Raw genomic sequence first — 115,343 nt, 5'->3', positions numbered from 1 at the left:
AACTGGAAGAGCGTAAGTCTACATTTCCTTCAACAAGTCAGCGGATCGGCAGCTAACAAGAGCCGGACCGAGCCGAGGAGCGCCATTCATACTCTTTAGAGTGTGAATGGCGCTTTTTACTTTAAAATATAGGATTTTATATGCTGTACAAGGACGGAAAAGTCGGTTTTTTTTGTTGCGAATGGAGTCATTTTAGGGATATCCCTTTCTTGTCAAAGAGGATTCCCTATACTATAATGAGCAAAGATCATAAGGATTTTAGCGATTTACAGTTTAAAAGTATAAAAGGGGGAACGCAGCATGAGTTTGCGCTATTTAACAGCGGGGGAAACGCACGGGCCCCAGCTTACGGCCATTATTGAGGGATTGCCAAGTAATTTGACATTGGATTTTGAAGAGCTTAATTTTCAATTGCAGCGCCGTCAAAAAGGGTATGGACGTGGACGCCGCATGCAGATTGAGAAAGATACCGCACAAATTGTAGGCGGAGTACGTCATGGTTATACAACGGGTGCGCCAGTAGCATTGGTAGTAGAGAACAAGGACTGGACCCACTGGAAGAACATTATGAATATTGAGCCTGTTCCAGGTAGCGACGAAGAAAAACGGCGTGTAAATCGGCCGCGTCCTGGTCATGCAGACCTGAATGGCGGATTGAAGTACAATCACACAGATCTTCGTAACGTTCTGGAGCGCTCCAGTGCCCGTGAAACAGCAGCCAGAGTCGCATGTGGTGCTGTAGCGAGACAACTGCTTGCAGCCTTTGGTGTCAAAGTAGCAGGACAGGTTATCCGGATTGGAGAGATCGAAGCTCCAGTAAATAATCTGCCTATAGATGAGTTGATTGAGTTAACTGAAGCATCCTCTGTCAGAGTCGTTGATAAAGAAACAGAACAGAAGATGGAGTCTTACATAGACAAGATCAAGGAAGAGGGCGACTCCATCGGAGGAATCGTTGAATGTATCGTCGAAGGTCTGCCTATTGGTCTTGGTAGCTATGTACAGTCGGATCGGAAGCTGGACGGGGCTATCGCTGGAGCTGTAATGTCGATTAATGCATTCAAGGGCGTTGAAATCGGAATTGGATTTGAAGCTGGTAAGCTTCGTGGATCGCAAGTACATGATGAAATTATGTATGAGGCTTCTCAAGGTTACTACCGTGCAAGTAACCGTTTGGGTGGATTTGAAGGCGGAATGACTAACGGAATGCCTGTAGTAGTTCGCGGTGTCATGAAGCCGATCCCAACCCTGTATAAGCCACTTCAAAGTGTTGATATCGATACGAAAGAACCGTTTTCAGCGCAAGTAGAACGTTCGGACGCTTGTGCGGTCCCAGCGGCATGTGTTGTGCTGGAAAGCGTAGTGGCATGGGAAATCGCTAAAGCTTTTCTTGATAAATTCGGTGGCGATTCACTGGAAGAGATTAAAGCGAATTATGAGAATTACCTATCACAGCTGGAGAGTTACTAATTATGCGTACAATTAACGTAGATTTGGGGGAGCGTTCTTATCCTATCTATATCGGTAGTGGTTTATTAAAGGACATTGCCCATTATTGTGCTGAAGCCGGATTTTCAGCTCGCAGCCCATTGTTGGTTGTAAGTGATAGTGAAGTAGCTCCGCGGTATTTACCAGCTCTTGAAGAGGCTCTGCGTTTGCAAGGTTATACTGTGGTTAGTCACATTATGCCAGCAGGCGAAGCGTCCAAATCACTAACCGTGTATGAAGAGGTAATGACAACCGCGATTCAAGCAGGACTAGACCGCAATTCAGCGGTTTTGGCTTTAGGTGGTGGCGTGGTTGGAGATTTAGCTGGATTTGTAGCGGCAACCTATATGCGTGGGATTGGATTTCTGCAAATTCCGACGACGATTCTAGCCCACGATAGTAGTGTAGGGGGGAAAGTGGCCGTCAATCATCCACTAGCCAAAAATATGATCGGGGCTTTCTATCAACCCTCAATGGTGCTCTACGATTTGGATACACTACGTACTCTTCCGTCACGTCAAGTTTCATCTGGTTTGGCAGAAGTGGTAAAGCACGGTCTCCTCGTAGACAAGGAGTTCGCCTATTGGTGTCGAGATCATGCCGAAGAGCTGTTAGAGCTAAATGTCGAAGCCTTGGGTTATGCACTAGAACGTGGTTGTGCGATCAAGGCAGAGGTAGTGGCGAATGATGAGCGTGAGCACGGACTTCGAGCGATATTGAATCTTGGACATACCATCGGACATGCCATTGAAGCAGTAGGTGGGTACGGTGTGTTTCTGCACGGAGAAGCGATCGCGATCGGAATGGCCGGTTCAGCGCTTTTGGCTGCGAAGCTTGGTCGGGATCAGTCCATTTATGAGGATACGGTATCTATGCTGTCCGCGCTATCACTGCCGGTACGGCTCCCTTCGGAGTATGATGAAGATGAACTGATGGACGCTATGATGCATGATAAGAAATTCAAAGAAGGCAAGATGACCTTTATCGTGCCTGATTCCATAGGCTCTGTAAGCATTGTAAATGATGTGCAGGAGTCGTTAGTACGCGAGGTTCTCGCAGAGCTAAAGAAGGAGGAAAGACCGTGGTAAACCGAGGGATTCGCGGAGCTACAACCGTGACTAAGAACGAAGAGGTAGAGATTTTACGTGAGACCGTTATATTGCTGCGGGAAATCGTAGAACGCAATGATGTTTTAGCTGAGAATATAAGCAATGTATGGATTACGATGACCAATGATCTGGATGCTACTTTTCCAGCAAGAGCCATTCGTGAGATTGATGGCTGGGAAATGGTGCCACTCATGTGTTCAACAGAGATTCCAGTTAAAGGCAGCTTGCCGCAGTGCATCCGCTTGATGGTACAGATTAACACGGATAAATCGCAGCGTGAGATCCGCCACGTTTATCTGAATGAGGCTCAGAAGCTTCGCCCAGATTTATCGGAGAGTAAGTCCTAAATTTAAGTTGTGGGTTGTCAATGACCATCGTCATCATGTATAGTGTAATTAGCCGAGTATAGACGAGTTTAGTTTAGTTGAGATGAGTATAGTTGAGCAGAGTGCAAGAAGTTTTTTAGATTAGCAGGTATATTGTATGCAGATTCTTTATTTTGATATGTACTGAAGTGTTATTTAACATCAGTGATATATCTTATTTGGGGATAAGTCTGTAGACTCTATTTAAATTATGCTGATCAATTGCTCATAAATATATACTTACTTACACAAACCCTCTACTTCGGTAGAGGGTTTTTCTGTGTTTCGGAACCATTCATATATCTAAGGGGGCATCTAAAAATGACGAATCCGAGTGTTCAAGAAGTGGTAAAGCTGTCGCGGGATTATAATCTGATTCCTGTTGTGAAGCGACTGCTCGCGGATATGGAAACACCTATCCGTTTATTCCAACGTTTCGCTGAACGTGACCGTGCGTTCTTACTTGAAAGTGTAGAGGGTGGCAAACAATGGGCCCGGTATTCGTTCATCGGTAGCGATCCCTTTTTGATGATATCCGGTAAAAAGGGTGCAATTAACGTAGAAGTCGGCGGTGAGAAAAAACAACTGCACGGAAAGCCGATTGAAGAGCTTAAGGCGTTATTACGCTCATACCGAAGTCCTAAGCTGGAGGAGATGCCTCCATTTACAGGAGGGGCTATCGGATTTTTTGGATATGATCTGCTGCAATATTATGAGAAGTTACCTCAGCATCCTGTGGATGATCTCAAAATGGATGATATAAGGTTTATGTTTTGTGATCGAATCATTGTTTTTGATCATGTGAAGCAGCAGATTCTTCTTGTTGGCAACCTGCATGTAAAAGATGGAGATACAGATTCAGATATCAGATCCAATTATGAAAGCCTGAGTCGAAAGCTGGAGGACATGGCCGAAGATCTACAAAAAGAAGGCCCTAAGGAAAATGTGAATCGTCGCAGCATTCCTCAGGATATCGAACTTGGTGAGATTCATTCTAATCTAACTAAAGAGCAGTACATCAACAATGTAGAACAGGCGAAGGAATACATTCGCTCCGGTGATATCTTTCAAGTGGTGCTGTCGCAGCGTCTGCATATTGAAACAGAAGTTTCTCCATTGCATGTATACCGGATGCTTAGAACGCTTAACCCTTCACCTTACATGTATTATTTGAAAATGGATGAGGAGATTATTGTTGGTACCTCCCCAGAAGCACTCGTAAAGGTGGATGGAAATCGTGTGGAGACACGGCCGATTGCTGGAACAAGACCAAGAGGTGAAAGTGAAGCTTCGGATCGTGCGTTCGCAGCGGAGCTCTTGGAGGATGAAAAAGAACGTGCGGAGCACCTGATGCTTGTTGATCTAGGTCGTAATGATCTAGGGAGAGTCTCCAAATTTGGTTCTGTGAAATGTGATTCCTTTATGGAGATTGAAAGATATTCGCATGTCATGCACATGGTATCGAATGTGTCAGGCACGCTCAGTGAGGATAAAGATTTCTTTGATGCATTCCTCTCCTGTCTGCCAGCTGGAACTGTTTCTGGGGCACCGAAGCTACGGGCCATGGAGATTATAGCAGAGCTAGAACGTGAAGCTCGAGGAGCTTATGCCGGAGCGATTGGATATCTAGGGTTCTCAGGAAACATGGATTCTTGTATCACCATTCGTACCATCATCTTCCGAAAAGGTCGTGCGTACGTGCAGGCCGGGGCAGGGATCGTTTGGGACTCGGTTCCTGAGAAAGAGTACGAGGAGACCGTGAATAAAGCGAAGGGCATGCTGAAGGCCATTCGTATGGCAGAAGCTATGTTTCCGTCCGAAGTGAAAGAGAAACAAGTCATCAACCAAGATTATATGTACGAATATACCCCTGAACAAGTGGTTTGATTTATATAGTAACTCATTAAGGCTGGGAGGAAGAATATTATGGATGCAACGAAATTGATACAATCAGGAATCGCCGGACTGATCGAAGGCAAGAATCTGACACGTACTGAAGCACGGAATATAATGGGTGCTATAATGCTTGGAGATGCTTCACATGCGCAAATCGGTTCACTGCTGACTGCTTTACGGATTAAGGGAGAGACCGTGGAGGAGATTACGGGTTTTGCGGAAGCCATGAGAGGTTTCGGCACATCCGTACTCACTGACCGCGCACGTTTGTTAGATACCGCTGGTACTGGCGGTTCCGGCATCCATAAATTTAATATTTCAACCGCTTCAGCGATTATTTCCTCAGCGGCTTCTGTAAGAGTTGCAAAGCATGGCAACCGCTCTGCTTCCGGCAGAGCGGGAAGTGCAGATGTACTTGAAGCCCTAGGAGTTAACATCCATCTGAATGCTGAGCAGGCCAGGGAATGTCTGGATCGTATCGGAATTTGTTTTTTATTCGCACAAATTTATCATCCCTCGATGCGGCATGCTGCAGCTCCTCGTAAAGAGCTCGGTGTACGTACAGTTTTCAATATGCTAGGCCCGCTTACGAATCCAGCAGGAGCTGACCGTCAGTTGTTAGGGATTTATGACCGGAATAAGACGGAGACAGTGGCGAATGTACTGAAGGAGCTGGGTTCCAAACGCGCGATGGTTGTAAGCAGTTCGGATGGACTTGACGAAATCAGCATCTCAGCCCCTACATTAGTGTCTGAACTAAAAGAGGGTATAGTGACCACTTATGAAATCACTCCAGAGGGATTAGGTCTTAACAGACATCCGCTTGAAGCCGTACTGGGTGGAGATGCAGTTGAGAATGCAGCAATTATTACTTCCGTGTTCCAAGGTGAGATTAATCCCTATCGCGATATCGTGTTAGCTAATGCAGGAGCGTGTATATATGTGGCAGGTTTGGTAGATACCCTGGCCGAAGGCGTCGAGAAAGCTAAAGAAGTAGTGGATTCGGGTAAGGCATTATCCAAGCTGGAACAGCTTGTTGTGATGACGGAGGAGCTTAATTATGTATCTTGATAAAATTGTTGCTACAAAGATCAAAGAGGTGGAGGCGCTCAGTGATAGCTTTTCTCTAGCTCAAGCCGAACGTGATATAGCAGCATTACCTCAGACTAGAGGCTTTCGTAAGGCTCTGACCCAAGGGAAGAACAGAGATTTGGGTTTGATTGCAGAGGTAAAGAAAGCTTCTCCTTCGAAAGGGTTGATCCGTGAAGATTTCGATCCTGTTTCCATTGCAAAAGGATATGAAGCGGGAGGCGCTGATTGTTTATCTGTTTTGACGGATACGAATTATTTTCAGGGCAGCGCTGCTTACCTGCAGCAAGTGAAGGAAGCCGTAAATCTGCCACTGCTTCGCAAAGATTTTATTATCGATGAGAAACAGATTTATGAAGCGCGTATTCTTGGAGCAGATGCGGTGTTGTTGATCGTCGCTATTTTAACACCGGATAAACTGTCTCATTTTATAGAAATAGCTACAGGTCTTGGAATGGATATATTGATCGAAGTTCATGACCGAAATGAGCTAGCGGTTGTATTAAGTACAGACAAAATAACTCATCCTAATGTACTGTTGGGCATTAATAATCGTAATCTGCGTACATTTGAGACATCCTTAGAGACAACGGCAGAGCTGGCAGCACTAGTACCTCAAGGGGTTCCTGTGATCAGTGAAAGCGGAATTGCAGGGCCAAGTGATATTGACTACCTAAGAACGACTGGCGCTCACGGGGTACTCGTAGGGGAATATCTAATGCGTCAAGCTATTGTAGAAGATGCGGTAAATGGATTGCTAGGAATGCTTCCAAATGGAAAGGACCGTGTCCGGCATGGCTGAGACATTGGTAAAAATCTGTGGACTTCAGGACGTTGAAGTGCTAAAATCTATGGTACACTTACCACTAGATTATATCGGATTTGTATTCGCACCTAGTCGTCGCAGGGTCACTCTGGAGCGTGCTGCCGAACTGTTTGCGGAGCTTCCACAATGGAAGACTAGTAAAAAGCCTAAAGCTGCCGGGGTTTTTGTTAATCCAGAGCTGGATGAGCTGAGAGAACTGCTCTCCGTAGTGTCACTAGATGTCATTCAGCTACATGGGCAGGAAAGTTCAGCCTTTTGTCAAAAGGTTCGGCAAGAATTCCCACAAGTTCAGGTATGGAAGGCATTGTCTGTTGCTGATAAAGAGTGTGCTGACGCTGATAACAAATATACATTGGAACAATACGCAGGCTCCGTTGATGCGGTTTTGTTAGATACTTATGATCCTCAGCAGAGCGGCGGATCTGGGCGTACATTCGCTTGGGAGAGGTTGCCTGATTATCAGGAAATGGCGGTAAGAAATGGTTTGCCGTTGTTTGTGGCTGGAGGACTTCATCCTAATAATGTAGGAGAATTGATAGGTACCTATGCTCCGTATGGAGTAGATGTATCTAGTGGAGTAGAGAGTGAAGGCATTAAAAATATTATTAAAATGACAGCTTTTGTGGAAAGGGTGAAGCAATCATGACACAAGTACCGGACCAACATGGACGTTTCGGTTCATTCGGAGGCCGCTTCGTGCCCGAAACTTTGATGACTGCATTGATTGAGCTGGAGGATGCCTACCGGAAGTATTCGGCGGACCCGGCTTTTCAAGAAGAAATAGATTATCTATTAAAGCAGTATTCCGGACGGGAGACCCCGCTGTACTATGCAGAACGTCTCAGCAAGCATCTGGGAGAAGCTAAAATATATTTGAAACGTGAAGATTTGAATCATACGGGAGCACATAAGATTAACAATGCGATTGGTCAGGGGATTCTGGCCAAAATGATGGGTAAAACCAAGGTGATCGCTGAGACCGGAGCTGGACAGCATGGTGTAGCTACTGCTACAGTTGCAGCTCTACTAGGTATGGAATGCAAGGTGTTTATGGGGGAAGAGGATACTCGTCGCCAGGCACTCAATGTATTCCGTATGAAGTTGCTTGGCGCTGAGGTGATTCCCGTTACTTCCGGATCGCGCACATTAAAAGATGCTGGTAACGAAGCGCTTCGTTACTGGGTTAGCAACGTAGATGATACCTTTTATGTACTCGGTTCAGCCGTAGGACCGCATCCTTATCCGATGATGGTTCGTAACTTTCAACGGATTATTGGTGATGAAACGCGACGCCAGATTTTGGAGGCCGAAGGAAGGTTGCCGGATCTGCTCGTAGCTGCTGTAGGTGGTGGTAGTAATGCTATCGGCATGTTCTACCCATTCGTTGAGGATGAGAATGTCGGTATGATTGGTGTTGAGGCAGCAGGCAAAGGAATTGACACACCATTTCATGCGGCGACGATGAGTAAAGGAACGCAAGGCGTATTCCAAGGCTCGATGAGCTATCTACTGCAGGATGAGCATGGTCAAGTAACAGAGGCACACTCCATCTCCGCAGGTCTGGATTATCCTGGTGTTGGTCCTGAACACTCCTATCTAAAAGATATCGAACGCGCTGAGTATGTTCCGATTACAGATGCAGAGGCGCTTGATGCACTAAAGCTGCTATGTGTAACGGAAGGCATTATTCCAGCTCTTGAGTCAGCACATGCGATAGCGCATGTAGTGAAGATGGGTCCTACTCTTACCAAGGATGATATTGTTGTCATCTGTCTTTCAGGTCGGGGAGACAAAGATGTAGAATCCATTATGGCGTACACAGAAGGGAAGGGAAACGAATGACAACCGAAACTACAAACCGAATGGATTTGGTATTCCGGAAGCTTAAAGCTGAAGAGCGGACGGCATTAATTCCTTTTCTGACTGTTGGAGATCCTGATCTGGAGACTACTCTTGCCATCATCGCCGAACTGGAAATAGCAGGTGCAGATATTCTCGAGTTAGGGGTTCCTTACTCCGATCCACTTGCAGATGGCCCTGTAATTCAGAGAGCGTCTGCACGGGCACTGCGGGGTGAAGTTCACCTGCGTACCTGCATGGAGACAGCGTTAAAAGCTCGTCAAGCCGGAAGCAGTTTGCCATTTATTTTGTTTTCCTATTATAATCCTATTCTGCAAATGGGACTTGATACATTCTTCGCTGAACTGAACGCTCATGAGATTAGTGGACTTATTATCCCGGATCTTCCTATCGAGGAATCAGAGGAGATGCGTCACCGCAGTGGTGAAGTTGGAGTTAATCTCATTCCATTAGTTGCACCGACCTCAAGCGAACGTATTGCGAAGATTGTCTCAGGTGCGAGTGGGTTTATCTATTGCGTATCCTCGTTAGGTGTGACAGGAGAAAGATCCACTTTTCATGCTGATGTAGAAGCGTTTATTGATTCTGTACGTCAAGCAACAGATTTACCAGTAGCTGTTGGATTTGGTATTTCAACTGGCGAACAGGTTGCCCGCTTTGCTCAGATTTGCGATGGTGTTGTAGTAGGAAGTGCCATTGTTCGCAAAATAGAAGAGGTCATTCCGCTGCTCGATAATCCTGCCACGCGGAATGAGGGATTGTTGCAAATTCGAGAATTTGTGGCACAATTAAAAAGACCATAACAGTGTCAATCTGACCTGTGTATAGTGGAGTAATCAACTATGGAGAGCGAGGACTATTCATGAATCCAAAACCGAATATAGTTAATCTCCCTGTCTACAAACCAGGGAAACCTATAGACGAAGTCAAGAAGGAGCTTGGCTTAAGTGAGGTTATTAAGCTTGCATCTAATGAGAACCCGTATGGAGCTTCACCGAGCGCTAAAGAAGCTATTCTAGCAGAACTTGAGAATCTTTATCTTTATCCTGACGGCTCGGCTGTTGAGTTGACGGCAGCACTTGCCAGTCGTCTTGGTGTGAATAGCGGCAATATTATTTTTGGCTGTGGCTCTGATGAGATTATTGCACTTATTGCTCGTGCCTTCTTCTTGCCAGGTGATGAGACAATCATGGCTGACCAGACCTTCTCTGTGTATAAGAGTAACGCAGATATCGAAGGCGCTGTATCGATTGAGGTGCCGCTTGTAAATGGTACACATGATTTGGATGGGATGCTAGCACGTATAACGGACCGCACTAAGGTGATCTGGATCTGTAATCCGAATAACCCAACAGGTACGATTGTATCGGAGGAAGCTTTGATTTCTTTCCTGGACGCTGTACCTTCAAATGTAATGGTTGTACTTGATGAAGCATACTGTGAGTACGTAACAGATCTTTCTTACTCAAATGGCATCCAGTTATTAAATCGTTATACGAATCTGGTTGTGCTTCGCACATTCTCCAAAATTTATGGTTTGGCTGCACTGCGTATCGGCTACGGTGTTGCTAGTCCTGAGATCATTTCGTTGATCAATAAGGTACGTGAGCCTTTCAATACCTCTCGTCTCGCTCAAGCCGCGGCTCTTGCTGCCTTGAATGATCAAGAATTTGTGCAGGAATGCCGTCGTCTTAACAGCGCGGGTATTGTCCAATTGCAAGGTGAATTCAAACGTCTGGGCCTAGAATCCTTCCCTGCACACGGGAACTTCATTATGGTAGATGTTCGTAAGCCTGCTACAGAGGTCTTCGATGCTTTGATGCGCAAAGGAATCATTGTAAGAGCGGGGCATCAGGTTTACCCGACTTATATTCGGGTTACTGTGGGCTCAGCAGAGCAGAATACTGCTTTTATAACTGCGTTGGAACAAACTCTTATAGAGTATGGTGTGCACGCTTAGTAATAAACAGCAAGTCTAGACTAAAAAAGGCAGGTAGTTCAAAGAACATGACGACAAAAATAGCTATATTCGGTGTCGGTCTGATCGGAGGCTCACTGGCCCTTTGCTTTAAAGGCAAGGAGGGTCTGACCGTCGTAGGACATGCCCACCGTCCTGAATTCGCGAGTAAATATATAAGCAGAGGTGTCGTAGATCATGCCACGCTTTCTGTTGAAGAAGCCGCACTTGATGCTGATTTCATCTTTTTGTGTGTACCGGTAGGGATATTAGAGGATTATCTGCAGCAGTTAAGCAAATTGCCCCTAAAACCTGGCTGTATTATTACTGATGTTGGAAGTACGAAAGCTAGTATTGCCGAATGTGCGATCTCTTTAGATATTCCTGGAGTGCATTTTATCGGCGGACACCCAATGGCAGGATCAGAGCGTTCAGGTGTTGAGGCAGCCACATCACTGCTATTTGAAAATGCCTATTACGTGTTAACGCCTCCTTCTGGAGTGCCAGACGAGGCTTATCATGCGTTGGAGTCTTTACTACACCTTACAAGAGCGCAGATTGTACGCCTTAATCCAGAGAGACATGATGAGATTGTAGGTGCCATCAGTCATTTACCACATATTATTGCTGTTGCTCTGGTGAATCAGATTCGTGCCTATGATGACACCGATTCCTTGTACAGTACGCTGGCTGCAGGAGGCTTTCGGGATATCACTCGGATTGCGTCCAGCGATCCCATTATTTGGCGTGACATCTTGCTGAACAATCGTTCAGTGATGCTTCGTTTATTGAAGGATTGGAATGAGGAAGTTTCTTCTTTTGTTCACTTATTGGAAAATGAAGATGGTGTAGGAATTGAAGAGGCCTTCCAAGAAGCGAATGGCTTCCGCAGTCAGTTACCTGAACGGCGTAAAGGTATGATAGCACCTTTGTTTGATCTACATATTGATGTACCGGATCATCCGGGTATTATCGGTCGTATTGCTACAAAGCTGGGGGATCAAGGAATTAACCTCAGCAACGTGCATATTATCGAGAGCCGTGAAGATGTGCCGGGTATTATGCGCCTCTCTTTCCGGCAGGAAAATGATATGGAGCGAGCAAAAGTTCTGCTGCAGGAGAATGATTATACGGTATATGTGTAGTAAGTAGCCCTTCCAATACGGAGGGGCTTTTTTCATTATGGCATCCGAAAAAGCATAGCGCTGCGAAAAGATGGATTACCTCGGAGGGGATGTTTCCACATCATGATAATTTCGTTCAAGCAATCAGACTGGAATATCCTCATTAGAATAGGGAGGATCGAATTAGAACAAAAAAAGACCGCTTACAAAGTAAGCGGCTACAGTTCACAATAAATTGGAACCGTGTAGTATTTGGATAGGAGTGGAGAGAAACCATACTGTACTTTTATTATATGTATACGTTTACATTTTGTCAATACATTATTAAAAAGAGATTAAAGTCATATTAAAGTGATTAAAGTCTTATTATTGAAGCTGATATTCGTATATAATTTAATGTCATGTCTTGCTGACGAGATTACTGCTCTGAAGTCTATTAATGTCATCCTATGAGAATCTATGATACAATAGAGTAGGTATGTTTCTAGATTCGTTTCTATATTTATCTATATGTAGAAGTATGCCTTTTTTGTTTTTATATTCATCACATACGTCATGCCTTAATTACAAGGTGTTTGAATATACATAGGTGTATTTCATAAAAAACTAAAAATTTGCAGTAAACACCGCAACTTTTTAAGCCCAAACCGGTATAACAAGTACGGACCGGACGGGAAAAGACGTGCAAGGGCGAGGAGGGCCAATCTCACCATGACGGATTCCCAGTTGATCCAGCAAATCAAACAAGGAAACACAGAATTATATTCAGAATTAATGCGTCGTTATCAGCGGAAAATATTGGCATTTGTATACCATATGCTTAGAAACTCACAAATGGAGCTAATTGCAGAGGACCTTTGTTCGGAGACTTTCTACAAGGCATTCCGTAGCTTGCATTCCTTTCGAGAGGTAGATGCTTCCTTTTCGACTTGGTTGTACACTATTGCTCGTAATACTGTGCTAAGTGAGCTTCGTAAGAATCGTGCTGGAAATGTATCCCTAGAAGAGAGTGGATATACTCCTGTTGCACCGTTAGAAGTAGCACCTGAGCAGGCTGCATTGCGTAAAGAACGGATGAACCTAGTCCGTGAGGCAATTAATAATCTTCCGGAGAAACAACGCTCTGCTCTAATCCTGCGTGAATACGATCAAATGGACTATCAAGAAATTGCAGAAATTTTGGATCAGAGTGTAAGCTCCGTGAAATCATTGTTGTTTCGTGCCAGGAGTAGTGTGAAGCTTCAACTCGAATCCTATTTCAATGAGCCTGAAGTTGAAGAGCAGGTTGAGAGGGTGTAAGGCGAATGAATTGCAGGGAAGCGCAAGAATGTATTCCGCTCTTGTGGGACGCTCCCCCCACACATCCTAGGCGGATTTTACTTGAAAGACATATTGTAACTTGTCCTTACTGCGCTGCTGAATGGTCTTTGTGGCAAGAGAGTAGTCAGCTTATGCAAGATTTGAAGGAAGAGATTAGTGAAGATCGTGCAGAGGTCATAAATGTTAAAGTTATGGAGCGGATTTATCTAGAGAGTCCTTGGTTGATGCCAGGGGATGGGAAATCCGCAGGAACATCTGCCATTGTTCGCCATCGGCTTAGCCTCTGGATCGCTTGCTTCCTGGCGGTATTTCTGTCCAGTGTTCTTTACTTCACTATGTTTAGAACACCTGCAAATATCACAGTGGCTCAAAGTGGAATTGTAGAGACTGGTGTTGCTGGTTCTATGGAATGGACATCCACTTACCCCATTTTAGGCTCTGAAGGCGGGATTATTGAACCACTTGTAGTGAATATGGGACCTACTCATCCTCAATATTGGATGATGTTATCCATGCTTGGCGTGGGTTTTGCAGTATTTTCGCTAACCCGGCTGAATCGCTATCGCAGATCATAAAGGGTTATGGACGTATGACTTAGCTGTTTCAAGTATATAATAGTGTTCAGAACGTTGTAGGAGTCCCTTTACGTAAGTTTATGAGGGGCTTTTTTTGTATTCTGATACTTATAAAAAGAAGACTTTTTATTTCATCCATGTTACATTAAGAGACAAATACTTGGGTGAAAAGGGGAGGCAATATGCTAATCGGCTTGATACGTCATGGATTGACGGACTGGAACGCAATTGGGAAGATACAAGGACAAAGTGATATTCCGCTAAATGATGAAGGACGGATGCAGGCTGCGATGCTTGCTGACCGCTTACTACAAGAACCGTACCGCTGGGATTACTGTATTACAAGTAACCTTTCCCGCGCCGCAGAGACAGGCAAGATTATCGCTGATAAGTTAAGTATACCGCTGCTAGATCCTGATCATCGTATCCGGGAACGTGCCTACGGGCAGGTAGAAGGAATTACTGCCGCTGAGCGTGAAGAGAAGTGGGGTAAGGAATGGAGTCAGCTCTCACTGGGTCAAGAAACCGACGAACAGCTTCAGGCTCGTGCACTTGCTTTTATGGAGGATATTTCTGCGCAGCATCCCAATCGGAACATACTAGTGATATCTCATGGGGGGTTCCTCGCTCAACTGTATACTGCACTTTATAAGGGTAAGTATTCTGAGCGAATTGGCAATCTATCCCTAACGATTTTGGAGAAGAAAGAGCGGGAATGGAACCCTATTTTATATAATTGTACTCGCCACATCCTGCAAAATCAGCGTTAACCCGTGCATCGGGTTATTTTTTTTGCGTTAAGGGGAATAAAATGGACTGTATTTCCCATAATGGTAGTAAAACGGTGAGGCGATAAAACATGAATCTGGCGGATATGCTCATTTATGCAGATATTGGACAGCTGACCGCCATAGCGGGACGCTACCGGTGTGAATGCAAGCAGAATTCCAAACATGACTTGATCCAGAGTATTTTGATTATGCTTGGAAGCAGAAGTTTTATGGAGTCTCATATCCGGGAGTGTGCTCCGGAGGATCTACGGTTTCTGAATACATTACTTTTTGATGAACGTAGCTACTTTAGTCTAGAAGATTTGTTAGCTGTAGCTAGGCAGGCTTCTTTTGATGCTCCTGAAGGAAAGACCGGAGGCTTCCGGGAGATGGTTTCTCGTTTCAAAAGCGGAGGCTGGCTCTTTAGTGGTTCCTCCCAGCAAACCAGATACTTATTCCAAGTGCCCAAAGATTTGAAAGAGCGCTTTCGTGAGACGATGAGCGCACATATCAAGGATAAGGTTTCGGTTAGCTCTGAACCAGCTATGTATCGAAGTGAAGGAGAATTGTTGAGAAGCGATCTGGTTATGCTCCTGAGATATATTAAGGAAAATGAGCCAGAGCTGAATCAGGAAGGGGCAATGTATAAGCGGTATCAGCAAGGCGTGATGAATGCACTTCATATTCCTGAGGATCTTCTTAGCAAGGGTGGATGGAGGTTTGGTTATGGTAGGGCATGCGAGCATTATCCACCAAGATTTGCGCTCCTGTATGATTATGTACGCCACCGCCGCTGGATCACTGAAGAAGGCTTCCGACTAAGGCTTACAGCAACAGGAGAAGCTGTGTTGATCGATGGGAAATGTGACTCGTTGATGCAGATATTCTCTTTTTGGTTAAGACTATATAAAGGGGCTGTACCAAACCTACCTTCACTTGTGTATTGGGTAAGCATTAGTGCTTGTAATTGGGTGACAGTACCTTCATTAGTGGATGGTGTGGGGTGGCTAATTAAACCGTTTTATTATGACAATGCTGCCTCTATTCTGGAGCAACGTGTTATTCGGATGATGGTGCACCTTGGGATGCTTAGATTGGGCGAGACTTCAGCTGGACTCGCTGTGATGATGACACCGTGGGGGATTGAGACAGCCGTGCCTAAGCATCTTTAGTAGTATGGAGGTGCACAAGCAAATGCTTATGGGGATTACATACGCAGATGAAGGAATTCGTTTGGGTTGCTGATGGGAACAATAGAGGAAGTATTGATCAGAATGGGTAAATATGTAGAACGTAGACAGGAATGTTGAATATGATTTAGTAGGTGACGTCTCTTTTGAAACCGAAAACATAATCATCTTGATGGATATCAAAATATCGAAGCAATAAGGATCTCTTAAATAGCGGAGGTGTATCGAATGGACAAAATGAAGGCTACGTATGAAGTGATGCTAGGACTTGCGGCAGAAATGGTGTGGGATGAAGCGCTGCGAAAGCGTCGCTCCGACATCTTGCACCGTGAGATTGACACGGCTCTGGCTACAGGAGATAAGTTGGCTTTTCGAAATCTTACAGAGGAACTTAAAAGTTTGGCATAAAGAAATGCGCTTAGCGCATTTCTTTTTTTTGGTACGCCCAGCATGGGCGTCATCTTTAGGGTGAAAGTCCCGAACGGGGGCTGGCGAGCGCCTACCGTTAGCCAAGGGCAAGGGTGTCCACCGTGAGGTGGAATCTGAAGGAAGCCGGAGGCAAATCTCCGGTCTGAGGAACACGAACTTCATACAAGGCTAACGTAGGCTGGATGAGGTTGCATAACAAACCAAAGTCCATACTGTCAAAGGCATACGAGAGTAAATGAAGCAGATAGATGGAGAGGAAGATAGCGTTCTTACCTGGGGAGATCTGTGAGGTAGGCGAAGTCAATTCGTAACCCTGTTTGTGAAAGTAGGCTGAACGCACAGAAGTCAGCAGACGCCATAGTACGCAAGCTGTTGCAACAGCTGCGGAAGGGCTGAACATGAAATAGGTATTTGTACATCCAGGCGTTCAGATGGGTAATGAAAGCAGAAAAAAATCGAAAGGACCTGACTGAAGAAGGAGACGGTGAGTCCCCTGGGGGACTTCGGCAGGGCAGAATTCATCTCTGGCACAAGAGGAAGGTATAAATCACGTAAAGAGAGGTGAAAAAAATGTTGGAGCAACTGTTGTCACGGGAAAATCTTCTGCAAGCCTTAAAGCGTGTTGAAGCGAATAAAGGAAGTCATGGCGTAGATGGGATGTCCGTAAAATCCTTACGAGAACACATCGTACAAAACTGGCAGACCTTGCGGCAAGCGATAGAAGAAGGAATCTATGAACCGAGCCCCGTGCGCCGAGTCGAAATCCCGAAACCCGGTGGCGGAGGTGTTAGGCGATTAGGAATACCAACCGTGACAGATCGAATGATTCAACAAGCAATCGTTCAGGTACTAACCCCATTATTCGACCCAGAGTTTTTCTGACCACAGTTATGGATTTCGTCTGAGAAGGCGAGGACATGATGCGGTAAGGAAAGCTAGAGCATTCATGAAAGAAGGATATCGATTCGTAGTCGACCATTTGGAGAAATTTTTTGATCGCGTCAATCATGACCGACTGATGATGAAGATTTCGGCTAAAGTGAAGGACAAGAAAGTTCTCCTGCTGATTCGTAAATATCTTCAGTCAGGTGTGATGGAGAACGGTTTAGTAAATCCGACAACAGAAGGGACACCGCAAGGTGGTCCACTCAGTCCGTTGTTATCTAACATCGTTTTGGACGAGCTCGACAAGGAACTCGAGAAACGCGGACACCGCTTCGTCCGTTATGCGGACGACTGTAACATCTATGTGAAAACACCAAGAGCAGGAGAGCGAGTGAAGGCATCCGTCACCAGATTCATTGAGACAAGACTAAAACTAAAGGTGAACCAAGCGAAGAGTGCGGTGGACCGCCCATGGAGACGGAAATTTCTTGGGTTTAGTTTTAGAGTGATAAAGAGCCCAAGGTGAGGATAGCAAAACAGTCCTTGCAGAAAGCGAAGGCTCGAATTCGGGAGATAACGTCCCGGAAGAAAGCGATGCGAATGGAAGAACGAATCCAGGAGCTCAATCGATACTTGATGGGATGGCACGGATATTTCTCGCTGGCGGATACGCCAAGTGCCTTTAAAGCGATGGATATGTGGATTCGAAGGAGATTGCGAATGTGTCTCTGGAAGCAATGGAAGAACCCGAGAACCAAAGTCAAAAGGCTTATATCCTTAGGCGTGCCTAAGGATATAGCTTATGAGTGGGGAAATACTCGGAAAGGATATTGGCGAATTGCAGGGAGTCCAATACTGCAACGTGCATTGAATAACCAATATTGGGAATCCAATGGATTAAAGAGTGTATTGGACAGATACAACTCCTTACGGAATATTTCATGAACCGCCGTATACCGAACGGTACGTACGGTGGTGTGAGAGGTCGGGGGCTAGCCGCCTCCTCCTACTCGATTTGATATGTTTTCTAATGGAGTAATGAAGCTCTCAAAGTATGAACCCCATTTTCTAAATATGCTTTTAGACAGGTGAGTACATATACCCAGCCTTCTTTTTGATCGATCATTTTATTTACGATCTCGGGGTCGTTTTCTCTCAAACCAGATTCATTTACTTCAATGACTGTACTCGCAGGCTCCAGCTCCGTTAGGGTAATCGTAACCACCGTTTCTTGATCAGATCCGCCCCATGAGAACCAATAGTTAGACATTTTCTCAGGGTCAATTATAGCTTCAAATACCTCATTAACTGTCTTGAAAATTTTAAATTTCGTAGTTACTTGAGTATCCAACCTTAATCAACTCACTTTCTGTAACATTTGAGAGTGAAGGAGACAAGTGAAAATCTAAATCTAGACGTTCGTCCCCCTCTTTCAATATAATGGGATTTATAACTTCGGGCAAATTTGTGAAAAGTCGAAAAACTAAGGGTTGTACAGAAGGAGATGGACGTTAAATGAAATTCAGTGATTTCGAAGTGGAGCATTGGGAAGAAAATCGAAAATTCTATGATACATGTCTCATACCATTTACAGGATTAAGTGGGTTCGAGAGTCCACCTGAGGCGGTTCAAGCATTGGAAAGATTACGTGATTTCATGGATTTGGTGGAAAAACCATTTAAGGGACGTATTGTAACTTATCCAGCCATTCAGTATGGAGGGGGAGGATATGTCGATCTTATCAATGAGGTTTGCCGAAAAGTCAAATCCAGTGGTTTCCAGTACGCTGTAGTGTTAACAGCGGATATAGCACTTCAGCAGAGAGAAATCGTTGAAAGCGATTTAGTGCTCTCTCTGCCTATCATTGAAGCCTCTCAGGAAAGTAAGAATAACATTGATATTGGTATGAAAATTCAAGAGATGTGGCAACGATGAACCTCGTTTAAATGTGACAGAAAATCAACAATTAAAGGTAAAAATCACTTTTTGGCCTGTCACAAATTAGACAATATTCTTGACGGGTTTTGGAGCCTAAGCTATTATTAGGTTGAATCGAATTGGTATGTGATGTATTTCATTGAAAAGATTTGAAAACGGATTATTTATAGTAAGGCATCTCTGATCGGACACCACTAGATACTTTCTTATATCTTGAGAAGGGGGTTATATAACAGTATGAGCAGCCATAATGAACAACAGGATATTTGGCCTGAACAACCACCCAGCCGTAAAGAGATGTCGCGCAGGCAATTTTTGACCTACACACTAGGTGGCGCTACTGCTTTTATGGGGGCAGGTACAATTCTCCCAATGGTCCGTTTTGTCGTGGACCCAATATTACATAAGAAGGGCGCAGGAGATTTCATCAAGGTTGCTGAAATAAGCAAAATCACCGAAGAGCCCCAAGAGTTTACTTTTGAATTGAAACAGAAGGATGGATGGTACGACAGCACAGCAACACTGACTGCGTGGATCCGTAAAGACGCAAAGGGTGATATTTATGCGCTTTCACCCATTTGTAAACATTTGGGATGTACGGTCGGATGGAACAATGATAAGGCTTATCCGGACGAATATCATTGCCCTTGCCACGGTGCGCGTTACACGAAGCTCGGCAAGAATCTCGAAGTTGCTCCAAAACCGCTTGACCAGTATAAAACGAAATTTGATAACGGGTGGGTTCTTTTAGGAGATATTGTGCCTAATACAGTAGCTAGTGAGGAGGCGTAGATTCTGATGTTTAAAAATGTCTATAACTGGATTGACGAACGTTTGGATGTTACGCCAATTTGGAGGGACGTGGCCGATCACGAGGTTCCTGAGCATGTTAACCCGGCCCATCACTTCTCTGCGTTTGTGTATTGCTTTGGCGGACTGACCTTTTTTATTACAGTGATTCAGATTTTATCGGGTATGTTCTTAACAATGTATTATGTACCAGACATTATAAATGCTTATGCTAGTGTTGAATATTTACAATCTAGTGTTGCTTTTGGACAAATTGTCCGCGGAATGCATCACTGGGGCGCCAGTCTAGTTATTGTTATGATGTTCCTTCATACGATGCGCGTTTTCTTTACAGGCTCTTACAAAGCTCCACGTGAGATGAACTGGGTGGTTGGAATGCTCATCTTCTTCGTAATGTTGGGGCTCGGCTTGACGGGTTACTTATTGCCTTGGGACAATAAAGCTTACTTTGCGACAAAGGTTACACTTGAAATTGCCAACTCTGTTCCAGTGATGGGACCCGTTCTGAAAGAACTTATGCAAGGCGGTACGATTGTTGGTGCAGAAACGTTAACTCGGTTTTTTGCACTACATGTATTCTTCCTCCCAGCGGTGCTTCTTAGTCTGCTCGTAGGACACTTTATTATGATCCGCAGACAAGGGATTTCTGGACCGTTGTAAGTTAAACTGAGAGAGGAGGAATACGGATGGCACATGGAAACAATTCTAAGGAAAAGGTTGTATACGTCGGTGATTCCAGGGTTCGCAGAGGGAACGGATTTATTACACCTCCGGATTATTCAGCCTATCCTGGTAAATCGGAAGCCTTTATCCCTAACTTTCTACTGAAAGAATGGATGGTTGGCGTCGTTGTACTTGTAGGAATATTAGTGCTTACTATTTCAGAGCCAGCGCCACTAGGGTTTCCTGCGAATGCGAGTGCTACGGTTATCCCAATTCCTGACTGGTATTTCTTGTTTCTTTATCAGTATTTGAAGCTTCCTTATGCTTCTGGTGATTATATCGTTCTGGGTACATTAGGAGTAACTGGTGTAGCTTTTGGTTCGCTTTTGTTGGCTCCTTTTCTCGATACGGGTAAAGAACGTCGCTTCTATCGTAGACCTATTGCTTCATCTTTAATGTTCTTGTCACTTGCGGCGATTGTGTACTTAACGAATACGGCTTGGACTGAATACAAACATGAAATGGCTGAAACCGGCCAAATTCCTGAAGATGTTCAGCGGGAAGAGAAGGCGGCGGAGAATAAGGCGAAGGGCCTTCCAACCTCCAGTGCAGTTAAAGCTAAGGAAGTAGCGATTGTGGACAAAGATGATCCTGCCATGGGGCTCTTTAAGCAAGCTACTTGTATCTCTTGTCATGCGGCGGATTTGAAAGGGGCAGGTGGACCTTCACTTCGCGGCGTTGGGGACACCCTTGATAAAGAAGCAATCCTTACTATTATAAAAGAGGGTCAAGGGCAGATGCCGAAAATGTATGATACCGCTCTGGGGGCTGGTCTTTCGGAACAGGATATCGATACCTTGGCAGGCTGGCTTGCCAAACAAAAAAGCGAACAGTAAAATAATAATAACGCAAAACCTGATCGAGCATGCGGTCAGGTTTTTGTATGTCTAAATGTAAAGTTGCCACTACCTGGGAGGTTAATAATCTGTATGTCAGTTCATAGGTTTGATAAACTGTTTAAGCACCGAGGAATCATTGGGTTGTTATTTATCGTAAATCTTCTCGGTACAATTTATGGCTACATATGGTATGGAGATCAACTGGAATTTACAGCGGCCAATTATCCACTGTGGCTACTTCCGTTTGTTCCGGATAGCCCAACTGCAAGCTTGTTCTTTACCTTGGCTCTGTTGCTGATGCTCTTTCCTCCAAAAAGCTATACTGGAAACAACGTAAGGGAACTTATTGAAGCGTTAGCGGTAGTGACGTCTGTGAAGTATGGGATTTGGGCGGTAAGTATTATTTTTGCAGGAAGTTATCAAGGAGATCTTATAGTCTGGAAAGATTGGATGCTGGTTATCTCCCATTTGGGGATGGCAGTAGAAGCCTTGATTTATGCACGATTCTTTTCTTTCCGTAAAATGATTCCGCTAGCACTGTTCTGGACCCTTGCTAACGATATGCTGGACTATTCCTACGGCATATACCCATGGTTACCTTCTGTACTGAATGATGATGTTACCCAGGTGCAATACTTCACAATGGCACTTACGGTGTTTAGTGTTGTTGCTGCTTGGTTATTTAGTAGAAGACAAAGACCAGAAGAGTCAATCTATCAGTTTAAGAATAGACGATAGTAAGCAGTTCTAACCCTTGTCCTCCTGCCATACATTTAGAATTATAAGAAGTATAAGTTTTATACTATACTTTATCCTTATAATTTTACGAGAAACGAATATCGTCTTTAAAAACGACAACGTCGTTTCTTCTTAGGTAGGAGGGGGATGTCTCATGCTCCGCGGGAGATATTATGTGTTGGTTGTTCTAGTATTCTGCTGGCTAATGACCAGCATGGGTGTTGTAAAAGCTTCAGCAGCGCAAGGGGATGCTGGTGAAGGTTCTGGTAATGTTTCAAAGCAAAGTGCCGACGTTAGTTCGGGCAACGGTTTGGCAGTGATGAGTGGAAAGACTGGAGCACAGCAGCTAGAACAAGCCGCTGAGGCATTGTATGGGTATGTTTTGGAAGGGGATGTGATGAAGGTCCGTCAAGAGACTGAAGAGATCTCCAGGATCTTTGTGTCCTCTTCCTTTGAAGGAATGACCTCTGTGGAGGGTATTAATGCGTTGTCAGGGGTTGTTCTGGACCTGAAGGCTGCTGTGGCAAGCGCAAAAGTATCTCAGCAGCAATTGGAGGCTACAGCCACCAAGTTACGACTAGCCGCCAACAGTCTGAATCAACCCGGGCAGCCTATTTGGCTTCAGTATTATAAGCTAATCCGTGAGGACCTAAATGCGATGGAGCAAAGTGGTGCTGCAAATGATCTAGTAGGATGGAAAGCGTCTGTAGAGAGGCTGCAGAGCAGGTACGAAAATATCCGGCCAGCGGTGATAGTCTCCCGGCAACCTGAAGTTGTAAATGCTTTTGATTCTTGGCTCTCTTATGCAGCAGGCATTTCTTCTTCCTCACAAAAAATTGAACGGACCCGGTTACTTGAAATTGTATCTTACGGTCAGGATGCGGTACGGGTGATGTTCGGAAAAGAGAAGGATGAACCGGCTTTATCATTACCGTTGGCATCGCAAGAATTCGGGATTTGGGGAGGGCTAGCCGCAAGCTTTATTATCGCTGTATTAGCTTATGCGGGCTACCGTAAGTACCGTGGAGAAGATCAGAACATCAAGCCAATTTAGCGAAATGGTTGGATAAATAACAAAAAGGAGCGGGGAAGAGTCCTCGCTCCTTTTTATTTACGTTTCTCTAAATCCTTCGCCTTGTACATCGTGTACATCGCTGATAATTACGAATGCGTGCGGATCAATCGATTTGACCAGTAGACTAAGACGGCGAATTTCCTGTCTAGAAACCACGCAGTATACCATATGCTTGGCTTGCTTGGAATACGCACCGATTGCGGGGATGAGCGTTACTCCTCGTTCTAATTCTGCTGTAATTAGATCAGCGATTTGGGGTGCCTCATCACTGATGATTGTAAAAGCTTTTGCGGCATAGGCGCCTTCCTGGATAAAATCGATGACACGCGAGGCGATGAACACTGCAACGAGTGTGTATAGTATTTTTTCTTTGGGAATATAGAAGATAGAAGAGCCGATAATGAAAATGTCGATAGCCAGGATAATCTGCCCCATGCTCCAGCCGAAATTCCGTCCTAGAATTCTTGCGACAATATCTACGCCACCTGTAGTGCCACCAAAACGGAATACAATTCCAAGCCCTGTTCCAAGCGTTACCCCTGCGTAAAGCGCAGCAAGAATAAAGTCATGTTCGGTACTGAACGGCACAATCCATCCAGCAGAGATCAATCTTTCGAAGATCCACAAGAAAAAGGATAAAAACCCGATCCCTACACCTGTGTACACAATTTGACGGCCGCCTAGGACTTTCCAACCCAGCAGAAACAATGGGAGATTGATCAGCAGAGTTGTTAAAAAGATCGGAATGTTAAAGGCATAATTAAGGAGTAGTGTGATTCCCGTTACGCCGCCTTCCATTAGTTGACTGGGAATGATGAAATACAGTAGTCCAAATGCATATACTGCGGTTCCGAGCATGATGGGAGCAACTGTTTTGCTAATTTTGATTACCTTGTCTGAATTCATAGAATCCCTCGTTACGCCCTGTTAAGGCAGTTTTTCTTTTCCTATAATAAGTATACCTTTTCTTGCAGGTGTTAAAATATTCAAAAAAGATTTGTCTTCAAAACGTCTTTACGATAACATAGGGGCAAACAGAAGGCAAGATAAATAGAGGGGGCGAAGATACATTTTATGGACAGAAGTCTTGGTGACATTCAGCGTGAAGTAGACGCTTATATATCGCAGTTTAAAGAAGGATACTTCAGTCCGCTGTCTATGTTGGCCCGAATGTCCGAGGAAGTCGGAGAGTTGGCCCGGGAAGTCAATCATGAATTCGGTGAGAAGCCGAAGAAGTCTGATGAGGCCGAGAATTCTATTGAGCTTGAACTGGGAGATATTTTGTTTATTACCGTTTGTTTTGCAAATTCTCTTGGGATAGATCTGACAGAAGCGCATAATAAGGTCATGCATAAGTTCAATACCCGAGACGCGGGGCGTTGGACGCCAAAAGACACCGATTAGGCCTCTAAAACATATGCTGTACCAAACGAACGGGATTTAGCTGTGAGGATGGTGTGTATATGGATCAAAGAGATTATGTAAGAGAAGCTTACCGCTCTATATTGCGTAGTGACTTTGCAGAAGCTATTGTTTGCTTTGAGGCCGCGATTGCAGCAAGTCCGGCTGATGCTGAAGTCAGATATCGTTGTTCCATTACGTATGCCCGCAGTGGTATGCTAGATAAAGCTTTAGTTCATGCTCAGGCCGCTATGAAGTTAGATGGCAGCAAACCTGAGTATAGTCTCCATCTACAGCATCTGCAAGCTATGATGCATGTTCAAGAAGCTAAGCGGTTGATAGAAGATGAAGATAACAAAACTCGCAACCCATATCATCCGATTACGCTGCTTAAAGAGGCCATCACCCTTGATCCATTATATGGGGATGCTTATGTATGGCTTGCCATCGCTCATAGTCGGGTGAATGAACATATGCAGGCTATGGCTGCCTTGAAAGAAGTGATATCTTTACATCCGGATGATTCTGGTTTGCGAGAATTGATGGTAGACCTTCAGAAATCCATACAATCGTATATGCAATAACTATATAACCAGTGAAAGCGAGGATGAAAAGATATGAGCAACAAGATCAGAGTTATCGTATCCGGCGCAGGCGGGAGAATGGGTAAAGAGGTTGTTAAACTTGTGCTGCAGGACGAAGAGTTGGAGCTAGCAGCTGCGGTAGATCGTTCAACGATGGATATTGACGCAGGTCGTCTAGTAGGTCTGGAAGACTCAGGAGTCATTGTAACTTCAGATCTTGAGGCTGCCCTCGCGGGAAGCAACGGAGATGTTGTGGTTGATTTCACTACACCGCAATCAGCTTATACGAATACAGCGCTAGCTATTAAATATGGAGTGCGTCCGGTTATCGGTACAACCGGATTCACACCGGAGCAAATTGTGGAACTGGACAAGCAGTGTCAAGACCAGGGGATAGGCGGACTCATTGCTCCGAATTTCTCCATAGGGGCTATTCTTTTGATGAAATTTGCGGCCCAAGCTTCAAAGTACTTCCCACATCTGGAGATTATCGAGTATCATGGTGACCAGAAGCTGGATGCTCCATCCGGAACTGCAATCAAAACGGCAGAGATGATTTCAGAAGTACGGGAAGAACTTCGACAAGGCAACCCTAATGAAGAAGAAACCATTGAAGGTGCCCGTGGAGGTTATTATAATGGATTCCGGATACATAGTGTCCGTCTTCCTGGCGTGTTTGCTCAAGAAGAAGTGATTTTTGGCGGGTTCGGACAATCATTAAAAATCCGGCATGATTCTTATGAGCGAGCAGGATATATGCCAGGTGTTAAGATGGGGATTCAAAAGGTAATGGGATATACCGGCTTGATCTATGGATTTGAGCACTTTATAGAATAGACAGGAGAGAACACCATGTTAAAGATCGCATTTATTGCACATGATCGTAAAAAAGATGAAATTGTAAATTTTGTATTAGCCTATGAGCATGTATTTGTAGGTCATGAACTATTTTCTACGGGGACTACTGGCCAACGGATCATGGATGTGACTAACTTAAAAATTCATCGCTATATGTCAGGACCCTTAGGTGGAGATCAGCAAATAGGCGCAATGGTAGCACAGGATGAATTGGATCTTATTATTTTCTTGCGCGACCCATTAATGGCACAGCCGCATGAGCCGGATATTACGGCTTTACTTCGTCTATGTGACGTATACGGTATACCTGTAGCTACGAATATCGCAACTGCTGAGGTGCTGGTGAAGGCGATTGACCGTGGTGATTTTGCCTGGCGTGAACTAGTACATAAATACAAACCAGGTGTTGATGAATGAAGCTGGACATTCTTGTATTTGGAGCTCATGCGGACGATGCTGAGATCGGTATGGCAGGAACGATTGCGAAACATACCGCTGCAGGACTTCAAGTGGGTCTGTGCGATTTAACGGCTGCGGAAATGTCCTCGAACGGTACTGTAGAGCTACGCAAGGAAGAGGCGCAGCAAGCTGCTGATCTGCTTGGCGTATCGGTGCGGACAAATTTAGGTCTATCTGACAGAGGGCTTTTTATTACGGAAGAGCATGTGGCAGCTGTGACAGCAGAAATTCGACGGTTTGCTCCTGCGATTGTTTTTGCTCCTTATTGGGAAGATCGTCATCCTGATCATATTGCATGCAGTAAGCTGGTAGAAGAAGCTGTCTTTAATGCCAAACTACGTAAATTTATGCCGGACAAGCCAGCAGTTCCGGCTCCACAGTTGTTTTTTTATTTTATAAATGATTTAGGACGTACGGATCTTATTGTAGATGTTACTAAACAATATGGGGTGAAGGAACAGGCGTTGTCCTGCTATCGCTCCCAGTTCACAAAGCCGCCAGGTGCCGATGCTGTATCTACACCACTAACGGAAGGTTACATTGAACGTGTTCGTTCCAGAGACATGTTGCTTGGACAGCGGAGACTCATTTCCTATGCAGAAGGGTTTGCAACAAAAGTTCCTTATGTAGTAGATCTGTTTGCTGCGGGGGATCATACTTCATAAAGTGAAGAAGGGGACGGAATATGGATCGTTTGAAAATAGGCATTACCTGTTATCCGTCTCTTGGCGGCTCAGGCGTAGTAGCGACTGAATTAGGAAAACTCTTGGCCGAGAAGGGACATGAAGTTCATTTTATTACACATAGTATTCCGTTCCGGTTAGGGAAGTTTCAAAAAAATATATTTTACCATGAGGTAGAGGTTAACGATTATTATGTATTCAAATATCCTCCTTATGATTTAGCACTTGCTACTAAGATGGCTCAGGTTGCCAAAATGCAGAATCTGGATCTGTTCCATGTTCATTATGCTGTTCCGCACGCTGTTTGTGCTTTCCTTGCCAAGCAGATGCTTGGTAATGATATAAAGGTTGTAACTACCTTACATGGAACTGATATTACGGTACTAGGACAGGACGAATCTCTAAAAGACCTAATCCGTCTTGGAATTAATGAAAGTGACGCGGTTACAGCTGTATCGAAGGATCTCATTAGAGAAACACGAGAAGTGCTGGATATCACACGCGAGATCGATCTCACTTATAACTTTGTGGATCATCGTGTCTATTACCCACGGGATGTATCCAATCTGCGGGAAGATTTTGCTTCTCCTGAGGAGAAGATCCTAATGCACATCAGTAACTTCCGCCCGGTTAAACGGGTAAGCGATGTGGTGGATATATTTGCTAAAGTGAATCGTGAAATACCTTCACGTCTGCTGCTTGTTGGCGAAGGGCCAGATCTTCCTAAGATTCAAGCTAAGATTAGCGAAATGGGTCTGGAAGATAAAGTGCGCTTTTTAGGAAGACAGGATGAGATCGCTCAGGTTATTTCGTTGGCTGATCTGTTACTGTTGCCTTCAGAGAAGGAAAGCTTTGGTCTGGTTGCACTGGAAGCGATGGCGTGTGGCGTACCGACTATAGGATCTCAAACCGGAGGGATCCCAGAGCTTATAGAGCATGGCAAGACAGGATTCATTTCCCCGATTGGTGATACAACGACTATGGCGGAATATGCCATTAAACTCCTATCGGATGATCGCATGGTGCAGCAGTTCAGACAAGCTTGTCTGGAAACGGCTTGCAAAGATTTCTGTAAGGATTCGATTACAAGTCAGTATGAGGATATTTATTACCGTGTGCTGGGGCGCAAGGTACCTAGACTGGATACAGTCAGGGGGTAAGGAGTTCGTAATGGAATGGAAAATGGCGCCTTCCGCTATGGCTATTGCGGCGAAAAATGTGATTTTCGAGTTAACTCAAAACGGCCATGAGGCTTTTTGGGTCGGAGGATGCATTCGCGATGAGCTATTAGGTAGGCCAGTGCATGATATGGATATTACTACTTCAGCAGTGCCGGAGGAAGTGATAGCCATCTTCGCACGCAGTGTTCCGACAGGACTAGCACATGGGACGGTCACCGTGCTTCAAGATGGGCACGGGTTTGAAGTGACGACATACCGAACAGAAAGTGGTTATGTCGATCATCGTCGTCCGGATCATGTTGTATTCGTAAGCGATGTGAAGGAAGATCTTCGTCGTCGTGATTTTACGATCAATGCTATATGCTGCGGGCGGGGTGGAGACCTAATTGATCCTTTCGGAGGCGAGAAGGATCTAGCTCTCCGTGTGATCCGCTGTGTGGGTGATGCAGAGGAACGGTTCGATGAGGATGCGCTTCGCATGCTTCGCTGCGTTCGTTTCGCATCGGTGTTAGATTTCTCCATCGCCAAGAATACGTGGAGGGGGCTACTGCGTAAGCGGGATAAGCTGGCGCATATTGCTGTGGAGCGTGTCCGCGCGGAGCTGGAACGCATTGTTGAAGGACCGCATCCTCGGCGCGGCCTTGCTATGCTTGCGCGCTGCGATCTACTTGCGCGCGGCAAAGCCCCGTTCCCCTGGACCGGAACCGATATGGCGGCTGCTGCCGCCTTTACGGCCGCGATCGGGGAACTGGAGAGCGCCCGCCTACGGTGGGCGCTTCTCCTCCATGCCCTGAAGCAGTCGGCCCAAGAGGCCGATGAGTTGCTGCGGGCATGGACGTTCTCTGGGACGACGCGGACCGGCGTCGTCCAGGTGCTGCGGGTCCGCGAAGCTTGGACCGCTGCCCTTGAAGCAGTGCCGCCGGGGGAACCGGGTGGCACGGATCTACTACGGCGGCGCTGGATCGCCGCCGTGCTGTCCTTCGGCGTGGAAGCCGCCGAAGGGTGGCTCTCGCTGCTGGCCATCTTGCCAGCAGCTGCCCTTCCCGCTGCGACCTCGCCAGCGGACTCGAAAGACTCACCCGCTGTCAGTATCCCAGCGTTCTCAAAGATCTCGCCCGCTGTCAACACCCCAGCGGCGCCAGAGCTTGTAAATGGCCTGATCCATTTACAAGCGGCAAGAGAGTGGATCACGCAAATGCCGCTGACTAGCCTTTCGGAGCTTGCAGTTACAGGCAATGAGCTGGCGGAGGCATTGGACAAACGTCCGGGCCCATGGGTTGGCAAAATGCTAAATGCACTCCTGCAAGCTGCTGCTTCAGGTGATCTATTGAACGATAAACAATTATTGCTGCTTGAAGCAAAAAGGATGGATGGACATGAGCTATGATGAGGCGCTGTCGCTGACCGAATTGAAGCAAGAAGCTTCCAATTCGAATTGGATAGACAGAGTTCAGCTCCTGGATACTGTCGTGTCCACTCAGGAAGAAGCCAAAGGATTGGCAGAAAGCGGTGCACCGGAGGGTACAACCGTGATCGCCGAAGAACAAACCGGTGCTAGGGGGCGAATGGGTAGGAAATGGTTCTCTCCTCGTGGCAAAGGGATTTGGATGAGTATAGTGTTGCGGCCGAAGTTACCTCTGTTACAAACCCCTCAGTTAACACTGTTGGCTGGGGTTGCCGTCTGTAAGGCGATTCGCCAAGTAACCGGAGTAAATGCCGGCATTAAATGGCCGAATGATTTACTTGCGGGCGGTCGTAAGATATGTGGAATTTTGCTCGAATCTTCGCTAAGAGAAGGGGAGCTTCATTATTGCATCGCTGGGATTGGAATTTCTGCGAACATGACAGAAGAAGATTATCCTGAACATCTGAAGGAATTAGCCACTTCACTTCGGATTCAGCGGGGCGGTGTTCCTGTTGACCGTTCGGAGCTGGTAAGAGCGGTATTGGATGAGCTGGAGATGCATTACAATCTGTACATGAAGCAAGGTTTTAAGCCTATCAAAGAGCTGTGGGAGTCGATGTCGGTTACCTTGGGTCGTCAGATCGCGCTGAATAGCCCTCAGGGACGCTCTGAAGGTGTGGCGGTAGGTCTGGATAACTTAGGCGGACTACTCCTTAAAGACAGCTCAGGGGAGATTTCTAGCGTGTGTTCAGGTGAAATTGAGCTTTTATAAATCTTTTTTATATGACAAGGGTGTCATCCCCTGTCATATTTTTTTCGTGTAATTCCGAGTCCTTTTTGATATACTATGGGTCGGAGGCGGTATCGTTTAGCGAACTGTACTCTTGATCTGTTGAACTTATTATATTTTTGTTATTGGAATTACCTTCATAACTGCGTTGACGGTTACGTTGGATTCTGCTCTGAGCCGTAAGGACCGAGACAGAAGGGACGATCGCGAGTGACTCTTTTTTGCCCTTCGGACCTTTTTAGCAAATATTTGCTAAAAGGTTTTTTTGTTGCGATTTTTACGGGGATGTAATTTCAAAAAGGAGGATGAAGAGAGAAATGGCGAACAAACAGGCGCTAAATATTGTAAAAATGAAAAAAATGAAAGCAGATGGTGCGCGATTAAGCATGTTGACCGCTTATGATTACCCATCAGCTCAACTTGCTGAAGAAGCCGGTATCGACCTTATTCTGGTGGGTGACTCCCTGGGAAACGTGGTACTTGGATATGATACAACTTTACCCGTTACGATTGACGATATGGTCTACCACACTCGTTCAGTAACCCGGGGAGCTCAGAATACTTTTATCGTGGCAGATATGCCATTTATGACCTATCACGGAAGTATAGATGAGACCCTGCGGGGTGTGCGCAGACTGATGCAGGAAGGCCGGGCTCATGCCGTCAAAATGGAAGGCGGTCTCGAGATTTGTGAGACTGTAGCTGCTGTTGTAGCTGCGGGAGTTCCTGTGCTTGGTCATATTGGACTTACTCCCCAATCGGTGAATATGATTGGTGGTTACCGTATTCAAGGCAAGGATGCCAAGGATGCTCAGCGTCTGATGAATGAAGCTAAGGCTCTTGAAGCAGCGGGTGCTTTTGCAGTGGTACTGGAGCTGGTAACAGAAGAAGTAGCACAAGCGATTTCTGAGGCGCTTAGCATCCCAACGATTGGGATCGGTGCAGGCCGTTACTGTGACGGACAGGTATTGGTGTTCCATGATTTACTTCGTTATGCATCACCTTACCGTGAGAAACGTTTTGTCAAAACATATGCGGATGTGGGGAACCTAATCCGTGAGGGTATCAGCCAATATGTGAAAGAAGTGAAAGATCGTTCCTTCCCAGATGAAGGCCATGTGTTTAATGCAGATGAAACAGTTCTGGAATCTTTATACGGTGGTGCCGGAAAGGAAGGGGAATAAGATGAGAGTCGTTAGAAGCATTGAGCAGCTACGCGAAGCTTTGGAGTATATGAGACAAGGTGGGCATACCCCGATTGGGTTTGTTCCAACGATGGGATATTTACATGAGGGACATGCCAGTCTTCTTCGCCGGGCAGGAGAAATGAGCAACACGGTGGTTATGAGCATATTTGTGAACCCACTTCAGTTCGGACCGAATGAGGATTATGATTCCTATCCGCGCGATGAGCACCGTGACTTGGAGCTGGCGGAACGCGAAGGTGTCGATATTGTATTTATCCCCAGCGTGGAAGAAATGTATCCGCAGCCGACTCGGACTTCTGTCTCGGTATCAGAGCTTACCACTAGGCTCTGTGGGGCTTCTCGCCCTGGGCATTTTAACGGTGTAACAACAGTCGTTAATAAACTCTTCAATATCGTACAGCCGGATTATGCCTTCTTTGGGCTGAAGGATGCTCAGCAGGTCGCTGTGCTCCGCCGAATGGTGTCCGATCTGAATATGAATGTTGAAATTGTTCCTTGCCCTATCGTTCGTGAAGCGGATGGACTTGCACTTAGCTCACGTAATGTATTCTTGTCTCCAGAGGAACGTAGTCAGGCGCTGGTTTTATCCTGTTCTCTGCGTGAGGCACGTCAGTGCATCGAAGAGGGAAAAGTAAGAACAGTTGCTGAAGTACGGGTATTGTTGACATCGGTAATTTCCAGCTCGCCTTTAGCGGTAATTGATTATGCGGAAATACTGACATTCCCTGATCTGGAAGGCGTGGAGGACGAAGTTCTATTAACGGATGTAGATGGGGAAATTATTATAGCGCTTGCTGTGAAGTTTGGCAGAACACGCTTGATTGACAATAATGTATTTATTCCAAAGGAGGTTGCCGCTCTTGTTTAGACATATGATGAAATCCAAAATTCACCGCGCGACAGTGACGGAAGCTAATTTGAATTATGTGGGCAGTATTACCATTGATGAGAATCTAATGGAATCGGCAGATATTCTTGAGAATGAAAAAGTGCAGATCGTGGATAACAATAATGGTTCACGTTTAGAAACATACGTCATTCCTGGGCCTCGCGGAAGCGGAGTGATCTGTCTGAATGGTGCGGCCGCTCGTCTCGTTCATCCGGGAGATACAGTAATTATCATTTCGTATGCGATGTTGTCTTCGGAAGAGCTGGCGTCGCATAAGCCAACGGTGGTATTCGTGGATGAGAATAACAGACCCGTGAAACTGGCTGACCATGAATTGCATGCTACAATCGCTTAATTAATGGACTTACGCCATGTAATGAATGGCAGGGATGAAAGACCCCGATCTCGCAGAAAATGAAGTCAGGCAAGCTGAACTGATTTCATCTTCAGTAAGGGGGGATAGCCCATGTTTCAACATTTGTTTGCTGAAATGAACAAGGTGCTTCAGGAGATCGTAACAGATTACCCTACAGCGGAGGGTGTCCGCCGGAATGAGCTTTTATGCAATTATAATATGCTGCATAGACTAAGCGATAAAGTGATGGATGAATGGCTGGCTTTTGCTGAAAAGCTTAGTCACTTTCGCGAAAGTGTGGATATTACATCAGTGGTCGAAGAGGAAGTGCCAGAGCAGGAAGCGCCCGAGCTGTGCATGGATACTTTTGTAAGAGGTCAGGGGTATTATAAGCTCTTGATGTATGGAAAATGTATTGAACAGTTTAAAGAAGTTATTGTGCAATATCCGGATAGTTTGGCTGCTCGATTGTATTTAGCCATCTCTTACCTACAGGAAGGGGATGGGGAAACTGCTTGGAGTCATCTGAACCATATGCTCAGTTTGATACGGGAAACCAAGCTGAAAGCAATGGTTTACAATGCTTTAGGCTGCATACGAGCATCTCAGGAACGTTTCAATGAAGCGCAGGAGCTGTTTGGCCTTTCTTTGCAACTTGACCCGGCACTTCCTGAACCAACCGTTAATTTGGAAGTTTGCCGCCGCCGAGGAGGAAAGCTTCATTTCGGAAATCAGCTTGTTTCATTGTTGTAAAATATTTCGTTTACGGTTTATTATTCCGCATTTTCATTCAAGCGATGCATCCCCTGAACCAGTGGTGTGCATCGCCTTTTTTCGCAACTTCTGTTATGCTGATTAAGAGTCTCAATTGAAAGGGAATAGAATTATAATGAAATTTGCCGTGCTTGATTTTGAAACAACGGGAACCCAATCCGTGGGTGAAATTATCCAGGTTGGCCTTGCAATTATAGAAGAAGACCGGTCCATCTCCCGGGTATATGGTTCCTACGTCAAGCCCGGAACGCCGATACCTCCTTTTATAACTGGTCTGACGGGGATTACCGACGATGATGTAAAGGATGCACCTGAGCTGGATGAGATGATGATGGAGCTTGTTCCGCTGCTGGATGATGTAGTGCTTGTAGGGCATAATGTCGCATTCGATTTCCATTTTTTACAAAACGCTTTAGATCGATGTGGGTATTTACCATTTCAAGGGCGGATTTTGGATACGATTGATTTTCTGAAAATTTGCTTTCCTTCTCTCACATCCTATCAACTAGGATCGGTCAGTGCACATTTTGGAGTGACACACGATCGCCCGCATCAGGCAGATAGTGATGCACTGGCGACTGCTCTTGTGCTGTTAAAGTGTCTGGAGGAGCTTTACAGTCTGCCACTGCTTACGATCCAAAGACTCTGTGAGCTGTTTACCGAAGAGGACAGTGATCTGGGCTGGTATTTTGATGGTCTGCTGCGAGAACGGGAAGCGGAGACGCTTCAACCTGAAGGTGATTTGACATTTTATCGTCAATTAGCGCTTGCTGTGGGAGACTGGAATGAGTTAGCCCCTCCTAGAGATGAGCATGCTGCGAATCCGTTAGAGAATTTATCTTTTACAGATTATATGGATGAAGTAACCAAACGGCTTAAAGACACTTTACTACAGTATGAAAGCAGAGAAGCTCAGGATATTATGATCAATGAGGTGATTACGGCACTCGCCGAAGACAAACATCTACTGATCGAAGCGGGAACAGGAACCGGTAAATCACTCGGTTATTTGTTGCCGGCTATTTATCAGAGCGTTCGCACCGATCAAAAGGTCATGGTCAGCACTCATACCATTAATCTGCAGGACCAATTGCGGGAGCGAGATATTCCTTTGTTAACGCAGGTAGTTCCTTTTCCATTTAAAGCTGCAATTTTTAAGGGCAGAGGGCATTATTTGTGTCTACGTAAGTTTGAACATAAAATTAACAAAAAAGACTTTATTAGCCCAAGGGAAGATGCACTTACTGCGGCTCAGATGATCGTATGGCTGACCCAAAGTGAATCTGGAGATGATGAAGAGCTCAATTTAAGCGGTCGTGGCGGTGATTTCTGGGAGACGGTCGCAAGCGATACCGATTCCTGTCTGGGTCGTTCGTGTCCATGGTTCCGCAAGTGTTATTATCACCGGGCTAAGCATGAAGCTGGTATTGCAGACGTGGTCATTACGAACCATTCCAAGCTCTTCGCAGATGTTAAGGCTGGTCACCAGCTACTTCCGGCTTATGAACATCTTGTTATTGATGAGGCCCACCATCTGGAGGATGTAGCTGGCAAGCATTTAGGCATGCATATGAAGCATTTCACAGTGGCGCATACACTATCGCGTCTATACAAGGATAGTAGAAATGGCCAACTCCCTACTCTTCGCCAAATGCTTCAGTCATCAGGCAGTGAGGAAGCTTCTGAATGGAGCGGAGTCATCGATAGAATCTATCCAGATCTGCTTACTGTAAAAGAAACCTGGGATCTACTTAGTGACAAACTGTTCAGTCTCTTGCCGGAACGCAGTGATGCAGCAGCGGGGGAAGCTGGACAATTAGTCATGCGTTTACTTCCTGCCCGTAAACCGAAAGATTGGGATGAATTGGTTGCTTTAGAGAATACTATGAATCTGACATTAAGCGAAATTATCCGTAAAGGTGATAAAATGCTTAATGAGATGCGCGATCAAGAAGGTCAATCTTCTTCAGATAGTCTAGTTACCGATATTAGCGGCTTATTTAAGGATTTAGCTTCTATTCGTGAGCAAGTGCGGTTTTTTATGGGATTAAACGATGAGAATGTAGTATATTGGCTGGAGGCGAATGGAAATTACCGCAGCAAATCGCTACAGCTGTATGCCGTCCCTGTTGATGTTAGTACCCAGCTTAAGGAGCTGTTCTTCGACAAGAAGAAGAGTATCGTGTTAACCTCAGCGACGCTCTCTGTCGATAAGTCTTTTCAGTTTATGATTGATAATCTTGGATTAAATGAGGCTGCGGAAGAAGGGCGATTGATGACATCGCTACTACCTTCTCCATTTAAGTATCGGGAACAGGCGCTGCTGGTTATTCCGCGTGATTTTCCTAGTGTGAAGGGCAGTGTGGGAGATGCACGTTTTGTAGATACACTTGTTCAGTCGCTAGCGGAAGCGGCAGTAACAACTCGCGGGCGGATGCTTGTCCTGTTTACCTCTTATAAGATGCTGCGCCAGGTTTATGATCCTCTGAAAGAGGCTCTAGCCTCACAAGAGATCACGGTGCTAGGTCAAGGCGTGGAAGGTGGCAGCCGTAGCAAGCTGATCCGCCGTTTTCAAGACAGTGCAGCCTCTGTTCTGCTTGGTACAAGCAGCTTCTGGGAGGGTGTGGATATTCCGGGTGAAGCGCTGACCTGCCTGGCCATCGTGAGGCTCCCGTTCCAACCGCCGAATCACCCACTAGCGGAGGCGAAGTCTGAGTTATTACAAGCCCAGAAGAAGAATCCGTTTATGAAGTTGTCTGTTCCTCAGGCGGTTATTCGCTTCAAGCAAGGATTTGGAAGACTGGTACGGACGGCGCAGGATCGGGGTATTGTTATTGTTTATGATACTAGGGTTATCGAATCTCACTATGGGAAGTATTTCCTTTATTCGTTGCCTGGCCCGAAAATGGAGCATATGCTTACGGATCAAATGGTTCCTCGTATAGCAGAGTGGTTGGAGGACGGAGGCGTTTCCTGAAACGTTCGTCTTCAGTTTAAGTACTCACTCTACAATGAAGGGCGGTATTCAGAATACCGCTCTTCATTGAGACGAGGTGAAGTGATTTTAGATAGGGTTTGAAAAGAGTAATACTTATTTTAGGAGGTATATTATGAAATCGGATAAAATATCAGAAGCCGTCGTTCGCAGATTACCTGTGTACTTGCGTTTTTTGAATGATCTTCAGAATCGTGAAATATTAACCGTTTCCTCTCAGGAACTTGGACAAAAACTTGATCTGAATCCCGCTCAAATTCGTAAAGATTTAGCTTATTTTGGCGACTTCGGTAGAAAAGGTATTGGTTATGATGTATCTTATCTTATCGAGAAAATCCGTCATATCTTGAAGCTTGATCAGCAACTGAACGTGGCTTTGGTAGGAGCAGGTAATCTTGGTCATGCCTTGTCCAATTACAATACTTATTTGAAGGATACCATGAAGATCACCGCTGTATTTGATTCATATGCACCTAAGGTTGGGCGGAAAATCAACTCTCTTACAGTTCAACCGATGGAGGAGCTAGGCAAGACGATTCGTGAGCAAGGCATTCGAATTGGGATTATTACAGTGCCTGATTCAGAAGCCCAGAATGTAGCGGATATCCTCATTGAATCAGGGATTGAGGCGATTTTGAATTTTGCGCCAGTGATTCTAAAAACACCACCTAATATCAGGGTTCATGCGGCCGATTTTACAACGGATTTGCAAAGCCTTGCTTATTATTTGAAAGACGGAAAGGAAGAAAGTGGACATGAAGAGCAATAAAACTATTATCAAGGGCGGACGTTTTCTTACTCCGGGAACGGAAGAGCCGGTTCTGAGTGGATATATGACTATTGAAGATGATTTGATCACTTACATAGGAAAAGAAGAGCCTTTGATGGAAGATGGTGTGCAAGTTGTTGATGGCAGTCGTTTGCTGTTCATGCCTGGTCTAGTAAACACGCATGGTCATGCCGCTATGTCGTTACTACGTGGTTATGGAGATGATTTAGCACTTCAGGTGTGGCTTCAGGAGAAGATGTGGCCGATGGAGGAAAAGTTCACCGGAGAAGATGTGTACTGGGGAACCTCCTTGTCTGTACTGGAAATGCTAAAGGGTGGCACTACTACCTTCCTGGATATGTACGATCATATGGATAGAGTGGCTGAGGTTGTTGAACTGTCAGGTATTCGTTCCGTATTGATGAGAGGCGTAATAGGCCTATGTCCAGTGGAAGTTCAGAATCACAAGCTTGCGGAAGCGATATCTTTTGCACGCAATTGGCATGGCAAGGCTGACGGCAGAATTACGACGATGATCTCGCCACACGCCCCTTATACCTGCCCACCGGACTTCTTTGTTAAGTTTGTACAGGCGGCACATGATTTGGATTTACCGATGCATACCCATATGTCCGAAACGAAGCGCGAAGTGGAGCAAAATGTGGTGGATTACGGACTACGTCCAGTAGCGCATCTGGAGAAGCTTGGAATGTTCACACGTCCGTCTATTGTTGCTCATGGCGTTCATTTGAATGATGAAGAGATCGAGATTCTGGCTCGTCATAATGTAGGTGTGTCTCATAACCCAGGGAGTAATCTGAAACTGGCTAGTGGAGTAGCTCGAGTTACGGATCTTCTAAAAGCTGGTGTGAAGGTGTCTCTGGGTACGGATGGCGCGGCAAGTAATAATAACTTGGATATGTTTGAAGAAATGCGTCTTGCAGCGCTCATCCATAAAGGTGTAAGTGGTGACCCTACGGCTGTTCCAGCTCCGGAAGCTCTGCGTATGGCTACGGAGTATGGCGCAAAGTCTATCTTTTTAAATGATGTGGGTAGACTCGTTGTAGGCATGAAAGCTGACTTTATCGCCATTGATATAGATCAGCCGCATTTGCTGCCACACACAGATCTATTGTCGCATGCCGTTTATTCTGCCAGTGCCAAAGATGTTGAGCATGTATGGGTGAATGGTAAACAGGTTGTGAAACATGGACAATGTGTAACGCTAGATGAGGAAGCTATCCGCCGTAAGGCGCAAGAATCCTTTGAGGGGCTGCTCAAGCGCTAGTCTAAGATAATAAGGAATAACTATAAGGCTGTAACTTTCTGCGTTTGCAAAAGTTACGGCCTTTTGTGTAAATATAAGTATTTATATGCTGCACAATTATAAAATCTTTATATTTCTCACATAAACGCTTACCGTCCTTATAAGGACGCCGAAGGCGTTTATGCTTGCTTTGATGATTAGATAATGTTGGATGGACATGAAACTTTGGATAAACACACGGGTGTGTTATATAATCAAAAAAGATATATTACTAGAAAGGGAGCTGCACCTTGAAGAAAAGGAAAAAATGGATCCTCCTGGGGTCAGTTCTGATTCTGCTCCTTCTGTTTGGACTTATCCAGTTCTATGCCTATATTATGAAAGATCAATGGAACGAGCGAGATATCGCAAAGGATGTCGCCAAAACCAGCGCTGGTCTGACAGAGGTAACCAAAGCACAGAAATCCGTGTGGGATGAGAATGCGGTGTACTGGGTCTTAACAGGGAAGAATGAAGCTGGGACCGAGTTGATGGTATGGGTTCGCTTTACTTTAGACGGGAAGTTGGCTGAAGGCGCCGACGCTGTGTATGCTGAGGAACTAAGTAAAGGGACCTCTGAAGCAAAAATACGTAGCATTATAAAAGCCGATCTTCCGGACATCAGCATTGAGCGGTTGTTACCGGGAGTATATAACGGAGAGTATGCATGGCAGCTTTTTTATAAACAAAGCGGTCGGTATTATTATCAATTTTATCGGTTTTCAGATGGGGCTCGAATGGGTGAAGGATTCAGTTTACCCAGCCATTAAGTTTAACAAATGTACTTTAGGAGAAACAAGCGGACTATTTATGGTTCGCTTGTTTTGTTTGGAAGCACTCAAATGATATACTATTAGTATATAAAATGCGATATACTATAAGAGTGATTTTAATATATTCTTAACAAGAAATACATGAAAAATTAGGCCTGATTTATTATGAATATCGGCCCTTTTTTGTCGAAATAAATCAATATATTTAATGAAATGGAAGGAATTAAAAAATAAAATTTTAAATATCTTCACACTTTATTTCAATTTCGTATATACACCTGTGATATACTACTGTTTGTAATTAGAACGGTGTTATGAGAAAGTTAAGCTCTGATGAGTTCTCAACTAGCTATGATTTATGATCATTCTGTTTACATTTTGTCATTTTTGAGAGGAGGACGTTTCTTGAAACTACGTCTTGTACCTGTACTGATAACGTCTCTACTGTCGGCTACTCTATTGTTCGGAGGATTCTTTTTATATCGTCAGTTTGCTTTACAGGAACCACTTCAAAAGATTGTATCCGGATATGAAGGAGTAAATGATTCACATATTAGTATTAACCGCGATGAGGTCACATTGAAACTTGATCTGCAGCCGGGAACGAATTTACGTGATCTAGTTTCATACGTATCCAAAGAAGGAAAATCAGTGATTGATGGACGTAAACTTAAACTGGATTTGGAGCAAAACTCCAGTGAACTTTTGGATGAATACTGGGATAAAGCGATGTTCTCTGTAGCTGAAGCCATGGAGAGCCGTAAATATACAATAATACCTACTGAACTTGATGGATTGAAAAAGAAATATTCGCAATATAAAGATGTGATAGCATCTACTGAAATCGACGACAACAATGTGTACGTCAGCTTGAGTAATGGGAAAGAAAGTAAATTTATTATTTTGCCGCGAAAACCTGCGACCTTGGGGGTATGGAATAATGCCTAAGTACCTTAAAGAAATTTTACTCGGATTTATTCCTGTACTGTTTATTTTCATGGCTTTTCTAGGGATTAATATATTCCCAATTGTTATAGCAGCTGGAATGCTTACTGCTCTACTTATTATTGCTCATTTACGAGGCGGACTTACGGTAAACGCTGGTGCTGGGAAGAAACGCAAGAAGGAAGGACCTTCTAAGCTCACTTTTGAAGAAATTGGTGGACAAGACAATGCGAAGCAAGAGCTTCGTGAAGCACTCGACTTTTTGATCCGGCATGAGGAGATTAGTAAGTTTGGGATTCGGCCTTTGAAGGGGATTCTGCTTACGGGTCCTCCAGGAACAGGTAAGACACTTATGGCACGGGCTGCAGCTCATTACACAAACTCCGTATTCGTGGCTGCATCAGGTAGTGAATTTGTAGAAATGTATGTAGGTGTCGGGGCCGGCCGAATTCGCGATTTGTTCAAGGATGCTCGTAACCGTGCGGTTAAGGAGAACAAGCAAAGCGCTATTATTTTTATAGATGAAATTGACGTAATTGGCGGTAAGCGTGAAGGTGGGCAGCAGCGTGAATATGATCAGACCTTGAATCAGCTGTTGACCGAGATGGACGGCATTTATAATAACGAAACACCACGTATTCTGCTAGTAGCTGCAACAAACCGGAAAGAGATGCTCGATTCGGCGCTGCTACGTCCTGGACGGTTCGATCGTCATATTCAAGTGGACATGCCTGATAAAAAAGGCCGTAAATCGATTCTCGAATTGCATGCTAAGAATAAACCTCTTCATGCAGACGTAAGCCTCGACAAAATCGCTGAAGAAGCCTATGGCTTTTCCGGCGCTCAGCTTGAAAGTGTCATGAATGAGGCTGCGATTTATATGATGCGTGAGGACTTGACGGAAGTTGAGCAACGGCATCTATCGATGGCGATTGACAAGGTAATGATGGGTGAAAAAACGGATAGAGAAACAAATCATGAAGAGAAAAAGAGGGTCGCAATTCACGAATTAGGACACGCCATTATGGCAGAGCTCCTTCGTCCCGGAAGCGTCAGTCAGGTTACGCTGACCCCGCGTGGGCAAGCACTTGGATATGTGCGACATAATCCTCAGCAAGAGCAGTATTTGTACACCAAAGATTATTTGGAAGATCAGATTATGATCGCACTCGGTGGAGCGGCGGCTGAAGAAATGTATTATGGTGGACGAAGCACAGGTTCGCGAGGTGACTTCGATCAGGCACTGAATATTGTGGAAACGATGATGAAGTCGGGTCTAACTTCACTTGGTATAGCCAAACTGGAAATGGTTACCACTGAAGAGCTTATGAAGGAAAATAGTAAGATATTGGATGAGTTGATGACTCGCACACATGAGCACCTTGAAAAGCAACGAAATGTATTTGATTACTCTCTTGACATTTTAATGAAGGAAGAAGTACTCTCTGGAGAGCAATTTCGATGTCAATTTCGTGACAGCGTCCTTTTACCAGCATAAATATTTATGCTGGTTATTTTTTTTTACTTTTCAGGCATGCTAAGATATCATTATATGTCGGGCTTTATAAATATTTGCGACAGACAAGGTACAATACAAAAGTATAGATACCTGAAAGGATGGAGACTTTTTTATGAATTTCAAAAAAATAGGTGTCATCGGCGGTGGCACAATGGGACAAGGTATTGCTGAAATGTTAGCAGCCAAAGGCCTGGATGTATTACTGGTGGAGAAAACCGCAGAGAAACTGGACTACTCTTACGAAATGATCGAGACAAGTCTAGATAAGCAGCTGGAGAAATGGGCGATCACTCAAGCAGAGAAGAAGCTGATTCTTAGCCGCATTCAAAAAGTGACACATTTCGCGGAGCTCAGCTCTTGTGACATGGTCATCGAAACCATTGTTGAGGATTTGGAAGAAAAGAAAAAGATTTTAAATCAGCTGGATCAAGTATGTCCAAATCACATTATTCTTGCTAGCAACACGTCAACACTCAGCTTGACTGAGCTTGCAAGTTCTACAATGTATCCGGAACGCGTTATCGGCATGCATTTCATATATCCTGTAGCTAAAGTAGATCTTGTTGAAATTGTACGTGGTCTGAAAACTTCAGATGCTACTTTTGAAGACACAAAATCCTTTGTTGATGAGATTGTTGAGAAAAAAGGTGTAATGATTTATGAATCCCCAGGATTTGTAACATCACGCCTCATTTGCTTGTTTATCAATGAAGCTATGCATCTGCTGCAAGAGGGCGTTGCCTCCGCACAGGATATTGACGATGCTATGCGTATTGGTTATCAATTCCAATATGGACCGCTTGAAATGGCTGATAGATTTGGCCTGGATTCGGTACTTGCTGCACTCGAAAATATGTTCCGTGAATACGGAGAACTGAAATACCGTCCTTCCACAATCCTTAAGAAGATGGTACGTGCAGGACAACTGGGTATGAAATCAGGAGAAGGCTTCTTCAAGTACGACAAGGATGGTGACCGTGTATGAATATTCTAGTTATTAACTCAGGTAGTTCTTCTTTGAAATATCAGCTGTATAACATGACCGATGAGTCGGTTTTGGCTAAAGGTTTGGTTGAACGTATTGGAATGGATTCCTCCATTCTGAATCATAAACCGACTGGCAAAGCGGAAGTGACAGAAGTAAGCGAAATTCTGGAACATAATACAGCGATTCGTAAAGTCCTTGCTTGTCTTACAGACAAAGAGCATGGCGTTATTGAATCCATTAAGGAAATCAATGCTGTCGGTCACCGCGTAGTGCATGGTGGTGAGTTCTTTAAAACCTCCGCACTTGTGGATGCTGACGCAAAAACGAAAATTCGTCAATTGTTTGACCTTGCACCACTGCATAACCCAGCAGCAATGATGGGGATTACGGCTTCTGAAGTAAATATGCCGGGTGTACCGCAGGTTGTTGTATTCGATACTGCATTCCACCAAACAATGCCTGAAAAAGCTTATATGTACGCTATTCCTAGAGTGCTGTACAATAAATATAAAGTTCGTCGTTATGGCGCACACGGTACCTCACATGACTTCGTAAGCAAGGCTGCTGCGGAATACTTGGAACGTCCGCTGGAAGATCTGAAGATCATTACTTGTCATATCGGTAACGGCGGTAGTGTAACTGCAGTTCAAGGTGGAGTGTCCGTGGATACTTCCATGGGTATGACACCTCTGGAAGGTTTGATGATGGGTACTCGTAGTGGTGATCTTGACCCAGCAATTGTCCCTTACGTGATGAACAAGGAAGAATTGTCCGTAGGCGAAGTTAACTCCATGTTGAATAAACATAGTGGTCTCTTAGCAATTTCGGGCGTAAGCAGTGACATGCGTGATATTATTGATGGTATGGAAAAAGGTGAGCCTAATTCCACGTTAGCTTTTGAAATGTATGAGTACCGCTTGCGCAAGTATATCGGTTCATATGTGGCTGCCATGAACGGTGTAGATGCGATCGTATTTACTGCCGGTGTTGGTGAAAATGCTTCATTGCTTCGTGAGAAACTGCTAAATAACCTTACTTTCCTGGGTATTGAGTTGGATGCTGAAGCTAACAAAGTTCGTTCCGGCGATCCACGTCGTATCTCTACGGTAGATTCCAAGATACAAGTGCTAGTAGTTCCGACAAACGAAGAACTTGTCATTGCACGTGATACACACCGTATTGTGCAAGGAATTAACGGCTAAATTAGAGGAGAGATTGAAGGCATGGCTAACAAGAGTGTAATTAAGAACGTGAATGAACATGTTGGAGAGAGTGTTGTTATCGGTTGTTGGGTAAACAACAAGCGCTCCAGTGGTAAAATTCAGTTCCTGCAGCTTCGCGATGGTACAGGTTATATTCAGGGAGTTGTAGTGAAATCAGAAGTGCCTGAAGAGGTATGGGATGCAGCTAAGAGCCTCACACAGGAGAGTTCTTTGTATGTGACCGGAATTATTCGCGAGGAACCTCGCAGTCAATCTGGTTTTGAAATGACTGTAACTGGAATTGAAGTCCTGCATCTTACAGAGAATTATCCAATTACTCCGAAAGAGCATGGCGTCGATTTCTTGATGGATCACCGTCACCTCTGGCTGCGTGCGTCGAAGCAACGGGCTGTTCTGGTAATTCGTGCAGAGATTATTCGTGCAATCCAACAGTTCTTCAACGAGAGTGGATTTACAAAGGTGGATCCTCCGATTCTGACGCCAACGTCAGCAGAGGGAACTACTAACTTGTTCCACACGAAGTACTTCGATGAGGATGCCTATCTGACACAAAGCGGACAGTTATATATGGAAGCTGCGGCAATGGCACTAGGCCGTGTATATTCCTTTGGACCAACCTTCCGTGCGGAGAAATCTAAGACTCGTCGCCACTTAATCGAGTTCTGGATGATCGAGCCGGAAATGGCCTTTACAGATCACGAAGAAAGCTTGAAAGTTCAGGAAGAGTTTATTAGCTTCGTAGTGCAATCCGTATTGAAGAATTGCCGTGCTGAGTTGGAAGCGGTAGGTCGCGATATTTCCAAACTGGAGAATATCAAAGCACCATTCCCACGTATTTCTTATGACGATGCGATCAAGTTCTTGAACGATAAAGGTTTTGAAGATATTGCTTGGGGTGATGATTTCGGTGCACCTCATGAAACAGCAATCGCTGAAGCATACGACAAACCAGTATTTATTACTCATTACCCAGCTTCATTTAAGGCGTTCTACATGAAGCCACACCCAGATCGTCCGGAAGTCGTGCTGTGTGCGGATATGATCGCTCCAGAAGGATACGGAGAGATTATTGGTGGTTCACAGCGGATCGACGATCCTGCGCTGCTTGAAGAGCGTTTCAAAGAGCACAACCTTTCGATGGACGCTTACAAATGGTACATGGATCTGCGTACTTACGGATCTGTGCCTCACTCTGGTTTTGGACTTGGGCTTGAGCGTACTGTAGCTTGGATCTGTGGTCTTGACCATGTACGTGAGACCATTGCGTTCCCACGTACACTGTACCGTCTTTACCCATAAGTTCTTATATTTGAACAAAGGGGGGCGTTCATGGACGGCAAAGGATGGAGTACCTGGGGCGAAGGCGTCTCCTTCGGTCTGGAGAACGGAATGGCCGTCATACCTTACGCATTACTGAAGTATTACCGGAAGCTGAATTTAAGCGGAAGTGAAGCTATGCTGCTGATACATCTGCTTTCTTTCAGGCAGGTGGAAGGGATTGACTTCCCTTCTCTTGAGGAGCTTCAGGTCGTAACAGGCCGTAGCATATCTGTTCTAGCAGGAGAATTGCAGAAGCTCATGAAGGAAGGTTTTATTAGCATCGATGGAGACAACGATGAACTAAGAGATATTCATTATGAACGCTACAACTTCTCAGGGTTATACGGAAAGCTAGGTGCTTATCTAGCGACAGTTGTGCAAGAACATGAGCAAGATAAGCACCTGAGGGGCTATGCAACGTCGGCTCCCCGGGCTGCATCAGGGGGGGGATTCGGAACTCCCACCTCATCTCCTTCTCAACTTGGAGTTGAAGAGGAAAGCCGAAATCTGTTCAGTATTTTCGAAAAGGAATTCGGGCGTCCGCTATCTCCAATGGAGTGTGAGACGATATCCAGTTGGGTGGATCAAGATCGGTACCCTGAAGAGCTGATTCTGTTAGCACTGAAGGAATCTGTATTTGCAGGAAAGGTTCATTTCCGTTATATTGATCGAATATTGCTGGAATGGGCCCGCAACCGGGTCAAGAACGCTCAGGATGTTAAGAACTATACACAAAAATTCCGCAATGGCGGAAGATAGATCGTTCAGGAGAGAACCGCATTGCTTTAGCCCATCGCTAAAGTCAGTGCGGTTCTTTTTAATATTTTTATAAAAAAATGCAGGGGTAGTTGTTATCGGGCACGTCTATTGCTGTGGGAAGGAGGGGAGAGTCATTGAAGAAGAGGTATTAATCCAGCGGATTTGCCAAGGTAACGAAGATGCGTTCCGTCAATTTGTAAATACATACAGTCAGCAAATTTACAAAATTACTTATTCTGTATTACGCGATGTCAAAATGGCTGAAGATGCTGCTCAGGAAGCTTTTTTACAAATGTACAAATCTCTCCCTGACTACCGTTATCAAGGCTTAAAGTCATGGATTACACGGATTGCCTTAAATAAGGCAATTGATGCTAAACGTAAACGTGATCGACTTAGGGAACTACCTGTTGACTATGAGCTTGTACTGAGCCAGACCGCTTCCAACGAGGAGGATGTGTTGTCAGGTGTTGTACGCCGTGATCGGATGGATCGGCTGCTCGGTGAAATCAATAGCCTGCCTGAAACACATCGTGAAATTATGGTGGCTTATTATCTGGAACATAAAAAATATAATCAGATTGCTGCAGAGCAGGGGATTTCCCTGAAGACGGTAGAGTCCAGATTATATAGGGCGAGACAATGGATTCGAAATCATTGGAAGGAGGACGAATGGCTATGATGAAGAGTGGAGACGATCCAATCCACCGTGAACAAGCAAAAGCTTATCTTGAAGGTCACGGGGACGAGGCGAATAGAAAAGATTGGGAACAGTTGCTGCTGGAAGATGAAGAAACGTTTGCTTCTTACATGGAAATGCTGGATGAGCTACAAGAGGATCTGCCTTCATTGGAGAATTCGTCTGCTTTTACAGAGAGAGTTATGGGAGATTGGTCTAAAATGGCGGAATCTTCAGCAGTAATGGAACAAGTGACAGTTGAAGAAGGGGTACGGCGATATCGATGGTATGAAAAGACAATCTTTCATTATGCCGTTGCCGCTTCACTTACGCTGTTGATTATGTCTTCCGGTATGTTTGATAAGCTACTCACTGGACAAATGGAGCTTATTGTCCCTAAAAAAGATAATTCCCCATCATTTAGCGAGCAAATCATACAGGCTACCAGCGGATGGTTGGATCAGATAATGGACGGCAGACAGAAATGAGAGGAGAAATGAAACATGCAACAGCAGCGTAGTAAATTAAAGGCTTTTTTTATTAATTTAATTCCTGGAGCAGGTCATTATTATATGGGAAGACGTCCACAAGGAATTATTTATCTTCTGTTAAGTTTTGGCATCTTATTTATGTCGTTCTTAATAGCTGTGGCTGAAGGAGTTGAGGATATTCTAATAGCGGGTTTTACCGGGTTTTTACTCATAGGGATTATTTCGATGGTGCATCTGGTGGTTAAAATGCTGCAGATGCTCGCTCCAGCAATTGCCCCGGATGGATCGAAGTTTGATTTTTCTTCTATGCCCGTTAAAACGGAGGATAATGAGCGTGTACATGTAATCTTATTATCGTTCATTCCTGGATTGGGCCATTTTCATATGGGGCTGATGCAGCGTGGTTTGTCCTTCCTAATTTCATTTTTCGGTTTCATGACCGTTATGTTATTCCTGACAGGGATCACGTCGAGTGACGCTTTCCTCCTCCTGTTTGGCGTATTACCAGTAATCTGGTTATATTGTATGTTTGATGCGGTTCAATTAATCCATCGCAAGCAAGCTGGAGAAGAGCTAGTAGACCGAACATTATTCGAAGAGATGGAGGCTGGTCGTGAGGAGGGGCGCCGTAGCAAAGTATTGGCAACACTGCTTTCTGCTTTTCCAGGTGCTGGACAAATGTATCTGGGGCTGCAAAAAAGAGGATTACAGCTCATGCTATTATTCCTGGGGAGTATTTATGTCATGGACTTGTTGCGATTAACATTGCTTTTCTTCCTAATCCCGGTCATTTGGTTTTACAGTTTATTCGATGGCTTACAGCTTGTCAGCCGATATGGACGTGAACCCTTGCAGGATAAGCCTGTCATCGAAGGATTCTTAAATCATCAGGGATGGCTCGGAGCTGCACTGATGTGTCTAGGATTGTACTACATTGTAGTTAATGTCGCAGTTCCCGCACTGGATATCAGATTTCCTGAATTGCGTTTGGAGTATCGGGTAAATGAATATTTCAAGACCATTATCGTATCAGTGCTATTGATTGGCGGTGGAGTGAAGTTGATGGCGGGAAATAAGAATAATAAAGGCAGAAAAGGGACAGGTGGTCACTCTTGAATAATCCGACAGAAATACAGCAGGGAGTCATTGTTCCAAGTGAGCACCCAGTAACTGAAGATAAGTCAAGACGCTGGCGTGTAGGAACGTTGTCGATGGGTCTAAGTCTTTTATTTCTGGGAGCACTAATTATGGTCTCGCAGTGGAGGGGCGCGGAAGTGTTTGAGACGACGCTTGCTTGGTGGCCGATCATTTTTATATTATTAGGTTTAGAAATTGTGATATACACTTTATGGTTTCGTGGAAAAGGAAAAATGTATTATGACGTGCTAAGCGTTCTGTTCGTAGGATTTATAGCTGTGTGCTGTCTGGTTTTCGCGGGATTTAGCTCTTTAGGATTTACACAAGAACTCCGCCGCACCGTCTCAGCTGTGGAAGAAAATTACGCATTGCCAGATTGGAAGGGGGCCGTTCCAGAAGGTGTTAGTACCATTATTATCCAAGCTGCCGAGCCTTATGGGATTAAAGTAGATCAAACGGGTGGAAACGAGCTGAATGTATTTGGAAGTTATTCTTCAAGTAAAGGAAAGCTGCAGGAAGAACAAGAGCAACAGCTGCTTCAAACTAAGCATGTTGGGAACAAGTTATACATCATCTTAGGGGAAACTCCTAGAGATCTACTATTCGATAACTCGAGGAACACGCTGGACGTGACTGTTGGGGCTCCGGCTAATGTTAAAGTGATCGTTCGAGATACGTATGGGAATGTTGTGAAGAGCTAATCTCTGTCTTACCATTTAAAATATGAAAAAGATCGCTTCCTAACCGATGAGGGTATGGGAAGCGATCTTTTTTGGTTATGAATTCAACTCTTTCTCAAGAGCAGAACCCATTTCACGGGAACGCTCGGCACATCGATTGACTGCCGCAATCACAGTTTCAAAGAATTCTCCTTGCTCAAGGACTTCTATAGCAGCTTGTGTAGAGCCATTTGGGGAAGTGACCTTCTTGCGAAGTGCAGCTGGATCCTCACCCGTCTGTTGTACCATTCGGGCCGCGCCTAGAACCGTTTGAACGGTAAGCTGTGTGCTTTGATCAAGCGGAAGTCCACCCCGGATACCTGCGGCGATCATCGCTTCCATCATGTAATAAATGTAGGCAGGCCCACTGCCGGAAATACCCGTCAAGGTTTCCATTCGTTCTTCATTAATGACTGTTGTAAGTCCGACAGCTTCAAAGATGTTAAGTGTAAGGCGTCGGCCTTTCTCATCGACTTCTTTGGAGAAGGCTATGCCGGTGGCACCAAGACCAATGGAACTAGAAGTATTCGGCATTGTACGTACGATGGGTTGCTCTTTGCCAAGCAGACCTTGCATCGTTCGAATAGACAGCCCAGCGATTACAGAAACTATGATCTGATCTGGAGAAAGAAGTGGGCCAAGTCCTCGTAACGCTTCTGCAGCGTCTTTTGGTTTCATAGCTAACACGATTACTGGTGAGGTACGTAGGTAATCTGTTTTTTGCTCAGGATCATTTGTGCCAATTACGCCGTATCGACTTCTTAGTTCTGCCAGACGTTCATTACTGCTACGATTAAGCATAATAACATTATCCGATTTCACGATACTGCGGCTAATCATCCCGCGAACGATGGCTTCTGCCATGGAGCCTGCGCCATAAAAAACAATATTATGATTCATAAGTGGAATGGAAGGTTGCTGACACATGGCTAAAATCCTCCTAAAAAGTTGTGTAATTGAAAACAGATGCGTGGACACTAACCCCGAATTTGACCCGTTCCGTAAATCTTATACTTGGTTGAAGTAAGAGCAGGCAGACCCATCGGTCCACGAGCATGGAGTTTCTGTGTACTAATGCCGATCTCTGCACCGAATCCAAATTCAAAGCCATCTGTGAAGCGGGTTGAGGCATTGTGGTAAACAGCTGCAGCATCAACTTCCTGTAAAAAGCGTGTGGCGTTATCCAGATTTTCTGTTACGATACATTCCGAATGCTTCGTACTATACTGGGCGATATGCTGCATAGCTTCTTCTAAATCGCTGACGATTTTGATATTCAAGATATAATCGTTATATTCTGTAGCATAGTCCTCCAAGGTTGCTGGCAATGCCCATGGGACAAGAGATTTTGTTTCTTGGCAGCCACGTAATTCTACATGAACATCACGGAAAGCTTCGGCTAAAGATAGCAGATACTCGTTTGCGTAATCCCGATGAACGAGTAGCGTCTCCATGGCATTGCAGACCGAAGGTCGCTGTGCTTTGGCATTCAAGCTAATGTTCAGAGCCATTTCTGGCAAGGCGCTTGCGTCGAGATAAGTATGGCAGATGCCTGCACCCGTTTCAATTACGGGCACGGTTGCGTTAAGCACAACATTTTGAATAAGAGAACTACCTCCGCGAGGGATAATTACATCAAGTAGTCCGTTGAGCTTAAGCATTTCATCAACAGATGAACGATTGGGATCTTCGATCAGCTGTAGCGCATTTTTCGGCATTGAAGTCTCTGCTAGAGCCTTGTGCAGAACTTCGACAATTTTACGGTTGGAGGACAGAGCGGAGGAGCCACCGCGCAGTACAACAGCGTTGCCAGTTTTAAGACACAGGCCAGCGGCATCTACAGTTACGTTTGGACGTGCTTCGTAGATGATACCGATGACCCCGAGTGGAACACGGAGTTTCTGGATGTTGAGACCATTTGGACGTTCAATGGTTTCTAGCGTGTCACCAATCGGATCAGGTAATACAGCAATTTGTTGAAGCCCTTCAGCGATACTGTTGATTCGGTTTACATCTAACGCTAGTCGATCGAGCATGGACTCAGGAGTGCCACTTAGGCGTCCGCGTTCCAGATCTTCCCCGTTGGCAGCGATAATCGCTGGGGCTTCGCGACGAAGCGCATCGGCCATAACTAGGAGTGCTTCATTTTTTTGGCCAGTTGTTAGACTAGCTAATACTCCTGTGGTCTCCTTGGCTAATTTTGCTTTATTGACAACTTCACTCATGACGATTCCTCCCTAAATTTGTATGGAAAAGATCTCTTACCTTAGTGTAATCCATTCGTCACGGTGAATGACCTCCAGCCGGTGTACTTCTCCCAGCTTCGGTACAATCTGACGGCTTGGTAGGCCTTGAATGCTGCGCAGCTGGGTGTCATCGTAATTCACAATCCCACGTCCCAGCAATTTGGAGTCGGGGCCAAGGACCTCTACAACATCACCTGCGTGAAAGTTGCCTTCTATCTGTTTGACCCCGACAGGTAACAGACTGTGACCGCCATGGAGCAGAGCTTCTACAGCCCCTTCGTCTACGTATAGGGAGCCAAGTGGGGTAGACATAAAGCCTAGCCATTGCTTTTTGACTGGGAGAGACGATAACTTGGTTGCGAAATAGGTACCTCTACCAGTCCCTGCGGCCGCGAGCTGTAAATCTCCCGGTTCGGTAGCTCTACCAACAAAGACAGGCACACCACCACGCGTAGCGATCTTGGCAGCATCGATTTTTGAACGCATACCGCCCGTTCCCACACCAGAGCCAGCCCCTCCGGCAATGGCATAAATCTCCGGCGTAATATTATCAACGAACTGATAGCGAACAGCATCCGGTTGTTTCCGAGGATCTCCACTGTATAAGCCATCCATGTCGGTTAAGACCAGTAGTCTAGAAGCTTTCAGCAGGTTGGCTACGAGCGCGGATAGAGTATCATTATCGCCGAATTTTAACTCATCTACGGAGACGGTGTCATTCTCGTTAAATACTGGCACGGCTCCTTGGCGAAGCAGCTCTTCTACAGTCATCATCGCGTTATTCATTGCTCTTCGACTGCAGAAATCCGTACGGGTCAGTAATATTTGGGCAGTTGTAATTCCATGCAAGGCAAAAGCTTCCTGATAGGCCTGCATGAGGAGTACCTGACCAACAGCTGCGGCGGCCTGCTTCTCATGCAGCAGCTTCGGACGCGCTGGATAACCGATACTGCGAAAGCCTGCGGCTACAGCACCGGAGGTTACCAATAACACCTCGCAGCCGTTTTTCTTCAATTCGGCGATCTCTGAAGCAAAGAAGGAGACGGCTTCGCGATTCAATCCGCCCTCAGGTCCGGTCAGCGAGCTGCTGCCTATTTTGACTACGATTCGAGTCGTCATTTCTGTTCACTTCCTCTTTATTTAATAGATCCTGAAAACGACAAAAAGCCCCCATCCTTAGACTTAGCAAAGGACGAAAGCTTGTAAACTTCCGCGGTACCACCTTCATTGATGAGGGATCATCCGACTTCATTCTCATAACGGGAGGATCCGTCCTGTTTATCACAGGCCGCTCGGGGGTAGGATTCGGAACGAAAACCGCGGTAAATTCTTTCAGCCTGTCGGAATTTACTCTCTAGGCGCGGTTAGACTCATTCTTACTGGTCCCGTCTGCACGTTTCACTTATTTTCAATAGGATACCATGGAGCTGGTTGCATTGCAAAGGGAAAACGAAGGATAAATTTTTCGAATCAGAAAGCTTTGATTATTATGTTTAACCTCTAAGCGAAGGGGCTAAATACTTATAATCTGTTACCAGGAGGTGGATTAAATTGACTAAAGACAACAATGTCGAGCAGGTACAGAACCCAGATCCGAACGAAATGGCAGAGTTTCAGAATAGTGTGACTCGTGAATTTGTGGAAGATCACACTGGGACACCCATCGATAATGGGCCGGTTAATGAAAGTACAGCTCGAGTGTCAGATGATCAGAACCGCCTGATTACAAAGCGTAATATGCGTAAATAAGTTAGGGATGTTAAAAGGCATTTTTGCAAAAAAAAGTGCCCCGATAGCCATGAGGATGGTTACTGGGGCGCTTTATTTGTTGTGGGTCAAGGTTAGGAGAATCTAAGTGTCTATTCTTCGGTTAATTCAGCTACCGTTGATTTGAATGTTTCTACAAAAGCCTTTGCGGCCTTGGATAAATAACGTCCACGTCGATAAGCTACGACTAGTGTTCGGCTAGGAGCAGGGTCAGCGAGCGGTAAGTAGACTGGGACGAATTCACTCCGCGGTGCCCGAGCAATGAAATGAGGCACAAGAGTTACCCCCATGCCAGTGGCCACCAGTGACTGGACCGTCTCCATGTTATTGCTCTCAAAGACGATTTGTGGCTCAAATCCAGCTTCCCTGCACAATTCAACAGTCATTTTACGGAAGCCTTGACCTTCCTTAAGTACGATAAATGGCTCGTTCTTTAGTTCTTCCAAAGAGGTTCTTGTTCCATCTAAGCTTCGTTTAGCGAGCGGATGTTCAGGAGGGACTGCAAGATCAATCCTTTCCTCGCCAAGCTCTTCATAAGCTAGAGCCGGAATCTCGAGTGGTAATGAGAGTAGGCTTAAATCGGTCTGTCCGCTCGCAGTGAGCTTCTCCAGGTTCATGGAGGAATCTTCGAGCAGTGTGATTTCTACTTCAGGATAGTTCTGTTTAAAAACCGGAAGCACATGCGGTAGTAGATGTGCACCTGTGATCGGCATACTGCCTACAACGACACGCCCGGTACGCAGTTCAGAAATGTCAGACATTTCTTGCCGCAATAGTTCTACGCCATCAATAATGATTTGGGCTTGCTCCACGAATTTTGATCCGGCATAAGTCAGCTCAACGGAGCTGGTATTACGCTGAAACAGCATTACACCGAGCTCTTTTTCCAGTTTGGAAAGCTGCTGGCTGAGTGATGGCTGGGCAATGTGCAGCTTGTCCGCTGCACGAGAGAAGTTTTTTTCAGCCGCGATTTGCAGCACATATTGCAGTTGTCTCAGTTCCATGTATGAACTCCTTAGGAGATTGATTTACTTATAAGTATAACCTATAAGATTGTAGTTTTGTATAGGTACAATTGTTATAAGTGGCTATTTATGCTTCAATTCGTAAGATTGTCAAAGCTGATAAGGAGATGGCATCTCTCACAAAAATGACCCTAGCTTCTGGAACCGGAATCAATCATCGAGATAAATGCATTCTATACATCTATTTCGTATGCAAAAGGGTTCTGTCTGGTTTTAAATGTATTCTATACAACTAAAAACTAGGGAAATCACCTCAACGGGAATAAATCAAGAAAATAGGTGTACGAAATACACTTATATCCATTGTTGAGCTACTTGAAGGATTATAGCTGTACAAAGTGCAATTAAATGCTCCTACACATCGCTTCCGTCGGCGCTCTTAATTATAGTGTTACTTGCGAAGAACCTTTAACGAAAGTGCTATGATTCTGACTGTGTGTCCCCCGGGCCACAGAGAGGTCATCTTTGATATAGTTGAACATATCTTATTCTCACTTATAGGATCAACCTATCACTTCTATAGATATCATATCTTGGAATTATAAAGACGGTGATGTTATATTTAGATCATTCAAGAGAGACTCCACGCTCTCTTCCAATGAACGATTCTATTAATGAGGTGAAATTATGAGCAACAAGACAATGTTTGAGAAGATTTGGGATAATCATGTTATTCATCAAGAGGAAGGTAAGCCTAGCATTATTTATATCGATCTGCATTTGGTTCATGAAGTAACTTCTCCACAAGCTTTCGAAGGACTTCGCCTTAGTAACCGCAAAGTTCGCCGTCCTGAACTAACGTTCGCTACGATGGACCACAACGTTCCTACTAAGGATCGGTTTAATATTAAGGATCCAATTTCCAAGCAACAAATTGATACACTTTCTAAGAACTGTGCTGATTTTGGTGTGAGATTGTTCGACTTGAATGATATTGATCAAGGCGTTGTACACGTAATGGGACCTGAAATCGGCTTGACGCACCCTGGCAAAACTATTGTTTGCGGAGACAGCCATACCTCCACACATGGAGCATTCGGCGCCCTGGCCTTTGGTATCGGAACTAGCGAAGTTGAACATGTAATGGCTACCCAATGTTTGCAGCAATCCAAAGCTAAGACTATGGAAGTTCGTTTCACAGGTAAACGCAATCCTGGTGTAACAGCAAAGGATATGATCCTTGGTGTTATTGCTAAGTACGGTACTGATTTTGCAACAGGTTATGTTATTGAGTATACAGGCGAGGCCATTCGTGAGCTGTCGATGGAAGAACGCATGACGGTCTGCAACATGTCGATCGAAGGCGGAGCGAGAGCTGGCTTGATTGCTCCTGATGAAACTACTTTTAACTATCTGCGTGAACGTCAGTACGTACCGCAAGGCGAAGCTTATGACGCTGCTGTTGAAACATGGAAGGGTCTTGTAAGCGACGAGGGAGCTCAGTATGATACGGTTGTTGACTTCGATGTGGAAACTTTGATTCCTCAAGTAACCTGGGGAACTAGCCCCGGTATGGGAACTGACATCAACTCTAGTGTACCGAACCCGGCTGATTTTACCACAGAAAATGAACGTAAAGCTGCTGAAAAAGCGCTTGAATATATGGATTTGATTCCTGGTACGCCAATTTCTGAAATTCCAATTGACTATGTATTTATCGGTTCTTGCACGAACGGACGGATCGAAGATCTGAGAGCGGCAGCAGTGGTAGCAAAAGGCCATAAGGTCTCTGATAAGGTTACCGCAATTGTTGTTCCTGGCTCTGGTCGTGTCAAAATGCAAGCTGAGAAGGAAGGACTTGATAAAGTCTTCACTGACGCGGGTTTTGAATGGCGTGAAGCGGGATGCAGCATGTGCCTTGCGATGAACCCGGATGTTCTGCAACCTGGACAACGCTGCGCATCTACCTCGAACCGTAACTTTGAAGGACGTCAAGGTCGCGGTGGACGCACGCATCTGGTATCCCCAGCTATGGCTGCTGCAGCTGCGATAAAGGGTCGTTTCACTGATGTACGTGATTGGAACTATAAGACGGAAGCCGTCAGCTCATAGAACTAGAGAGAACACGGGAGGATAAAACTATGGATGCTTTTAAAAAATTTACAGGAATTGTTGCACCAGTAGACCGGGTGAATGTAGATACGGATGCGATTATCCCAAAGCAGTTTTTGAAACGGATTGAACGGACAGGGTTTGGACAATTTTTGTTCTACGAATGGCGTTTTGATGAAGCTGGTAACGATAACGCTGCCTTTGAAATGAATAAACCACGCTATAAAGGTGCTTCTGTCTTGATCTCACGTGCTAACTTTGGCTGTGGTTCCTCACGGGAGCATGCACCTTGGGCGATTATGGATTATGGGTTCAGAGTTGTCATTGCACCTTCTTATGCGGATATCTTCTACAACAACTGCTTTAAGAACGGCATTCTGCCGATCAAGCTTTCGGAAGAACAAGTGGATGAGCTGTTTAATCGGACAGCCGAGCATGATGGTTACCAGTTGACAGTGGATCTTGAGAGCAATACACTCCATGATGAATTTGGACTGAGCATCAGCTTTGATTTAGATGAGCACCGCCGTCAGTTTTTGCTGCAAGGTCTGGATGATATCGGATTAACCCTTCAGCATGCGGATGAAATTGCTGCTTATGAAGAGCGTCATGCGGCCAAGTTATTCTCTTAATAATAGGATATAACTGGTCTCATTCTTAAACTTTACAAAAATTACGCAAAACTTCTATTTCCGAGTGTCGGAAATAGAAGTTTTTTTGCTATAATCGAAATATTCATTGGTGATAAAGGAAACATTTGGTGATTTCTGTCGTCTAAGTACTTATCTAGAATCTATTACTTGCAGAAGGAGCGGAAAAATGAGAAGAGCTGGGTATCGGACGTTGCTGCTATTATTAATGCCATTATTATTACTATCATTCACTGGACGTGAAGCTGCCGCAGCTGGTAGTAGCTCAGGCAGAATTATTATGGACAATCAAGAGCTTGCTTTACCAAAAGGAATTAAACTTGAGAACGTCAATGGTAGCGTTATGATTCCCGTCAGAGTAGTAGTGGAGAATCTTGGATTTGAGGTGTTATGGGAGCAGCAGGCCCGAAAAGTAACTGTTCACCAAGATGGTAAAAGCATTGAGCTGGCTGTAGGACGGAAAACGGCTGATGCTGATGGGGTAACGTTTGATTTAAATGCAGCACCCAAGCAAAGTGGTGGTACAGTTCTCGTTCCGATTCGCTTCGTAAGTGAGCAGTTCGGTCTAAAGGTTGGCTGGGATAATAGCGATAAAACGGTCTATTTGACGGGTGGACAAGCTTCGGTGGCTACACCTGAGGGAAGCGCTACTGGTTCAACAGTAACGAATACACCTTCTCCAACTCAGATTAGTACACCCGGAATGGATAACGGCACAACCGCTGGAAGTGTTATACCTTCACCTAATCCAACACCTACACCACAAACATCCGCAGTACCAGGAGGTTCAGGCGTGAATGCAGCAGGACCTCTAATAAACGGGGCAGCCTTCACCGAGAATCGATTAATCATCGCTGTTTCTGGGGCTACTAAACCAAGCATCACAAAAATGAGCAATCCGGATCGAATCGTCGTAGATTTTCCCGGTACAGCGTTTGCTCCTAATTTCGTTGGAGGCCTATCTAGTATTACTACAAACGGCAGTCCGCAAGGCAAGTTGGATGTTACTGGTTACCCTCTAGTTTCTGAGATCCGCTATGCATTGTTCAGTGTAAGCCCTTCCACCGTTAGGTTCGTGATTCAAACGGTCGGAAGCCAGCCGTATCAACTAAATACTGATGAAAGCACCGGACTGGTCACGCTTGATTTGAATGTTACAAGTAGTGAAGGGAACACCACAGGTGGTAGTGGAATAACTGGTAAGCCAATTGTGGTTCTGGACGCGGGTCATGGAGGGACACAATCAGGAGCAGTCAGCCTAACGGGCAAGCTGGAAAAGGACTTCAATCTGGCTGTTATCCGCAAAGTACAAACGCTGCTTATGCAGGAGGCATTGGTTGACGTTGTATTTACTAGAACTGAAGATATAACTCTGGGCCTTCAGGATCGAGTGAATATCGCAGAAGTGGCAAAGGCTAATCTATTTATTTCAGTACATGGGAATTCGCTGGAGCTGGGTTATCCTAATAGAGAGAAAATAAATGGCAGTGAAACCTACTATTCGCGGAGCGATAGTCTGCCACTTGCTCAGATTATGCACAAACATCTGGTAGCAGGGACTGGATTCAAAGACAACGGAATAAGAACGAAAAGTCTGCATGTTACACGAGAGACCAGTATGCCGGCAGTACTTCTGGAAGTGGGGTATCTTACAAATACAGGAAATGAATCGGGTATGTATAGTGAGCAGCTTCAAGACAAATTAGCGAGGGAAATTGTAGCTGGTATTAAGGAATACCTAGGACTTTAATGTTTGATGTTGGTGAGATTTCTCAATTTTTATGGAATATATTCGCAACCTTTATAGATTAATAGCGTCTAATAGAGGTCTAAGGTTGACGTAGACAGGCCATCACGATCGCCATTCACAGGCGAATACTAGATTTAGAGGTGAAGAATGAAGAAATTCAGTTTGATGTTGTTTTTGTTGCTCTTAGTATTGGTTTTTCCTGAGAACGGACATGCTGCTGCCGGGAATAGCAAGATTTATCTGGACGGCAAAGAGCTGACCGCAGGGCAAAATGTCCCGGTTGAGAATGTGAATGACACAATCATGGTGCCGTTAAGATTGATCTCCGAAAGCCTTGGATATAATGTGGGTTGGGATCAGATGAGCAAGACGGTAACGATTGAACAGGAAGGAAAGGTCATCAAACTGGTTGTAAATCAAAAGACAGCCTCAGTTGATGACAAGACAGTAACGCTTACCACGGCTCCAATCCTTCGTAGTAATACGACACTTGTCCCGATCCGGTTCATAAGTGAACAGTTTGGTCTAAATGTCTCGTGGGACAACGTGAAAAAGAGTGTATATCTTATTACCCCAGGATCCTCAAATGATAACGGTAGTTCTGGTGGAGATACTGAAAATGGTGGATCTGAAGTTGTTGTCCCGCCAGTAGATCCTTCTAAGAATTTAACGATGGTAAATGGTGTGAGCTTCAGTGAAAATCGTTTGATCATTGCAATGGAGGGTAATTCTGAACCGAAAGTGACGGCGATGACTGGGCCGGATCGGTTAGTTGTTGATTTACCTAATGCCACCTTCTCAGACCTGTTTGGCACAGGACAAATCCTTGATCCTGACCTTAACGGTAGCCTGGAAGTGAAAGATTATCCGGATGTATCAGGAGTACGATACTCCCTTTATAGCACAAACCCTTATACAGTACGATTTGTAATCGATTTGAATCATGCTAAGAATTATAACGTTAGCGTAACAGGAGACGAATCTAAGCTAGTTGTTATCGATCTAAATGCGGAAAGTACTGAAGATACTACAACACAACCAGGTAACAATGGTAGAAAGCTTGTAGTATTAGATGCAGGGCATGGAGCTAAGGATTCCGGTGCAGTGGGTGTTACTGGTAAATACGAGAAGAATTTTAATTTAGCTATCGTACTTAAGACAGCAGAATTGCTGAAACAAGAAAGTAATATTGACGTTGTGCTGACACGCAGTAATGATACTTTCTTAGAGCTTAAGGAAAGAGCGGCTATGGCTAATAATTTAAAAGCGGATATATTCATATCTGTACACGCCAATAGCTCATCATCCTCTGCTTCTAGTGGAACAGAAACGTATTATCAGCGGGAAGCCAGTAAGGCATTGGCGAATGTGATGCATAAATATCTTGTTAAGGCTACAGGACTTAGCGATCGCGGTGTACGATACGGGAATTTCCATGTTATCCGTGAAACGAAAATGCCTGCAGTATTACTTGAAGTAGGGTACCTTAGCAACAAAAAAGATGAGGCATTGCTCTTTACAGATGCGTTGCAAAATAAAGTTGCTACTTCAATAGTGAGTGGGATTAAGGAATACTTGAGTATAAAATAACAGACCAGTGGCAGACGAGCGCCGCAAAGTCAGCTTTCTGCTTTTATTTAAATATAAGAAAGTATAAGTATTGTACTTATACTTTATGTCTTATATTTCTCGCTTAAACGCTTGCCGCCCTTATAAGGACGACGAAGGCATTTATGCTTGTAAAAGCAAGAAGTGGTTTTGCGGTACCTGTCTGCCCGTATTCATCTAGAGGAGGCGTTTATTAATGATGAAACAAAAATGGGGAACTATTGGGATCGCTACACTGCTTCTGCTAGTGATTGCTGGCTGTGGAGATAAGCCTACTGCGGCTCCAGCTAATGGAGTGGAGCAAGATACTTCAAATGTTGTAAGTGGTGCGGGAGAAAGTACATCTGCTCCAACCGATGATCCAGGGAAAGAAGTGGTTAGCACTCCGCAACCGTCAGCGGATAATAACAACACAGAAGCTCAGGCATCTGCGAAGCCAGCAGTAGATGAGAAGCAAAAACAGAGCCAGAGCATAGAAGCTTATTATACGAATTCACAAGTTATGGATTTGGTTCCTGCTAAGACTAATATTAGCTTCTCTGACGATGTGGAGAAATATACAGAGACGTTCAAAGCATTGCAAACTAACGAGAATACAGAGCTTGTACCATTATGGGACAAGATTGAACTGAAATCGTTAAAGTTTGTAGATGGTCAAATCGTGATGGATATTCATAAACCAGATGAAGCGCAGCTGGGTGCTGGTGGGGAGTCCTTAGCGATTTCTTCACTTGCCAAAACCTATTTTCAATTTGAAGAAGTGAAGAGTATCGAAGTTTTGGTAGATGGTGAGAAGGTAGAAAGTCTGATGGGTCATGTGGATTTACTGCACCCTATGACTAGAGATAATAGCTAATTAATATTACAACAAAGGAATAAAGCGTCTAACTGACGAATTTTTAATTATACTATTTATTTGAGTCATAGAGAGGGGAATAATCTATTGTCCGCGCAAAAAAGGTCAAAACGTCCATTGAAGGCTTATTCTACTAAAGCAGTATCGGCTGTTATGGCTGGAGCGATGATTTTTGGTGGTGCAAGCGCAGTATTTGCAGATACCGCTGCTACGACAGGAGCAACAACCACTACACAATCTGTGGGGATTTTTAGTGATGTGAAGACAGGCTTCTGGGCTGAAAAGCATATTTATAAACTAGCATCACAAGGAATTGTGGTTGGAAATAATGGGTTGTTCCGTCCGGGAGATTCTGTAACTCAGCAGGAAGCCGTGCTTATGGCATTACGGTTTATGAAGCTGCAGGATAAAGTGGATAATTCTTCTGCTGTAGCTTTACCTACTGATTTTAAGGTTTCAAATTATTACAAGAACTATGTTGTTCTAGCGTTCCAACAAGGTCTTTTGGATAAAACTACGGAAATGTCTCCTGATAATCTGAAGACTTCTTGGGGAGAACGTAAAGCATCCCGCGAATGGATTGCTGAACTGTTAATTCGTGCACTAGGAAAAAGTGAAGATGCAACTGTAGCAGCTAGTAAGCCGACAGGCTTTGCTGACGATGCTAAAGTGTCTGCAAACAAGAGAGGGTACATCAACGTTGCTGTTAATCTAAAATTAGCCAATGGTCTTGACGGTAATCGCTTTGATCCACAAGGGGCTGTGACCCGTGCTCAGTTAGCTACCTTTTTCAGTCGGGCGGAAGCCCATAATACCCTTGAATATGATAACACTTACACAGGAACGATTAGTCAATTGAAAGATGGAAAACTGACTGTGTTTAATAACGGTAAGTCTTCTACATATAATTTAGGCGCTAACACCGCTTACTATACAAGCACTTCTGAAAGCAGAATCAATTTAAGTGAGATACAGCCCTTCACAAAGGTTACCGTAATTGGAGCAGCAGATAATGCAGCCTATGTTGAAGTGCTTGATCCTACACAACAAATTGAGAACCTATCCGGAAACTTTGCAATGGTAGCTCCTGGTAATAAGCTATGGCTAAAATCAGCTACTGGCTTTACTGAATATTACTATGATGAAACGACTACCTTTGTAGATGCGAATGGGACTCCAATTGAACCTGCTTTGCTGGTAGCAGACAGTGTAGTTACGTTGCAGCGCGAGACGTATAGTGGATCACATAAAGTAGTCAAGGTTCAAGTAACTTCAGGGGTGGTTAACAAAACAACAACAGGCACCATTCAAAGTGTAGATCTTACTGGTAAAAGCATTACTTTTAAGAATGCTGCTGGTACGGTGGAAACCTTTAAATGGGAGGATGGAACTTCATTATTTACTTACCAAGCATCCGTGTTGCAGCCTGCAGAATTGAAGACAGGTTCTGCTGTCAAATATACGGTTAAAGAAAATGTGATACGTTCTGTAGAAGTGACAGAGGGTATTGAACGGACCGTTCAGGGTGTACTTACAGAACTGACCAGTTCAACAGTTGTTTATAAAAAAGCGGACGGAACTCGTGAAGTTAAGCTGCTAGGTACTAAGCCAGCTATTGTCATTCCGAACATGAGCGGCGCTGTGGCGGATGATCTTATAGCTGATGCAGTAGGTGGGGACAAAATTCAGCTTACGCTGAACAGCAGTGATCAAGTCACAAAAATTGAAGTGTTAAGCCGTCAAATTGATCAGTTTAGTGGAGCGACGGTTATTGATTATAATACTAAAACGCAGCTGTTGACAGTTATGGATACTGATAAAAAGGCTCATGTCGTTCAGTTGGATGAGAAAACAAAGTTGTTGATTGAAGGTGCACTTCCTAACTTAACTAATATCGGTACGAAACTTATTGAGAACCGTAAAGTAAATGTAAAAGCTATAGGACAACGGGCTTTATCGTTGGAAATTGTCACAAAGTATGAAGGAACCTTGACTGCTGTTAATTCTTCCTCGAGAACTATTGTATTGAAGCTTAATGATGGGCAAACTTTAACGATGCCTTATCCACAATTAATTGATCTCTTTGGTAAGACTAGTCCAACTTTAAGTGATGTTCCTGTTGGTAGTAATGTGACAGCCTCACTGACAACTGGCCAGGATATCATTGCAGTACTGAAAGTGAAGACAGCTTTACAAGTTGAAGCAGCAACTGTTAATGCCGGAACCAACCGTTTGAGTGTTAAATGGAACGGTGGAACAAGTGAGATCAATACTGCTGTACTTCCAATAACAAATGAAGCTGGCGAGAGCATTAAGCTAACAGCTGTGAAATCGGGAGATTTTCTTAATGTGACCTTTGATGGAAGCACTCCACTCGCTATTCAGACAGTTAAGCTTACAACGGGCCAGATTAGTTCAGTCGATGCTGCAGCGAATAGTTTGGTTGTAAAAGAGTATGCTGGTGCAGCACAAAACTTTGCTGTAAGCGGTGGAATTAGAATCATTCGTGATGGCGCGACAACAACTGCTCTTAGTAACTTAACAACAGCGGACAGAGTGGAGATTCGGAAAGATACGGATGGAGCCACAGTCATTCGTGTGTTACCTCAGCTAACTCGTTCATTCTCTCGCTATGACAGTACGACGAACTCATTGGTGACTAAAAGAGCTAATCTGAGCGATAAGTATCAGTTCACACTTGCTTCAAATGTATATATTCATCAAGGGGATACGACATTATCCGTGCAATCTCTGAAAGAAAATGATAATATTATAATGTATTTCAATAATGATATCGTGGTTGAAATTGTGAAACAATAGTAGCAATGGTGGATTTCCGAGTGAATCACCGTCTTGACACAGGGGCTTTGCCTGCGTCAAGACGTTTTTTTTGAAATATAAGAGCGTATTAGTATTGTATTTTCTTGAAATGTATGAAACCATACGTTATAATACAGACTTTGCTTATATTTCTTTACATTTGAGAGGACACGCTCGTGTAGGTTTTACTGAGCGTAATCGCTCCGTGGAGGGGACACTATGAAAGTTGCAGAGGTCCGCCACATTTTGGATACGATTGGAGACTTGTTCCCTGATGCACATTGCGAGCTCAATCACAGTAACGCTTTTGAATTAACGATAGCGGTGCTGTTATCAGCCCAATGTACGGATGCAACGGTGAACAAAGTGACCGAGGACCTGTTCCAAAAGTACAAAGCCCCCATCGATTATATTTCTGTACCGCTGGAGGAATTGGAGGGGGATATCCGGCGCATCGGCTTATATCGTAACAAAGCTAAGCATATCCAAAGCCTATGCTCTATACTCATAGAACAGTATGGTGGCGAGGTGCCTGAGGCTCATGACTTGCTTGTAACTTTACCCGGTGTAGGTCGTAAAACTGCAAACGTAGTAGTATCCAACGCTTTTGGAGTTCCTGCCATTGCAGTGGACACGCATGTGGAGAGGGTTGCTAAACGACTTGCATTAGCAGGCTGGAAAGATTCTGTGCTGGAAGTGGAAAAGAAGCTGATGAAGGCTGTGCCACGTGACGAATGGACGATCACGCATCACCGGCTTATCTTTTTCGGACGATATCACTGCAAGGCACAGAACCCAAAATGTCAAGTTTGTCCGCTCCTTGATGTATGTCGAGAGGGCAAAAAACGTATGAAAACAGCTGTTGTCAGGAAAGCTAAAGAGCATACGTCAAAAAGTTAGAGTTGAAGAAGAGGATGGGATAGAGATGAAATGCATTTCTGTATACACAGATAATTTTGAAGTGTTCTCGGATATTTTTGACCGCGTAGTGGAAAGCCCGCTAGAAGAGAACGAAGAGCAAGAAGTAGAGGGTATCACGATCAGTCATTCCGGTGAAGTTCCTGAACATTATTTTGAGCGTATGTCAGTGAAACCAGAGGTTGTCGTAATGAGAGATAAAGCTCGTGGTTTGACTATTCTGCAACACGGAAAAGTATTCGAAATTCTGTTGCCTGTTTCGGAAACTGCATAAATTAGAAGTGATCTGAAAAGGAGTCGGCCCTAGGGGCTGTCTCCTTTTTTTTGTAATTCCTTTCTTTAGCGAGAATAGCAGAAAGATGTTTGATTAACCTCATTTCGTAGGAGATGATAGGTTATTTTGTAAGTAGTGTGTATTTAATTTGTGTCAAAGTGGTGATAAACTGTAATTATTATTTATAAAAAGGGTTCCGCGCTACATCTCAGAAATTGCATCTTTATAAACATTGCACAAGCATAAACGCCTTCGGTGTCCTTATAAGGGCGGTAAGCGTTTAAGCGAGAAATATAAGGATAAAGTATAATGTGAAACTTATACTTTCTTATATTTAAAAAAGAGTCTGAATTAGTATTCATGAATGGGTTAAGTTCAGAGCATGATTAGATGGTAACAGTGGAGGTGGAGAGTCAGTGAGAGCGGAACAGATTAGAATCCAGAAAGAGACATTAAATGAAACAGCATCGCTGCTTTTCCAGTTGCGAGGATTAATGCACCGCTGGGGTGATGAGGGATCTGAACGTATATATGAAGATTTACAAAATAAAGAGGGTGGGAATGAACTAACCCTTGCTTTTTGTGGACATTTTTCGGCAGGTAAATCTAGTATGATCAACCTTCTATGCGGCAGCTCAGTACTGCCATCCGGACCTGTGCCGACTAGTGCCAATATAGTTTCTATTCGCAGCGGGGCTCCACGAGTACTTATCTATCCTAGGGTTGAGGGAAGTGAAAATGAACCTGCTCCTATAGAGACAACACCAGAAAGATTACAGGAATACTGTCGAAATGGCGGAGATTATTCCGCCATTGAAGTATGGAATGAGATTCCACTGCTAGGCAAGCATGGTGTTCTATTGGATACGCCTGGGGTGGATTCTACGGATGATGGCCATCAGGCGGCGACTCGCTCAGCGCTGCATTTGGCTGATGTCGTATTCTATGTAATGGACTATAACCATGTACAGTCAGAGAATAATTTGGCTTTTGCCAAAAATCTTAGTGACTGGGGTAAACCGTTGTATCTCATTGTTAATCAGATCGACAAGCACCGGGAACAAGAAATTTCTATTGAGGAATATAAACGTCAACTTGAAAATGCTTTTGAACAATGGGGGATTCATTGTGCAGGAATTTTGTTCACCTCTCTCAAAAAGAAAGAGCATTCACTTAATCATTGGGATAATCTGCTCAGCGTTATAACCGAACTGTTGGAACATAGGGAACAACTTCTTCAATATAGCCTGTCTCGTTCCATCCACCATACAGCAGATTCTTCTTTAACTGCATTCCGTGAAGATCAGCAGGAGGAAAGAGGCACTCTCCTTGAAGAACTAGATGGTACAGATGCAGAGACTGTGACGTTTGAACTGAAATCACTGGAAGAAGAGCAGGCACGACTTGAGGAGTTGCCTCAGCTGTCGCGAGCGAGCTTGCGAAGTGGTCTCGACACCTTACTTAACAATGCTAATCTAATGCCTGCGGATGTACGAGAGGCATCGGGAAGCTATATGGAGAGTGTCAGCCCAACGTTTCGGTTAGGGTTTTTCTCTACGGCTGCTCGGCGGGAGAAGGAACAAAGTAAACGACTGGCAGTCTGGCAAGGACTGTTGACCCGAGAGGTTTCCGCCCAGCTGGAATGGCATTTGATTCAGCTGGTACGTGATTGGGCGGAGAGTCTCGGGGTGTGGGCAGAGGAGGCAGAGACGACTCTGAAGCAAGGCTTCCCGGCGATGAGCCAGGAGTGGCTGGCGGCTGCAGTTAAGCCGGGAATGGGCTATAGTGGCGAGGCGCTGCTCAATTTCTGCCGCACACTTGCGGCAGATTTGAAGAGCCAGTTCCGCCGCGCCGCGTTATTGGTGAGCGATGAGCTGTTAGCGAAGCTGCCACCGCTCATGGAGGAGCGGCGCGCGGAACTCCAGCGCCGCGAACAGGCCCTTACGCGGCAGGCGCGCGCCGTAGCCGCGCTAGCCGCCCTTGACCGCGCGGCGGACGCCCGCGCGCACGAGCTCGCGGCGCTGCTGCCGCCGCGCCGACCCCTCACCCCCGGCATCCTGCCGGAGGTGAGGGTAACCCCGCTTGCGGCTGCGCAGAGCGCCGCCACGCGGGAGACCCCGCCGCCGCAGCGCGCCGCGGCTGGAAGTGCCGCCGCCGTAAGCTGGGCGGCGGGCACGGCTTCGCCGGCGGGCGGACGCCGCCGGCTATCCGCAGCCGCTGACGCGCTGGCGGCTGCGGCAGAGCTGCTGCGCCGCGAGCCAGCGATGGCATCGGCGGCGCGGAGTCTGGCCGCACGGGCGGAGGATCTCGCCGGCGGCCGCTTTACCCTAGCGCTGTTCGGTGCGTTCAGCGCGGGTAAGTCCTCCTTCGCCAACGCTTTGCTCGGCGAAGAAGTGCTGCCCGTGTCTCCACATCCCGCCACGGCTGCGGTCAACCGCATATTGGCGCCGGAAGGAGACTTCCGCCATGCCAGCGCGGTTGTAACGATGAAGACTATGGCAGATTTCTGGGATGACATCTGCCATTCCTTCAGTGTGCTGCAGATTGGCGAACCTCAGCGGGATACGTGGACAACAGTACTTGCAAGCTTGCCTGCCCGGGGAATTCATCCGTCTGCGCTGCCGCATGCTGGATTTTTACGGGCAGCAGCGGCTGGTTGGGCTGAAGCCGAGCCCCTTTTAGGAAAGGTGCGAACCGTTGATTTAGAAGAATACCGAAGCCTTGTTGCGGAAGAGACCCGGGCCTGTTTCGTGCAGGGGATTGATTTGTACTATGCCTGTCCCTTGACTGAGAGCGGGATTGTACTTGTGGATACACCAGGAGCCGATTCACTGCATGCTCGTCATACCGGCGTAACCTTTAATTACATGAAAAATGCGGACGCGATATGCTTTGTTACCTATTACAACCACGCCTTTTCGAAAGCAGATAGAGGACTGCTTGCACAACTGGGCCGAATTAAAGATAGCTTTGCACTTGATAAAATGTTCTTTATTATCAATGCTTCCGATCTTGCTTCAGGAGAAGATGAACTGGAAGAAGTAAGAGAACATGTCGCTCAAAATTTACGTGCGGGTGGTTTACGCTCTCCGAGAATCTATGCGCTGTCCAGCTTGCTTGCTCTGGAAGGTAAAACTCAGCGTAATTATGATCTCTATGAGGCTTCCCGTTTCAATCATTTTGAGCAAGCCTTGTCCAGCTTCGCGGGAGATGAACTTCCTAAGCTTTCACTTAACGCAGCTGCAGAGAGTATCGCATCTGTTCGCCGCCGGGCGGAAGAGTGGCAGAATCTCGCTTCCATGGCGGCAAACGAGCGTGAAGCTGGATTAAAAGAACTGCAAGAACGTCGTCAGTTAGCCATGAAGCGGCTATCCCTTTTGGAGATAGAGGAACGTCCTAACAGGGATCTTGTTCATGAAGGTGAGGAGCTGATTTATCACGTCTGTCAGCGGATTAGCTTCTCTTTCACCAGGAATTTTCAAGAATCCTTCCACCCCTCATTACTGCGTGAGGATGCAGGGAATTTAAAAGCTATCTTCTCTGCCTGTGGTGCGGAGCTGATGCGTACCACTCAGCGTGAATTGGAGCAAGAGCTATGGGCGACAACACTGCGACTGGAGAGTACTGGGCGCAGACTTGTTCATGAAGTTGCTGAAACGGCTGCTTCTGAGCTGCTTTTCTCTACTCAGGAGTTCCATCTGATGGAGTATGAAGAGGAAGCTTGGCCTTCTCCTAATGATCTGGAATGCCAGCTTCACTCCGTGGAATGGTCAACCTTATGGGGACATTTCAAATCCCCTCGGTATTTCTTTGAAGGAGCTGGCCGGGAACAAGTCAAAGGTGTGGCGGAGCCTCTTGTGAAAGAAGCTGTTAATCTTGCGGCAGCAGTGCAGAAGAAAAAGTTGCTTGCACATTATGTCGAATGCGTCGTCAGAGAGCTGAAGTCTGCTGCAGAGCATTTGCAAGAGGGGTTAGCGGAGCAAGAGAAAGCGATGCTGGATCTCCTTAAAGGGGGTGAATCCGCAGATCATTGGGGTCAGTTAGGCCACCAATTATCCCTCTTGGAACAATCTTTCGTTGATATATTGGACAAAGATCTTTGAAATTTGTAGGAAATTGTCGAAGAACGCTTGCAATCTGGCTTATGATGGATGAAAATAAAGAAGCCTGAAAATATACAATGAAACTGTTCCGTTTTCAGAAATTTATGGAAACGAGATAGTCAATTTGCCGAAAGAGGTTGAAATCGACAATGTGGGGAGCTCCTTTTTCAGCTCAAAGCCGCAAGCTGCTGCTGCTGGGCAGCGGGGAACTGGGTAAGGAAGTCATAATCGAAGCTCAACGTCTTGGCGTAGAGACTGTAGCTGTAGACCGTTATAGCGATGCACCAGCGATGGGTGTAGCTCATCGTTCACATGTTATTGATATGCTGGACGCAGAGGCGCTTAAAACGCTTATTCGCTCAGAGAAACCGGATGTTATTGTTCCGGAGATTGAAGCAATCGCCACTCATGCTCTTCAAGAGCTTGAAGAGGAAGGTTTCTTCGTTGTTCCGACCGCACGAGCGGCTCGTCTGACCATGGACAGAGAAGGCATTCGCCGACTTGCTGCTGAAGAACTTGGATTGCCAACAGCGGATTATCGTTTTGCAGATAGTCTGGAAGAACTGCATCAAGCCGTTGCAGAACTAGGCACTCCTTGTGTCATCAAGCCGATTATGAGTTCTTCCGGTAAAGGTCAAAGTGTTTGCAAAAGACCTGAGGATGCGGAAGAATGCTGGAACACTGCTTTGGATGGAGCGAGAGCCAAAGGAACTCGAGTTATCGTGGAGGCTTTCGTTACCTTTGAGAGCGAGATTACACTCTTGACGGTAAGGTCCGTGTCTGGCACGATATTTTGTCCACCTATTGGGCATATTCAGAAAGATGGGGATTATGTCGAATCATGGCAGCCTCACTTTATGAAGCCGGAACTTCTGGATGAAGCTCAGTCTATTGCTAAAGCAGTTACCGATCAGCTCGGAGGTTTCGGTATTTTTGGAGTGGAACTTTTCTTGACGGATCGAGGCGTATTGTTTAGTGAAGTGTCACCTAGACCTCATGATACGGGGATGGTGACGATGGCGACGCAGGATTTATCTCAATTTGCAGTGCATGTCAGAGCTATTCTTGGTTTTCCAGTCCAGTCAGTACAATTATTGACACCAGGTGCCTCAGCTACGTTGAAGGCTGATGGAGAAGGACGAGCTTTTGTTGTGACCGGAATTGGTGAAGCTTTGGAGTTACCTAGGACTCAGGTTCGGGTATTTGGTAAACCAGAAGTCCGTCCTGGGCGGCGGATGGCAGTGGCGTTAAGTGCGGCGGAAGATGTGGAAATCGCGCGGACGGTAGCCAAGCAGGCAGCGTCTATGCTAAAAGTGGAGGTATATGAGGATGAACAGTAGTACCATGGCACCTGTACTGGAAATTCGCAAATGCGGCTTGAATGATCTGGAGAGAGTTACAGCGCTTCTGCGGGAATTCGGCTATCCAACAACGCTTAGCGTGATGAAAGAGAGACTCGAAAGCATGGAGAATAACCATCTCCAATGCACGCTTGTTGCAGAACTAAACAATGAAGTTGTGGGAATGGTCGGTCTTAGACAGGTAATCTCGTATTACAAACAGACAGATTGTATCACTGAGATTACTGCACTTATCGTATCAGAAGAACTCAGAGGAAACGGACTCGGTAAAAGACTTGTGGCCGCAGCAGAAGAATGGGCACGTGAGCAAGGTTGCTGTCAGCTCTTCTTGAGAAGTGGTAACCGCGTAGAGCGCGCACCGGCACGTGCTTTTTATCGTCATCTAGGTTTCGAAAAAACAGCAGGTTATCGCTTTAACAAAGCGTTGCTATAATACTTATAGGTTCCGATCATCCCCATCCCAGCTACGGCGGGATGGTTTTTTTTGTAGAATAATGCTTTGAAGTGGATCGTTTTATGATATGTCCGCTTGTGATGAGATTAATTTCGCAGTGTTATTGTTAAAGATGGACAGATGTTATAGGGAAATTCTCCTTATAAATTTGTCTTTTTGGTCTCCAGCACATGAATAATGGGAAAACCTCCCTATAAAAGGAACCAATTTCATCATAAGGACTGTTTTCATCTTAATTTGCGAATGCTGGAAGCATTTTTACTTTTGAAAGAATCCGCGATCAATTGCAATTTGCCTCACTTTTTCGAATCCCCAATCAAGTCACGCGCCAGCATTTCACTACATTACCCCGATTAGTTCCATCCACTGTACTAGCTAAAGAGGCAACATCACCTATTTTCATATATTTCATATCCTACTGACTCCGTATTTCATATCCCTCTGAATCGCGCTATGCAGTCACTAGACTAACTCTTTTAGTTTTTAGTAAATCGATTTAAATAACTAACCATAGATGGAATAGTTTGAATCATATAGAATGAATTTTATGACAGCTCAATAAATCGTTTCCAAAGAGGGATGAGAAATGTATAAGTTAATTCTTGCAGAAGATGAAGAAGACGTTAGAGAAGGGGTCATCGGGCAGATAGATTGGGAACACTACGGCTTCGAGATTGTAGAACAGGCGGAGAATGGACGGGAGGCAGCGGATGCGATTGATCGTTTGCTCCCGGATGTGGTTGTGACCGATATTCAAATGCCTTTTATGAATGGACTGCAGCTGGCTGAATGGATTCGCGATCGGCATCCCAATACCAAGATCATCATACTGACTGGGTATGATGAGTTTGAATATGCACAGAAGGCGATTAAACTACAAATTGATGAGTATATTTTGAAACCGTTCTCATCACAAGAATTGATTGATGTTCTTCTTAAGGTCAGAGCCACCATAGAAGCTGAAATCGCAGAGAAAGAAAATGTTTTTGTACTCAGCGAGCATTATCGAAAAAGTCTGCCTGTGTTGCGTGAACAGTTCCTATCTTCACTAGTATCACGTAGATTACGAATGAATGAAATCAATGAGAAAAGTTCGGAATACGGAATAGATCTAGATGGGCGTTGGTTTCAAGCCTCGGTAATTAGTGTGGATTATATTCGTCCAGAGCGAGAAGCGGTTGGTATTTCCGCTAGTAAGCAAATTTCTTTACGAGATACGGGAGAGAAAAATTTACAGCTATTCGCTGTGTTGAATATTGCAGAAGAATTATGTACTAAGCATAATTTTGGCAGGGTGTTTATCCATCGTGATGAGGTAGTGCTCTTTTCAATTTGTGATGCAGGTGAAGAAACTGAAATTACGGGGAAGACCTTTGAGATTCTAGAAGAAATCCGCCACAATGTGCAGCGGTTTCTGAAGCTAACGGTAACCGCTGGTTCTGGAACGGTGTGTCACTCGCCTGCTATGCTATTTAACTCCTTCGGAGATGCCATGCAAGCGTTAGATTATCGTCTCATTCTAGGTAATAACAGAGTCATTTGGATCGAGGATGTGGAGTCACGTTCTAATGCACTCTTGGCCTATGATGAACTGACCCAGCAGTCCTTAATCCGAACAATTAAGATGGGAACCGTACAGGAGCTTAAGGAGGTGGTTGAGGAGTTATTTGGCGGATTGGATGCCGAGCAGGTATCTACTCAGGATTATCAGATTTTTTTGCTGGAGATTATTACATCCATCCTCCGTGTAGCCAAAGAATCCGGTAGTGATGCTGCCAAATTCGTAGGATCTGGTATTTCCTCATTAACTGAGATGAATAAATTCAATAGTATGAGTGAAGCTAAGCAATGGATTATTACGATCTGCAGCCGACTAATGGACTCCATTGCTTTAGAACGTCAATCCAGTTATAAACTGCTCATTGATGAAGCCAAAGAATATATCCGTAGCCACTATGAGGAATCGGACATTTCTATCGGAAAGGTCTGTCAACATTTGCATATCAGTACGGGGTATTTTAGCAGTATTTTTAAGAAGGAAATGAAGATGACATTTGTTAGTTATCTCTTGCAAATCCGATTAGAAGCAGCAAAAGAACTATTGCGCTCTACGGAACTGAAGGCTTTTGAGATCGCTGAGAAAATTGGCTTTGCTGATCCTAACTATTTCAGCTTTTGCTTCCGCAAAAAATATGGTCAGTCTCCTAAAGAGTATAAAAATAGCTCCAGAGGAGGGTAGCCATGCGGCAGGAAAAGCCTTATTCCTTTCTACTGCGGCCGCAGCATCCAAAAGGGGGGAACCGTCGGTTGTCCTCCAAGCTGCGAAGCATTCAAGTGACGATTACGCTCACTTTTACATCCGTTGCAGTTCTTGTAGCTGTCGTTGTCAGCCTTATGCTGTATAACAAGTTTGCGAAGACAGCAGAAGAGAATGCGAATATGAATATGCAGCAGATTATTGAACAAGTGAACTACAATCTGGAGCTTTATGTTAAAGGAATGCGAAATATTTTTGAAACAGCAGAAGATCAAATTACGAATAGTCCCTCTGTGGACTCCGCTTTACTGATGGAAAGAATGGCTATGTTAATGGGCAGTAGAGAGGATCTGGTTTCTGCAGCGGTTTTTACACCACAGGGAAAATACGTAGTGGGTACAGCCGGACAGAAGCTGCGCAGCAACACACAGCTAGAAACTCAGAGTTGGTTTACTACAGCCAAAAGAACATCTGAGATCTCCTATTCAGCGCCCCATATTCAGAACTTGTTTAAAGGTCAATACATATGGGTCGTGTCTATCAGTAAACTAATTCAATATCAGGAAAAAGGAGAATTGAAAACGGGTATCCTGCTGATGGATTTTAACTTTCGTACTATAGATGAGTTGAGTAAGCAGGTTAAGCTTGGTAAAAGGGGATACGCTTACATCCTCGATCAATTAGGCAATATTGTGTATCATCCGCAGCAGCAACTTATTTATGCTGGCTTAAAGTATGAGAATGTGGAGCCGGTACTGGAATATGCTTATCGAAGCTATTTGGATGAGTCTACAGGTGAAAAACGTTTTATCACAGTGCGTACGCTAGAACAGACCGGATGGAAGATAGTAGGTGTTGCTTATTATGATGAGATCGTGACCACCAAACGCGATCTTAACACCTTTTTATCCTGGTTCTTAGCGGTAGTTATTTTATGTGTAATTATTGTATCTGTCTTCTTGTCCGCGCGAATTGCCCGCCCTATTCGAAAGCTGGAAAGGACACTTCAGCAGGTAGGAGAAGGAGATCTCAATACCCGAATTGATGTGAGTGGCGCGTATGAGGTAGAGCAGTTGTCCAAGCGGTTTAATCTCATGCTGCAACGTATCCGTCAATTGATGGATCAAATTATTTATGAACAAGAGACCAAACGTAAGGGTGAGCTTGAAGTGCTGCAATCCCAGATTAATCCACACTTCTTGTACAATACCTTGAACTCTGTGATCCGGCTCGCTGAACGTGGTAAGACTGAGGAGGTAGTCACAATGATTCAGTCCTTATCGAAGTTTTTCCGAATTAGTCTAAGCAAAGGGAATAATATGATTACCGTACAGGAAGAGCTAGATCATATTCGTCATTATCTCGTTATTCAGAGCTTCCGTTTCAAAAATAAGTTCCGCTATGAGATCGTTGCACAGGATGAAGTGCTGCAGTGTCAGACAATCAAGCTGATTTTGCAGCCGATTGTAGAGAATGCCTTGTATCACGGGATAGAAATGATGCCTGATGAAGGTTTTATCTCTATACATGCGGAACTGAAGGACGATCTTGTCATCATACGGATTAGTGATAATGGACTAGGTATGTCTAAGGAGACTATGAAGGTTATTTTAACAGGTGGCAGTAAGAGTATGAATGGTTCCGGGGTAGGCGTAAGAAATGTGAACGAGCGTATAGAGTTGTACTATGGCCGTGAGTATGGTCTTTCTTTTGAAAGTGAAATTGAAGAAGGCACTACGGTTACCCTTATCTTCCCGGCACTTGCAAAAGGCGAAGGCAATGAAGGGCTTAAGGAGGATGAGACATCGGCATGAGAAACGTTCGATTTTGGCTAACCTTGTTAATGTGTGCGGTGTTATGGACCACGGTTACCTCTTGTTTTAATTCAGCGCCCAATTACATCAATACAAATAAGACCCGTAATATTCATCTCATTGTGAAAATGAACAAGGGTGATTATTGGAATACGGTTAAATTGGGAGCTGAGGCTGCAGCGCAGGAATTCAACGTGAAATTAACCTTTAAAGCTCCGGACTCTGAGAGTGACATCACAGAACAAGTAAGAATGGTGCAGGACTCCATTAAAGAAAAAGCGGACGTGATTATTTTAGCTGCAAGTAGTTATATGGGGCTTGCACAGGTGGTAGATCAGGCGGCGTATTCCAAAATTCCTGTGATATCCGTAGATGCGGAAGTGGGTTCAGCAAGAGTAAGGACATATATTGGCTCGAACGGCTATGAGGCGGGTCAAAAATCTGCAGAAAGGCTTATCAAGCTGTTGAAAGGATACGGCGAGGTGGGCATTATTAACTTCACTAACTCAACTCAGAGTGAGAAACAGGAGTCTTCCAACGGAATTGAGTATGGTGCAAGAGATGCAGAGGAGCGGGAAAAGGGATTTTTAAATTACTCTGCCCGTTATCCAAATATACAGGTGGTTGAGATTTCATACACGACGTCCAGTATTAAGGATGCAGAAGATCTTACGCAACTGATGCTGCTGAAGCATCCGAATCTTCGAGGAATCGCGAGCTTGAATGAGACTGCTTCACAGGGGGCGGCAATGGCTATCCAAAGTCGGGGGCTGCAAAATATAAAAATGGTAGCCTTTGATAGCTCACCCTCCATGATGGAATTGCTGCAGGATGGAACTGTTCAAGCAACAGTCATCCAAAATCCTTTTAGCAACGGGTATTTGGCTGTAAAACATGCTGTTGAAGTGATCGAAGGAATCGATGTTCCAGAACGCGTCGATACAGGAACAAAACTAATTGATTTGGACAATATGTTATGGCCTGAGAATCAAAAGCTGTTATTTCCGTTTGTTAGATAGGAGCTGATTTGAAATATTAGTAAGTATAATTTTTTCACCTATACTTTATGTCTAATATTTCTCGCATAAACGCTTACCGTCCTTATAAGGACGCCGAAGGCGTTTATGCTTAAGCTTATAAATTTCGTGAAACGGATACCATCCTTGAAATGGGGCGGTATTCGTTTTTTTAGAATATAAGAAATTATAAATTTTAAATGAAAATCATCCTTATATTTCTTCTTGGGTTCATTAGAATTTTTATAAGAATGAGTAGGATTTTATATTCGCAACCGTTTTCAGGTGAGGCATAATATAGATGTACCCGAAACGATCAGGGGCAAACAAAAAAAGAAGTATAAACAGGAGGTCAATGAATAATGAAAAAAATCACTTCCGTTCTATTAGCTAGTGCTTTGCTGGGTGCTGCTCTGACAGGCTGTGGTGGCAACAACAATACTACAAATAGTGCTGCAGACAACGGTAAAGCAACTAACGCTCCAAAGACTGAGAACTCGGGCACTACAACCGAAACACCTAAAGTTGGGGTCGCTATTTACAAATTTGACGATACTTTTATGACAGGTGTTCGTAACGCTATCGATAGTGCCGCTAAAGGCATCGCTACAGTAGATATCGTAGATAGCCAAAATTCACAACCCACACAAAATGACAAGGTTGACTTATTCATCACTAAAAAATATAACGGGATGCTGATTAACCCAGTTGACCGTACAGCTGCTGGCGTCATTATCGAAAAAGCAAAAACAGCAAACATTCCAGTGGTATTCCTTAACCGCGAACCGCTTCCTGAAGATATGAAGAAATGGGATAAAGTTTATTATGTAGGTGCTAAAGCAGAAGAATCCGGTACAATGTCCGGTCAACTGATTGTTGACTACTGGAAAGCACATCCTGAAGCGGATAAGAACGGCGACGGTGTTCTCCAATATGTAATGCTGAAAGGTGAACCAGGTCACCAAGATGCTGAGCTTCGTACTACTTACTCTATCCAAGCTATCGAAGATGCAGGAATCAAGGTAGAGAAACTGGCTGAAGATACAGCAATGTGGGATCGCGTAAAAGGACAAGAAAAAATGGCTGCATTCCTTGGCTCCCACGGCGACAAAATTGAAGCTGTTCTTGCTAACAACGATGATATGGCCCTCGGTGCAATTGAAGCTCTGAAAGCTTCAGGCTACTTCACAGGTGACAAATTCATGCCTGTAGTAGGTGTGGATGCAACTGCCCCTGCGATTCAAGCGCTGGAAGATGGAACGATGCTCGGTACGGTGCTGAATGATGCGAATAACCAAGGTAAAGCTGCTATCACAGTTGCTGCTCTGCTTGCTAAAGGCGAAACGCCTACGAAAGACAATGTAGGTTTTGATATCACTGACAATCAATACGTATGGATTTCCTACAAAAAGATTACGAAAGACAACATAGCTGACGCTAAGTAATTACCCTCGGCTACAGAGTTATTCAGATCATATGACAGTACGGGGAGCGGATAACCGCTCCTCGGTATTTCTTTTAGGCAGGGAACAGGATGGAACCGCTGTGCCTCTCATAAAAAAGAAAAAAAGCGTAGGGGGCGTAACACCATGGAAAAAGCTGAGTTTTTGCTGGAAATGAACAACATTACTAAAGAATTCCCCGGCGTCAAAGCGCTGGATGATGTTAGTTTAAAGGTCAGACCAGGTTCGGTTCATGCACTTATGGGCGAGAATGGTGCAGGTAAGTCCACACTCATGAAATGTCTTTTTGGTATTTATTCACCGGATGCCGGTGAGATCTTTTTGGATGGTGAGAAAGCTTCTATCAGCAGTTCAAATGATGCGTTAAAAAGCGGTATCTCTATGATTCACCAGGAGCTGCATCCCGTGCCGTTCCGAAGTGTGATGGAGAATATCTGGCTAGGTCGTTTTCCAACCAAGGGAATCGGACCGATTCAGTTTATCGATCATAAGAAGATGTATACTGACACGGAAAATTTGTTTAAAGATCTGGATATCGATCTGAATCCCGAAACTTTAGTAGGTAAGCTGTCCGTATCCAAAATCCAATCCATTGAAATTGCGAAGGCTGTCTCTTTTCACTCCCGAGTTATTGTAATGGATGAACCCACTTCTTCTCTAACCAGTGTGGAAGTGGAACATTTATTCCGGATCATACGGGATCTTAGAAGTAGAGGCGTAGCTATTATCTATATATCTCACAAAATGGAAGAGATTCTTGAAATCTCTGACGAAGTTACCATTATGCGTGATGGTAAAAAAATAGGCACCTGGCCAGCAGCGGAATTAACTACAGATCTTATCATTTCCAAAATGGTGGGTCGCGATTTAACCAACCGATTCCCAGAACGCTTTAACGTACCCGGCGAAGTATACATGAAGGTGGAAGGGTTAACTTCCCCGGAGGAAAGATCTTTTAAAGATGTTTCTTTTGAATTAAGACGAGGTGAGGTCCTGGGTATTGGTGGTCTGGTAGGTGCCCAGAGAACTGAGGTTATTGAGGCGTTGTTCGGTCTGCGAGCTTTGAAATCCGGGACGATTTCTATTAAAGGCAAGAAGGTTAATATTAATTCTCCGAAGGATGCTAAGAAACACGGAATGGCTCTGCTTACCGAAGAGCGTCGTGTAACAGGCATATTTCCAGTCTTGTCTGTTCATGAGAATGGTGCAATCGCTAATCTACATCGTTACCAGAAACTTCTCCTTTTACTAGATGGAAAAAAGAAAAAAGTAGAAGTCGATAAAATGATTGAAAAATTACGTACAAAAACACCTACAACGAAAACGTTAATCATGAATCTTTCTGGTGGTAATCAGCAAAAGGTACTACTTGCCAGATGGCTGCTTACTGAGCCCGAAATCCTGCTTCTGGACGAGCCGACTCGCGGGATCGATGTAGGAGCTAAATTCGAGATTTACTCCATTATTGCCGACTTGGCCCAGCAAGGAAAGAGCATCATTATGATCTCCTCTGAAATGCCGGAGCTGCTCGGAATGTCAGACCGCGTAATGGTCATGTCGGAAGGTAGACTTACCGGTATATTAGAAGGCGAGCAAGCTACGGAAACCGAAGTTATGCGTCTCGCTGCACAGCATTAGGATAGGATTACAATGATAGTTTTGCTAGGCGAAACTAGATTTGGTTTACGAAGAGAGTTACTCTTCGCGTAACTTTAAGGAGGAACACTACTAATGAACGCTAAAAGAACTCAAACTTTTATTACTCAAAATGCTATTTATATTGTATTGGTACTTCTGATTATGGGTATCGCCTTATACGAACCAGCTTTTATCTCTGTAAATACTTTAAGAGACATTATGATCCAATCATCCACACGGATTATTATCGCGCTTGGCGTTGCCTTTATTCTTATTACGGCAGGTACTGACTTGTCCGCTGGACGGGTGGTGGGTTTTACAGCAGTTATTTCCGCTTCCATGCTGCAAATCCCGGACTATTCCCGTCGCTTTTTTCCAGATCTGCCGCAAGTGGAAGTATGGCTTCCGATTCTTATTGCTATCATTGCGGGTCTCCTCTGTGGACTCGTAAACGGTATTATTGTTTCCAAACTTAACGTTCCGCCGTTTATCGCCACACTGGGCACGATGGTTATCGTTTACGGCTTAAACTCCTTGTACTTCGATATGGACCCTAACCAATCCCAGCCGATTGGCGGTCTTCGTAAGGATTTCACCAATATTGGTTCTGGATTTATCGGCAGTGGCCAATATTCAATCCCGTATATAGTTCTGATAGCCTTGGGCGTCGCCGCCATTGTGTGGGTGATATTCAATAAAACCAAGCTAGGTAAGAACATGTACGCTATTGGCGGAAATATGCAGGCAGCTAAAGTTTCCGGTATCGATGTTTCCAAGAACTTGATTTATATCTATGCCATTGCTGGAGCTCTTTATGGTCTGGCAGGCGTTCTGGAAGCTGCTAGAACAGGTGGAGCAACAAATAACTACGGTAACATGTATGAGCTTGATGCCATTGCAGCTTGTGTAGTAGGCGGTGTATCCACAACGGGTGGTATCGGTACTGTGCCGGGCGTTCTTGTGGGGGTTATCATCTTTACCCTTATTAACTACGGTCTGACCTTTATCGGCATCAGCCCGTACTATCAATTGATTATCAAAGGTTTGATTATTATAGCCGCAGTCGCATTTGATATGCGGAAGTACTCTTCGAAGAAGTAGCAGCGTGGTGATTAGGGAGTAACGTTATAGAGACGTAGTGATTAAAGCGTGGTGATTAGGGCCTAACTGCGGGGGAATATTGGGCTTACGATCGCTGTTGTTCTCAGATTCCTGAATGATACCGCGTTTGCGGCTTTACATCTGAGAACAAAGAAGACCACTTCGTTTCTACAGCTCCAAATTTCCCTCCATTACCCATATCACCTCGCTGGGGTAGGGCAGAAAAAGCGTTTGCTATTATCGCAAACGCTTTTTGGCATGTCTGTTTCGATTGCTTGGCTCCGAAATGGGAATAGTAAATAACCAAATTAGTAAGTGCTCCTTCTGACCCTAAAGAACTTATGAAGAAAATCGACTTTGTAATAATAGACTAAACACCAACCAACACCTGGCACAACTAACACCGTCACAACTAACACCGCTACAACCAACACTGCTACAAGGAACACCGCGCGAACACCATCGACTACTGCCACTGGCACCCCCAATCCGACTTAGCACGGCTAAGACCAAGCTATAATACATGCCAACATTTCCACTCGTTACTGTTTGAAGTATGTGGTAAATCAACGGTATAAATCCCGCAGAAATGGCTGAAATGAGTTTCAAATGGTAAATGAACGGTATAAATCCCGCAGAAATGACTGAAATGAGTTACAAATGGTAAATGAACGGTATAAATCCCGTAGAAATGACTGAAATGAGTTACAAATGGTAAATGAACGGTATAAATCCCGTAGAATTAGCTGAAATGAGCTACAAATGGTAAAAGTACGGTATAATTGTGACGAAAGAATAAAGAAAGAAGGGCAAAGATGCCCCAGATTTAGCCGAAACGAGCCATAGTGGAAGGATAAGAGGCATAAATGCCACTAGCCTTGCAAAAAAGCTGACATCAGCGCGTCAAAATAAATAAGGGATATTTTTACAGTTATCTTTTATCGAAGAAGAGAAAAAACAGTAACGGTCAAATACACATAGACAAATCACCATTTTTTTCAAATATATACTTCAATTGTATTTAGATCTGTTCAAGTATCTTTTTCAGCGCTTTTTTCTTGATGGGATGAATACGAGGCCGCCCACTCTTTTTCTTCTTTTGACGTCCTTTCGAACTTCGGGTGGGTTGCCTGCTTAAAGCCACAAGAAATTTTTCCCAGCTCTCCATCACGTAAATGCGAACTAACTTTAGCACTTCCCATGTACTTTTTGTTGTTTTCGTTTGCAACTTTACTAGGATGCATAGGCCGTAGGCCAAAAGTGTCATGTAGATTTGGTTCCATACAGCATCGGGTTTGTAACTGTATAACTTAGCTAGATGAAGGTGCTGCTTCATCCATTTGAAGAAAAGCTCGATCATCCAGCGATCTCGGTACAAGTTTGCGATTTCTCGTGCCGAGATCTCCCACCTTGTTGTAACCACGCGATAGAGTCGGCCTTTATCATCTTTGAATTCAACCAATCGCAGTGTTACTTTTTGATCAGGCTCCTTAGGAACCACCATTTCGACATCGGCGTCTCGTAAAAGACCGTAGTCTTCTTCTAGAATAGGCCGTTCATGGATAACTTTCGTCTTGCTATTTGTCTGTATTCGCGCAACAAAACGAATTTCTGCTTCTGCCCATTTCTTGAAAAAAGCATAGTTAATGTATCCACGATCCATCACATAGGTTGTGTTTTTATCTGTGAGAAGTTCGATCGTCACTTCCGAGTCAGCTACAGCTCCCGTCGATAAAATAACTTTGCTTGGATAAGCCATATCCGGAAAATCTGCGCAGAGGTAGGTATGCATTTTTACGCTATTTTGCTTTTTACTGCAGTAGGCCCACTGACCGTGAAAGTTAGGTAAAGAGATGGTGGTGGAGTCGATGATCGTTAGCTTTTTTAAATCTCGCACTTGTACATGGGATGATTCTCGCAAAGTCTGTGCAATACGTCGATTGATTTCTTGAAAAGCGTACTGAAGCAGAAACGTAGGTAATTCGTTCAATTTACGTGAGAAACGGGAGGCGCTAATTGATGTTGTTCCTACTAGAGCCTGCAAATTTTCATTAGAACGTAAATGCTCTTCTATGGCAATAGGCTCTTCACGCCGAGCTAATTGAGCTTCGATGAAAAGAAAAATTGCGCCGCGAACGGTAAGCTTTTGAGCCCGATAATCTAAGATGTCACAGAGTGTTTCTGGTAAATCTAACAATTGAAGACATTGACTAATAACGGTTTGGTCTGGTACGATACCCATGCGAATTCTCCTTTTGATGAGGAAATGGGTAACCTGCCTATTCCTTAACATTAGGGGATTTTTTTATGGACTACCAGAGAAAAGAGACCATTATATTCATAATATGGTAATTATTTTATCCATTTTTCTCATGTCAGGTTTGATGCAAGGCTAGTGCAAAAATGCCTCAGAATTGGCCAGAACGAGCTTCAAATGGAGAAAGAAGGGCATTTATGCCTTAGAATCCGCCGAAATGAGCTACAAAGTGAGCTTGTGAAGATGGATCACGCTGATAGCGGCGGAGAGAATGGAATGATTGCGTACAAGCGGTAGCGTTCGCCTTTGTCTCCGTATTTAAACCGCGCCTGCGGTACAAATCAAGAAATTTAGAGACAACAGTGATGGGATCAACGTCACGTTCGCGGAGCGACCACCCAGCACAACCCACTATCATCTATCGTACTCCCATGCTCACTCAGCACCTCCCATCATACCTAATCGCGCCCGATCCGCCTCGACGCCTGATCGCCTCGACGCCTGATCGCCTCGACGCCTGATCGCCTCGACGCCTGATCGCCTCGACGCCTGATCGCCTCGACGCCTGATCGCCTCGACGCCTGATCGCCTCGACGCCTGATCGCCTCGACGCCTGATCGCCTCGACGCCTGATCGCCTCGACGCCTGATCGCCTCGACGCCTGATCGCCTCGACGCCTGATCGCCTCGACGCCTGATCGCCTCGACGCCTGATCGCCTCGACGCCTGATCGCCTCGACGCCTGATCGCCTCGACGCCTGATCGCCTCGACGCCTGATCGCCTCGACGCCTGATCGCCTCGACGCCTGATCGCCTCGACGCCTGATCGCCTCGACGCCTGATCGCCTCGACGCCTGATCGCCTCGACGCCTGATCGCCTCGACGCCTGATCGCCTCGACGCCTGATCGCCTCGACGCCTGATCGCCTCGACGCCTGATCGCCTCGACGCCTGATCGCCTCGACGCCTGATCGCCTCGACGCCTGATCGCCTCGACGCCTGATCGCCTCGACGCCTGATCGCCTCGACGCCTGATCGCCTCGACGCCTGATCGCCTCGACGCCTGATCGCCTCGACGCCTGATCGCCTCGACGCCTGATCGCCTCGACGCCTGATCGCCTCGACGCCTGATCGCCTCGACGCCTGATCGCCTCGACGCCTGATCGCCTCGACGCCTGATCGCCTCGACGCCTGATCGCCTCGACGCCTAATTCGCCCCTCCGCCCTCACCGCCTTGCCGCTAGCTTGCCCCGTCACCAGCCCCACCACCCTCTCATCACATCCTCAAAGATCAAAAAGCACATAAACCAACGTTCTCCCATATTCTATAGGCAAATGCCTTTGTTAAAGGGGAGCGACTGGATGTTAAGGATTAGGTTGAATGAGCTGGGGAAAGGGAATGACAATGGCTTGATACAAGCGGATGTATGGAGATGGGACGGCATTGGCTGGAACGAATATATTACTCAGCAAGATGAAGATTTCATACGCACAGAAGAGGAACTATTCGTTACTATCCCAGCAGAGGCGGGATTATATCGTGTAGACTACTCCAATAAACCTTATGAAACGCCGTATGTATTGCCGAAGTGGGTTGAGGATGAACTAAGGACTACTGGGCTACATCCGGCGCCTTTTAATCTTAGAGAGGGCACACTTTGGGGATATATTAATGACGAAGGCCGTGCTCAGATTGAACCTAGATACGAATATGCAGAGAATTTTCAGAAGAATGGGTTAGCAATTGTACAGCGAAAAAACAGTAGCGGACTGATTGACAGCTCTGGACGGGAACGGGTGAAGCCAATTTACTCGTTTATTGCCCCTTTTTCGGAAGGACGCGCAGTAGTATCTGATGCGAAGGGGTACACATTTATCGATGAAAAAGGTAAAGAAGTGACTCCAGCCCGTTATGATTATCTGAACTCATTGCATGAGGGACGCGCATTATTTTCGAAACAAAATACGACCGGCGGCGTGTCACTTTACGGATATGTAGATGCGCAAGGCAAAGAGGTACTGCCTGCAATTTATGAGGACGCCAATGATTTCATGAACGGTGTAGCTTTGGTCAAGATAAAGGAAGGAGAGTATGCGCTCATTGACCCTGAAGGGAACATTCTGCATACGTACAATCATCCATTCGTAGGAAATCCGGGTGATGGGCTGCTCTCCTATCAAGAGACTGCAAACGGTAAGTACGGCTATTTAAACACGGATGGGACGGTAGCTATCCAGCCGCAATTCACTTCTGCTTTACCTTTTTCGGAGGGGCGTGCGGTGGTGAATACTGCTGAGAATTATGGTAACGCTTATGGGCTGATTGATAAAAAAGGAAGAATGATCATTCCCGCAAAATATTATGAAGTACTTCAGCTTGGTGAAGGCAGAGTAGCCATAGGAACACCAGTGTACCCTAATCAGCCTTATCGTGGCTCACGCTACATTATCGCTGATGCAGAGACAGGAGCAATTCTGAGCAACCATACCCTGCTTGGTGTGAATAATTATCAGGACGGACTGGCGTCTGTGTATGATGCTAAGGAGACCTATTTTATAGATCGTACTGGAAAAAGAGCCGCTCAGCCTCCAGTCATTCAAGGGACTGGAACACTTACCCTTAGCGGCCGCCTAATTAGAGCAGATATAGATCAACGTACAGCTTATTATGATCGTCAAGGGAAGCAAATTTGGAGACAAAATGGAGTCATCCCATTGAGACCTCCGTATTCTGTAGTGGAGAAGAAATATAAACCTAACAGGGATTACCTGGTCTACTACCCGGTTGTTGAGGGGATTGCCAGTGCTGAGGTTTCGAGAGAGGTAAATGATAAACTTCGCAAGCTGTCACTCGCTGAAGATGCAGGTAGTGGCGGACCTTCGCAGGATTTCAGCTATAATGGTGATTTTTCAGTGTCCTTCTTCCGTAAAAATCTTTTAGTACTGGAGTTAACGGGTTACCGTTATCCTTTTGGAGCAGCCCACGGCATGCCTACCAAAATCTATACACATACTAATTTACGTAATGGAAGGTTTTATAACCTGGGTGATTTGTTCAAGCCAGGCAGTAGATATGTGGAGAAGCTAAGTAAAATCGTGGGTAAGCAGATTGAGAACGACCCCCAATATTCATATGTATTTCCAGATTCGTATAAAGGAATTACCTCGGATCAGCCTTTCTTTGTTGATAATGAAGCGTTATATCTTTATTTTGCACCTTATGAGATTGCTCCTTATTCTGCGGGTTTTCCTACTTTCCGTATTCCTTACGCAGAAATTATGGGGCTTATCTCTACTGAGGGAGAATTTTGGCAGTCGTTTCACTAGTTACCTGATATCCATAAGCATACAGAAGTTGCTGTTCTCTCGAGAATGGCGACTTTTTTTGTGCTTTTTTCATGATTTTTATCGAAAATATCGAATGCATTAAAGATTAGAGAACTTACAATCAAGACTATTAAATGTTAAAAATTAGAAGAGCACAGCTGATAGATTTATGCTACAATGACTGAGGAACAAATTACAACTTTGTAACATTTGTAGCTAGTCACTCTAAGCAGAAACGTATATTACACACAAGAAAGAGGAGATGGCAGAATGAAGAACAAGAGATTAAGAGCAATTATGGGTGGTAGTGTAGCGGCTGTTATGGCACTTAGTATTTCTCTTCCACTCGAAGCGAATGCAGCCTCAACAGAAGTAACAGTAGTTAAATCAGGTACTAGCTATGAGCAAGTTTTACAATATTTAAAACAAGCTAACCTACAGGGATTCCCTTGTTCGAATAGCACTATCGTGGTATCAAAGCCTCAAACAGGAACGGTTCCCAATAAAGATACTTCCACCGGAACTCCGGTAAAAAAGCCTGTAACAAAGCCTGTAACAAAGCCTGTAACAAAACCAGTAACTAAGCCTACTGATACTACAACAAATACAGGTGCTGTGACCAATAAAGGAACTTATGTTCAACAGATCGTAACGCTGGTAAATAAAGAACGTGCAGCAGCTGGTCTGAAGCCCGTTTCTGGATTGGACAGCCTTCATAAAGTAGCTGCTACAAAAGCTACAGATATGCGTTCTAATAACTATTTTTCACACACTTCACCTACGTATGGTTCACCATTTGATATGATGAAATCCTTTGGTATCACCTATAAAGCTGCAGGCGAGAACATCGCTATGGGTCAAAAAACGCCAGAGGAAGTAATGAAAGCATGGATGAATAGTCCTGGTCACCGCGCTAATATTTTGAATGCTAACTTCAATTATATCGGTGTAGGTTATGACAATAACTACTGGGTTCAGGAATTTATTGGTAAATAAGAAAAGTAACTGTTACTGAAATCAAACGTTCTCCGATGAAAATCGGGGAACGTTTTTTTGTGACGGAACATTAATCGCTAAATTTTTTCAGGAATTTTTGTATCCGAATCTGGGTCAAAAAAGCGGAGCAGCTGGATTAATTTCTATTTTAGACATTTGCAAAACCGGTATGGAAGATTTATGTTTATGTACATAGTTAAGATCTTTGTAAAATGTGGAACAATACATAATAGAACGGCACACGGAGGGATGGCTTTGAATGATTCGAAGTGGACATGGCGCACTGTCAGCCTGATTTCCATAGTAACAACAGTAATACTAATTGTAGGTTTAGTTTATGCGGTCAGTGACATCATCTATCCTGTTGGAGAAGCGTCAGTGAGTAACTTACCTCAGCAAACAGCCGCTCCAGTGACGGAGACTGCTAAAGTGCTCAAAGTAGTTGCTCTCGGAGATTCGCTCGCCAAGGGGACTGGAGATAACACAGGAGAAGGATTTGTTAAGCGTACGGTTAGTGGTTTATCCGCTAAAGGTGTCGAAGTTGATCTATTAGGTAATATGGGGATCAATGGTTTAACTACTGCAGGACTGCAAAGTAAGCTAGATGAAGATGGTGTGGATTACGCACTGCACTTGGCGAATGTCATTCTACTCTCGATCGGAGGGAATGATTTATTCAAGGACTCGAATATTTTGCAGAATAGCGGTGCGCTTCAGAGTGAATCAACAACCGATCAAGAGCTGACTCCGGAGTCTTTGCTAGCAGCACTTCCAGAAGCAGCAGGCAGATTGGGCAATATTCTGGAAAAGATCACGGAGATCAATCCGAACGCTCAAATTTATTATATGGGGCTATATAACCCTTTTGGAGATATTCCAGATCTACTCGTACCAGGTAATCAGGCGGTTGCGAAGTGGAATAATGCGGCAATGGATATTATTAACAAGCACAGCAATATGACTTTGGTTCCTACCTTTGACTTGTTTAACAGGCATTTGGACGAATACCTATCTACTGATCATTTTCATCCGAATGGCGATGGATATCAGCGAATCGGAGAACGATTCATTCAGGCTATACACTAGAATACAGGAGAGAACCAGTTTTCAAGCAAGATGATTCGTATTAAATGAAATATCCTTTGAGCAAGTACTAGCCGAGGAAATGACAGTAACAAGGAGCTAAGCAGAATATGACAAAAGCGAACAGTGGAGAATCCAGCCCGGTCGTCTTGTCTGTGGACGGGGTACGGAAAAAAATAGGACGAAAGTGGATTATTGATGATGTTACGTTTGAGGTGAGAGAAGGAGAAATCTTCGGCTTCCTCGGTCCAAATGGTGCTGGGAAGACAACTACGATCCGAATGCTCGTCGATTTGATTCGTCCCAGCGAGGGCAAGATTACCGTATGTGGTTACAATGTGAACCGAAATCCGGAAAAAGCATTGCAATTTGTTGGCTCTATCGTTGAGAACCCTGAGGTATACACCTATTTGACGGGATGGGAGAATTTGCAGCATTTTGCCCGAATGCAGCCTGGTATAGATAATGCACGGATTAGCGAAGTGGTAGATATTGTTCGGTTAGATCAGCGAATACATGATAAGGTAAGTACATATTCACTTGGAATGAGACAGCGTTTAGGCATAGCGCAGGCGCTGCTGGGACGTCCGCGTCTGCTTATTCTGGACGAGCCTACAAATGGCCTTGACCCCAAAGGCATTAAGGAGTTGCGAGAATTTATACGCAAGCTGGCAGATGAGGGACTAGCAGTGTTCGTGTCGAGTCATCTTCTTAGCGAAATCCAGCTCCTCTGCGACCGTGTAGCAATTATAAGTAAAGGGCGGGTACTAGCAGTAGGTGCGGTAGATGAACTGATCGCTCGTAATTCACCGTATGTTCTTTGGGAGCTTGAGCCTTTTGCTGAAGCCCGAGAATTACTGGCTAATCGCCCAGATATACAAATTCAGAATCTGGAAGACGTTACCTTGGATGACTCTATTATTGCAGGTATGGGTCCGAATTCTTTAATCACAATCATGGATCAGGATTTGATCCCTGAGATTGTGGCTGTAATGGTAACTGCTGAAATCGAAGTTAGGGCTGTGCATAAAATTAATCCGACACTGGAACAGCTATTCTTGAAACTAACGGAGGGTGAGAACGTTGAATAACATGCTTCCGCTAATCCGTAATGAATGTTTAAAAATCATAAAAAAGAAACGGTTTTATGTTATACTGCTGATTCTGATTGTACTGGTGCCTATGTTCACCTATGCCCAAATGCGCTCAGCCGAGCGTAGCAGAGATAAATTCAACTCCGATTGGCGCCTGGAGATCCAGCAGCAGATCATTGATAATCAAAATTCACTGGGAAGTGACCGAATTCCAGAGGAATGGAAGACTTATCGGCGAATATTTGTACAACAGCTTCAGTATTACCTCCATCATGATGTGAATCCGAACGAGCCAAGTGGCGTTACCTTTACCCGTGAGTTTATGGATAATTCGGTTACTTTATTTATTCCGCTACTCATAATGGCGGTAGCCTCGGATTTAGTCTCTGCGGAGCGAACTACAGGGACTATCAAAATGCTGCTGACAAGGCCAGTCAAACGCTGGAAAGTATTGTTTAGCAAAATGGCGGCACTGCTTATGTTTGTTTCACTTATCGTGCTTTCCACCTTTGTGATCAGCTACCTAATCTCTGGTCTGGCTTTTGGATATAAGGGCTTTAATATCCCTGTATTTACAGGCTTTAAGATTAGTGGGGACTCGGTGGATATGTCTACTGTACATGCAGTACCACAGTGGAAATATATGCTTATGCAAGGTGGATTGGTCTGGTTCGTAAGCGTCGTTGTTGCTTTGCTTGCTTTTATGATCTCGGTACTTGTAAGAAGCACTGCTGCTAGTATAGTGGTCATGATGGCAGCGCTGATTGCTGGAAATATTTTGACCAATATGGCTTCTGCCTGGACAACAGCGAAATATTTATTTATGGTAAATCTTGGGCTGACCGGTTATTTGTCAGGAACTCCCGCACCAATTGAGGGGATGTCTTTGTCATTTTCTATGGCTGTGCTGGCTGTATGGGGGGCCGCTTCGGTGATCATTTCATTCGCCGTCTTTACGAAAAGGGATATTTTGAATTAGAATGTACAAAGTGACGAAAACGTTTGTTTGCATTTCTAGAAATATAAGAAAGTATAATCTACACTTTATACTTCATCCTTATATTTTTGGCAGTAACGGATACCGTTCTTAACACAAAGGACGGCAAAGCCGTTTCTTCTTAAATATAAGAAAGTATAAGTTTTGCACCAATACTTAATGTCTTATATTTCTCGCTTAAACGCTTACCGTCCTTATAGGGACGCCGAAGGCGCTAATGCTTGAGTATAGAGAAAAGAAGGAGGAGCATGAATGCTCGAACAGATCGATATGTTTGCTGAAGTTTCTAATAACGGCGAGAATGGCCGTACTGGATACGATGCTGACGACATTCAAGTGCTCGAAGGTCTAGTTGCAGTACGCAAACGACCTGGCATGTATATCGGCAGTACAAGTTCTTCGGGATTACATCATCTAGTATGGGAAATTGTAGATAATGCCGTGGATGAGCATTTAGCCAAGTATTGTACGAAGATTGACTTACTACTTCGCAAAGATGGCTCGGTAACGGTGACTGACAACGGTCGGGGGATCCCAACTGGAATGCATAAGACAGGAGTACCAACGCCGCAAGTCGTATTTACAATTCTGCATGCGGGCGGTAAATTCGGTGGATCTGGTTACAAGAAATCAGGCGGTTTGCATGGCGTAGGGGCTTCAGTGACGAATGCTTTGTCTGAATGGCTCGAAGTAGAGATTTATCGTGAAGGCAAAATCCATCGTCAACGTTTTGAATATTGGGTGGACAAGAAGGGGAAAGAGCATGTTGGCGAACCTGTAACGGGCCTTGAAATTCTGGGGAACACCAACAAAACCGGTTCGAAAATTACTTTTAAACCGGACATTCGTGTCTTTCCAAATGGAATTGCCCTGAATTATGACACGCTGGCTGAACGGGTTCAGGAGATCGCTTTTTTGAACTCAGGTCTGCGTATTACGCTGCATGATGAGCGGAGCAACCGTCAGGACGAGTTCTTTTACGAGGGTGGAGCTAGTCAATTTGTACAATTCCTAAATGAGGGCAAGGATGTTCTGCATGATGTCATTCACTTCAGCGCAGAAAAAGACGATATCGAGGTGGAAGTGGCTCTTCAGTACAATGGAGGCTATACGGAAACCTTGGCTTCCTTCGTTAACTCCATTCCTACTCGTAGTGGTGGTACTCATGAGACGGGCTTTAAGACTGCGTATACTCGTGTATTAAATGACTATGCCCGCCGTACACAGTTGCTTAAAGAAAAGGATAAGAATTTAGAAGGAAATGATTTGCGCGAAGGTATGATGGCTGTCATTAGTGTCAAAATGTCCGAGGTTGAATTTGTTGGACAGACTAAGGATCAGCTCGGTAGTGCTTCTGCTCGTAGTGCAGTAGACTATATCGTATCTGAGAATATGGCTCGTTTCTTGGAAGAGAACCCACAGGTTGCACAGAGTCTTCTGAAAAAGTCGATTCAGGCTTCGAAGGCCCGTGAAGCGGCTCGCAAAGCCCGTGATGAGATCCGTACAGGTAAGAAACGTAGCGAGAGCTCGAATCTTGGCGGCAAGTTGTCACCTGCGCAGTCCAAGGACGTTACACGTACCGAATTGTTTATCGTAGAAGGTGATTCAGCTGGTGGATCGGCGAAGCAAGGCCGTGATTCTAAGATTCAGGCTATCTTGCCGTTAAAAGGAAAACCGATGAATCCAGAAAAAGCCAAGCTACTGGACATCCTGAAGAACGATGAATATAAAGCGATCATTTCCACGATTGGTGCAGGAATTGGTCCAGACTTTACCGTCGAAGACAGCAATTATTCCAAAATTATCATTATGACCGATGCGGATACAGATGGAGCGCATATTCAGGTGCTGCTGCTGACATTTTTCTATCGTTATATGAAGCCGTTAATAGATGCTGGAAAGGTCTTTATCGCTCAGCCTCCGCTTTATAAGCTGACCCGTAAGACGGGCAAGCTGGAGACCGTACGTTATGCATGGAGTGATGAAGAACTGCAAAATTACTTAAAGGAATTCGGCAAAAACTTCGAGCTTCAGCGTTATAAAGGATTGGGTGAGATGAACCCCGATCAGCTGTGGGAGACGACGATGAATCCAGAGTCGCGTACGCTGCTTCAGGTGCAGATTGAGGATGCTGCTAAGGCTGAGCGTCGTGTTTCTACACTGATGGGTGATAAAGTCGATCCACGTAAACGCTGGATTGTTGAGAATGTCGATTTCACTGAAATTGTAGAGTAGTTGCAGTGAGTAGTGCTGCTAGTGACGATAATCCCGATTTTCAAAAAGCTTGGTGATTCTTGGAACGTTGGGGAATTTTGGAACTGTAGGAGCGATAGCGTTCGCCTTTGTTTCCGGATTTTATCCGCAATCAGCGGTTATAATCAAAAAAATCTGGAAACAACAGCGACCGGAAGTCCAAAACTCCCCGAAGTTTTACCTTAGAATCACCACACTATTTTAAAACGGGCAGTTTGAGGAACAGAAGGTGAGCAAAGTGAGTAGTTTATCAGAACAATTTTTGCCGGCTTTTCTGGAAGAGGTCGTCGGTGACCGCTTTGGTCGGTATTCCAAATATATTATTCAGGACCGGGCAATCCCCGACGTCCGCGATGGACTTAAGCCTGTACAGCGTCGGATTCTTTATGCGATGTACGACTCTGGCAATACGCCTGACAAGCCGTACCGCAAGTCAGCCAAAACCGTCGGGGATGTAATGGGTAATTACCATCCACACGGTGACTCCTCGATTTACGATGGTATGGTTCGTATGGCGCAACCATGGAAATTGGGGCATGTACTTGTTGACGGTCACGGCAACTGGGGCTCGATGGACGATGACCCAGCTGCGGCGATGCGTTATACGGAAGCACGGTTATCTCCGATTGCAATGGAGATGATGCGTGATATCGAGAAGCGGACAGTACTGTTTAAGGATAACTTTGACAATACAGCCAAGGAACCTGTTGTTGTGCCCTCTCGTTATCCGAACTTACTCGTGAATGGCACGAGTGGGATTTCCGCAGGTTTTGCCACTGAGATCCCGCCGCATAACCTTCGTGAGGTTATTGATGCTTGTATCGCAGTCATGCAGAAACCAGATATTGAACTTGAAGATATCATGACCTTTATGAAAGGTCCGGATTTTCCTACAGGCGGCACTATTATGGGTGGAGACGGCATCATGGATGCTTACCGCACAGGTAAAGGCCGTATTTACTTACGCTCCAAGACTGAGATTGAGAATATGCGAGGCGGCAAGCAACAAATCGTGATTACTGAAGTTCCATTCCAGATTGTAAAATCACGACTAGTTACCTCCATGGAGAACATTCGGTTAGAGAAGAAGATCGATGGCATTGCTGAAGTTCGTGATGAGAGTGGACGAGAAGGACTTCGGATTGTAGTTGAACTCAAGAAAGAAGCTGATGCCCAAGGCGTCTTGGCGTATCTGCTCAAAAAAACCGATCTTCAAATCACCTATAACTTCAATATGGTGGCTATCGTCAACAAAGCGCCGCAACAGCTTGGTCTTAAAGCCATCCTGGAGGCCTATATCGCGCATCAGCGTGAAGTAGTGACTCATCGCACCCAGTTTGATCTGGAACGTGCAGAAGACCGCGCTCATGTCTTAGAGGGCTTGGTTAAAGCGCTGAATATTCTAGATGAGGTTATCGCTGCTATCAAAGCATCGAAGAACCGGCAGGATGCTCAGAACAATCTCGTGTGGATGTTCGGCTTCAGTGAACGTCAAGCGGATTCTATCCTTACCTTGCAATTGTATCGTCTGACCAATTTGGAGATTACTTCACTCCAAAAAGAATTGGATGAAATGATGACAAAGATTACACATCTGCGCGGTATATTGAAAAGTGACAAGAAGCTCGTAGCTGTAATCCGTAAGGAATTGCTGGAGATTCGCGATAAATATGGGATTGATCGTCGCTCCCTTATCCAAGGCGAAGTAGAGGAACTTAAGGTTAGCCTTGAAGCGCTAGTCAACGCAGAAGATGTGCTAGTAGCACTTTCAGCAGACGGTTATATTAAGCGAACAAGTATGCTTTCCTTTACCCGTTCTGGTGGGGAACGTCACACATCAGGTGTTAAAGAAGGCGACCATATCGTCAAGCTGCTCGATGTGAATACCCGTGACAGTCTGCTGGTATTTACGCGCAAGGGGCAATACTTTTTGCTTCCTGTTCACCAGATTCCGGAGTTTAAATGGAAAGAACCTGGTACAGCGATTGTTAACGTTATCGGATTGTCTAAAGGGGATGGAATCATTAGTGTGATTCCGGTCAATAATCTTGACGATCCTCAGCAAAGTCTCGTGTTTATCACCCGCAGAGGTCAGGTTAAGCGTACAGAGCTCAAGGAATACTCTACAAGCCGTTCTGGAGCGGTAGCAGCCTGTAAGGTAGCAGACGGTGATGAGATCATTACAGTGACTACTAGTACGAATGACAAGGACATTGTACTCGTGACTCGTGAAGGAATGAGCATTAGATTCCATGAGAATGAGGTTAATCCTATGGGTCGTGTTGCATCTGGTGTAAGAGGAATTCAATTGCGTGAGGGCGATGAGGTAATTTCTTGCTTCTGGGTCAGCGAGGACGAAGGAGAAATCCTCTCCATCTCCGATATCGGATATGCGAAACGTTCACTACTAGTGGATTATCCATCCCAAAGCCGTGGTGGCAAAGGAATGCCAACCTTTGAATTTAAGGAAGGCAAGCGAGTACGACCAAATGGCAGCAGGTTGGCAGGGGCTTTCTATTGCAGAGAACCGCTGGAATTAAACGCAATTACACGGGAGAATGCACATCACACATTTTCTTCTGAATCTGCACCACTTGGAGAGCGTCGCTCTACGGGCAAACAGATTGTTCCTGTGGAGAAAAAAGATGAGATCGTTAATCTTTTCCCAGCAGTTAAGTAAAACAAGCTAGTAACAACAGAATTATTATAACGATGCTTAGTCAACTCTTCATGAGAACTGACTAAGCATCGTTTTTTATTTTCATGCTTAACAGTGCAGAAGATTTATTTTTCTTCTTTTGCAGGAAATGGAATTTGTTTCGCGAAAATGTAGGTATACCGGATAGAACCGCAAGGAAAGGAAGGAATAAGTGTGCACGCATCTGAATTCAGTAAAATTTGGCATAAGATTTTGAAAGATTATAAACTACATATGGACAGTAATCTTGCCCCAACGCTAACGGATGCCCAACTCACTGTACTTGAACTGCTCCAGGAACGTGATGCCATGAAGCCTTCTGATCTGGCTCCACATCTGGCGACCAGTCCTGCAGCGGTTACTATGTTACTTGATCGGATGGAGAAGCATGGGCTTATTGTTCGGGAGAGAGATGCTGCGGACCGACGTATTGTATGGGTGAGTATAACGGAAACTGGAATGCAGGAGACTGCACGTGGTTTAAAGATCCGCAGCGATTTTTTTGCAGAAGCGCTTGATCCGATCTCCTCTCATAACCAACAGTTACTACTATACTTAATGGGCAAAATGGTTGTTACAACTACACCGGAGAGTTCTACACCGTGAATAAGGGAATAGATTTGTTGTATCACTACTACAATGAATCTACAGGTCCATTTCATAATCTGTCTGATCTACCGCCACAAGTAGCGGAACAGATTCTTAATGATCTACGTCACCAGAATAAAGGCTATGCAAGTCAGTGATCGGAAGATTATCTCGATATTCGGCAGGAATTTCAATTGATCAATTTGACCCTGATACTATCAGTTTCACCTACGGAGATTTGTTTCCTATTATGAGATATCAAGATGGTAAACCTTATCGCAATGAAGTTTATACCAGGGATGAGATTGTCCATGTAATAGATGAATTCGGGATGACAAGCCGTTAAGGAAGTACAACAACACTTTATTTCAAAAAAAGAAGGCCATCCGTTAGCGGACGGCCTTCTTTTGTAATTCCTTAGACCACAAATCCCAAGGATGAGTTTGTGGGGGCAGGGAAGTAAGTTCTACCTCTTCTTTGGTAACAGGGTGAGGAAAGCCTACGAGTGCAGACCACAGAGCAATTTGCTGTCCAGGTTTGTTCACTGAAGCCCCATACTTCTGATCACCGTATAATGGGCAGCCGATGGAGCTGAGCTGCACTCGAATTTGGTGTGAACGACCGGTAAGTAAATCGATCTTGAGCAGGCTGAAGCCCTCTGCACTGCCAAGTACCGTGTAATCCAGAATGGCCTCCTTACCACCGGGGGTTCCTTTCCGGACTACGGTCACGGTGTTACTCTTTGCGTCTTTAAGCAGCGTATCGGTAAGACGGTCGCGAGATGCTGGCGGTTTTCCGTGCACGACAGTTAAGTACACCTTATGAAAGCTGTGAGTGCGGACACTCTCGGACAGTCTTGATGCAGCTTTAGATGTCTTGGCAAAGATCATTGCACCTCCAACCGGACGATCCAGGCGGTGGACTAGGCCCATATAGACGTTTCCAGGCTTGTTAAAACGTTCCTTCACATCATCTTTGAGCAGGTTCAGCAGATCAGGATCTCCAGTGGCATCCTCCTGAACAGGAATATTCACAGGCTTCACTATTCCGAGAAGATGGTTATCTTCGTACAACACTTCAAAGCGCTGCGATGCTCCGCCCATAGCTTCGTTGTTGCCAGATATATGCTGTGACATGGCTTACGCCTCCCAGCGTCCCAGAATACCACATGGTAGGTTCATGCCGGAGGAAGTGATCGGAAGACCGATTTCGCCGGAGGTGAGTTTCCCACCATAACGTTTGCCCATTGTCATCGACAACATATTACGTAGTACTGTTGGAGAGATTCCGGTGGTGTAAGAATTTATAAGCATAAACAAAGGTTTATCGCTCATAATTTGCAAACAGCTCTCAAGGAATGGATATAAGCTTGATTCCAGCTTCCACATTTCTCCGCCAGGTCCTCTTCCGTAGGAAGGTGGGTCCATAATAATCGCATCATATTTACTTCCGCGGCGTTGTTCGCGTTGTACAAATTTGAATACGTCATCCGTGATGTAGCGAACTGGACGTTCTCCCAGGCCAGACAGCTGTACATTTTCCTTCGCCCATTGCACCATACCTTTGGCTGCATCCACGTGAACTACAGAAGCGCCGGCACTTGCTGCGGCTACAGTAGCTCCACCAGTGTAAGCAAATAGGTTTAGCACTGAGATCGGACGGTTAGCAGCCGCAATCTTGTCCATCATCCAGCTCCAATTAGCCGCTTGTTCAGGGAATAACCCGGTATGCTTGAAATTCGTAGGACGCAGGTGGAATTTTAATTTTCCGTAACTAATCTTCCAATCATCCGGAATTTTTTTTTTCATTTCCCATTGTCCACCGCCAGCCGAGGAACGGTGATAATGACCGTGCACATCACGCCATTTCGCTGTCTCATTGGGTAGCGGCCAAATAATCTGCGGATCAGGACGGCGCAGGATAATGTCGCCCCAACGTTCAAGCTTCTCTCCACCGCCAGTGTCAATTACTTCATAGTCTTTCCAGTCGCTCGCTATATACATGATTTAATCCATCCTTCAAAAATTCATTTAGCCTTTATTGTACATCATTTCACCTTATAGCTACAAACAAATTACGCGAAGGCTTATCACTTTACTTATTTTATCCAATGAAGATTATGTGTATAATATTTCCATACTTGTAGCTATTATTTTGGCGCTACAAGTAAGGATTGTGTATGATCAGATACTAGAGCTCTTACAATATTTACGATCGGAGAATAGCAGCGTATGTTCAATCTCTCACCTCTATATTTCCCGATAACTGCGAATCCAGACCATACAAGTGAGTTTCTGCCTTGCCAAGCGCTACAGCCGTATATTCGCTGCTTCTGGGGCTCTGTTGAGCCTTGTCTCCATTCAGAGGCATTAGTTCCCGTTGTGGACAAGACAGTTTGTTACGAACCTGGGATGGAAACGATTATTCCGGATACATGCATGGACATTATATGGAATTTGGATGTATCAACAGGCAGTACACGAACTGTTTTTTCCGGCATAAATGATGCTCCTTTTGAAGTCCCTTCAGACAGGGGAGAAGGTATGATCTCACGCTTCGGTATCCGATTTCATTTCTGGGCCGTTCATTATTTTGCGGATGACCATCTCCGGGATGTCTTGAATGCATTTGTGGATGTAGACCAATACTTTGGTTCTTTTAAGAGAGAGCTGGGGCTTCTACTGGAACAAGCAAATTCTATGAATGAAAGGATTGCAGCTGCTGAGGCTTATCTGTTTCGGCGTCTTGAGCGTGAAGGGCGGACAAACGATCGGGTAATGAACGCAGTTTATACCATAATTAAACAAAAAGGTGTGGTAACAGCTGAGGATTTGGAAGCCAGCTCTAATCTAAGCAGACGGCAATTAGAAAGACTATTTCAAGAATATATAGGTGTAGCTCCCAAAAAAACAGCTGATCTTGTGCGATTTCAGAATGTTTGGCGGGAAATGTATCATCTGTCTGCGCAGACGAAGAACATGCAGGATCTTATTTTTGCGTATGGATTCAGCCATCAGTCTCATTTTATAAACAATTTCAAGAAATATGCAGGACGAACACCACTTGACGCTTTGGTCTATGCTGGTAGATAAATGTCGCGATTTTGCAATACAAAGGGTTCTAGTCTTGTTAAACTCAAGTAAGAAATGGGCACTAAGATGATGAGAATGAAAGGGGACAAGTTATGATTTCGTCTTTTGAAGGTACTAACATTTACACTAAGGATACTGCAGCGTTGGCTGCATTTTATTCGGAGGTGCTCGGTATTCCTATCCCGTTCGAAGGTTATGGCAACTATGATGGCGCAAAGATTGGGTTTGACCAGAAACAGCCTGGATTCATTATTTGGGATGCGACGAAATGGGAAAAGCTAACGACAGGCTTTGTTAATTTAGTATTCGGCTGCGATAACCTTGATGCTACGTACGAACAGTTAAAGGCTAAAGGACTGGATTGTCAGCCACCGGTTACGATGGAATATGGCGGGAAAGAAATGAACTTCCGTGATCCAGATGGTAATCACATTACCTTGCTCGAAGGAGCATACTAATTCAGTTTTGAGCAAAAATAGGGATCGAACGCAAACGCAACCGTGTGAATAACCGGGAGTTTGCGTTTTTTTATTTTATTTATTTGACAATGATAATCATTATCAAATAGAATGAGGGTGAAAGTATATATGTTTTAAATTTTAGGTTTAGTTGGGGAGGAACAGAAAGATGGCTAAAGTGCTAGTGGCATATGCCAGTTTAACTGGCAACACTGAGGAAATGGCTGAATTGATTGTAGAAGGAATACGCCAAGCAGGCGGTGAAGCCGTTTTGAAATCGGTCACTGAATGTAATGCGGTTGAGATAAATACATATGAAGGCGTGCTACTAGGGGCATACACTTGGGGAGATGGAGAGCTACCGGATGAAGCTCTTGATTTCTATGAGGAGATGGATGAGCTTGATTTGACCGCTGTGAAGTCAGCAGTTTTTGGCAGTGGAGATACAGGATACGCCATTTATTGTGGAGCAGTGGATTTATTCGTGGAGAAGTTAAAGGAACGTGGAGCTGTGATATTACAGGATAGTCTAAAGATTGAATATGGACCGAGCGCTGCTGAAAAAGAAGCCTGCCGTCAATTCGGTCGTCAATTTATCGAAGCCTGTTTGGCGGTATCATAGGATGGGCGTGCCAGCAGGAAGTTGGATAAATAAACCCCAACATGTACATACACCTCAGTATAAACGACTCCATGATTATCGGATGGAGCACATTATGCTTGGAGGGGCAGAGAATTTATCAAGTGGAACTCCAGCAACGGGGCTTCCACGCTGGCGCCAGCAGGTCCAGTATGCGGTAGGGCATACACTTAACGACTTTTACAGTCTGCTGCCTGAAGTGCGAAGAGAGACACCTATACAATTTCTGTTAGAGCGTCGGTGGCCTCCTAAAGGGGATGCTTTTCCTTCATTGCTACAATATTGGGATATCAAAACGAGTATAGCGGATGAACTTATGCGTATTGTCTCAAGCAATCATCTACAGGAGATCCCGGTTATGTTATATGAGCAGTGGTATGTTCCCGTCCCGGAGCTGAAACTGGAGCTTTCGATGATTACTCAACTGGCTTGGAATTCTTTACAAAATAGTAGAAGTCTGAACATTCAGAAGTTTATGGTGAATGGCAATGAGGATACCATTGCGGGCTTTTTGCATATGACTAACGTCTTCTGTTATGCAGCTTACGGTGAACCTGCGGAGACCGTGGAAATTTATTCGCTATTAGAGGGTAGTAAATATTCTTACCATGGACATACATTCTCTCAAAAAGAGTCATTGGATTACGTACGTTTGTTAGCTGTATTTCTTGAGAAGGAAGTGTTGGCTGATGGCTCATTAAACTGCAGTGACCGTAGAAATGATAGAAGTGAAGCCAATGTTGGAGGGTTTGGACTGATGTGATCGCTCTAAAAATAAAATAAAGCCTCCTGTCCTACAGGCGAGAACGCCCGATAGACAGGAGGCTTTATTTCTATGGATTAGCCGATAAATCGGTAATAATCCTGTTTATTCTGAATGACAAAGCCACAGCTTTCATATAGCTTAAGCGCATTGGGATTATCTAGAGCGACCTCGAGATTAATTCCATTATAGTTTTTACGTTCTCGTTCGATCGTTTGAAGAAGTGCACTTCGACCAATGCCTAGCCCTCGTAGCTTCTTGCTGACAGTAAATCCATAAATCCAGGTTTCATTATCTTCGGTCCACAGCCGCATTTTACCAACAGGTTGTCCGTCCATTTCGATCATAATATGCTCTTGCAGGCCTTCCTGTTTCTGCAGGTCATAGAGTTCGGCGGCATCTTCTGTCTTCATGTCAAAACCTCCACAGTCCAGCTCGACGAGAATATGCGCCTCGTCTTCACGCGCAGGTCGCAAAATCACTGTCCCTGTGGCTGAGCTTGCTTCAGAAGAAGTAACCGAATTTCCGTCCCATTTCATCTGATATTCAGCGTGATTGAACTGTAAAGGCAGTGTTTGCAGAAAAGCAGCTCCAGAAGTAGAGGCGGCGGGAGCATTCAGAAGAAGGGTAGTGACATTGCCCCGTTTAATAATAGTCTGTGCTCGGTTCCACAGAGAGGTGAAGATACCCCGTCGACGATATCCTGGTCGAACCATACCGCAGACTTCCATATCGCTTCCGAATCCATATAGTCCTAAGAATCCGACCAGTAACTCGTCATCATAGGTCACGAGCCATTCTGTATCCCCTACACTTGATGGTCCGCGAAGCATATCCCAATTCAATTTCAGTGAAATTCCCTCATATTGCTCACAACGTTCTTGTAATTCTTCTATATTTTCCAAAGTATTAGCAGTAGTCAAACCCGTTTCCTCCTAAATTGTATTTGAACTAAGAAAATAAGTTCGAATAGGTTAATAAATCTTTACGGAAACGGGAACGGAGATCAGTCTCGCCCGCCTATGTTCCCGCTCAGCACGTCCTTATACTCCGGATGCTTCTCGAATTGATGAGCTGCATAGGAGCACACAGGAACAATTTTCAAATGTTCATTTCGAGCCTTATCTACAACAGCCCGTACAAGTTCTTCACCGGTACCCTGACCGCGCAGTTCTTCAGAAACACGAGTGTGGTCAATGACCAATTCCCCAGTTTCTTTATCTAAACTGTATGTGATCTCGGCAAGGTCCTTACCGTCATTCGCAACAAAAAAACGTCCTGTTCCATTTTGAATTTGCATCTTATGGCTTCACTCCTAAATGGTTATTGCCTATATTTTACTACCACGATTTGCAAAAAGCGAGAAGTCAGCCGGATACGTTAAGCTTATTAGTGAACAGCTCATTCACTCCTAAGTAATGAATAATTAATATTGAATTGTATGATAATACAATTTAACCCTGTTATAACCTGTGTTAAGTAAGGTCCTTAACGGATTCAAAGGCAGGACAATGGGGTAATAAGAGAGTGGTTAGGTTAGACATACATATCTAATCGGTCTTACTTAAAATCCCTACTTAGGAGGAATCATCATGAATACAACAGTACGTTTGACAGAAAGATCCGGCTCGACTTCTTCACAGCGCAGAAAAGGCTTTGTACCGGTCGTCGTGTACGGTGCAGGTTCAGATAGCCAATCCTTTACAGCGGATGCTAAGACAATTATCGGGATTTTGGCTAATAACCCTCGGGCAGTTCTAACGTTGGAATTGCCAGACTCGGGTAAAAAGAACGCTGTCATCCAAGAAATTCAGCGCCAGCCAGTATCCAAACAACTGCTGCACATTGATTTTCAGCAGATAGACATGAAAGCCAAATTGGATACGAAAGTAGCATTCCACTTTACTGGCGAGCCCGTTGGTGTGAAGAGTGGCGGCGTACAACAAATTGAATTGCATGAACTGGATATTCGCACACTTCCGGATAAATTAACTGCATCTTTTGAAGTGGATATCAGTGGACTGGATATTGGTGACCAATTGCTGGTATCCGATTTGCCGAAGCATGAAGGCTGGGAAGTATTGACGCCTGAGGATACTTTGATTGTCCGGGTTGCACCACCGGTAGCACAGGAACCATCTGATGAGGATGTTGCTGCTGAACCAGCTGCAGCCGAAGCTTCTGGAGAAGACAAAGCGGAATAGATTAGTGAAATAGATAGTAAAGAGTAGATAGAATCCTTATTAAAGGAGCTGTCTGCTCTTTTTGTTTTGTCTTACGTGAACACGAATTAATAAAGTAATTATGGTCTTTCGTATAGTTTCTTAAATGGAATTTTTAGGCGTTTCGCCTTATTTAGTTAAAATTTTACAGATAATCGTTGACGAATCGGTTACAAAGGCTGAGAATGAGGACAATTACCATGGTAAAGATTTCAAAAGTTTCCGCCGTTGCTTGATGAAAACGCTTTAGTTATTTAGCTTCAAAGAACTCTCATTGCCCAGATCATCATGATTATGAGGAGGAAAGTTATGAAGATGAGGAAGCTGTTTTCGATTTTAATGTCAATTCTGTTGGTTCTTGGTGTGGCTCTACCTTTTGGTGGGAAAGCAAGTGCAGATGCTGCTGCTGATGCTTCAAACCGTGCGTTAATTTGGCTCAAAGCCCAACAGGATGCAACAGCGGGGTATGCTTTTGATGGATTGGTGGATAGCTTTGAGGATTTCTGGGGACCCAACAACCCTAAACAGATTGTATACACGTATGATCAGGCCGTAGCAGCCATCGCTTTTATTGTAAAAGGTGAGCGGACACGTGCGGAGAAAGTCTTGAACAAGATGCGGGACATTCAGGACCCCTCAGGGTTCTGGTTGAATTCTTATTGGTATAACAATGGCTTCGGTGAGGAAATCCGTAAACATGTGGGGCCAGTAGTATGGATGGCAATGGCTGCTATGGCCTATGAGAAGCAATATAATGATTCAAGGTATCGTCCGATGGCGCTCAAAGCACTCGATTGGAGCTTGTCGTATAAAAAAGCCAATGGCAGTATTGCTGGAGGTTGGAGCGGTTGGAGCAATTCAGACGAACCTTGGAGCTCAACCGAGCACAATATCGATATTTATCGGGTATTGCAGTATTATGCATCGGTAGATTCTTCAAAAGCAGCAGCTTACAATAGTGCAGCTTCAGGAGTCAAAACCTTTTTTGATAATTATGTGTGGGATGACAGTGCTAAACGATTCAAGGGGGGCTGGAAAAACGATACGAATCTAATCGACCCTAAAATTCCTTTAGATGTGAATCCTTGGGGAGTATTGGCCTTAGGAGTATCCGGAACGCATAATTATGGAGCAAGCTTAGCCTATGTTGAAAATGCATCCGGCACTCCAGGTACACTCGCGAATCCGCGTTACAAACAGACACTTACTTATAATGATGCAGGAAATACACTTACGGGATATGACTTTGATTGGACAGATGAAGTGTTGCCGGCATTCGACGATAACGGAAATCAAATTGGAAATACGGGTGCAGATGTATGGTTTGAGGGTAGCGCATTTATGTCACTTGCCTACTATATGCAAGGCAATACATCCAAAGCAGATGCGATCAATACAGAGATTATAAAAAAACAAGGCACAAGCGGTGCTTCTCTTGGGGGTATTCCTTACTCACTGAAAGGGACCAGCAACAGCTATTGGGTGATGGCGCAACAAAACTGCGTATCAAGCACAGGTTGGTTAATTATGTCGCTTCACCGATTTAATCCATTCACCGGGCAATATTTAACGGATGGTGGTAATACTGGAGATACTACAGCACCAACCGTTCCAGCGAATCTGACGGTAACCAGCAAGACGGATACAGCAGTTAACTTAAGCTGGTCCGCCTCTACCGATAATGTTGGTGTTACAGGGTATCTCGTTTATCGCGGAACACAGCAGGTAGCCTCTGTCGCGGGAACTATAGCTACTGTTAACGGACTAAATCCGAGCACAGCATATACGTTTACAGTGAAAGCTACTGACGCAGCAGGCAATCTATCAACTGCTAGTAATGCCGCAACAGTTACGACTGATCCCTCTGGAGGTAATGGAGGCGGAGACCATGTGACCGCAGACTACACCGCAGGGGTAACGAAGCTCTCTTCAACAGAAGCAAGCATTTATATTACTCCAACAACTGCTGCACTTTATGTAGATGTGCATTACAAGATTAACGGAGGTGCTCAGCTTAATTATCGGATGACGAACAGTTCAGGAAGATGGAAGCAGACCGTGAGTGGATTGAGTGCCGGCAGCAGTATTGAGTATTGGTTCACTTATGAGAAATCTGGCCCGCAATATGATTCAGCCCATTATACCTATGTACAGTGAGGATAATGAAAGACTTAAACGGTAAGATTCGTAGATAGAGCAAGTAAAATAGAGAAGGCTGTCCCAGGTACCATAGCAATGGCTAGGGAGAGCCTTCTTTTCTAATTGCATCCTTACGAAATAGAAGCGTAAACTGAATAGTTTCCAGATGTAATCTCGTGGTCTGGAAAGGAGCCGCAACTATACATGCTGGAGCTTCAGCTATTCATAAAGGATCAACAGGAGCCTGTGGATGATCTGATTGAACGTGTGGGATTTCGTACCGTAACTACAGAACGTGGCGCGATTCAAATCAATGGAGAAGATATTGTTTTTAAAGGCTTCAACCGACCTGAAGATCATCCCCTCGTTGGATCGGCGATTCCTTATCAACTTATGGTTCAAGATATGGAACTGATGCTGGATATGGGAGCCAATGATGTACGTACAAGTCATTATCCAAATGATGAGCGCTTCCTCGATTTATGTGATGAGAGAGGAGTTTACGTATGGGAGGAGAATCATGCTCGTGGTCTTAGCATAGAACAGATGCGACATCCTTTATTTGCTAAGCAGTGTGAAGATTGTAATCGAGAGATGGTCGAGTCGCATTATAATCATCCAAGTATTGTTATCTGGGCAATTCTTAATGAGTGTGCCAGTGATTTGCCGGAAGGAAAAGAGATGTATCGTACACAGCTTTCGCAGATTCGCAGGATGGATACATCTCGACCGCTTACGTTTGCTTCCCACCAGCGGGATAGAGAGCTTAGTTTGATCTAGTAGATATCGTTTCCTTTAACCTCTATCCGTAGTGGTACGACGATTCCGACCCTCGGGAGCTGTGTTTACAGGCACGGCAGTGGGCAGATGCTGCGGGTGGTTTAGGTAAGCCAATGATCATGAGCGAATTCGGTGCTGATGGGTATTATGGCTATCGTGATCCTAGTGAGTTAAAGGGACCGAGAAGCGGCAAGCGGATATTGTAGAGCAGAATCTAAAAGCTTATACCTCGCTTTATTTCTTGTCAGGAATGTTTATATGGCAATTTTGCGATTGCCGAGTAACGGAAGGGCTAGGCTGGCTTTTGACACGAGCTGGAACACAGAACAGTAAAGGTATGGTAGACCGTTATCGCAGACCGAAGCTAGCGTATACAGTAGTTCAGCAATATTTTAAATAAAAGCTATGTTAAAGCTAAAAGCTACTCCTCATTGTATTAGCCATTCAGTTGTTCGTTTTGGGAAATTTGTAACACTGTTCTTGGTTGTGAAGTGAAGCGACAGCGATATCGTTGTAAGGAGTGTCGTAAAAAAAATCTCGTTAGGATGGAGCGATGTTGTACATGGAATGCTTAGGATGTAGAATCGCTAATGGTATTGAACCTGACTTAAATATTGTTTATGAAAATGAATTTATTACTTGTGTGCTTGATATTGCTCCTTTTAATGAAGGACATACTCTAATCCTCCCCAAAAAGCATTATTGGGATGTCGAAGAGATGGAGTCAGAGACTGCTTATGCTATCATGGATGCTTCGAAAAAACTTTCAATTGCTTTGAAGAGCTTGTTTAAACCTGACGGTATAAGAATTTGTCAAGATGGAGGGAAATTTAACGACCTTACCCATTACCATATGCATCTCATTCCAAGGTACGAAGGCGATGGTTTTATCTGGGGTGAACCAATACACCCACATGGTGCTGGAAAACGATTAAACCAAACCAAAGAAAAGATTCTAAAGACATTAAGTGAGGAAATGAGTCGATAAAGACTCCTTCTCTTTTCCTCATAAATTAACATTTTAGTTTAACATAGCTTAAATCAAAGAATACAGTGCGGGTAAAAGAGCGAAAATCCTCCTCAAGACGGAGGTACGCTCTTTTTTTATGCCTTAAAATCTTGGAGGGAAACTTTAATACAATGACTTGTTGCAGTTGGAGGTTTAAGGGGGAGTGTTTTGTTTACAACGTAACAGTGTTATGTTACGATGTTTTCAAGGAGTGATCGCATATGGAAGATGATTTGATTTCGAAGAAGCAACTGCTGGATTTAACGGGTATTTCATATGGGCAATTGTACCGCTGGAAAAGGAAGCAGTTAATTCCCGAGGAATGGTTTATTCGTAAATCAACCTTTACTGGACAAGAGACTTTTTTTCCTAAAGAGATGATCTTGTCGCGGATTCACAACATTGTAAATATGAAAGATGGACTTTCTTTGGATGAAATGGCTGATAAGCTATCGGATAAGGCATCCTTTGAGAAGGTGAGTGTAACTGCTAAGGAAATCATAGAACGTAACATTGTTTCGACAACAACGCTGAAGAAGTTTGGAGAAAGTCTCGGCGATGAAAGTAAATATACTTTTGAAGGGCTCGTTCATTTATTCGCTGTAGACCGCCTGCTTAGTGCTGGGGAGATGAGTATGGAGGAGGCAGAGCTTCTGTTTCGTACTTTAGAGGAGAAAGTTTCAAGGCTCGAGAGTGGAAGCTGGGAGTTGTTTTTTGTCCGGAAAATGGGGATTTCATCCTTCATTCTGGCACAAGCACCTGCGGAGTTATGGTTTGATGAAGGGGTTAGATTGGTCAGTAAAATGGCCTATGCAGATTTGATCGAACAATTGAAAGGTAAGCTTGCCTACAAGCTTGTTGAATAGGAGGAAGAGTAATGGACAAACATCAGCTGCCTGATTTGATTATAAACGGGGTTAGTGGTGGGGCCGGAGGTACTTACAACAACGTAAACATGGATGGTGTAGGTAAAGTAGTGGGACCGATTGTGGCACGAATGTTTAAAGGAAATGGGCATATGAATTTGAATGATGATCTTGCAGCAGAAGAAGCAGAATGCAACGGAGTCATCAAAGTGATGGGTAATATGCGTTTTGGCACCCTAAAGGTGGATGGGGTTCTTAATGTAGGTAAGAGTTTTCGAGGTGAAAGCTGTACCCTTAACGGAATGGTGAGTATCAAAGGTGATTGTGAGCTTGAGGATTTCGTAGGTGAAGGTAGCTTTAATGTTGGTGGTTTACTAAGTGCCGGTCATGTGGATTTCAAACTGCAGAGTCAGGGGAAGGCCAATGAAATTGGTGTGGAGAGCCTCGTGATACGGCAAGTGAATAATGGGTTTTGGAGTAAGATGTTCAGTGGGATCATCCCTAAACTTCGACCGGAGCTATGTACTCGAACGATCGAGGGAGATTTTATAGATGTAGAATATACAACTGCGGATATCATCAGAGGAAATATTGTCATTATTGGCCCAGGCTGTACACTCGGACGGGTAGAGTATCGCGAGCAGATTACAGTGCATCCTGAAGCGAGAGTTGGAAAGGTGGAGAAGGTCGGTGAATGATAATCTGAAAATAATTGGAACGACGTCTTCAGCCGGAGGTTCTTTCAAAGACGTTAAGATCACTGGAGAATGCAAATTCGCCGGAGATGTGAATTGCGAGAAGATGAATCTGACTGGAAATGCCAATATAGCTGGAAATCTGCATATGAAGCAAATGAAAATCACTGGCGAAATTGCGCTCGAGGGTAGTCTTGAAGGAGATTCCTTACGTGGACAGGGTGAAATAAAAGCAGCCTCCGTAAAAATCGATAAGCTTCATCTCTACGGAAATCTGGATGTGAAGGGTGATTGTGAAGGGGAAAAATTGCAAATTTCTGGTGCCTTAAGCGTAGCTGGATTACTTAGTGCTGAGCATTTGGAGATTAAACTGTTTGGTCCAAGTAGTGCGAAGGAGGTTGGGGGCAGTATCTTAACCATTAAGAAGAGTAAAACTGGAAGACTGCTGCATATGATGAAGCCAACTTCGAAAATACTGTTTGAAGCGGGGCTAATCGAAGGTGATGCTATTGATCTGGTCAATACAAAGGCTAGTATGGTAAGGGGAGAACGTGTAATCATTGGTCCGGATTGTGAAATAGAAACGGTGGAATTCCGCGATACACTAGAAGTTCATAAGCACGCAACAGTGAAGCATCAAGTGAAGATATAAAGACAATTTTATAGTTATTTTTTGAGAAAAAGAGGAGTGGAACATATGAGTGCTGCCAAATCGCCCAATCTGGGCATTGTTATCGCAGGTCTCCTACTAGGAATTCTGATGGCCTCCATGGACAGCACCATCGTTGCTACTGCAATGGGTAATATTGTTGGGGAACTTGGCGGAATGGACAAATTTGTCTGGGTCACATCAGCTTATCTCGTAGCCGAGATGGCGGGTATGCCCATTTTCGGCAAGCTGTCCGATATGTATGGTCGCAAGAAGTTCTTTATTTTTGGGATTATCGTATTTATGGCGGGTTCTGCTCTCTGTGGAACGGCAGACACGATTACTCAGTTAGCTGCGTACCGGGCTATTCAGGGAATCGGTGGTGGTGCGCTGGTGCCGATCGCTTTTGCAATCATGTTCGATGCTGTACCGCTGGAGACTCGTGGCAAGTTGGGTGGGGCATTCGGGGCTGTATTCGGTTTGTCGAGCATATTCGGTCCATTGCTGGGCGCGTATATTACAGATCATATTGCTTGGCAGTGGGTATTTTATATTAACTTGCCACTTGGATTGCTCGCATTTGTAATGGTTGTATGTTTCTATAAAGAGTCGCATGAGCATTCAAAACAGCCTATTGACTGGTTGGGTGCGGGTACGCTTCTAGGCTCAGTCATTTGTTTAATGTTTGCGCTGGAGCTTGGCGGGAAAGAGTATGCTTGGGGTTCGTCCATGATTCTTGGTTTATTTGCAGCCTTTGCGATACTTGCAGCTATGTTTCTTTTTGTAGAGACTAGAGCGAAAGAACCGATTATTTCCTTTGCTTTGTTCAAAAAAAGATTATATGCGGTGAGCATCATCTGTGCTTTATTTAGCGGTGCTGCTTTTATTGTGGCTTCCGTATATATTCCTATCTTTATTCAAGGTGTAATGGGCGGATCAGCTACAAATTCAGGACTTGTGCTGCTGCCAATGATGGTAGGCTCAGTGGTTACAGCTACGATGGGAGGATTCCTGATCGCCAAAACCAGTTACCGCAGCCTGATGATTCCTACGTTCGCACTTTTAGTAATTGGTACTGGACTTGTGGCAACACTCACGCCGGATGTTTCACGTCTGCTTGTGACCTTGTATATGATCTTGATCGGGCTGGGGATTGGAGCTTCATTTTCAGTGCTAAGTACGGCAGCCATTCATGGACTGACCGCACAGCAACGCGGTTCTGCCAGCGCAACACTGAATTTCATTCGTTCACTGGGCATGACCATAGGCATTACCACATTCGGCATCATTCAAAGTCACTATTTCTCAGGCAGTCTTTCCAAGCTACTCACGGCGAGCGGTGGAGGAGCGGCTCCTGCGGGAGCTATGGATTTTAAAGACCCACATACCTTGCTGTCGCCGGAGACTAGGGCGCTTATTCCACCTGAAATTTTGGGTAAGATTACGGCGGGGTTGTCCTCCTCTATTGTAAACACCTTTGCTTGGGCTGTGATTCCTGCAGCGTTAGCGTTATTGGCTTCGTTCTTTATGGGACGTCAGAAGATGGATGCCTCCGCGGAGGGGAATGTTCAGGCGTCCGGACATTAGGGAGTAGTGAGAGTAGCATTCGTTAAGAAGTAGCATTATGCTGGTTCTGCTGGCAAATTCGTGTTACTAAGTTGATATAGTGATGCAGCAGCTTCTCATTTGAGAGGCTTTTTTTATTGTTGGTTAGGCTTTTTGATTAACGGAATAATGAAATGAGAGATTTAGAAGAGAAGGGGTTTATAGAATGGATATATTGTAAAAAAAGGGAGGGTTCTGGTGAAGTGGAGGCGAGAATAATGATCGTTGATGATGCCGCATTTATGAGAGCAATATTGAAGGATATTCTAATAGAGTTAGATTATGAATTTGTTGCTGAGGGTAGCAATGGTCAGGAAGTCGTTAATATGTACAAGAGGATAAAACCTGATTTAGTGACTATGGACACCACCATGCCCGAAATCAGGGGTTTATCCCCTAATAACTCTCAAAAAAGCAGCTGGCCCCAAAAGTAGCATTCACTACTTTTGTGACTGCTGCTTTTCTTGTTCCCTACTCTTCGTCAGTGCTGATCTTTTGAAGTAAGTTACGAAGCTGGTCTACTTCCTCATTGGTTAATTTGCCAACCAAGCTTTTGTTAAAATCATCTAAAATGGACTGAAGGACAGGCGAGAAGTCGATTGCCTTAGGAGTAGGATACAGTAGGTGAGAGCGTCGATCATTGGGATCTACTTTTCGTTCTATATATCCCGAATTCTCTAATTGCTTCACGGAACGTGCGGTGGTGGCTTTGTCGAATTTCAATTCAGCAGTTAATTGATCTTGTGTAATCCCAGGCTTGGAAATAATCAATTTGAGAAAGCTATGTTGCCCACCGCTACCTATTCCATAGGGCACGAATTTTTTTACCAATTTCTTTTGATTTTGACGATGGAAATGGGAAATTAACTTTCCTATAGGCTCTTTTTCCAAGATAGACACCTCTTTGGGTTAATAGTTCGCGTATTTGCTACCCTGAGACAAAGTGTACAATAAAGTCGTTGCTCACGCAACTAAATTGATGTACACTGGGTATGCGAGTTTGGTTGCGTGCGCAACTAAACGTTGATTATACATTCTAATGAGGTGTTAGTTATGAGTTCTATTAGCGCAACCTATCAAGAAAACAAGGAAATTCAGAAGAAACGTTGGATGATTTTAATTGTACTGAATATTTTCACCTTTATGTCCACGCTTGACGGTAGTATTGTCAACATCGCTCTGCCTGAATTATCAAAACAATTGAAGCTACCTATGGCACAAATCGAATGGGTAACCACTGGTTATCTAATGGCAATCTGTACAGCGATTCTTTTCTTCGGGAAGCTTGGAGATATTGTTGGGAAGATTAGAATTTTTAAGATTGGGACGATTGTTTTTGTTATTGGTTCAATGCTGTGTGGACTTAGTGTTAGTTTACCTGCATTACTTGCTTCACGCGTTATTCAGGCTATCGGAGCTTCGATGACAATGGCGAACAGTCAGGGAATAGTTACGGATATTTTCCCTGCCTCAGAGCGCGGTAAGGCCCTTGGTTTTATTGGTACATTTGTTTCTCTGGGAAGTATAGCAGGACCTAGCTTAGGGGGCGTTATGGTGTCTACCTTAGGCTGGGAATATATCTTTTGGGTGAACATTCCAATTGGAGTGATCGCTATCCTGTTAGGCTGGAAGGTACTGCCTAAGGATTTAACTAGGGTGAAATCTACAATTGACGTTCCAGGCAATCTGCTCTTCGCTATTTTTATCATAAGTTTGTTCGCGGGGCTCTTGTTGGGACAGCAGCTCGGTTATGGCGACAGCTTAATTGTGACATCTTTAATCGTAGCTGTAATCAGCTTCATTGCTTTCTTGTGGACGGAGCTTCGCAGAAAAGAACCGCTACTGCATTTGTCATTATTTAAGAATCAATTGTTTTCATTAAGTATTTTATGTGGGTTTCTAGTGTTTACAGCGAACTTCTGCTTTAATATCATCGCGCCGTTTTATGCACAGAATATGCTGAATCTATCGCCATTTAACGCGGGATTCCTGTTGATGCTGTTACCAATATGTATGGTAGTCGTAGCGCCAATAAGCGGTGCTTTATCGGATAAAATCGGCTCTGAATTCCTAACTTTTGCAGGGCTGGTGGTCATGGTTATTGCTCAGTTTGGACTAGCTGAGCTTCATGAGGGAAGCTCAGTTGTGCTGGTAGGTGTGTGGATCGCTATGCTTGGAATAGGTAGTGGTCTGTTTCAATCGCCGAATAATTCACTTGTGATGTCCAAGGTGCCAAGAACACAGCTTGGTTCTGCGGGTAGCGTCAATTCGCTAGTTCGTAATGTGGGTATGGTCGTCGGTATTACGATAGCTACGACGATTCTCTTTCATGTGATGAGCAGTGAAGCAGGTTATCGGGTAACAGGTCTAGTTCAGGGTCAGCCAGAGTTGTTTATCAGCGGCATGCATGTAGTGTTCATGACTTCGGCATCCATATGCTTTGTGGCTGCATTGCTAACGGGGTGGAGAATGGTGAGTGCAAGAAGCGCTAGAGTGCAGACTTCGGAAAAATAATAAGGAATAAAGAAGAAGATCCTTCTGACGCTACGGCGTGGAAGGATCTTCTTTGCAAGTCTCTTAGTGATAAAGTGTCTTATATTTCTCGTATAAACGCCTACCGACCTTAAAAGGGCGCTGAAAGTGTTTTCACTTGGTTTTTAATTCTTAAAGCTGTGAATTGGAGCAGGAATTCGTCCACCTCTATTAATGAAGTTGGAGCAATTGAAGGAATTAACAGCCATTACTGGTGCATATCCAAGGAGGCCGCCGAATTCTACGATTTCGCCTACATCCTTGCCGATGACAGGAATGACGCGAACAGCGGTTGTTTTGTTATTGACCATTCCGATAGCAGCTTCATCTGCGATGATGCCAGAGATCGTTTCTTTGGTTGTACTTCCCGGTATAGCAATCATGTCCAGCCCTACAGAACATACACAGGTCATAGCTTCTAGCTTCTCGAGAGTAAGGGCACCACGCTGAACGGCTTGAATCATTCCGTGGTCTTCACTGACCGGAATAAAGGCTCCACTGAGTCCGCCAACATATGAGGAGGCCATAACGCCACCTTTTTTAACATTGTCATTTAGAATAGCCAGAGCGGCTGTTGTTCCTGGAGCGCCTGCTTCTTCCAGACCCATGACTTGAAAGATCTCCGCAATGGAGTCTCCAATTTCTGGAGTTGGAGCCAGAGAAAGATCGATAATCCCAAAGGGAACGTTCATCCGTTTAGAAGCTTCCTGTGCAACTAGTTGACCAACACGCGTAACTTTAAACGCCGTCCGTTTGATCGTTTCGCATAGGGTTTCAAAGTCCTGTCCTTTAACTTCTTCTAACGCACGCTTGATTACACCTGGGCCGCTGACACCAACATTGATGACGCATTCTCGTTCACCAACACCGTGAAATGCTCCAGCCATAAAAGGATTGTCCTCGACGGCATTACAGAAGACAACCAGCTTAGCACAGCCGATGGAATCCCGATCCTTGGTGCGTTCCGCAGTTTGAATAATGATGTCACCCATTAATTTCACAGCATCCATATTGATTCCACTTCTGGAGGAGCCAACGTTGACAGAGGAGCAGACTCTTTCAGTGACTGCCAATGCTTCTGGGATGCTATCGATTAGAATGCGATCGCCTTTGGTGCAGCCTTTTTGTACAAGCGCAGAGAAGCCACCAATAAAGTTAACGCCAACTTCTTTTGCAGCCTTGTCCAAAATTTCCGCTACAGGTACATACGTATCCGTCTTCACGGCTCCAGCAGCAATAGCAATAGGGGTCACAGAAATCCGTTTATTAACAATCGGAACACCAAATTGTCTTTCTAGATCTTCACCTGTTTTAACGAGTTTCTCGGCGGATCTAGTAATCTTGTCGTATACATTTTGGTTAAAAGTTCTCATATCTGTATGAGCACAATCCATGAGGCTGATCCCCATCGTTATGGTACGCACATCCAGATTCATTTCACGGATCATCTTATTCGTTTCTTGTACTTCCACCAATGAAATCATGGTCATCCTCCTAGATGCGGTGCATAATATTAAAAATATCCTCATGCTGAAGCTTGATTTCCACACCGATCGATTCTCCGATGAAATGCAAATCCTCAACTATATCCTCAAATGCTTTAGTCGAGCCAGAAATGTCTACAATCATCATCATGTTAAAATAATCTTGTACAATCGTCTGAGAAATATCCAGAATGTTCAAATTGTGCTCGGCAAGATATGTACATACCTTGGCAATAATCCCTACTTTGTCTTTTCCTAATACAGTAATAATCCCCTTCATGATTACAGCCTCCCTTTGTATATGGTGATTACACCGTCTAAACGGAATGAACCATTCCAATCATTATTGCAAATGCTGAAGCAAGCTTCAACCAAAGGTTTTTTGTCAGTTTGATCATTTTTTTGTTAAGGCCTATGGATTTAAAGAAAATTCGATTGACAGTATATCAAAAATGTGATGAAGTGATAGATTGATACGATACTCTGAAGGAGTAAATATGACTACACAAAAATATAAAGATATGGTCGAGCAACGGACCAAACAAACCCTCCAGGAATGGTCGGAACTGACGGAAGTTAAAGAGAAGGACATTTATCGTTTTTTGCATAATTTGAAAGGCACGGCTGGAACTGTTGGGTTACAAGAAGTTGAACAATTTGCCGATGCAACGTTGCCCTATTTCATGGAAAGTAGCCTTAAGAACTGGTCTGCCCTTGAGTGGGGGGATT

General features: G+C 44.6%; 108 protein-coding genes and 1 pseudogene (2 of these 109 running past the window's edge). 93 read left to right on the top strand and 16 right to left on the bottom strand.

Translation table 11 applies throughout. From position 1 onward, the window contains the following. From MHH52_RS19815 to MHH52_RS19735, 17 genes are all read left to right on the top strand, one after another. Positions 1–56, top strand: partial view of a hypothetical protein gene (locus tag MHH52_RS19815; protein ID WP_170880309.1) — the final stretch only. 106 nt of this gene lie to the left of the window's left edge; 56 of the gene's 162 nt are visible here — the last part of the coding sequence; the start codon falls outside the window, past its left edge; it ends in the stop codon at positions 54–56. A gap of 244 nt (positions 57–300) precedes the next feature. After that, on the top strand, positions 301–1,470 hold the full coding sequence (gene aroC, locus MHH52_RS19810; protein ID WP_340004150.1) for a chorismate synthase: 1,170 nt from the start codon (positions 301–303) through the stop codon (positions 1,468–1,470). 2 nt (positions 1,471–1,472) lie between these two features. Beyond that, on the top strand, positions 1,473–2,576 hold the full coding sequence (gene aroB, locus MHH52_RS19805) for a 3-dehydroquinate synthase (RefSeq protein WP_340004149.1): 1,104 nt from the start codon (positions 1,473–1,475) through the stop codon (positions 2,574–2,576). Further along, the gene (gene aroH / locus MHH52_RS19800; RefSeq protein ID WP_340004148.1) at positions 2,570–2,944 is read left to right on the top strand and encodes a chorismate mutase; all 375 of its coding nucleotides are present in this window, start codon (positions 2,570–2,572) and stop codon (positions 2,942–2,944) included. The genes aroB and aroH overlap by 7 nt, the downstream gene beginning before the upstream one ends. A gap of 339 nt (positions 2,945–3,283) precedes the next feature. Next, positions 3,284–4,849, top strand: a complete 1,566-nt coding sequence (gene trpE, locus MHH52_RS19795; protein ID WP_340004147.1) for an anthranilate synthase component I — start codon at positions 3,284–3,286, stop codon at positions 4,847–4,849. A 39-nt stretch (positions 4,850–4,888) separates the two neighbouring features. Continuing rightward, positions 4,889–5,929: an anthranilate phosphoribosyltransferase gene (gene trpD / locus MHH52_RS19790; RefSeq protein ID WP_340004146.1), complete on the top strand. Its 1,041-nt coding sequence runs from the start codon at positions 4,889–4,891 to the stop codon at positions 5,927–5,929. Then, the gene (gene trpC / locus MHH52_RS19785) at positions 5,919–6,749 is read left to right on the top strand and encodes an indole-3-glycerol phosphate synthase TrpC (RefSeq protein WP_340004145.1); all 831 of its coding nucleotides are present in this window, start codon (positions 5,919–5,921) and stop codon (positions 6,747–6,749) included. Before trpD ends, trpC begins: the two co-directional genes overlap by 11 nt. Continuing rightward, positions 6,742–7,419, top strand: a complete 678-nt coding sequence (locus tag MHH52_RS19780) for a phosphoribosylanthranilate isomerase (RefSeq protein ID WP_340009744.1) — start codon at positions 6,742–6,744, stop codon at positions 7,417–7,419. The genes trpC and MHH52_RS19780 overlap by 8 nt, the downstream gene beginning before the upstream one ends. Further along, positions 7,416–8,615, top strand: a complete 1,200-nt coding sequence (trpB, locus tag MHH52_RS19775; RefSeq protein ID WP_340004144.1) for a tryptophan synthase subunit beta — start codon at positions 7,416–7,418, stop codon at positions 8,613–8,615. The genes MHH52_RS19780 and trpB overlap by 4 nt, the downstream gene beginning before the upstream one ends. Beyond that, positions 8,612–9,436 (top strand): tryptophan synthase subunit alpha, encoded by an 825-nt coding sequence (trpA, locus tag MHH52_RS19770; RefSeq protein ID WP_340004143.1) that lies wholly within the window; start codon positions 8,612–8,614, stop codon positions 9,434–9,436. Before trpB ends, trpA begins: the two co-directional genes overlap by 4 nt. A gap of 59 nt (positions 9,437–9,495) precedes the next feature. Then, complete coding sequence (gene hisC, locus MHH52_RS19765) at positions 9,496–10,593, top strand: histidinol-phosphate transaminase (RefSeq protein WP_340004142.1); 1,098 nt, start codon at positions 9,496–9,498, stop codon at positions 10,591–10,593. 47 nt (positions 10,594–10,640) lie between these two features. After that, positions 10,641–11,735 (top strand): prephenate dehydrogenase, encoded by a 1,095-nt coding sequence (locus MHH52_RS19760; protein ID WP_340004141.1) that lies wholly within the window; start codon positions 10,641–10,643, stop codon positions 11,733–11,735. 690 nt (positions 11,736–12,425) lie between these two features. Then, complete coding sequence (locus tag MHH52_RS19755) at positions 12,426–13,013, top strand: sigma-70 family RNA polymerase sigma factor (protein WP_313639728.1); 588 nt, start codon at positions 12,426–12,428, stop codon at positions 13,011–13,013. A gap of 5 nt (positions 13,014–13,018) precedes the next feature. After that, positions 13,019–13,609, top strand: a complete 591-nt coding sequence (locus tag MHH52_RS19750; protein WP_340004140.1) for a hypothetical protein — start codon at positions 13,019–13,021, stop codon at positions 13,607–13,609. A gap of 182 nt (positions 13,610–13,791) precedes the next feature. Beyond that, positions 13,792–14,379 carry a histidine phosphatase family protein gene (locus MHH52_RS19745; RefSeq protein WP_313639726.1) on the top strand — a complete coding sequence of 196 codons (588 nt, stop codon included), beginning with the start codon at positions 13,792–13,794 and terminating at the stop codon, positions 14,377–14,379. 89 nt (positions 14,380–14,468) lie between these two features. Further along, positions 14,469–15,551: a hypothetical protein gene (locus MHH52_RS19740; protein ID WP_340004139.1), complete on the top strand. Its 1,083-nt coding sequence runs from the start codon at positions 14,469–14,471 to the stop codon at positions 15,549–15,551. Positions 15,552–15,797: 246 nt separating this feature from the next. After that, on the top strand, positions 15,798–15,977 hold the full coding sequence (locus MHH52_RS19735) for an IDEAL domain-containing protein (protein WP_042129535.1): 180 nt from the start codon (positions 15,798–15,800) through the stop codon (positions 15,975–15,977). 97 nt (positions 15,978–16,074) lie between these two features. Here the strand turns inward: MHH52_RS19735 and MHH52_RS19730 are convergent, their stop codons facing one another. Then, on the bottom strand, positions 16,075–16,398 hold the full coding sequence (locus MHH52_RS19730) for a hypothetical protein (RefSeq protein ID WP_340004138.1): 324 nt from the start codon (positions 16,396–16,398) through the stop codon (positions 16,075–16,077). Positions 16,399–16,568: 170 nt separating this feature from the next. On the opposite strand from MHH52_RS19730, the pseudogene ltrA reads away from it, so the two are divergent. Then, a pseudogene (ltrA, locus tag MHH52_RS19725) lies at positions 16,569–17,828 on the top strand (group II intron reverse transcriptase/maturase). Positions 17,829–17,910: 82 nt separating this feature from the next. On the opposite strand, the gene MHH52_RS19720 reads toward ltrA, so the two are convergent. After that, a complete protein-coding gene (locus MHH52_RS19720; RefSeq protein WP_340004137.1) occupies positions 17,911–18,234 on the bottom strand; it encodes an SRPBCC domain-containing protein in 324 nt (107 codons plus the stop codon). A 164-nt stretch (positions 18,235–18,398) separates the two neighbouring features. Between MHH52_RS19720 and MHH52_RS19715 the strand changes: the two genes are divergently transcribed. From MHH52_RS19715 to MHH52_RS19690, 6 genes are all read left to right on the top strand, one after another. After that, positions 18,399–18,818, top strand: a complete 420-nt coding sequence (locus MHH52_RS19715) for a DUF2487 family protein (protein WP_340004136.1) — start codon at positions 18,399–18,401, stop codon at positions 18,816–18,818. A gap of 240 nt (positions 18,819–19,058) precedes the next feature. After that, positions 19,059–19,613: a ubiquinol-cytochrome c reductase iron-sulfur subunit gene (locus MHH52_RS19710; RefSeq protein WP_340004135.1), complete on the top strand. Its 555-nt coding sequence runs from the start codon at positions 19,059–19,061 to the stop codon at positions 19,611–19,613. A 6-nt stretch (positions 19,614–19,619) separates the two neighbouring features. After that, on the top strand, positions 19,620–20,291 hold the full coding sequence (locus MHH52_RS19705) for a cytochrome b6 (protein ID WP_042129529.1): 672 nt from the start codon (positions 19,620–19,622) through the stop codon (positions 20,289–20,291). Positions 20,292–20,317: 26 nt separating this feature from the next. Continuing rightward, positions 20,318–21,190 carry a c-type cytochrome gene (locus MHH52_RS19700; RefSeq protein WP_313639721.1) on the top strand — a complete coding sequence of 291 codons (873 nt, stop codon included), beginning with the start codon at positions 20,318–20,320 and terminating at the stop codon, positions 21,188–21,190. A gap of 93 nt (positions 21,191–21,283) precedes the next feature. Continuing rightward, the gene (locus tag MHH52_RS19695; protein ID WP_313639720.1) at positions 21,284–21,931 is read left to right on the top strand and encodes a DUF1405 domain-containing protein; all 648 of its coding nucleotides are present in this window, start codon (positions 21,284–21,286) and stop codon (positions 21,929–21,931) included. A gap of 154 nt (positions 21,932–22,085) precedes the next feature. Further along, complete coding sequence (locus tag MHH52_RS19690; RefSeq protein WP_340004134.1) at positions 22,086–22,985, top strand: sporulation protein YpjB; 900 nt, start codon at positions 22,086–22,088, stop codon at positions 22,983–22,985. A 57-nt stretch (positions 22,986–23,042) separates the two neighbouring features. On the opposite strand, the gene MHH52_RS19685 is transcribed toward MHH52_RS19690, so the two are convergent. Continuing rightward, on the bottom strand, positions 23,043–23,912 hold the full coding sequence (locus MHH52_RS19685) for a YitT family protein (RefSeq protein ID WP_313639740.1): 870 nt from the start codon (positions 23,910–23,912) through the stop codon (positions 23,043–23,045). Between the two features lie 168 nt (positions 23,913–24,080). On the opposite strand from MHH52_RS19685, the gene MHH52_RS19680 reads away from it, so the two are divergent. The 26 genes from MHH52_RS19680 (at position 24,081) to MHH52_RS19555 (ending at position 49,198) form a co-directional block, all read left to right on the top strand. Beyond that, positions 24,081–24,410: a nucleotide pyrophosphohydrolase gene (locus tag MHH52_RS19680; protein WP_313639718.1), complete on the top strand. Its 330-nt coding sequence runs from the start codon at positions 24,081–24,083 to the stop codon at positions 24,408–24,410. A 59-nt stretch (positions 24,411–24,469) separates the two neighbouring features. Continuing rightward, the gene (locus MHH52_RS19675) at positions 24,470–24,991 is read left to right on the top strand and encodes a tetratricopeptide repeat protein (protein WP_042190136.1); all 522 of its coding nucleotides are present in this window, start codon (positions 24,470–24,472) and stop codon (positions 24,989–24,991) included. 33 nt (positions 24,992–25,024) lie between these two features. Further along, on the top strand, positions 25,025–25,828 hold the full coding sequence (dapB, locus tag MHH52_RS19670) for a 4-hydroxy-tetrahydrodipicolinate reductase (RefSeq protein WP_313639717.1): 804 nt from the start codon (positions 25,025–25,027) through the stop codon (positions 25,826–25,828). 15 nt (positions 25,829–25,843) lie between these two features. Further along, positions 25,844–26,266 carry a methylglyoxal synthase gene (locus MHH52_RS19665; protein ID WP_340004133.1) on the top strand — a complete coding sequence of 141 codons (423 nt, stop codon included), beginning with the start codon at positions 25,844–25,846 and terminating at the stop codon, positions 26,264–26,266. Further along, entirely contained in the window at positions 26,263–26,973 is a 711-nt protein-coding gene (bshB1, locus tag MHH52_RS19660; protein WP_340004132.1) for a bacillithiol biosynthesis deacetylase BshB1, read from the top strand. The genes MHH52_RS19665 and bshB1 overlap by 4 nt, the downstream gene beginning before the upstream one ends. Before the next feature lie 20 nt (positions 26,974–26,993). Then, entirely contained in the window at positions 26,994–28,151 is a 1,158-nt protein-coding gene (gene bshA, locus MHH52_RS19655) for an N-acetyl-alpha-D-glucosaminyl L-malate synthase BshA (RefSeq protein ID WP_340004131.1), read from the top strand. A 10-nt stretch (positions 28,152–28,161) separates the two neighbouring features. Further along, complete coding sequence (locus tag MHH52_RS19650; protein WP_340004130.1) at positions 28,162–29,559, top strand: CCA tRNA nucleotidyltransferase; 1,398 nt, start codon at positions 28,162–28,164, stop codon at positions 29,557–29,559. Continuing rightward, positions 29,549–30,349 (top strand): biotin--[acetyl-CoA-carboxylase] ligase, encoded by an 801-nt coding sequence (locus MHH52_RS19645; RefSeq protein WP_340004129.1) that lies wholly within the window; start codon positions 29,549–29,551, stop codon positions 30,347–30,349. The genes MHH52_RS19650 and MHH52_RS19645 overlap by 11 nt, the downstream gene beginning before the upstream one ends. Before the next feature lie 335 nt (positions 30,350–30,684). After that, positions 30,685–31,551 carry a 3-methyl-2-oxobutanoate hydroxymethyltransferase gene (panB, locus tag MHH52_RS19640; RefSeq protein WP_340004128.1) on the top strand — a complete coding sequence of 289 codons (867 nt, stop codon included), beginning with the start codon at positions 30,685–30,687 and terminating at the stop codon, positions 31,549–31,551. A gap of 1 nt (position 31,552) precedes the next feature. Then, on the top strand, positions 31,553–32,443 hold the full coding sequence (gene panC, locus MHH52_RS19635) for a pantoate--beta-alanine ligase (protein ID WP_340004127.1): 891 nt from the start codon (positions 31,553–31,555) through the stop codon (positions 32,441–32,443). Continuing rightward, positions 32,436–32,819: an aspartate 1-decarboxylase gene (panD, locus tag MHH52_RS19630; RefSeq protein WP_340004126.1), complete on the top strand. Its 384-nt coding sequence runs from the start codon at positions 32,436–32,438 to the stop codon at positions 32,817–32,819. Before panC ends, panD begins: the two co-directional genes overlap by 8 nt. Positions 32,820–32,930: 111 nt before the next feature. After that, complete coding sequence (locus MHH52_RS19625; RefSeq protein ID WP_340004125.1) at positions 32,931–33,572, top strand: hypothetical protein; 642 nt, start codon at positions 32,931–32,933, stop codon at positions 33,570–33,572. Positions 33,573–33,708: 136 nt separating this feature from the next. Beyond that, positions 33,709–36,570, top strand: a complete 2,862-nt coding sequence (dinG, locus tag MHH52_RS19620; RefSeq protein ID WP_340004124.1) for an ATP-dependent DNA helicase DinG — start codon at positions 33,709–33,711, stop codon at positions 36,568–36,570. A gap of 133 nt (positions 36,571–36,703) precedes the next feature. Beyond that, entirely contained in the window at positions 36,704–37,357 is a 654-nt protein-coding gene (locus MHH52_RS19615; protein ID WP_313639706.1) for a redox-sensing transcriptional repressor Rex, read from the top strand. Continuing rightward, positions 37,344–38,645, top strand: a complete 1,302-nt coding sequence (locus MHH52_RS19610; RefSeq protein WP_313639705.1) for an amidohydrolase — start codon at positions 37,344–37,346, stop codon at positions 38,643–38,645. The genes MHH52_RS19615 and MHH52_RS19610 overlap by 14 nt, the downstream gene beginning before the upstream one ends. Before the next feature lie 269 nt (positions 38,646–38,914). Next, positions 38,915–39,433, top strand: coding sequence for a DUF5590 domain-containing protein (locus MHH52_RS19605; RefSeq protein ID WP_313640873.1), 519 nt, complete (start codon positions 38,915–38,917; stop codon positions 39,431–39,433). A gap of 408 nt (positions 39,434–39,841) precedes the next feature. Further along, positions 39,842–40,384: a hypothetical protein gene (locus tag MHH52_RS19600; RefSeq protein WP_313640872.1), complete on the top strand. Its 543-nt coding sequence runs from the start codon at positions 39,842–39,844 to the stop codon at positions 40,382–40,384. After that, positions 40,377–41,879 carry an AAA family ATPase gene (locus MHH52_RS19595; protein ID WP_340004123.1) on the top strand — a complete coding sequence of 501 codons (1,503 nt, stop codon included), beginning with the start codon at positions 40,377–40,379 and terminating at the stop codon, positions 41,877–41,879. Before MHH52_RS19600 ends, MHH52_RS19595 begins: the two co-directional genes overlap by 8 nt. A 133-nt stretch (positions 41,880–42,012) precedes the next feature. Next, complete coding sequence (locus MHH52_RS19590; protein ID WP_313640870.1) at positions 42,013–42,885, top strand: 3-hydroxyacyl-CoA dehydrogenase NAD-binding domain-containing protein; 873 nt, start codon at positions 42,013–42,015, stop codon at positions 42,883–42,885. Continuing rightward, a complete protein-coding gene (locus tag MHH52_RS19585; RefSeq protein WP_313640869.1) occupies positions 42,882–44,090 on the top strand; it encodes an acetate kinase in 1,209 nt (402 codons plus the stop codon). Before MHH52_RS19590 ends, MHH52_RS19585 begins: the two co-directional genes overlap by 4 nt. A 21-nt stretch (positions 44,091–44,111) precedes the next feature. Continuing rightward, positions 44,112–45,410 (top strand): asparagine--tRNA ligase, encoded by a 1,299-nt coding sequence (gene asnS, locus MHH52_RS19580; RefSeq protein ID WP_340004122.1) that lies wholly within the window; start codon positions 44,112–44,114, stop codon positions 45,408–45,410. A gap of 30 nt (positions 45,411–45,440) precedes the next feature. Further along, positions 45,441–46,190, top strand: coding sequence for a DnaD domain-containing protein (locus MHH52_RS19575; RefSeq protein ID WP_340004121.1), 750 nt, complete (start codon positions 45,441–45,443; stop codon positions 46,188–46,190). 94 nt (positions 46,191–46,284) lie between these two features. Continuing rightward, complete coding sequence (locus tag MHH52_RS19570; protein ID WP_340009742.1) at positions 46,285–46,872, top strand: RNA polymerase sigma factor; 588 nt, start codon at positions 46,285–46,287, stop codon at positions 46,870–46,872. Continuing rightward, on the top strand, positions 46,863–47,357 hold the full coding sequence (locus tag MHH52_RS19565) for a hypothetical protein (protein WP_340004120.1): 495 nt from the start codon (positions 46,863–46,865) through the stop codon (positions 47,355–47,357). The genes MHH52_RS19570 and MHH52_RS19565 overlap by 10 nt, the downstream gene beginning before the upstream one ends. 15 nt (positions 47,358–47,372) lie before the next feature. Then, positions 47,373–48,476 carry a hypothetical protein gene (locus MHH52_RS19560; RefSeq protein ID WP_340004119.1) on the top strand — a complete coding sequence of 368 codons (1,104 nt, stop codon included), beginning with the start codon at positions 47,373–47,375 and terminating at the stop codon, positions 48,474–48,476. Continuing rightward, complete coding sequence (locus tag MHH52_RS19555; RefSeq protein ID WP_340004118.1) at positions 48,473–49,198, top strand: hypothetical protein; 726 nt, start codon at positions 48,473–48,475, stop codon at positions 49,196–49,198. The genes MHH52_RS19560 and MHH52_RS19555 overlap by 4 nt, the downstream gene beginning before the upstream one ends. A 75-nt stretch (positions 49,199–49,273) precedes the next feature. Here the strand turns inward: MHH52_RS19555 and proC are convergent, their stop codons facing one another. Genes proC through proB form a run of 3 tightly spaced genes read right to left on the bottom strand, consistent with a single transcriptional unit; the run spans position 49,274 to position 52,581 of the window. Next, entirely contained in the window at positions 49,274–50,143 is an 870-nt protein-coding gene (gene proC / locus MHH52_RS19550; RefSeq protein WP_340004117.1) for a pyrroline-5-carboxylate reductase, read from the bottom strand. 50 nt (positions 50,144–50,193) lie between these two features. Next, complete coding sequence (locus MHH52_RS19545) at positions 50,194–51,441, bottom strand: glutamate-5-semialdehyde dehydrogenase (protein WP_340004116.1); 1,248 nt, start codon at positions 51,439–51,441, stop codon at positions 50,194–50,196. A 36-nt stretch (positions 51,442–51,477) separates the two neighbouring features. Continuing rightward, complete coding sequence (gene proB, locus MHH52_RS19540) at positions 51,478–52,581, bottom strand: glutamate 5-kinase (protein WP_340004115.1); 1,104 nt, start codon at positions 52,579–52,581, stop codon at positions 51,478–51,480. Positions 52,582–53,013: 432 nt separating this feature from the next. Here proB and MHH52_RS19535 point away from each other — a divergent pair, with 432 nt between their 5' ends. Beyond that, a complete protein-coding gene (locus MHH52_RS19535) occupies positions 53,014–53,211 on the top strand; it encodes a hypothetical protein (RefSeq protein ID WP_340004114.1) in 198 nt (65 codons plus the stop codon). A 110-nt stretch (positions 53,212–53,321) separates the two neighbouring features. Here the strand turns inward: MHH52_RS19535 and MHH52_RS19530 are convergent, their stop codons facing one another. Continuing rightward, a complete protein-coding gene (locus MHH52_RS19530; RefSeq protein ID WP_313640861.1) occupies positions 53,322–54,233 on the bottom strand; it encodes a LysR family transcriptional regulator in 912 nt (303 codons plus the stop codon). A gap of 648 nt (positions 54,234–54,881) precedes the next feature. Here MHH52_RS19530 and leuC point away from each other — a divergent pair. The 17 genes from leuC (at position 54,882) to mglC (ending at position 80,389) form a co-directional block, all read left to right on the top strand. After that, a complete protein-coding gene (gene leuC, locus MHH52_RS19525) occupies positions 54,882–56,306 on the top strand; it encodes a 3-isopropylmalate dehydratase large subunit (protein WP_313640860.1) in 1,425 nt (474 codons plus the stop codon). 29 nt (positions 56,307–56,335) lie between these two features. Beyond that, on the top strand, positions 56,336–56,938 hold the full coding sequence (gene leuD / locus MHH52_RS19520) for a 3-isopropylmalate dehydratase small subunit (RefSeq protein ID WP_340004113.1): 603 nt from the start codon (positions 56,336–56,338) through the stop codon (positions 56,936–56,938). A 187-nt stretch (positions 56,939–57,125) separates the two neighbouring features. Beyond that, complete coding sequence (locus MHH52_RS19515; protein ID WP_340004112.1) at positions 57,126–58,706, top strand: N-acetylmuramoyl-L-alanine amidase family protein; 1,581 nt, start codon at positions 57,126–57,128, stop codon at positions 58,704–58,706. A 147-nt stretch (positions 58,707–58,853) separates the two neighbouring features. Beyond that, the gene (locus MHH52_RS19510) at positions 58,854–60,296 is read left to right on the top strand and encodes an N-acetylmuramoyl-L-alanine amidase family protein (RefSeq protein ID WP_340004111.1); all 1,443 of its coding nucleotides are present in this window, start codon (positions 58,854–58,856) and stop codon (positions 60,294–60,296) included. A 214-nt stretch (positions 60,297–60,510) separates the two neighbouring features. Next, entirely contained in the window at positions 60,511–61,170 is a 660-nt protein-coding gene (locus MHH52_RS19505) for a GerMN domain-containing protein (RefSeq protein ID WP_340004110.1), read from the top strand. 87 nt (positions 61,171–61,257) lie between these two features. Next, entirely contained in the window at positions 61,258–63,990 is a 2,733-nt protein-coding gene (locus MHH52_RS19500) for an S-layer homology domain-containing protein (RefSeq protein WP_340004109.1), read from the top strand. A 219-nt stretch (positions 63,991–64,209) separates the two neighbouring features. Next, complete coding sequence (gene nth, locus MHH52_RS19495; RefSeq protein ID WP_340004108.1) at positions 64,210–64,890, top strand: endonuclease III; 681 nt, start codon at positions 64,210–64,212, stop codon at positions 64,888–64,890. Positions 64,891–64,915: 25 nt separating this feature from the next. Continuing rightward, positions 64,916–65,182 (top strand): NAD/NADP transhydrogenase alpha subunit, encoded by a 267-nt coding sequence (locus tag MHH52_RS19490; RefSeq protein ID WP_313640853.1) that lies wholly within the window; start codon positions 64,916–64,918, stop codon positions 65,180–65,182. 416 nt (positions 65,183–65,598) lie between these two features. Then, a complete protein-coding gene (locus tag MHH52_RS19485) occupies positions 65,599–69,285 on the top strand; it encodes a dynamin family protein (protein WP_340004107.1) in 3,687 nt (1,228 codons plus the stop codon). A 149-nt stretch (positions 69,286–69,434) separates the two neighbouring features. Continuing rightward, positions 69,435–70,625, top strand: coding sequence for a formate-dependent phosphoribosylglycinamide formyltransferase (gene purT, locus MHH52_RS19480; RefSeq protein WP_340009740.1), 1,191 nt, complete (start codon positions 69,435–69,437; stop codon positions 70,623–70,625). Further along, positions 70,615–71,079, top strand: a complete 465-nt coding sequence (locus MHH52_RS19475) for a GNAT family N-acetyltransferase (RefSeq protein ID WP_340004106.1) — start codon at positions 70,615–70,617, stop codon at positions 71,077–71,079. Before purT ends, MHH52_RS19475 begins: the two co-directional genes overlap by 11 nt. 607 nt (positions 71,080–71,686) lie before the next feature. Next, positions 71,687–73,339 (top strand): response regulator, encoded by a 1,653-nt coding sequence (locus MHH52_RS19470; RefSeq protein WP_340004105.1) that lies wholly within the window; start codon positions 71,687–71,689, stop codon positions 73,337–73,339. Between the two features lie 2 nt (positions 73,340–73,341). Beyond that, positions 73,342–75,171 (top strand): sensor histidine kinase, encoded by a 1,830-nt coding sequence (locus MHH52_RS19465; RefSeq protein WP_340004104.1) that lies wholly within the window; start codon positions 73,342–73,344, stop codon positions 75,169–75,171. After that, positions 75,168–76,190: a substrate-binding domain-containing protein gene (locus MHH52_RS19460; protein ID WP_340004103.1), complete on the top strand. Its 1,023-nt coding sequence runs from the start codon at positions 75,168–75,170 to the stop codon at positions 76,188–76,190. Before MHH52_RS19465 ends, MHH52_RS19460 begins: the two co-directional genes overlap by 4 nt. A gap of 359 nt (positions 76,191–76,549) precedes the next feature. Beyond that, positions 76,550–77,632, top strand: a complete 1,083-nt coding sequence (locus tag MHH52_RS19455) for a galactose ABC transporter substrate-binding protein (RefSeq protein WP_340004102.1) — start codon at positions 76,550–76,552, stop codon at positions 77,630–77,632. A gap of 144 nt (positions 77,633–77,776) precedes the next feature. Continuing rightward, positions 77,777–79,288: a sugar ABC transporter ATP-binding protein gene (locus MHH52_RS19450; protein ID WP_313642065.1), complete on the top strand. Its 1,512-nt coding sequence runs from the start codon at positions 77,777–77,779 to the stop codon at positions 79,286–79,288. A gap of 93 nt (positions 79,289–79,381) precedes the next feature. Then, positions 79,382–80,389, top strand: coding sequence for a galactose/methyl galactoside ABC transporter permease MglC (gene mglC / locus MHH52_RS19445; protein WP_313642064.1), 1,008 nt, complete (start codon positions 79,382–79,384; stop codon positions 80,387–80,389). Between the two features lie 1,021 nt (positions 80,390–81,410). Here mglC and MHH52_RS19440 read toward each other — a convergent pair. Next, positions 81,411–82,631 (bottom strand): IS4 family transposase, encoded by a 1,221-nt coding sequence (locus tag MHH52_RS19440; RefSeq protein ID WP_340004101.1) that lies wholly within the window; start codon positions 82,629–82,631, stop codon positions 81,411–81,413. Between the two features lie 217 nt (positions 82,632–82,848). After that, a complete protein-coding gene (locus MHH52_RS19435; protein WP_340004100.1) occupies positions 82,849–83,064 on the bottom strand; it encodes a hypothetical protein in 216 nt (71 codons plus the stop codon). A 942-nt stretch (positions 83,065–84,006) separates the two neighbouring features. Between MHH52_RS19435 and MHH52_RS19430 the strand changes: the two genes are divergently transcribed. From MHH52_RS19430 to MHH52_RS19390, 9 genes are all read left to right on the top strand, one after another. After that, entirely contained in the window at positions 84,007–85,971 is a 1,965-nt protein-coding gene (locus tag MHH52_RS19430; protein WP_340004099.1) for a WG repeat-containing protein, read from the top strand. Between the two features lie 270 nt (positions 85,972–86,241). Further along, a complete protein-coding gene (locus MHH52_RS19425; protein ID WP_340004098.1) occupies positions 86,242–86,967 on the top strand; it encodes a CAP domain-containing protein in 726 nt (241 codons plus the stop codon). Positions 86,968–87,216: 249 nt separating this feature from the next. Further along, positions 87,217–88,053, top strand: a complete 837-nt coding sequence (locus tag MHH52_RS19420) for a GDSL-type esterase/lipase family protein (protein WP_313641812.1) — start codon at positions 87,217–87,219, stop codon at positions 88,051–88,053. 107 nt (positions 88,054–88,160) lie between these two features. Then, positions 88,161–89,141: an ABC transporter ATP-binding protein gene (locus tag MHH52_RS19415; RefSeq protein ID WP_340004097.1), complete on the top strand. Its 981-nt coding sequence runs from the start codon at positions 88,161–88,163 to the stop codon at positions 89,139–89,141. Next, positions 89,134–90,123 (top strand): ABC transporter permease, encoded by a 990-nt coding sequence (locus tag MHH52_RS19410; RefSeq protein WP_340004096.1) that lies wholly within the window; start codon positions 89,134–89,136, stop codon positions 90,121–90,123. The genes MHH52_RS19415 and MHH52_RS19410 overlap by 8 nt, the downstream gene beginning before the upstream one ends. A gap of 270 nt (positions 90,124–90,393) precedes the next feature. Further along, a complete protein-coding gene (gene parE / locus MHH52_RS19405; protein ID WP_283908237.1) occupies positions 90,394–92,376 on the top strand; it encodes a DNA topoisomerase IV subunit B in 1,983 nt (660 codons plus the stop codon). Positions 92,377–92,632: 256 nt separating this feature from the next. Beyond that, positions 92,633–95,074, top strand: a complete 2,442-nt coding sequence (gene gyrA, locus MHH52_RS19400) for a DNA gyrase subunit A (protein WP_340004095.1) — start codon at positions 92,633–92,635, stop codon at positions 95,072–95,074. A 192-nt stretch (positions 95,075–95,266) separates the two neighbouring features. Then, on the top strand, positions 95,267–95,698 hold the full coding sequence (locus tag MHH52_RS19395) for a MarR family transcriptional regulator (protein ID WP_313641890.1): 432 nt from the start codon (positions 95,267–95,269) through the stop codon (positions 95,696–95,698). Then, positions 95,695–95,838: a hypothetical protein gene (locus tag MHH52_RS19390; RefSeq protein WP_340004094.1), complete on the top strand. Its 144-nt coding sequence runs from the start codon at positions 95,695–95,697 to the stop codon at positions 95,836–95,838. Before MHH52_RS19395 ends, MHH52_RS19390 begins: the two co-directional genes overlap by 4 nt. A gap of 231 nt (positions 95,839–96,069) precedes the next feature. On the opposite strand, the gene MHH52_RS19385 is transcribed toward MHH52_RS19390, so the two are convergent. After that, the gene (locus tag MHH52_RS19385; RefSeq protein ID WP_340004093.1) at positions 96,070–96,816 is read right to left on the bottom strand and encodes an RluA family pseudouridine synthase; all 747 of its coding nucleotides are present in this window, start codon (positions 96,814–96,816) and stop codon (positions 96,070–96,072) included. Between the two features lie 3 nt (positions 96,817–96,819). Further along, a complete protein-coding gene (locus tag MHH52_RS19380) occupies positions 96,820–97,683 on the bottom strand; it encodes a class I SAM-dependent methyltransferase (RefSeq protein ID WP_340004092.1) in 864 nt (287 codons plus the stop codon). A 228-nt stretch (positions 97,684–97,911) separates the two neighbouring features. Between MHH52_RS19380 and MHH52_RS19375 the strand changes: the two genes are divergently transcribed. The 4 genes from MHH52_RS19375 to MHH52_RS19360 all read left to right on the top strand — a co-directional run bounded on the left by MHH52_RS19375 (position 97,912) and on the right by MHH52_RS19360 (position 100,633). After that, positions 97,912–98,772 (top strand): helix-turn-helix domain-containing protein, encoded by an 861-nt coding sequence (locus MHH52_RS19375; protein ID WP_340004091.1) that lies wholly within the window; start codon positions 97,912–97,914, stop codon positions 98,770–98,772. A 92-nt stretch (positions 98,773–98,864) separates the two neighbouring features. Next, positions 98,865–99,230, top strand: coding sequence for a VOC family protein (locus MHH52_RS19370; RefSeq protein WP_313641885.1), 366 nt, complete (start codon positions 98,865–98,867; stop codon positions 99,228–99,230). 169 nt (positions 99,231–99,399) lie between these two features. Beyond that, positions 99,400–99,852 (top strand): flavodoxin, encoded by a 453-nt coding sequence (locus MHH52_RS19365; protein WP_340004090.1) that lies wholly within the window; start codon positions 99,400–99,402, stop codon positions 99,850–99,852. Between the two features lies 1 nt (position 99,853). After that, complete coding sequence (locus MHH52_RS19360) at positions 99,854–100,633, top strand: hypothetical protein (protein ID WP_340004089.1); 780 nt, start codon at positions 99,854–99,856, stop codon at positions 100,631–100,633. A 77-nt stretch (positions 100,634–100,710) separates the two neighbouring features. On the opposite strand, the gene MHH52_RS19355 is transcribed toward MHH52_RS19360, so the two are convergent. Further along, positions 100,711–101,556, bottom strand: coding sequence for a GNAT family N-acetyltransferase (locus MHH52_RS19355; protein ID WP_340004088.1), 846 nt, complete (start codon positions 101,554–101,556; stop codon positions 100,711–100,713). A gap of 83 nt (positions 101,557–101,639) precedes the next feature. Beyond that, entirely contained in the window at positions 101,640–101,933 is a 294-nt protein-coding gene (locus MHH52_RS19350; RefSeq protein WP_340004087.1) for a GNAT family N-acetyltransferase, read from the bottom strand. Between the two features lie 292 nt (positions 101,934–102,225). Between MHH52_RS19350 and MHH52_RS19345 the strand changes: the two genes are divergently transcribed. The 10 genes from MHH52_RS19345 to MHH52_RS19300 all read left to right on the top strand — a co-directional run bounded on the left by MHH52_RS19345 (position 102,226) and on the right by MHH52_RS19300 (position 111,032). Further along, a complete protein-coding gene (locus tag MHH52_RS19345; RefSeq protein WP_340004086.1) occupies positions 102,226–102,837 on the top strand; it encodes a 50S ribosomal protein L25 in 612 nt (203 codons plus the stop codon). Positions 102,838–103,164: 327 nt separating this feature from the next. Next, complete coding sequence (locus MHH52_RS19340) at positions 103,165–105,012, top strand: fibronectin type III domain-containing protein (protein ID WP_340004085.1); 1,848 nt, start codon at positions 103,165–103,167, stop codon at positions 105,010–105,012. 186 nt (positions 105,013–105,198) lie between these two features. Beyond that, positions 105,199–105,774 carry a glycoside hydrolase family 2 TIM barrel-domain containing protein gene (locus MHH52_RS19335; protein WP_340004084.1) on the top strand — a complete coding sequence of 192 codons (576 nt, stop codon included), beginning with the start codon at positions 105,199–105,201 and terminating at the stop codon, positions 105,772–105,774. A gap of 241 nt (positions 105,775–106,015) precedes the next feature. Further along, positions 106,016–106,174 carry a hypothetical protein gene (locus tag MHH52_RS19330; protein WP_340004083.1) on the top strand — a complete coding sequence of 53 codons (159 nt, stop codon included), beginning with the start codon at positions 106,016–106,018 and terminating at the stop codon, positions 106,172–106,174. Positions 106,175–106,336: 162 nt separating this feature from the next. Next, a complete protein-coding gene (locus MHH52_RS19325; protein ID WP_340004082.1) occupies positions 106,337–106,762 on the top strand; it encodes an HIT family protein in 426 nt (141 codons plus the stop codon). A gap of 242 nt (positions 106,763–107,004) precedes the next feature. Continuing rightward, positions 107,005–107,649 carry a YhbD family protein gene (locus MHH52_RS19320; protein ID WP_340004081.1) on the top strand — a complete coding sequence of 215 codons (645 nt, stop codon included), beginning with the start codon at positions 107,005–107,007 and terminating at the stop codon, positions 107,647–107,649. Positions 107,650–107,660: 11 nt separating this feature from the next. Then, on the top strand, positions 107,661–108,347 hold the full coding sequence (locus MHH52_RS19315; RefSeq protein WP_340004080.1) for a hypothetical protein: 687 nt from the start codon (positions 107,661–107,663) through the stop codon (positions 108,345–108,347). After that, positions 108,340–108,996, top strand: a complete 657-nt coding sequence (locus MHH52_RS19310; protein WP_340004079.1) for a hypothetical protein — start codon at positions 108,340–108,342, stop codon at positions 108,994–108,996. Before MHH52_RS19315 ends, MHH52_RS19310 begins: the two co-directional genes overlap by 8 nt. A gap of 45 nt (positions 108,997–109,041) precedes the next feature. Next, complete coding sequence (locus MHH52_RS19305; protein WP_340004078.1) at positions 109,042–110,580, top strand: MDR family MFS transporter; 1,539 nt, start codon at positions 109,042–109,044, stop codon at positions 110,578–110,580. A gap of 152 nt (positions 110,581–110,732) precedes the next feature. Further along, positions 110,733–111,032 (top strand): response regulator, encoded by a 300-nt coding sequence (locus tag MHH52_RS19300; RefSeq protein WP_340004077.1) that lies wholly within the window; start codon positions 110,733–110,735, stop codon positions 111,030–111,032. 37 nt (positions 111,033–111,069) lie between these two features. Here the strand turns inward: MHH52_RS19300 and MHH52_RS19295 are convergent, their stop codons facing one another. After that, entirely contained in the window at positions 111,070–111,489 is a 420-nt protein-coding gene (locus MHH52_RS19295) for a MarR family winged helix-turn-helix transcriptional regulator (protein WP_313640191.1), read from the bottom strand. A 162-nt stretch (positions 111,490–111,651) separates the two neighbouring features. Here MHH52_RS19295 and MHH52_RS19290 point away from each other — a divergent pair, with 162 nt between their 5' ends. After that, the gene (locus MHH52_RS19290; RefSeq protein WP_340004076.1) at positions 111,652–113,112 is read left to right on the top strand and encodes an MFS transporter; all 1,461 of its coding nucleotides are present in this window, start codon (positions 111,652–111,654) and stop codon (positions 113,110–113,112) included. Positions 113,113–113,255: 143 nt separating this feature from the next. Here the strand turns inward: MHH52_RS19290 and MHH52_RS19285 are convergent, their stop codons facing one another. After that, entirely contained in the window at positions 113,256–114,611 is a 1,356-nt protein-coding gene (locus MHH52_RS19285; RefSeq protein WP_313640209.1) for a PFL family protein, read from the bottom strand. Between the two features lie 13 nt (positions 114,612–114,624). Next, complete coding sequence (locus MHH52_RS19280) at positions 114,625–114,894, bottom strand: ACT domain-containing protein (protein WP_340004075.1); 270 nt, start codon at positions 114,892–114,894, stop codon at positions 114,625–114,627. Between the two features lie 217 nt (positions 114,895–115,111). On the opposite strand from MHH52_RS19280, the gene MHH52_RS19275 reads away from it, so the two are divergent. Next, positions 115,112–115,343: the 5' end (the start) of a diguanylate cyclase gene (locus MHH52_RS19275; RefSeq protein WP_340004074.1), read on the top strand. It continues 1,400 nt past the right edge of the window; 232 of the gene's 1,632 nt are visible here — the first part of the coding sequence; its start codon is at positions 115,112–115,114; its stop codon lies off the right edge, out of view.

The sequence above is a fragment of the Paenibacillus sp. FSL K6-0276 genome (genome assembly GCF_037977235.1).
Classification (GTDB): domain Bacteria; phylum Bacillota; class Bacilli; order Paenibacillales; family Paenibacillaceae; genus Paenibacillus_AQ.
The sequence above is the reverse complement of the archived record's forward strand: the minus strand, read 5'-3'. Positions and strand labels throughout refer to the sequence as shown.

Excerpts from the sequence above, each read along its gene's own strand:
- aroC (WP_340004150.1), top strand. The coding sequence starts at position 301 with ATGAGTTTGCGCTATTTAACAGCGGGGGAAACGCACGGGCCCCAGCTT.
- aroB (WP_340004149.1), top strand. The coding sequence starts at position 1,473 with ATGCGTACAATTAACGTAGATTTGGGGGAGCGTTCTTATCCTATCTAT.
- trpE (WP_340004147.1), top strand. The coding sequence starts at position 3,284 with ATGACGAATCCGAGTGTTCAAGAAGTGGTAAAGCTGTCGCGGGATTAT.
- trpD (WP_340004146.1), top strand. The coding sequence starts at position 4,889 with ATGGATGCAACGAAATTGATACAATCAGGAATCGCCGGACTGATCGAA.
- trpC (WP_340004145.1), top strand. The coding sequence starts at position 5,919 with ATGTATCTTGATAAAATTGTTGCTACAAAGATCAAAGAGGTGGAGGCG.
- MHH52_RS19780 (WP_340009744.1), top strand. The coding sequence starts at position 6,742 with ATGGCTGAGACATTGGTAAAAATCTGTGGACTTCAGGACGTTGAAGTG.
- trpB (WP_340004144.1), top strand. The coding sequence starts at position 7,416 with ATGACACAAGTACCGGACCAACATGGACGTTTCGGTTCATTCGGAGGC.
- trpA (WP_340004143.1), top strand. The coding sequence starts at position 8,612 with ATGACAACCGAAACTACAAACCGAATGGATTTGGTATTCCGGAAGCTT.
- hisC (WP_340004142.1), top strand. The coding sequence starts at position 9,496 with ATGAATCCAAAACCGAATATAGTTAATCTCCCTGTCTACAAACCAGGG.
- MHH52_RS19760 (WP_340004141.1), top strand. The coding sequence starts at position 10,641 with ATGACGACAAAAATAGCTATATTCGGTGTCGGTCTGATCGGAGGCTCA.
- MHH52_RS19755 (WP_313639728.1), top strand. The coding sequence starts at position 12,426 with ATGACGGATTCCCAGTTGATCCAGCAAATCAAACAAGGAAACACAGAA.
- MHH52_RS19750 (WP_340004140.1), top strand. The coding sequence starts at position 13,019 with ATGAATTGCAGGGAAGCGCAAGAATGTATTCCGCTCTTGTGGGACGCT.
- MHH52_RS19745 (WP_313639726.1), top strand. The coding sequence starts at position 13,792 with ATGCTAATCGGCTTGATACGTCATGGATTGACGGACTGGAACGCAATT.
- MHH52_RS19740 (WP_340004139.1), top strand. The coding sequence starts at position 14,469 with ATGAATCTGGCGGATATGCTCATTTATGCAGATATTGGACAGCTGACC.
- MHH52_RS19735 (WP_042129535.1), top strand. The coding sequence starts at position 15,798 with ATGGACAAAATGAAGGCTACGTATGAAGTGATGCTAGGACTTGCGGCA.
- MHH52_RS19730 (WP_340004138.1), bottom strand. The coding sequence starts at position 16,398 with ATGTTCAGCCCTTCCGCAGCTGTTGCAACAGCTTGCGTACTATGGCGT.
- MHH52_RS19715 (WP_340004136.1), top strand. The coding sequence starts at position 18,399 with ATGAAATTCAGTGATTTCGAAGTGGAGCATTGGGAAGAAAATCGAAAA.
- MHH52_RS19710 (WP_340004135.1), top strand. The coding sequence starts at position 19,059 with ATGAGCAGCCATAATGAACAACAGGATATTTGGCCTGAACAACCACCC.
- MHH52_RS19705 (WP_042129529.1), top strand. The coding sequence starts at position 19,620 with ATGTTTAAAAATGTCTATAACTGGATTGACGAACGTTTGGATGTTACG.
- MHH52_RS19700 (WP_313639721.1), top strand. The coding sequence starts at position 20,318 with ATGGCACATGGAAACAATTCTAAGGAAAAGGTTGTATACGTCGGTGAT.
- MHH52_RS19695 (WP_313639720.1), top strand. The coding sequence starts at position 21,284 with ATGTCAGTTCATAGGTTTGATAAACTGTTTAAGCACCGAGGAATCATT.
- MHH52_RS19690 (WP_340004134.1), top strand. The coding sequence starts at position 22,086 with ATGCTCCGCGGGAGATATTATGTGTTGGTTGTTCTAGTATTCTGCTGG.
- MHH52_RS19685 (WP_313639740.1), bottom strand. The coding sequence starts at position 23,912 with ATGAATTCAGACAAGGTAATCAAAATTAGCAAAACAGTTGCTCCCATC.
- MHH52_RS19680 (WP_313639718.1), top strand. The coding sequence starts at position 24,081 with ATGGACAGAAGTCTTGGTGACATTCAGCGTGAAGTAGACGCTTATATA.
- MHH52_RS19675 (WP_042190136.1), top strand. The coding sequence starts at position 24,470 with ATGGATCAAAGAGATTATGTAAGAGAAGCTTACCGCTCTATATTGCGT.
- dapB (WP_313639717.1), top strand. The coding sequence starts at position 25,025 with ATGAGCAACAAGATCAGAGTTATCGTATCCGGCGCAGGCGGGAGAATG.
- MHH52_RS19665 (WP_340004133.1), top strand. The coding sequence starts at position 25,844 with ATGTTAAAGATCGCATTTATTGCACATGATCGTAAAAAAGATGAAATT.
- bshB1 (WP_340004132.1), top strand. The coding sequence starts at position 26,263 with ATGAAGCTGGACATTCTTGTATTTGGAGCTCATGCGGACGATGCTGAG.
- bshA (WP_340004131.1), top strand. The coding sequence starts at position 26,994 with ATGGATCGTTTGAAAATAGGCATTACCTGTTATCCGTCTCTTGGCGGC.
- MHH52_RS19650 (WP_340004130.1), top strand. The coding sequence starts at position 28,162 with ATGGAATGGAAAATGGCGCCTTCCGCTATGGCTATTGCGGCGAAAAAT.
- MHH52_RS19645 (WP_340004129.1), top strand. The coding sequence starts at position 29,549 with ATGAGCTATGATGAGGCGCTGTCGCTGACCGAATTGAAGCAAGAAGCT.
- panB (WP_340004128.1), top strand. The coding sequence starts at position 30,685 with ATGGCGAACAAACAGGCGCTAAATATTGTAAAAATGAAAAAAATGAAA.
- panC (WP_340004127.1), top strand. The coding sequence starts at position 31,553 with ATGAGAGTCGTTAGAAGCATTGAGCAGCTACGCGAAGCTTTGGAGTAT.
- MHH52_RS19625 (WP_340004125.1), top strand. The coding sequence starts at position 32,931 with ATGTTTCAACATTTGTTTGCTGAAATGAACAAGGTGCTTCAGGAGATC.
- dinG (WP_340004124.1), top strand. The coding sequence starts at position 33,709 with ATGAAATTTGCCGTGCTTGATTTTGAAACAACGGGAACCCAATCCGTG.
- MHH52_RS19615 (WP_313639706.1), top strand. The coding sequence starts at position 36,704 with ATGAAATCGGATAAAATATCAGAAGCCGTCGTTCGCAGATTACCTGTG.
- MHH52_RS19610 (WP_313639705.1), top strand. The coding sequence starts at position 37,344 with ATGAAGAGCAATAAAACTATTATCAAGGGCGGACGTTTTCTTACTCCG.
- MHH52_RS19595 (WP_340004123.1), top strand. The coding sequence starts at position 40,377 with ATGCCTAAGTACCTTAAAGAAATTTTACTCGGATTTATTCCTGTACTG.
- MHH52_RS19590 (WP_313640870.1), top strand. The coding sequence starts at position 42,013 with ATGAATTTCAAAAAAATAGGTGTCATCGGCGGTGGCACAATGGGACAA.
- MHH52_RS19585 (WP_313640869.1), top strand. The coding sequence starts at position 42,882 with ATGAATATTCTAGTTATTAACTCAGGTAGTTCTTCTTTGAAATATCAG.
- asnS (WP_340004122.1), top strand. The coding sequence starts at position 44,112 with ATGGCTAACAAGAGTGTAATTAAGAACGTGAATGAACATGTTGGAGAG.
- MHH52_RS19575 (WP_340004121.1), top strand. The coding sequence starts at position 45,441 with ATGGACGGCAAAGGATGGAGTACCTGGGGCGAAGGCGTCTCCTTCGGT.
- MHH52_RS19565 (WP_340004120.1), top strand. The coding sequence starts at position 46,863 with ATGGCTATGATGAAGAGTGGAGACGATCCAATCCACCGTGAACAAGCA.
- MHH52_RS19560 (WP_340004119.1), top strand. The coding sequence starts at position 47,373 with ATGCAACAGCAGCGTAGTAAATTAAAGGCTTTTTTTATTAATTTAATT.
- proC (WP_340004117.1), bottom strand. The coding sequence starts at position 50,143 with ATGTGTCAGCAACCTTCCATTCCACTTATGAATCATAATATTGTTTTT.
- MHH52_RS19545 (WP_340004116.1), bottom strand. The coding sequence starts at position 51,441 with ATGAGTGAAGTTGTCAATAAAGCAAAATTAGCCAAGGAGACCACAGGA.
- proB (WP_340004115.1), bottom strand. The coding sequence starts at position 52,581 with ATGACGACTCGAATCGTAGTCAAAATAGGCAGCAGCTCGCTGACCGGA.
- MHH52_RS19530 (WP_313640861.1), bottom strand. The coding sequence starts at position 54,233 with ATGGAACTGAGACAACTGCAATATGTGCTGCAAATCGCGGCTGAAAAA.
- leuC (WP_313640860.1), top strand. The coding sequence starts at position 54,882 with ATGAGCAACAAGACAATGTTTGAGAAGATTTGGGATAATCATGTTATT.
- leuD (WP_340004113.1), top strand. The coding sequence starts at position 56,336 with ATGGATGCTTTTAAAAAATTTACAGGAATTGTTGCACCAGTAGACCGG.
- MHH52_RS19515 (WP_340004112.1), top strand. The coding sequence starts at position 57,126 with ATGAGAAGAGCTGGGTATCGGACGTTGCTGCTATTATTAATGCCATTA.
- MHH52_RS19510 (WP_340004111.1), top strand. The coding sequence starts at position 58,854 with ATGAAGAAATTCAGTTTGATGTTGTTTTTGTTGCTCTTAGTATTGGTT.
- MHH52_RS19505 (WP_340004110.1), top strand. The coding sequence starts at position 60,511 with ATGATGAAACAAAAATGGGGAACTATTGGGATCGCTACACTGCTTCTG.
- nth (WP_340004108.1), top strand. The coding sequence starts at position 64,210 with ATGAAAGTTGCAGAGGTCCGCCACATTTTGGATACGATTGGAGACTTG.
- MHH52_RS19490 (WP_313640853.1), top strand. The coding sequence starts at position 64,916 with ATGAAATGCATTTCTGTATACACAGATAATTTTGAAGTGTTCTCGGAT.
- purT (WP_340009740.1), top strand. The coding sequence starts at position 69,435 with ATGTGGGGAGCTCCTTTTTCAGCTCAAAGCCGCAAGCTGCTGCTGCTG.
- MHH52_RS19475 (WP_340004106.1), top strand. The coding sequence starts at position 70,615 with ATGAACAGTAGTACCATGGCACCTGTACTGGAAATTCGCAAATGCGGC.
- MHH52_RS19470 (WP_340004105.1), top strand. The coding sequence starts at position 71,687 with ATGTATAAGTTAATTCTTGCAGAAGATGAAGAAGACGTTAGAGAAGGG.
- MHH52_RS19465 (WP_340004104.1), top strand. The coding sequence starts at position 73,342 with ATGCGGCAGGAAAAGCCTTATTCCTTTCTACTGCGGCCGCAGCATCCA.
- MHH52_RS19460 (WP_340004103.1), top strand. The coding sequence starts at position 75,168 with ATGAGAAACGTTCGATTTTGGCTAACCTTGTTAATGTGTGCGGTGTTA.
- MHH52_RS19455 (WP_340004102.1), top strand. The coding sequence starts at position 76,550 with ATGAAAAAAATCACTTCCGTTCTATTAGCTAGTGCTTTGCTGGGTGCT.
- MHH52_RS19450 (WP_313642065.1), top strand. The coding sequence starts at position 77,777 with ATGGAAAAAGCTGAGTTTTTGCTGGAAATGAACAACATTACTAAAGAA.
- mglC (WP_313642064.1), top strand. The coding sequence starts at position 79,382 with ATGAACGCTAAAAGAACTCAAACTTTTATTACTCAAAATGCTATTTAT.
- MHH52_RS19440 (WP_340004101.1), bottom strand. The coding sequence starts at position 82,631 with ATGGGTATCGTACCAGACCAAACCGTTATTAGTCAATGTCTTCAATTG.
- MHH52_RS19435 (WP_340004100.1), bottom strand. The coding sequence starts at position 83,064 with ATGATAGTGGGTTGTGCTGGGTGGTCGCTCCGCGAACGTGACGTTGAT.
- MHH52_RS19430 (WP_340004099.1), top strand. The coding sequence starts at position 84,007 with ATGTTAAGGATTAGGTTGAATGAGCTGGGGAAAGGGAATGACAATGGC.
- MHH52_RS19425 (WP_340004098.1), top strand. The coding sequence starts at position 86,242 with ATGAAGAACAAGAGATTAAGAGCAATTATGGGTGGTAGTGTAGCGGCT.
- MHH52_RS19420 (WP_313641812.1), top strand. The coding sequence starts at position 87,217 with ATGGCTTTGAATGATTCGAAGTGGACATGGCGCACTGTCAGCCTGATT.
- MHH52_RS19415 (WP_340004097.1), top strand. The coding sequence starts at position 88,161 with ATGACAAAAGCGAACAGTGGAGAATCCAGCCCGGTCGTCTTGTCTGTG.
- parE (WP_283908237.1), top strand. The coding sequence starts at position 90,394 with ATGCTCGAACAGATCGATATGTTTGCTGAAGTTTCTAATAACGGCGAG.
- MHH52_RS19385 (WP_340004093.1), bottom strand. The coding sequence starts at position 96,816 with ATGTCACAGCATATATCTGGCAACAACGAAGCTATGGGCGGAGCATCG.
- MHH52_RS19380 (WP_340004092.1), bottom strand. The coding sequence starts at position 97,683 with ATGTATATAGCGAGCGACTGGAAAGACTATGAAGTAATTGACACTGGC.
- MHH52_RS19375 (WP_340004091.1), top strand. The coding sequence starts at position 97,912 with ATGTTCAATCTCTCACCTCTATATTTCCCGATAACTGCGAATCCAGAC.
- MHH52_RS19370 (WP_313641885.1), top strand. The coding sequence starts at position 98,865 with ATGATTTCGTCTTTTGAAGGTACTAACATTTACACTAAGGATACTGCA.
- MHH52_RS19365 (WP_340004090.1), top strand. The coding sequence starts at position 99,400 with ATGGCTAAAGTGCTAGTGGCATATGCCAGTTTAACTGGCAACACTGAG.
- MHH52_RS19360 (WP_340004089.1), top strand. The coding sequence starts at position 99,854 with ATGGGCGTGCCAGCAGGAAGTTGGATAAATAAACCCCAACATGTACAT.
- MHH52_RS19350 (WP_340004087.1), bottom strand. The coding sequence starts at position 101,933 with ATGCAAATTCAAAATGGAACAGGACGTTTTTTTGTTGCGAATGACGGT.
- MHH52_RS19345 (WP_340004086.1), top strand. The coding sequence starts at position 102,226 with ATGAATACAACAGTACGTTTGACAGAAAGATCCGGCTCGACTTCTTCA.
- MHH52_RS19340 (WP_340004085.1), top strand. The coding sequence starts at position 103,165 with ATGAAGATGAGGAAGCTGTTTTCGATTTTAATGTCAATTCTGTTGGTT.
- MHH52_RS19335 (WP_340004084.1), top strand. The coding sequence starts at position 105,199 with ATGCTGGAGCTTCAGCTATTCATAAAGGATCAACAGGAGCCTGTGGAT.
- MHH52_RS19325 (WP_340004082.1), top strand. The coding sequence starts at position 106,337 with ATGGAATGCTTAGGATGTAGAATCGCTAATGGTATTGAACCTGACTTA.
- MHH52_RS19320 (WP_340004081.1), top strand. The coding sequence starts at position 107,005 with ATGGAAGATGATTTGATTTCGAAGAAGCAACTGCTGGATTTAACGGGT.
- MHH52_RS19315 (WP_340004080.1), top strand. The coding sequence starts at position 107,661 with ATGGACAAACATCAGCTGCCTGATTTGATTATAAACGGGGTTAGTGGT.
- MHH52_RS19305 (WP_340004078.1), top strand. The coding sequence starts at position 109,042 with ATGAGTGCTGCCAAATCGCCCAATCTGGGCATTGTTATCGCAGGTCTC.
- MHH52_RS19300 (WP_340004077.1), top strand. The coding sequence starts at position 110,733 with ATGAGAGATTTAGAAGAGAAGGGGTTTATAGAATGGATATATTGTAAA.
- MHH52_RS19290 (WP_340004076.1), top strand. The coding sequence starts at position 111,652 with ATGAGTTCTATTAGCGCAACCTATCAAGAAAACAAGGAAATTCAGAAG.
- MHH52_RS19280 (WP_340004075.1), bottom strand. The coding sequence starts at position 114,894 with ATGAAGGGGATTATTACTGTATTAGGAAAAGACAAAGTAGGGATTATT.